This window comes from Pseudomonas sp. MPB03, from assembly GCF_046605385.1.
GTDB classification, from domain to species: Bacteria; Pseudomonadota; Gammaproteobacteria; order Pseudomonadales; family Pseudomonadaceae; genus Aquipseudomonas; species Aquipseudomonas zanjanensis.
In genome coordinates this window covers 5940676-6056018 of record NZ_CP176770.1, presented here as the reverse complement: position 1 = coordinate 6056018, position 115343 = coordinate 5940676, and the positions used below count along the sequence as shown (strand labels likewise).

Below are 115343 nucleotides of genomic sequence, written 5' to 3'. Positions count from 1 at the left end.
GAGTAAGTCGGCAACATACAAAAAACCGGGCCTTGTGCCCGGTTTTTTGTTGCCTTGAGAAAAGCCGGTAGGCCGTTTCGTCTCGCTTGGCTATCGGCAAGTGGTCAGTCTTAGATAATGACTATCGATGTCCATGATTTAATGAATTTGGATACTGTCACTAACATGATCGATACTCCTTTCCAGCCGATTAGCCGGCAGTTCGAAGACCGACCTAGGAAGATTGAGCATGAGCCAGATCAAAACGCTTACGACCGCCAGCGGCGCTCCAGTCGCCGATAACCAGAACTCTCGCTCCGCCGGTCCGCGCGGCCCGCTGCTGCTCGACGACTTTCACTTGATCGAGAAGCTTGCTCACTTCAACCGCGAGAACATCCCCGAGCGTCGTGTGCATGCCAAAGGGTCGGGCGCCTACGGCACCTTTACCGTCACCCAGGACATCACCCAGTACACCAGCGCCAAATTGTTCGAGTCGATCGGCAAGCAGACGCCCACCTTCCTGCGGTTTTCCACCGTGGGTGGCGAGCGTGGTTCGGCCGACACTGAACGCGATCCGCGCGGTTTCGCCTTGAAGTTCTATACCGAGGAAGGCAACTGGGACATCGTCGGCAACAACACGCCGGTATTCTTCATCCGTGATCCATTGAAGTTTCCAGATTTCATCCACACCCAGAAGCGTCTGCCGCAAAGCAACCTGAAAAGTGCCCAGGCGATGTGGGATTTCTGGTCGCATTCGCCTGAAGCGCTGCACCAGGTCACCATCCTGTTTTCTGACCGCGGTATTCCAGATGGCTACCGCCACATGCACGGCTTCGGCAGCCATACCTACAGCCTGATCAATGCACAGGGTGAGCGGCACTGGGTGAAGTGGCACTACAAGACCTTGCAAGGCATCAAGAACCTCGCGCCAGCAGAGGCGGCACGCCTGGCGGGCACCGACCCGGATTACGCCCAGCGTGACCTGTTCGAGGCCATCGAGCGCGGTGACTTCCCGAAATGGCGCGTCTGCATCCAGATCATGAGCGAGGACCAGGCCGCGGCGCATTACGAGAACCCGTTCGACGTGACCAAGACCTGGTCGCAGAAAGAATTCCCGTTGATCGAAGTGGGCGAACTCGAACTCAACCGTAACCCGCTGAACTACTTCGCTGAAGTCGAGCAGGCGGCATTTGGTCCGAGCAACATGGTGCCAGGGGTTGGCCTCTCGCCGGATCGAATGCTGCAGGGCCGTGTCTTCGCCTACGCCGATGCCCACCGCTACCGTGTGGGCACCAATCACCAGCAATTGCCGGTGAATGCGCCACGTAGTCCGGTCAACACCTACCAGCGCGACGGCGCCATGGCGGTTGGCAGCAATGGCGGGGCGGCACCGAACTACGAGCCCAACAGCTATGTAGAGACGCCGAAGCAGGCCCCGCGTTACGCGGAGCCGGCGCTGGCCCTCAGTGGCGCGGCGGATCGTTATGACCATCGCGAAGACACCGACTACTACAGCCATGCCGGTGCGCTGTTCCGCTTGATGAACGATGAGCAGAAAGCCCTGCTGATCAATAATATCGCTGGCGCGATGGGCGGTGTCTCGGCGGACGTAGTGGACCGTCAACTGCAGCATTTCTACAAAGCAGATACTGCTTATGGAGAAGGTATCGCGAAGGCGTTGGGCGTAGCGCTTAACTAAGTCTAAACGAGAAGCAGAACCGCCCTCATTAGGGCGGTTTTTGCGTTATTTAGCTTGGTTTTCTCAGATTTTCTTCGCTTTTATTGCGTTGAGGCAGTGACCTTGCGGTCAGCTTGGTTCAAACTACAACCTTTAAAAGCTTGTGGAGATGTAGGGCGATGCAAGGTCACCCAGACGTAATCGATTACCTCAACACGTTGCTGACCGGCGAGCTGGCAGCCCGTGATCAATATTTCATCCATTCGCGGATGTACGAGGATTGGGGTTTTACCGAGCTCTACGAACGTATCAACCACGAGATGGAAGAAGAGACCCAGCACGCCGATGCACTGATGCGCCGGATCCTGATGCTCGAAGGTACACCGCGCATGCGTGCCGATGACCTGGATGTCGGGACCACCGTACCGGACATGCTCGCCGCCGACCTGCGCCTGGAATACAAAGTCCGCGCTGCGCTGTGCAAAGGCATCGAACTCTGCGAGCAGCACAACGACTATGTGACCCGCGAGATCTTGCGTATCCAGCTCAACGACACCGAAGAAGATCACACTTACTGGCTGGAAAAGCAGTTGGGGTTGATCAAGCTGATCGGGTTGGAGAACTACCTGCAATCGCAGTTCTGATGTATCCATTGTGGGAGCGAGCTTGCTCGCGATAGCGGTGGATCAGCCAGCAAAAACGTGACTGATATACCGCTATCGTCGGATCGCCGCCCGGAGCAAGCTCGCTCCCACAGGGAAACAACAAAAAGCCCCTGCCATCGATGAGATGGCAGGGGCTTTTTCGTGCCCGGGGTGAAATCAGTCCCGATCACGCTCCAGTAGCGGCTTGAGGTAGTAACCCGTGTGGGACTGCTTCATCTCGGCCACTTGTTCCGGCGTCCCCACGGCGATGATCTGGCCACCTTTGGAACCGCCTTCCGGCCCCAGGTCCACCAGCCAGTCGGCGGTCTTGATCACGTCCAGGTTGTGTTCGATCACCACCACGGTGTTGCCGTGGTCGCGGAGGCGGTGCAGCACGTCGAGCAATTGCTGGATATCGGCGAAGTGCAGGCCGGTGGTCGGCTCGTCGAGGATGTACAAGGTCTTGCCGGTATCGCGCTTGGACAGCTCGCGGGACAACTTGACCCGCTGGGCTTCACCGCCAGACAAGGTCGTCGCCGACTGCCCCAGCTTGATGTACGAAAGCCCTACATCCATCAACGTCTGGAGCTTGCGGGCCAGGGCCGGTACCGCGTCGAAGAACGCCCGGGCCTCTTCGATGGTCATCTCCAAGGTTTCGTGGATGTTCTTGCCCTTGTATTTGATCTCCAGGGTTTCGCGGTTGTAGCGCTTGCTCTTGCACACGTCGCACGGCACGTAGATGTCGGGCAGGAAGTGCATTTCCACCTTGATCAGGCCATCGCCCTGGCAGGCCTCGCAGCGCCCGCCCTTGACGTTGAACGAGAAACGCCCCGGGCCGTAGCCCCGTGAACGGGACTCCGGCACGCCGGCGAACAGTTCGCGGATCGGGGTGAACAGCCCGGTATAGGTCGCCGGGTTGGAGCGCGGTGTGCGGCCAATCGGGCTTTGGTCGATGTCGACCACCTTGTCCAGGTGCTCCAGGCCCTTGATGCTGTCGTGGGCGGCCGCTTCCAGGGTGGTGGCGCCGTTCAGGGCCGTGGCGCTGAGGGGGAACAAGGTGTTGTTGATCAGCGTCGACTTGCCGGAGCCAGACACGCCAGTGACACAGGTCAGCAGGCCGATGGGGATTTCCAGGTCGACGTTGCGCAGGTTGTTGCCGCGAGCCCCCTTGAGGGTCAGCGACAGCTTCTTGTTGCGCGGCGTGCGCTTGGCCGGGACCTTGATCTTGACCCGGCCCGACAGGTATTTGCCCGTCAACGAGTCAGGGTGCGCCATGACTTCGGCGGCGGTGCCCTGGGCGACGATGTGCCCGCCATGCACGCCTGCCCCCGGGCCGATGTCCACTACGTAGTCGGCCAAACGGATGGCGTCCTCGTCGTGCTCGACCACGATCACCGTGTTGCCGATGTCCCGCAGGTGCTTCAGGGTTCCGAGCAACCGGTCGTTATCTCGTTGGTGCAAGCCGATGGACGGCTCGTCGAGGATGTACATCACCCCCACCAGGCCGGCGCCGATCTGGCTGGCGAGGCGGATACGCTGGGCTTCGCCACCGGACAGGGTGTCGGCACTGCGGTCCAGGGTCAGGTAGTCCAGGCCGACGTTCACCAGGAACTGCAGGCGCTCGCGGATTTCCTTGAGGATCTTGTCGGCGATTTCGCCGCGACGGCCAGTAAGTTTCAGTCCACCGAAATAATCGGTGGCGTCGCCAATGGGCAAGTTGGTCACCGCCGGCAGCGTCTTCTCGCCGACCCACACATGCCGCGCTTCGCGACGTAGGCGCGTACCACGGCAATCGGGGCAGGGCTGGGTGCTGAGGAACTTGGCCAGTTCTTCGCGCACGCTGGCCGATTCGGTCTCGCGGTAGCGGCGCTCCAGGTTCGGCACGATGCCTTCGAACGGGTGGGAGCGCTTGACGATATCGCCGCGGTCATTGAGGTATTTGAAGTCGACGTTCTGCGAGCCGCTGCCGTGCAGGATGAATTTCTGCTGGTCGGCGGGCAATTCGTTGAACGGCTTGTCCAGGCTGAACTTGTAATGGGCCGCCAGCGAACCGAGCATCTGGAAGTAATAGACGTTGCGCCTGTCCCAGCCGCGAATCGCCCCTTCGGCCAGGGTCAGTTCGCCATTGACCAGTCGCTTGGTGTCGAAGAACTGCTTGACCCCCAGGCCGTCGCAGGTCGGGCAGGCGCCGGCCGGGTTGTTGAAGGAGAACAGCTTGGGTTCCAGCTCGCTGATGGCATGGCCGCAGATCGGGCAGGCGAAGCGTGCGGAGAAAATGATCTCTTCGCCGGGTTCGTCGTCCATCGGTGCGACCAGGGCGATGCCGTCGGCCAGTTTCAGCGCGGTCTCGAAGGACTCGGCCAGGCGCTGTTGCAAGTCGGCGCGGACCTTGAAGCGGTCAACCACCACATCGATCGAGTGCTTCTTCTGTTTATCCAGCTTCGGCAACTCGTCCAGTTCGCACAGCTTGCCGTTGACCCGGGCCCGCACGAAGCCCTGGGCGCGCAGCTCTTCGAAAACCATCAGGTGTTCGCCCTTGCGCTCGCGAATCACCGGCGCCAGCAACATCAGCTTGCTGCCTTCCGGCTGGGCCAGCACCAGGTCGACCATCTGGCTGACGGTCTGGGCTTCCAGGGGAATGTCGTGATCGGGGCAACGAGGAATACCGACCCGCGCATACAGCAAGCGCAGGTAATCGTAGATCTCGGTGATGGTGCCGACCGTCGACCGTGGGTTATGGGAGGTCGACTTCTGTTCGATGGAAATGGCCGGCGACAGGCCTTCGATGGTGTCGACGTCGGGTTTTTCCATCATCGACAGGAACTGCCGGGCGTAGGCCGACAGCGATTCGACATAGCGGCGCTGGCCTTCAGCGTACAGCGTGTCGAAGGCCAGGGATGACTTGCCGGATCCGGACAGGCCGGTGATGACGATCAGCTTGTCCCGTGGCAGGGTCAGGTCGATGTTCTTCAGGTTGTGGGTACGGGCCCCACGAATCAGGATCTTGTCCAAAGTGGCCTCGCTCGGCGGGCGTCGAAAACGTAGGAGTATACGGGCAAATACTGGATGGATGCACACTATTGAGGACGCGATTGCGGCCATACATGAAGACTGCGCGGCAAACGGTCGCCATATACCCTCTCAATCGATGGGACTGGTAGAATCGCCGCCGGTTCACATGAGGTTTTTCCATGCAAGATCCCCACAGCGAACGCATGAGTCGTGGCGAGACCCGCGCAGCGAGCGGCCTGGCCCTGGTGTTCGCCTTTCGTATGCTGGGCATGTTCATGGTGTTGCCGGTGCTGGCGACCTATGGCATGGACCTGGCGGGCGCGACGCCGGCCCTCATCGGCTTGGCGATCGGCGCCTATGGCCTGACCCAGGCGATCTTCCAGATCCCGTTCGGGATCATTTCCGACCGCATCGGCCGGCGCCCGGTCATCTACCTTGGGCTGATCGTCTTCGCCCTCGGCAGCGTGCTGGCGGCCAATGCCGACTCGATCTGGGGCGTGATTGCCGGACGCATCCTACAGGGCGCCGGGGCTATTTCCGCGGCCGTCATGGCACTGCTGTCAGATTTGACCCGCGAACAACATCGCACCAAGGCCATGGCCATGATCGGCATGACCATTGGTCTGTCGTTCGCCGTGGCCATGGTGGTCGGCCCCTTGCTGACCCGTGCCTTTGGCTTGTCGGGCCTGTTCCTGGCGACCGGCGCCATGGCCCTGGTGGGAATCCTGATCGTGGCGTTCATGGTGCCGCGCGCCACCGGGCCGCTGCAGCATCGCGAGTCGGGGGTGGCGCGCCAGGCACTGATCCCGACGCTCAAGCACCCGGACCTGTTGCGCCTGGACCTGGGCATCTTCGTGCTCCACGCCATGCTGATGTCCAGCTTCGTCGCCTTGCCGTTGGCATTGGTCGAGAAGGCCGGCCTGCCCAAGGAGCAGCACTGGTGGATCTACCTGACGGCGCTGGTGATTTCGTTCTTCGCCATGATTCCCTTCATCATCTATGGCGAGAAACGACGCAAAATGAAACGAGTTTTGCTCGGCGCCGTCGTGACGCTGATGCTCACTGAGCTATTCTTCTGGCAGTTCGGCGATAGCTTGCGAGCCTTGGTGATCGGCACGGTGGTGTTCTTCACCGCGTTCAATCTGCTGGAAGCATCGCTGCCGTCGCTGATCAGCAAGGTTTCACCAGCGGGCGGCAAGGGCACGGCGATGGGGGTCTACTCCACCAGCCAGTTCCTGGGCTCGGCGTTGGGCGGGATCCTGGGCGGCTGGTTGTTCCAGCATGGCGGTTTGTCGGTTGTGTTCCTGGGATGCGCCGCGCTGGCTGCACTTTGGCTAGCCTTTGCTGTTACCATGCGCGAACCTCCCTATGTGACGAGCCTGCGCTTGCCCTTATCGCCCGAGGCGATTCGTGAGGCTGGCCTGACCGAGCGTCTGAAGGCCGTCGTTGGAGTAACCGATGCAGTGGTGGTCGCCGACGAGGCGGCCGTATACATCAAACTGGACACCGAATTATTGGATCGCGCGACGCTCGAGCGCCTGGTGAACAACCCGGCCCCGACTACGTGCGAAGCCTAGGAGAACGTTATGGCCCGTGGGGTTAACAAAGTCATATTGGTCGGTACTTGCGGCCAGGATCCCGAAGTTCGCTACCTGCCGAACGGCAACGCCGTGACCAACCTGAGTCTGGCGACCAGCGAACAGTGGACCGACAAGCAGACCGGCCAGAAGGTCGAGAAGACCGAATGGCACCGCGTGTCGATGTTCGGCAAGGTGGCCGAGATTGCCGGCGAATACCTGCGCAAGGGTTCGCAGGTGTACATCGAAGGCAAGCTGCAGACCCGCGAGTGGGAAAAAGACGGCATCAAGCGCTACACCACCGAAATCGTGGTCGACATGCAAGGCACCATGCAGTTGCTCGGTGGCCGTCCACAGGGCGACCAACAGCAAGGTGGCAACAACTACCAGCAGTCGGCTCCGGCCCCGCGCCAGCAGGCGCCTCGTCCGCAGTCGGCCCCACAGCCACAACGCGAACGCCCGGCCCCACAACAGGCCGCGCCGCAGCCGGCTCCGGATTTCGACAGCTTTGATGACGATATTCCGTTCTGATTGCGGGTTGAGATTGCTCAGCCAATAGTTTGAAAAAAAGCCCCAAGCGCACTCTGCGCTTGGGGCTTTTTTATTCATTCGGCGCAGGCGGGTTCTGGCCCAGTCTTGCTCACAGATCCAGATCCAAGAGCTCCTGCATCCTTTCGCCTATCGACTGCGTCAACCACGTGGCATGGAATGCCATTTCCTCCACCGTGATGTCCACCCGAAACCGCAGCGCAATCGGCTTGCCTTCGGCCCCGACGTAGCCCACATCAAAGTGATTCACGTTGGCAAAAGTGGTCAAGGTGTAGGGCTTGATGTAATGGATATCGCTGTAGGGGACGCTTTCTTCGGTGGTTTGCCGGGCAGGGCGACGCTGGGTGAAGGTGAGGCGTTGCTGGCGTTCGTCGAAGCAGAACCCAAGGACTTCGGGTCCGGATGCCAGCCATTTGATCACGCAGACGGCCGCGAACGCACTGATGAACATGAGCGCGATAACCAGCGGTTCCATAATGACCTGCTTGTGAATCGGCGACAGGCCTTCGACCTTGAACAGCATCAGGGTAAACACTGCCAGCCAATAGACGGGCAGGGCCAGCAACATCCCCGCAGCGTAAATCATGGTCCCCAGGAATCCCGGCCTGGACACGTCGCTTGAGCAATCCCACATGGGCGGGTGCCGTGGCGCTGAGGTAGCGATCGGGAAGGGCGATTCGACCAGGCGCGGCGGGCGTCTGCGTTTCATGCGGCTGGCTCTTGGGAAAATACCCGGCCATTCTCGTCGTAACAACTCGCACACGCCTAGTCATTTTCGCTTGCTGTTTATGGCTGCGCCTACGCCTGGCTGTCGCTCAGGAATTGCTCGGTACTCACCACACTCGCGTAAGCAAACCCCAGCGCCGACATGAACGCCCCATGCACCTGGGCGGCCGGGACGACGACGCCGTTGAATTCCAGGTCGAGAGTAGCGCAGGCATCGTGGATCACCGTGACGCCGTAACCCAGGTCCGCCGCCGCCCGCACGATGCCATCGACGCACATGTGGCTCATGCTGCCGACCACCACCAGTTGCTCGACGCCATGCTGTTCGAGGAGGGCTTGCAGTTCGGTTTCGCGAAACGAATTGACGAAGTGCTTGAGGACCACCGGTTCGTCGGCGCGGTTGAGCACCTTGGGGTGCAACTGGGCGCCTTCGGAGCCTGGGGTGAAGAAAGGCGCGTCGTCGGAGGTGAATTCGTGGCGGATGTGCACCACGCTGTTTCCGGCCTGGCGAAAGGCTTCGATCAGCCGCGCGGCGTTATCGGCGGCGGCGTCGGCACCGACCAGTGGCCATTTTCCCTGGGGGAAGTAGTCGTTCTGGATATCGACTACGATGAGCGCTTGCTTGGACATGAGGGCTTCCTCGATCAGGTTGGGTAGGGCGCCAGTATTGGCGTTTACCACCGGGTCGAGGATTGGCCGCAACGACAATAAGCGAGGGAAAACTGACAATGACGCAGCAAAGGGCAGTTGCCGAGCTTGGGGTGCTCATCTACCCCGGCGCGCAAATGGCGGCGGTGCATGGCTTGACCGATCTGTTCGCCGTGACCCAGCGGATCGCGGCCGAGCAGGCCAGTGCACAATTGCCACGGCTGCGGGTCAGTCACTGGCAGACCGACAATGGCGAGGCGCCGCGGCGGGTCTTCGACAGCGAAACCGGTCCGGTGGGCCCATTGGTTGCGTTGCTGATCCCGCCATCCATCGCCGGTTTCGATGAAGGCCTGGCGACGCCAGCGCTGATGGATTGGCTGCGTGCACGACATGCGGGCGGCACCGTACTCGGCGGTGTGTGTGTCGGCTCGATCCTGTTGGCCGAGAGCGGCTTGCTCGACGGGCGCAGCGCCACCACTCATTGGACCTCGGCCAAGAATTTCGCTGCCCGTTACCCGAAGATCAAGCTCAACGCCGACAAACCCATCGTCGACGACGGCGATCTGATCACCACCGCCGGGCTGATGGCCTGGTCGGAACTGGGGCTGCGCCTGGTGGACCGCCTGCTCGGGCCCAGCATCGCTACGCGCACGGCGCAGTTCCTGGTGATCGAACACAGCGACAGCGCGAGCCAGTGCGGCAGTAACTTCGCGCCCATCCTCGGCCATGGCGACGGGGCGATTCTCAAGGTCCAGCATTGGTTGCAAGGCAACGGCGCGGTAGAGGTTTCCCTCGGGACGATGGCCGAACGGGCCGGACTGGAAGAGCGCACCTTCCTGCGCCGCTTCCGTGCCGCCACCGGCCTCAAGCCCACCGAATACTGCCAGCACCTGCGGGTTGGCAAGGCCCGTGAAATGCTGGAGTTCACCAACGGCACTATCGACCACATCGCTTGGACCGTCGGTTACCAGGACCCGAGCGCCTTTCGTGCGACGTTCAGGAAAATCACCGGGTTGGCGCCGAGCGATTACCGGGCGAGATTCGGAGTGAGCCCATCGAGCACTCCCAAAGCCTGACGCTGAACCTTTTTTGTGGCGAGGGAGTCCCCGCCGCGTCGCCGACGCTGCGCTGTCGCGCAGCAAACAAGTGCTCGGCTTAAGATGGGGTGCGCGCGGGGAAAGAGGCCGTAGCTATCACTGGTGTGTCCGCACCCGCGAGGGAGAGTGGCCGGCACGGTATCGGCGTGGAGTCGTTGTAGGCACAGCAAGCTGTGACCACGTATGAGAGAGTGAATCCGTTCGCCACCGTGTTCCCCGCGCGCCATTCAATCCTGCGAGGAATTGTCATGGCGCGCAAGAAGCAGCAGAAACGATTTGAAGTGATTCACCCTCATTGTGCCGGTATCGATATCGGCAGCCGCGAGCACTGGGTTGGCGTCAATCCCGATCAAAGCGACAAGCCTGTTCGCTGTTTTCCGGCCTTCACTGAGGATTTGGTGAGGCTGGCCGAATGGCTGGAATCGCTGAAAATCAAGGTCGTGGCGATGGAGGCCACTGGCGTTTACTGGATACCCCTGTTCGAGCTTCTCGATTCAAGGGGCTTTGAGGTGTACCTGGTCAACTCCCGTGCAACTCGTCAGATAAGCGGGCGTAAATCCGATGTTCTGGATTGCCAGTGGATCTGGCAACTCATGACCCATGGCTTACTCAGAGGTGCTTTCCGACCCGCTGATGATATTTGCTCGATGCGATCATTGGTTCGCCAGCGGGCCATGAAGGTTCGTGATCAAGCCAAGACCATCAACCGCATGCAAAAAGCCCTGACGCAGATGAATATTCAGTTAGCCAATGTCATCAGCAATATTGCTGGCGTGACAGGGATGAAAATCATCAAGGCCATCATCGATGGCGAGCGTGACCCTCAAGTCTTGGCCAACTTCCGAGACGGCCGTATCAAGGCCGATCACCAAACCATTGCCCGCAGCCTGCACGGTAACTGGCGAGTCGAGCATCTGCATGCTTTGGCTCAGGAGGTGGCTGCTCATGATTTCCTTGAGAAGCAGATTGCCGAATGTGATCAGGCCATCACTCAGGCACTTGATCGACTCCCAGTGCTGAACCATGAGCCCCCGCAACCCACCAAGCCACTGCGTAGCCCGCATCGCTCGGCAGATGAACAGGCCAGCTTGCACCAGGCACTTGTGAGAATCATGGGCGTGGACCTGACCGCGATTCCCACCATCGGAATCGAATCTGCCTTGGTTCTGGCGAGCGAAGTCGGACCTGATTTGTCGCGTTTTCCGACTGAGCAACATTTCAGTTCTTGGTTGGGGGTAGCGCCCTCAACCCGAATATCGGGGGGAAAACCCTTGCCCGGTCATGTCCCCAAGGTATTTAACCGGGCGGCACAAGCGTTGAAGCAGGCGGCCTCTAGCGCCCGCACCGATAAAAGTTTTATCGGTGCCAGTCACCGCGCCCGATTGGCTCGCATGGATACGGCCTGCGCCATTAAGGCTACGGCTCACCAGCTGGCCCGCCTGATCTACGCCATGCTGACCAAGGGACAGCCTTACGTGGCGCAGGATATGGACGAGTACGAGGCCAAAAGTCGTGATCGTCAGCTTAGAGCCTTACAGCGTAAGGCTACAAAGCTGGGTGTTCGATTGGTCGCGGCTTAAAAAGCTTTGGAGAACAAGGGGATGGATTTTGTTTGATGAGAGCTTGCTCCCGCTGGGGTGCGAAGCGCCCCCAAAGGAACTCAGCGCGGTGTGTCAGTTAATATATTGGGGCTGCTGCGCAGCCCAGCGGGAGCAAGCTCCCTCGCCACAGGTTGGAGGCTGTGACTGCAGGCTGGCATCGTGCAATTTGCGGGATGCCTGTCATGGGTCGTGCAGAATGAAACAGGCCCGGTGCTATCAATTGCTCCCGATGCGCCCGCTTGGCTGACCCTCATCGCCCATCACCTCGTTGGCCTGATCTCTGCACCTTCCCTTTTCTCAAGCCATCGAGCGCAGGAAAAAGGGCACCGCATGACATCAGTCAATCGCAACAAACGGGTCGTGGCCTATTCGGTCAATCCACAAGCACCGCGTCATGAAGTCGAGACCAACCGTGCACTGGCCCAGTGGCTGGCACAGATATTGGGATGGGAATGCGGCGACCGTCAGGATTCCCAGGCCGGTCATGATCTTTATCTGTTGCCCACACAAACCCTGATCGGTACTGAAGCCTTGATGCGCCTGGGGATCAAGGGGCCGGATGATGTGTGGGGAGGGTACGTCGAGCACGATTTTATCTGCACCAAGGCGATTACCCACGGTCTGTTGAATAAGGACGCCGTGGCGCCCAAAGGCTGGTCGCCGCTGTTTGCCAAGCTCACCCGTGGCGCGGTGCTTGACGGTGTGACCGTCTTTTCCCTCAAGGATGCGCGTCCGGCCGCCGAACATCTGCTCTACACCGGGCCGATCCGCCTCAAGCCGATCCACGCCTGTGCCGGGCGTGGCCAACGGCTGATCAAGAGCCTGGCGCAGTTCGATGAAATCGTTGCCGATCCTGACGCCCAGGCGCTGTTTCGCGAAGGGGTGGTGCTGGAACAGCACCTCAACGAGGTCAAGACCCAGAGCGTCGGCCAGAGCTTCATCAACGGCAAGGTCATGAGCTATTGCGGCGTGCAGCACCTGACCCACGACAGCCAAGGGCTGGAGGTTTATGGCGGGTCGGACCTGCTGGTGGTGCAAGGCGGCTATATAGAGTTGCTCAGGCTCGAACTGCCCGACGATGTGCGCGAGGCGGTGCGCCTGGCACAAGTGTTCGATGACGCCGCCAACCAGGCCTACCCGAGCTTTTTTGCGTCGCGGCGCAACTACGACATCGCCCAAGGCCTGGATGCCGGCGGCCAGCCCCGTGGCGGTGTGCTGGAACAATCCTGGCGCATGGGCGGGGCCAGCAGTGCCGAGCTGGCGGCCTTGCAGGTGTTCGTCGAAGCGCCTGAAACCAGCGCGGTGCGGGTGTCCTCGGTGGAAACCTACCGCGACCAACCGCTGCCGACCGGTGCCAAGGAGGTGTATCGCGGCGCGGCGGAAAACGGTGATTTCCTACTCAAATACGTAACGGTTCAATCCTATGACGGCTAGAAGCGAAACGATCCAGATTGCAATTGATGACGAGCATATGAACGGGACCTTCCTCAGCCCCAAGTCGAAGGTCCCTGGCGTGTTGTTTGTACACGGTTGGGGCGGCAGCCAGGAACGGGACCTGGAACGGGCCAAAGGCATCGCCGGCCTCGGTTGCGTGTGCCTGACCTTCGACTTGCGCGGGCACACCGGCGGGGCGGGGATCCCCTTGTCCCGGGTCACTCGCGAGGACAACCTGCGGGATCTGTTGGCGGCATACGACCGCTTGCTCGCCCATCCGGGCTTGGACACTTCGGCGATTGCCGTGGTGGGCACCAGTTATGGCGGTTACCTGGCCTCGATCCTGACGTCGCTGCGTCCGGTGCGCTGGCTGGCCCTGCGGGTGCCAGCGCTGTACCGCGACGAGCAGTGGCACACCCCCAAGCGCGACCTGGACAAGACCGACCTGCTGGATTACCGCAGCACCTTGGTGCACGCCAGCACCAATCGCGCCTTGCAGGCGTGTTCGCAGTTCACCGGTGATGTGTTGCTGGTGGAATCCGAGACCGATACCTACGTGCCCCATGCCACGATCATGAGTTATCGGGCGGCGTGCCAGCAGACCCATTCATTGACGCACCGGATCATCGACGGCGCCGACCATGCCTTGAGCGACCCCGTGTCACAACAGGCTTACACCTCGATCCTGGTGGACTGGATCACGGAAATGGTGGTGGGAGAGCGGTTGAGCATTATTCAGGCGCGGTAGACATCTGGTGTCTGGGCGGGCCTCATCGCGAGCAAGCTCGCTCCCACAATGGATCTGTGCGAACCCAATTTTTCGAACGCTACAAATCCCCTGTGGGAGCGAGCTTGCTCGCGATGGGGCCAGGCCAGGCAACCCATCACTTGGGCTTGAGCCCCGGCTTTACCCGCAACGCCTTGGCCTTCGCTTCGATCACCAAATACATCACCACGGTAATCAGCAACGGCAGGATGAAGTAGATCGCCCGGTAGGCAATCAACCCCGCCAGCAGGCTGCCCCGCGACACCTCGTGTTGCAGCAGGGCGACGAACACCGCCTCCAACACCCCGAGCCCCGCCGGAATATGAGTGATGACCCCGGCAATGCTGCTGATCAGTAACACCCCGAGTACCACCGGGTAATCCAGTTTGCTGGGCAGCAACGTGAAGATCACCGCTGCCATCAGCGACCAGTTCAGCGCGCCCAAGGCCAATTGCAGCACCGCCATGCGTGGCGACGGCAGATTGATTTCCATGCCGCGCACGGTCCAGGCCCGACGCTTGGAAAACCGACAGGCCGCCAGATACCCGGCACTTGCCAGCAATAACAGCACGCCCACGCCTTGCAGTGCAGTGCTGCTGAGTTTCCAGCCCGGCGGCATTGTCACCAGGCCGCTGCTGAACACCACCCCGGCCAGGGTCATGTAGCCGAACCAGTTGGTGGCCAGGCTCAGGCCGAGGATCTTGGCGATGTTCCCGCTACTGACCCCCAGTCGCGAATACAGCCGGTAACGCATGGCGATGCCGCCGACCCAGGCGCTGAGGTTGAGGTTGAAGGCGTAGCTGATCACTCCCACCGGCAGGATCTGCCGCCAACCGAGTTTCTGGCGGATGTAGGTGCGGCCGATCAGGTCGAAGCAGGCATAGGTGATGAAACTGGTGATGGTCAGCGCGGCGGCGATGATCAAGGTGCGTACCTTGAAATCGGCCAGGGTGGCAAACACTTCGGACCAGTCGATGCGCCGGGCCAAGGCCGTGAACAGCACGATCAGCAGCAGGAAGAACGCCAGGGTCAGCGGGCGTTTCCAGCGACTCCAGCGGGATTTGGGCTTGGCCTGTTCCGGCGCATGGGCATCCCTCGGCGCGGTGTGCGCTTCAGAGTGGTTCATGGGGTTCGCTCCGGACCGCCGTTGGCGGCGAAAAAGGTTTCAGACGCGGTTTGTGAGCCGGCAACCAGCCGGCCCAGGCCGGGAAATGACGCAGAAAGTGGAACACCATGAAACCGATGGTCATGCGCCACAGCAGGCCCCGGGGCGCATGGTTTTCGGGCATGGCGGTGCAGTGTTCGCGGCTCAGGTGATCGAGGCGCTCGAACAGCTCGCGGTTGAACGCCCGGTCGCGGATCAGCACGTTGGCTTCCAGGTTCAGCGACAGGCTCAACGGGTCGAGGTTGCTCGAGCCGACGGTGCTCCAATCCTCATCCACCAGGGCGACCTTGCCGTGCAGCGGCCGCTCGCAATATTCATAGATCGTCACGCCGGCCTTGAGCAGATAGTCGTAAAGCATCCGCGCCGCGAGCTTGGCGATCATCATGTCCGGCTGCCCTTGCAGGATCAGCCGCACCTCCACCCCGCGCCGGGCGGCATTGCGGATCTCGCGCAGCAACCGGTAGCCGGGGAAAAAATAGGCATTGGCGATCACCACCCGCCGTTTGGCGCTGCGCAGCACTTGTTGGTAGACCTCTTCGATGTCGGTCTGGTGCTCGTGGTTGTCCCGGTAGACCAGGCGCACCTGGCCGTCATGGTCGCTGAACGCCAGCTCGTTGCGCCGGCTGCGGCGGCGTTGCCACCAATACTTGGCCCGGGCGGGCCGGCCGCTCTGCAGCAGCGCGAAGTGATGGATATCCACCACCGCCGGGCCTTTGACCTCCACGGAATAATCCTGCTTGGCCTCGGGGCCGAAATCCCCCAGGTGGTCGGCGGAAAAATTGATCCCGCCGATGAACGCAATCACTCCGTCCACCACCACGATCTTGCGGTGCAGGCGGCGGAACCAGTTGGTGCGGATCCCCAAGTGCCGGGGCGCCGGGTCGAACATCTGCAAGCGCACCCCGGCGTCGCTCAACGATGCCAGGAACTCGGTGGTCAGCTCACCGCAGCCGAAGCCGTCGAGGTTGACGGTGATCCGCACGCCGCGTCGGGCCGCATCCACCAGCAGGTCCCGCAGTTCACAGCCGACCTTGTCCTCGAAGAGAATGAAGGTCTCAAGGAGGATTTCTTCCTGGGCACGGCGAATCGCCTCGAACACCCGTGGAAAATACTCCTCGCCATTTTCCAGCAGGATGACGCGGTTGTTGCCGTGCCAGCCGTATTCGATGTCGGCCAGCGCCGGGTTGCGTTCGGTCGGCGGCACCTCGATCTTTTCCACCGTCGCCTTGTTCATCGTCGCGCTCATAATTCGATCTCCACCGACAGCGGTGCGTGGTCGGAAAGGTGCGACCAGGGGCGTACATTCAATACCTTGGCGTGATGGGCCTTGAGGTTGCGCACGTAGATGCGGTCCAGGCGCAGGATCGGCAGGCGTGCCGGGAAACTGCGGGCCGGTTTGCCCCACTGTTCGGCGAACACCTCCCGCAGGCCACAGGGTTCGAGCAGGTCGTTGGCCTTGCCGCGCCAGTCGTTGAAGTCCCCGGCGACAATCACCGGGGCGTCGGACGGCAATTCGCTCAGGCGCTGGCAAAGCAGTTTCAATTGCTCGACGCGATGGCCTTCGCGCAACCCCAGGTGCACGCAAATGGCATGCACCTCCTGCCCTTCGCCGCCCGGCAGGCGCAGCACGCTGTGGAGCATGCCGCGGCTTTCGTGGCCGCTGATGGACACGTCGAGATTCTCGTGGCGAATGATCTGGAATTTCGACAGCAGCGCATTGCCGTGATCGCCCGCCGGGTATACCGCATTGCGTCCGTAAGCGAACTGCGGCCAGAGGGTGTCGGCGAGGAATTCGTATTGCGGCATGCTCGGCCAGTTGCTGTAGCGCTGGGGATGGTGCTCGTGGGTGCCGTGGACTTCCTGCAGGAACACCACGTCGGCGGAGACACTGCGCACCGCTTCGCGCAGCTCCGGCAGGATGAAGCGTCGGTTCAGGGCGGTGAAACCCTTGTGGGTATTGACCGTCAGCACGGTGAAACGGCTGACCCGGTCGAGATCGTGGGGCCGTTGTTGAGTCGGCTCGTGGGTCGCTTCGCTGTGTTCTGGACGGTTCATGGCAGCACCCCTTCGGCCGGGCGCTCGCCGGGCGCGGTGGCGAGGTCCTTGTCCAGATGGAAGCGTTCCAGCAAATGACGTGCGTCGTAGGGCGCGCGGACTTTGATGTCGTTGTCGAAATAGCAGAACACTTCCCGGCTCTTGCGCGCCCGGGGTTTCTTGTCCGGGTCGATCAGGTGCGCATCGCTCGGCTGCTTGCCGTGGCTCCAGGCCTCGATCCGGTCACCCCAGCGCTTCAACGCCTCGTCGGTGTAGCCGCTGGCGTACAGCTCCTCGGCGCCGTGCAGGCGCAGGTAGACGAAATCGCTGGTGACGTCTTCGCGATAGGGCCATTTACCGGCGGTGTCGGCGACCACCAGGGCCACGTCGTAGCGCTTGAGCAACGTGACGAAGTGCGGGTCGATGAAGCTTTCGTGGCGGATCTCCACGGCGTGGCGCAGTGGGCGTTTCTTATCCGTCTCGGTGCTGGCGTGGCCGTCCAGGCGCGGCTCGTGCTCTCGGGCCAGGGCGGCGGCGCCTTCGGTGTCGTGGGGCAGTTGCTTGAGAAAGTCCTCGAACAGCTGCGGGTCGAATTTGAAGCTGGGCGGGAACTGCCAGAGGATCGCCCCCAGTTTCTCCTTGAGCTCCAGCACCCCGGAGGCGAAAAAGTTGGCCAAAGGCTTGTGGATGTCTCGAAGGCGTTTGATATGGGTGATGAAACGCGGGGCCTTGACGCTGAACACGAAGCCGGGTGGGGTCTCGGCATACCATTGGGCATACCGTTCGGGGCGTTGCAGGGCGTAGAACGATCCATTGATTTCGATACTGTTGACCGCTCGCGAGGCGAATTGCAATTCCCGTTTCTGGGTCAGCCCCTTGGGGTAGAAATCCCCCCGCCAAGGCGTGTAGCGCCAGCCGGAAATACCAATGTGGATCGCCGTCATGTATCCCTCCCCGTGCCAATGACCTCGTACCGCCTGTGTCTTTTGATGACCGCCGCGCGAGCTGGAAAGTTTCGATGGTCTTACCGACGGAAGAGGGGAGACGCGGATTCTGTGGCGAGGGAGCTTGCTCCCGTTGGGCTGCGCAGCAGCCCCCAAAAAAACAGGGCCGCTACGCGCCCCAGCGGGAGCAAGCTCCCTCGCCACAGGGGTTGTATTGATCTTCCGGGCGAACTTGCCGGCCCAATATTGATCAGTTCCTTACCCATCCCGTGTGAAGGAGCCTCGCGTTTTGTCTCGATTGAGCACTGTATTGCTGCTGTTATTGCTGGCGATGACCGGCACCAGCGCCTACGGGACCGTCGCTGTCCCTGGCACCGCCAAGCCCGACGAACCGCCCGCCGAGCCCGCGCCGCTGGTGCAGGGCGGTCTGTTGGGGGCCATCAGTTCGAGCATCGACGACGTCCAGGACAAACTCGACCTCAACCAGAGCCTGGTGGATGCCTGGCGCCTGCGGGCGGACCGGGCGGCGGACGAGGTGGACCGGCTGGTGGACCAGACGTCCCGCTCGTCCTGGCGCGTGGCGGGGGATTTCCTCTTGCTCTCCGGCGTGTGGCTGGGGACGTTTGCGCTGCTGTGGGCCGGCGCGCGATTGCTGGTACGGCGTCTCGGTCGGCGCCGTTGGTTGCGTACCCGTCAGCGCGTGCACGACCTGCTCGGTTACCTGCTGCCCTATACCTTGCCGGCGGTGGCCTGCCTGCCACTGACCCTCTATATCAGCCACTTTCTGCAAGTCTCGGTCGGCCGTGCCCTGGCGCTGTGCTTCGCCTACGCCACCAGCAGCGGTATTTTCTCCACCTCGGTGTTGCTCTGCGTGATCGTCATGTTCAACGCCGGGCACAAACGTCGCGCGGTGGCGATCATTCGGCGCTTCAGCCCGCGGCCGTTGTTTCTGATTGGCTTTCTCGCCGCCCTCAGCGATGCCCTGACCAGCCCGCAGATCGCCCGGCAACTGGGCGGTAACATCACCAGCAGCGTCGCGGTGTTCACCGGGTTGTCGGCTTCAATGATCTTTGGCTGGCTGGTGATTCACATGCGCCGGCCAGTGGCACACTTGATTCGCAACCGCCCGCTGGCCCAGCGCTTGAAGCAGCCGGCCTTGCAGGAGTCGCTGCGGATTTTCTCCGGGCTCTGGTACTGGCCGATCCTGCTGATGGTGCTGGTGTCGGCGGTGAGCCTGATCGGCGTCGGCGAGGACAACCAGAAAGCCCTGCGTTGTGCCTTGTTCACCACCATCCTGCTGATCGCCACGGTGTTTCTCAGCACCGTGTTCCAACATGTCTTCAAGTCGCCCAAGGCCGAAGCCATCCAGCGCAACAGCGCCTACAAGGGTCGTTTGCTAAGTCTGCTGCACGCCTTGCTACGCATCGTCATGGCGGTGGCATTCATTGAAATCCTCGGACGAATCTGGGGGATATCCCTGTTCGAATTCGCCTCGCGCAATGCCATCGGTCGGGCGATCAGTGATTCGTTGAGCCGCATCGGCCTGATCGTCCTGATGACCTGGCTCACCTGGGTGGTGCTCGACACGGCGATCCAGGAAGCCTTGAAGCCGCCGCTGAACAAGCGCGGCGCACGCCAGCCCAGCACCCGGGTCAAGACCATCCTGCCGCTGTTGCGCAACGCCGCGAAAATCATCCTGGTGGTGATTTGCGCTATCACCACCATGGCCAACCTGGGCATCAACGTCGCACCGTTGCTGGCGGGGGCCGGGGTGGTGGGGCTGGCGATCGGTTTCGGGTCCCAGCAACTGGTACAGGACGTGATCACCGGGTTGTTCATCATCATCGAAGACACGCTGTCCATCGGCGATTGGGTGGTGCTCAGTTCCGGCCACGCCGGCACCGTCGAAGGCCTGACCATCCGCACCCTGCGCCTGCGCGACGGCAAGGGCTTCGTGCATTCGGTGCCGTTCGGCCAGATCAAGGCCGTGACCAACCAGTCCCGGCAATTCGCCTTTGCGTTCTTCTCCGTGCAATTCACCTACGACACCGACGTGGACGAGGCCATCGAGTTGATTCGCGAAGCCGGGCGTTCGATTGCCGAAGACCCGTTCCTCAAGTTCAACCTGCAAGGGCCGCTGGATGTGTTCGGCGTGGACAAGATGGACCTCAACGGCGTGGTACTCACGGCGCAGTTCCGCACCGTGTCGGGTGGGCAGTATGCGGTGAGCCGGGCGTTCAACCAGCGGCTGAAAAAGCTTGTGGATAACCACCCGGCGGTGCATTTTGCGCAGACTTATCCACAGCAGGTGGTGATGCCGAAGCGGTTGGCCGAGGAGCCGAAGGCGGGGGAAGAGGTGCCTGATCAATCTCAATAGTTGAGTTTTGTGGTGGGGCTTATGGCCTCATCGCGAGCAAGCTCGCTCCCACAGTAGGGTTGTGGTGAATGGAAAAACCCTGTGGGAGCGAGCTTGCTCGCGATGAGGCCCGCCCAGACACCCTCAAACTTTCTGAATGAGCTTGTTCCTGACCTCAGCCATCCCTTGAGCATCCAACTCCACCCAAAGCTGCTGCTTGCCGGCAATCAGCGCCGCCACCGGCAACCCATCCCGGTAAACCAGCCGATTACTCGCCAGCGCCGGCACTTTCGCCCCCGGCAGCAACGTGCCGGCCAGGTTCAGCGGATCGACCCCGCACACCGCCACCAGGCTACCGTCGGTGGGGCGGCGGCGGGTTTCGCGCAGCAGTGGGATGGCTTCGGGCAGGGCGAATTGCTCGCCCGCCAGGCCGCTGACAAAACGCCCGCCGCGAATCTCGCCCCGCGCCTCCAGGCGATGAAAGGTGCGCAGCAGCTCGCGCCAGCTCGGCAGCCAGTCGGCCTCGCGCTCCAGCAGGCGCCAGAACACCACGCCGTAACGGCGCAGCAAGGTCATGGCGATGTGCTCCAACGCATCCGGCGCGGTGGGCACGGGGCGGTTGCCCTCCACGGGGGCGGGTGGGCTGCGGCGCAACAAGACCCAGCGTCCGGCGTCGTCCATACCGCCGACAAACGCGCCGCGCCCGCGCCGGCTGCTACGGGCCTGGCGTTTGCTGGCCGGCGTAATCAGGGCGCGCAAGCCGGCAAAGCTGTCGGCATTCACCAACCCGGCGCCCACCAGTTCCTGCAAGGCGATTTCCAGTTCGCTGCGCAGCAGGTGGGCTTCGTGGACCAGCTCATCGAAAAACAGCGCGCCGTGTTCACTGAGGGCCTGATGGACTTTTTGCGTCTTGGGCGACAGTTCATCCAGGGGCGTTTGCCCGGCCAGGCTGCTCCACAACGCCACCTGACTGCGGGGCAGCAACACCACCGGCGTGCTGCGCAGGGCACTGGCAGACGGTTTTTGACGTGCGCTCAGGCGCGTCCATACCCATTTGCCACTGCGGCACAGCTCATCGAGCCAACTGGGCGAATAATCCTTGATCCGGCCGGGCAACAGGTCGCTGTCCCAGGCTGACGCGGCGGCCGGGTAGCCTTCGAACTGGCTCAGGATCGACGGCAGCACGGCATTGCCCCGGCCCTGGGTGGACAAGGACAGGTGCTGCCAATCGAACAGGAACCGCATGAAGTCCTGCAACATCACCGGCTCGATTTCCCGGCGCAGGCGCTTGACCGTGTAGCGGTGGATCCGCGCCAGCAAATGCCGCTCGCACCATTCCTCCTGCCCGGTGCCCGGCGTGAACCGCCCGCGCAGCACGTAGCCTTGCTGCTCAAGCTGCGCCAGGGCTTGGGTGGCCTGCGGGGTCGACAACCCCAACGGGTAGGCGATGGCCTTCAACGGCAACGGGCCAAAGGCGCTGAGGCGGGCGCGAAGCACCTCCACCAGGGCTTCGTCACTGTCCCAGGCTTCATCGAAACCCGCCAATGGTGTGAGTGCCGGTTGCCACCGGGCCTGTGGATAAATGGCTTGCAAGCAGGTCAGGCGTTCCAGCGGCACCCACAAACCACGCTCGGCGCTGATCTGCAGGTGGCTGGCGCGCCCACTGGCCGCCAATGCCTGCAACCAATCCAGCCACGGCACGTGGGCGTCGACTTCGCTGTCGGCGATGCAGGCCAGACTCATCAAGGCTTCGTGCATCTCATCGAGATTGGCCGGCGTCGGCCAGGCCTCATCCCGGACCGATTGAATGGCCTCGGCGTCCAGCGCGCCCAGGTCGTCGGTGGCCTGTGGATCGCTCCAGCGCCGGTTGATCACCGCCTGGGTCCGCCGTTCTTCCAGTGGCGCGTCGTCGAGAAACGTGTAGGGGCGGGCGCTGAGGATTTCCGCCGCCAGCGGCGAGGGCGCCGGCAGGTCGCGGCTGATCAGGCGCACCTCGCCCGCTTCCATGCGCCGTAACAATGCCAGCCAGCCTTCGCTGTCCATGGCTTCGTGCAGGCAATCGTCGAGGGTCTGTTCCACCAGCGGGTGGTCGGGGATTTCCCGCTCGCCGGCGAGGTTTTCCAGGCAGGCGATCTGGTCCGGAAACACGCTGGCGATCAGGTCTTCGCTCTTCATGCGTTGAATTTGCGGGGCGACCTTGCGCCCGCCGGTGTAGCGCGGCAACGCCAGGGCCACGCCCGCGTTCCAGCGCCAGCGCACGCCGAACAGCGGTGCATCCAGCACCGCCTGGACCAGGATCTGCTCGGCGCTGTGGCTGTTGAGGTAGCGCCAGACCTCGTCCAGTTCGAAGCTGTGGCTGGTGGACAGTGAGAGCACGATGGCGTCTTCGCTGGCGGCGGCCTGCAATTCGAAGTTGAAGGTGCGGCAGAAGCGCTTGCGCAAGGCCAGGCCCCAGGCGCGGTTGATGCGACTGCCAAAGGGTGTGTGGATGATCAGTTGCGTGCCGCCGGACTCGTCGAAAAACCGCTCCATCAGCAACGTGTCCTGGGACGGCAGGGCGCCGAAGGCCAGGCGTGCCGGGGCGAGGTAATCGACCAATTGTTCGGCGCTGGCGAGGTTCAGGCGCAAGGTGCTGGTCAGCCAGTCGAGGGCTGGTTGCAGGTGGCCCGGCGTGGCGGCCAGCAGGTGGTCGAGCTGGGCTTGCAGGCGCGCCACGGCGAAAGACAGTTCGGCGCTGCGCCCCGGGGCTTCGCCGAGCCAGAACGGGATGGTCGGCGGTTGGCCCTGGGCGTCCTCGACCCGCACGCGGCCGGTCTCGACGCGAATGATGCGGTAGGAGGTATTGCCCAGTTGGAATACGTCGCCGGCAATGCTCTCCACCGCGAAGTCTTCGTTGACGCTGCCGATGTTCAAGCCCTGGGGTTCGAGCAGCACGCTGTAGTCGGCATTGTCGGGAATGGTGCCGCCGCTGGTCACCGCCGTCAGCTTGCTGCCCCGGCGCCCGCGCAAGGTCCGGGTCACGGCGTCGCGGTGCAGGTAGGCGCTGCGCACGCCTTGGCGGCCATTGAGGCCTTCGGCGAGCATTTGCAGCAGCGCCTGGTAATGCCCGTCGTCCAACTCGGCGTAAGGCGAGGCGCGGCGGAAGGCTTCCAGCAGCGCCTGTTCCGACCATTCCTGGCAACTGACTTCGGCGACGATCTGCTGGGCCAGCACATCCAGCGGTGCCTTGGGGATGTGCAGGATGTCCAGTTCGCCTCGGCGCACGCAGTCGAGCAGGGCGGCGCATTCAATCAAGTCGTCGCGGGTGGTGGCGAACAGACGCCCCTTGGGCGTGCCGCCGACCTGGTGGCCGGAGCGTCCAACCCTTTGCAGGAACGCCGAGATCGAACGGGGCGAGGCGATCTGGCAGACCAGGTCGACGTCGCCGATATCGATGCCCAACTCCAGGGACGCGGTGGCGATCAGCACCTGCAGTTCACCGCGTTTCAGGCGTTGTTCGGCGTCGAGGCGAAACTCCTTGGCCAGGCTGCCGTGGTGAGCGGCCACGGCGTCCTTGCCCAGGCGTTCGCTCAGGTGTCGGCTGAGGCGTTCGGCCAGGCGCCGGGTGTTGACGAACACCAGGGTGGTGCGATGTTCACGGGCCAGTTCGGCGAGGCGGTTGTAGACCAGTTCCCACACGTCATTAGCCATCACCGCCGACAGCGGCACCGGTGGCACCTCGATGTCCAAATCGCGGGGGCGGGCGTGGCCGATGTCGACGATGTCACAGGCACGTCCTTCGCCGACGAGAAACCGCGAGACCGCTTCGATGGGTTTTTGCGTGGCCGACAAACCGATGCGCATCAGCGGTTCGGCGCACAGGGCTTGCAGGCGCTCCAGGCTCAAGGCCAGGTGGCTGCCGCGCTTGCTGGCGGCGATGGCGTGGATTTCGTCGACGATGACCGTGCGGGTGCTGGCGAGCATCTGTCGGCCGGAATCGGAGCCGAGCAGCACGTAGAGGGATTCAGGCGTGGTCACCAGGATGTGCGGTGCGGTCTTGCGCATCGCCGAGCGGTCTTTTTGCGGCGTGTCGCCGGTGCGCACGGCGGTGGTGATCGGCAAGGGCGGCAAGCCCATTTTCTGTAGCTGTTCAGTGATGCCGGCCAGGGGATTCTGCAGGTTGATCTGGATGTCGTTGCTCAGGGCCTTGAGCGGCGAGACATAGACCACCAGGGTCTGGTCCGGCAGGCCGCCTTGTTCCAGGCCACGGTGCACCAGGTCATCGAGCACGGCGAGAAAGGCCGTCAGGGTCTTGCCCGAGCCGGTGGGCGCTGCGACCAGCACCGAGCGACGCTGGCCGATCAACGGCCACGCCTGGGCCTGGGCGGCCGTGACCGCCGGGAAGGTCTGGCTGAACCAGGCACGAACGGCGGGGTGAAAGCCTGCCATGGCGTGGTTGGCTGCAAGGGGCAGATTCATGTGGGCAGTTTAGGCGGGTGGGGTGGGGAAGATGCAAGTACCGTCCGGGATCTCCATTGGCTGTTCCGGCCTCATCGCGAGCAAGCTCGCTCCCACAGGGATCGCATGCACATTGGAGATCCCCTGTGGGAGCGAGCTTGCTCGCGATGAGGGCCCCAAGACCTGTACAAACCCGGTGATCTGCACATTGCGGATGACGGTTGCGCACTAAACCCGCAAAATGCAACGATTCCGACAACGCCTGCGGGCGTTATCGACCAAATTCTTGTGCCAATAGACTGGGCCTGCTGACTTTATGCGAATGCGCCTTATGTTACTGGGCGGCGGAAATGCCCTTGGGCAGGCGCTGATTCGCCTCGGTGCAGAAGAAGACATCGGTTTTCTTGCCCCCCGCCCGCCCGAAGACGGCTGGGATGCCGCGAGCCTGACGCAACTGCTCGACGATACCCGTCCGGACGCCTTGATCAACCTGGCGTACTACTTCGACTGGTTCCAGGCCGAGGCTGTCAGCGAGCAGCGCCTGGCCAGCCAGGAGCGCGCTGTCGAGCGCCTGGCCGAGCTGTGCCAGCACCACAACATCGTCTTGTTGCAACCGTCCAGCTATCGCGTGTTCGATGGCTCCCGCGCCACGGCCTACAGCGAAAAGGACGAGCCGGTGCCCTTGGGCGTGCGTGGCCAGGCGCTCTGGCGGATCGAGCAAAGCGTGCGCGCCACCTGCCCGCAACACGTACTGCTGCGCTTCGGCTGGCTGCTGGATGACAGCGCCGACGGTATCCTCGGCCGTTTCCTGGCCCGGGCCGAACAGCCCGAAGAGCTGTTGCTGGCGGACGACCGTCGCGGCAACCCGACGCCCGTGGACGATGCGGCGCGGGTGATCATTTCGGTGCTCAAGCAGCTCGATTGCGCGGCGCCGCTGTGGGGCACCTATCATTACGCCGGGCACGAGGCGACCACGCCGCTGGCGCTGGGCCAGGCGATCCTCACCGAAGCCCGCGCCCTGCATCCGCTGGCCATCGAGTCGCCCACCCCCCAGGCTCATGCCGCACGGCCGGACGCCGCGGAAGAACCGCAGCACGCGGTGCTGGCCTGCAAGAAAATTCTGCACACTTTCGGGATCAAGCCCCGCGCCTGGCGCGCGGCACTCCCGGGCTTACTGGATAGGTTTTATCGCCATGGCTAAAGGCCCTGTTTTAATCACCGGCGGTGCGGGTTTCATTGGTTCGCACCTGACCGACGCCTTGCTCGCCAAGGGGCATGCGGTGCGGATCCTCGATGATCTGTCCACCGGCAAGCGCAGCAACCTGCCGCTGGACAACCCGGCGGTCGAGCTGATCGAAGGCGACGTCGCCGATGCCGCGCTGGTGGCCCGGGCCATGGCCGGTTGCAGCGCCGTGGCGCACCTGGCGGCGGTGGCTTCGGTGCAAGCCTCGGTGGATGACCCGGTGCGCACCCACCAGAGCAATTTCATCGGCACCCTGAATGTCTGCGAAGCCATGCGCCAGAGCGGGGTGAAACGCGTGCTGTTCGCCTCCAGCGCGGCGGTCTATGGCAACAACGGCGAAGGCGAGCCCATCGACGAAGACACCCCCAAGGCCCCGCTCACACCCTATGCCTCGGACAAACTGGCCAGCGAGTTCTACTTCGATTTCTATCGCCGCCAGCACGACCTGGAACCGGTGGTGTTCCGCTTCTTCAACATCTACGGCCCGCGCCAGGATCCGTCCTCGCCGTATTCGGGCGTCATCAGCATCTTCAGCGAACGGGCGCAGAAAGGCCTGCCGATCACCGTGTTTGGCGACGGCGAGCAGACGCGGGACTTTGTCTATGTGGAAGATCTGGTGGACTTGCTGGTGCAGGCCATCGAGAAGCCCGAGGTGGAAGTGGGTGCGCTGAACGTCGGCTGGAACCAGGCCACGACCCTCAAGCAGATGCTCCAGGCCCTGGCCGCCGTAGTGGGGGACCTGCCGCCGATCAGCTACGGCCCGGCGCGCTCCGGCGACATCCGCCATTCCCGGGCGGACAACCATCGGCTGTTGCAACGCTTCAGCTTCCCTCAGCAGACACCGATGAGCGTGGGCCTGGCGCGGTTGTTGGGGCGCTGAGACTCTCACCGCCCCAAAAAAACTGTGGGAGCGAGCTTGCTCGCGATAGCGGTAGGTCAGTCAACATCTTTGTTGGCTGATCCACCGTCATCGCGAGCAAGCTCGCTCCCACAGGGATGTTTGTACCTTCAAGTCTTGGGTCAGAACTTGTAGCCCAACCCCACCATGTAGACGAACGGATCCACATCGACGTCCACCTTGGCCCGGGTGCCGCCGGCCACGGCGTTGTTGTCCACATAGGCGGTGGTGTCGATGTCGATGTAGCGGATCTGGCCGTTGATCATGATGTTGTCGGTCAACATGTAGTCAGCACCGACTTGCCACGCCATGCCCCAGCTGTTGCTTGCGCGAAAGTTGCTGAAACCGTTGGCGCTGGCGTCGCTGCCGACGTGTTCGTCATAGATCCAGGTGTAGTTGATGCCCGCGCCGACGTAAGGCTGGAACGCCGACTTGGCGTCGAGCGGGTAGTAGACCAGGCTCAGGGTCGGCGGCAAGTGCTTGAGGGTGCCGAGCTTGCCATTGGCCGCGCCCAGGGCGGTGCCTTTGAGCTTTACGTCGTGCTCGAACGGCGAGGCCGCCAGCAGTTCGATGCCCAGATTATTGGTGATCATGTAGGCGAAGTTCAGGCCCAGTTGCGTGTCGCTGCTCATGGTCGCCTTGCCACCCAGGTCGGCGCCGGCCAGGGGGCCACGGTCGACCTTGACGCTGGAGCTGTCGGCGTCCGGGTTGACGGTGATCGCACCGGCGCGAACGATGATGTCGCCGGCGGTATGGGCCTGGGCGAGCGGGGCCGCGAGGGCGAGGGCAACGAGGGACGCGCTGAGCAAGGACTTGTTCATGGGGGCTCCAAAGGGCATCGAAATTTGATGTCCCATGGTACGAAGCCGTCTGGCCCGGTCTTTTGACACAGCTCAATGAGTCAGGGGGTGTTTAATTGACTCAGCTCAATGAAATGATGATGAGTCAATTTCGAGGCCCCCTTCGCGAGCAAGCCCGCTCCCACAATAGACCGAGTTTCTTCAGGAAGAATGCGATCAAAACTGTGGGAGCGGGCTTGCTCGCGAAAGCTATCTAACAGGCAACAACTAATAGCCAGATTCACTCCGGCAGCTCATACACATAAATCTTCTCAGCCTCCATCTGATACCCGGCATCGGCCAGTTCACTGGTGGACGGCTTGACCTGCATCGGCCCCTCGACCCAGTACGGTTGGTACAGCTCATCGAGCTTGACCCCGACTTCGCTTTTCACATGCACGATCTGGTTCGACGGCGGTGGCGGCACGTGGATGCAGGCACCGAAATACGGCACCAGCAGGAAATCCGTGGTGCGGCCTTCTTCGCTGACTTCCAGCGGCACGATGTAGCCCGGCAAGCGAATCTGCTGGCCGTCGAGGGCCTTGACCACCGGGGCGTTGGGCAGGTCCTGCTTGGCCGCGGGTGCGGCTTCGGCGGCCAACGCATCGCTCATCTTCGACAGGTCATGCAGCGGCGTCATGTTCGGCACTTCCGGCGGCGCGTCCGGCGGGATCATTTCCGACCAGGCCAGGTCCCTCGGCTCGGCCGCCCACAACGGCAGGGTGACCATCATCAACAGCGCTAGCAGGGCGCGGGGCATTTTCAAGGTCCTCATAGACGGATCGACAGGCCGTCGGCCAACGATTGGCGATAGGCGCGCCAGGCCGGCACGCTGCCCATCAGCAGGGCGGCGACCAGGATGCCAGCCAGCAGCGTCCATTCATATTCGCTCGGCCAGCCCAGTGGCAAGTACAAACCGTAGGCCGACTGCACGTAACCCTGGGCGGCGGCGATGCCGATGTACAGCAGTGCCAGCCCGGCGGTGACCCCGGCCAATGCCAGGGCAAAGGCTTCGAGCACCAGCAGCGTCGCGATGTGCCACGGCCGCGCGCCCACCGAACGCAGGATCGCCATCTCCCGGCGACGTTCGTTGAGGCTGGTGAGGATTGCCGTGAGCATGCCGATCAACCCGGTCAGCACCACGAACAGCGAAATCACGAACAGGGCTTTCTCCGCCGTGCCCATCAGGCTCCACAGTTCCTGTAGGGCTACGCCGGGCAGGATCGCCAGCAGCGGTTCGCCACGGAACTCGTTGATCTCGCGTTGCAAGGCAAAGGTCGAAATCTTGCTGTTGAGGCCAAGCATGAACGCGGTGATCGCCTGGGGCGTGAGGTCCATGTTGCGGGCCTGGTCGGCGCTGATGCGTCCGTTGCCCTGGGCCGGCACACCGTTCTTCCAATCAACGTGGATCGCTTCCATGCCGCCGAGGCTGATGTGCAGCGTGCGGTCCACCGGGGTGCCGGTGCGCTTGAGAATCCCGACCACAGTGAAGGGCTTGTCGTCATGCTTGACCAGGCTGATCGCCGCCACGCCGTGGGCCAGCACCAGTTTGTCACCAAGCTTGTAATGCAGCGCTTCGGCGACTTCGGCGCCGAGCACCACTTCGAACGGATCGGTGGCGAACGCCCGGCCATCGGCCAGTTCCAGGTGTTGCCGGCGGCCGTACTGGTAATGCTCGAAGTAGGCCTCGGTGGTGCCCATCACCCGATAACCACGATGGGAATCGCCGAGGGACATGGGGATCGCCCACTTCACTTTCGGGTTGTTGGCGAACTGCTCGAAGCTGTCCCAGCGAATGTTGTTGGTGGCGTTGCCGATGCGAAACACCGAGTACAGCAACAGGTTCACGGAGCCGGAGCGGGCGCCGACGATCAGGTCGGTGCCGCTGATGGTGCTGGCGAAACTGGCCCGCGCCTCGGTGCGCACCCGTTCCACCGCCAGCAGCAGGCACACCGACAGGGCGATGGCGAATGCGGTGAGGATCGCGGTGAAGCGGCGGTTCGCCAGGCTGGCCATGGCTAGACGGAACAAATACATCTCAAACCTCGAGTGGCGTGGCGGCACGATTGAGATCGGCCAGCGAGAGGTGGCGGTCGAACAGCGGTGCCAGGCTCTGGTCATGGCTGACGAACAACAGGCTCGAGCCGGCCTCGCGGCATTCAGCGAACAACAGCCGCAGGAAGTTTTCCCGAGCGTCGTAGTCCAAGGCCGAAGTGGGTTCGTCGGCGATCACCAGTTCCGGTTGGCCAATCAGCGCCCGAGCCGCGGCGACCCGTTGTTGCTGGCCGATGGACAGCGAGTCGGCGCGGCGCTCCAACAGCTTCGCATCGGTCAAGCCCAGGTGGGCCAGCAGCGTGGCGGCGGCTTGATCGACACTGCCGTGGCGCTGGATGGCCCGTTGCGCACGCAGCTTGGAGAAATGGCAGGGCAGTTCGACGTTCTCGCGCACCGAGAGAAACGGCAGCAGGTTGAATTGCTGGAAAATGTAGCCGGTGTGGTCCACGCGAAAGCGGTCGCGGCGGCCGGCGCCCAGTTCGCTGAGTTCCTGGCCCAGCAGGCGGATGCTGCCGCGATCCGGCGTCTGCACCCCGCCCAGAAGCCCCAGCAACGTGGTCTTGCCGCTGCCGCTCGGGCCCTTGAGGAACAAGGTTTCGCCGGCTTCCAGGCGAAACGCCGGGATATCCAGCAAGGGCGGATGCCCGGGCCAACTGAAGCCCAGGTCGGACAGTTCGATGAGTGCTTGGGTCATGTTTGTCGCTTCAAAGTGGAACCTGTGGAAGACCTGTGGGAGCCGAGCTTGCTCGCGATGAGGCCATCACATTCAACTGGGTAGCTGACGGTTGGACTGCTATCGCGAGCAAGCTTTGCTCCCACCAGGCTTGCTCCCACATTTGGGTTTTGCGATGAATCAGAATTTCAGGGCTGGCGCCTTGGCCGTCACTTCCACACCTTTCTGGCCGCTCGGGCCGATCAGTTGTACCTGAATTTTCTGCGTGGCCGGGAAGGTTTTGAACAGTGTGGCCAGGTCCAGGTTCTCCAAGGCACCCGGGGTAGCACAGGTGAACTGGTAGTGGGCATGGATCTCGCTGTGCTCGCCGTGGTGCTCGTCGCCATCAGCGTCCTCGTCATGGTCGTGATCGTGGTCCGGTTCATCACCAAACAACGGGCTTTCCAGTTCCTGCTGGGCTACGGTGCACTTGGCGGCGGCCGGCAGATTGAACAGCGCCAGCGGCTTGTCCAACTGCGCCCGTACGGCGGCGACCTTGGCCTTGTCGGCATCGCTGGTGGCGGCGTGCTCGAAGCCCACCAGGTTCATCGCCGGGCTTTCCAGCTCCAGTTCCAGGGTCTGGCCATCCAGGGCGGCGTTCAGTCGAGCAACGCCGTGTTCATGGGCGCCGAGGCTGCCATGTTCGTGATCATGATCGTGGTCATGCTCTACCGCCGCGTGAGCGACAGCCAATGGCAGCAGGGCGAACGGCAAAGCGAGAAGCAGACGACGCATGACGAGTCTCCGAAAAGGTTATGTAATCTTATAACGAAAGTGCGCAGAGTTTGACCGGCTGCTTGGCGTCGCGCAAGGGCCATGGGAGCATGCGTACATGAAATATTCAGGAGCACGGTGATGTTGCGGATACGCGGAACCGTCGGCGAATGGCCGGTGGACTTGACGATTGAGATGGATGAGGGCGACTGGGCGCAGCTCGGCGCGCAGTTGCAAGTGGCCAAGTCCGAGAACGTAGTGGCGCCTGCGGCCAAACCGGCGAATCAAGATGATGCCCAGTGGCAGATCGCCAAGGAGCTGCTGCGCAAGGCCGGCCAACTGAGCGGCCCGGACCTGCTGGAACAGCTCGAAGGCCTGACCGGCAGCGCCTCGGCGGGCAAGCGCTTGTTGGTGCGCTTGCGCCATAGCGCCGAGGTCAAGGTGCTGAGCGGCGCCGATACACCGCTCTACAGTTGGGTCGGTCAGTAAAGCGCGGCGAACAGCTTGCGGCGATAGGTCGTCACCAGCGGATGGTCGTTGCCCAGCAGTTCGAACACTTGCAACAAGGTCTTGTGGGGCAGGCCTTCGTTGTAGCCGCGGTTACGCACGAACAGCTTGAGCAGCGCATCGAGGGCTGCTTCGTACTGCTGGCGCGCCAGTTGCTGGATCGCCAGTTGGTACACCGCTTCATCGTCCTGCGGGTCTTTCGCCAGGCGGGCCTTGAGGTCGGCGGCGTCCGGCAAGTGCTTGGCCAGGCCGAGGAACTGGATCTGCGCCTTGGCACCGGCGAGGGCGGCCTTGTGCTCGTCGCTTTTCACCGCGTCGAGTACCGTCTGCGCTTCGTCCAGTTCGCCGCGCTCGGTCAGGCAGCGGGCGTACAGGATCAGGGCCTTGGCGTTGGTGTTGTCTTCACCCAGCAATACCGTGAGCACGGCTTCGGCATCGGCGAAACGACCGTCGTCGAACAGCGCCTGGGCCTGTTCGAACGGATCGGCCGCGGCCGGCGGCGGCATTTGCACATGGGGTTCGAGCATCGTCCGCACCGCCGATTCCGGCTGGGCACCGGCAAAGCCATCCACGGGCTGGCCGTCCTTGAACAACACCACGGTCGGCAGGCTGCGAATGCCGAAACGGGCGACAATGTCCTGCTCGATGTCGCAGTTGACCTTGGCCAGCAGCAGTTCGCCCTGGTAGCTCTCGGCAATGCTTTGCAGCATCGGCATCAGCGCCTTGCACGGCGCGCACCACTCGGCCCAGAAGTCCACCAGCACCGGTTTGTGGAAAGAGTTGGCGATCACCGACTGATCGAAATCGGCCGTGGTGGCGTCGAAGATGTAGGGCGTTTCCTGAGTCATGGGCAATCTCGTAGAGCGCTTGAATGGGGCAACTATACGGCTTGGTGGGGGGTGGCTGAAAGCGGGGTGGCAGTGAGAGGTGTATTGATTGGCAGGGCCTTATCGCGAGCAAGCTCGCTCCCACAGGAATCTCAAGTGTTCATGCGGGCCCTGTGGGAGCGAGCTTGCTCGCGATGCTTCTATGAGCCAGCGCCGAGCGTGGTACAGGCTCACATGCCGAAACTCCTCCGGCTCGGCCAGGTCCGGCAGGGTCATGGCCTGGAGCATTTCGATGCGCCGGTACAGCGGATGCTGGAAATCCCGCACCCGGGAATCGGCCACCAATGCCTCGCGGCCACGGCTGAGGAATTGATCGAGCAGCGGCAGGTTGGCCCGGTCGTAGAGCACGTCGGCGACCAGAATCAGGTCGAAGCGATCAGCCTCGGCGAAAAAATTCGTCGAATAACCCAGCGCCACGCCGTTGAGCGCGGCATTGGCCTGGCAGGCGGCAATCGCCAATGGGTCCAGGTCGCAGGCCACCACTTCCAGCGCCCCGGCCTTGACCGCCGCGATGCCTGCCACGCCGGAGCCGGCGCCAAAATCCAACACCCGCTTGCCCTCGACCCACCGCGGCTGTTCGGCCAGGTAGCGGGCCATCGCCAGGCCGCTGGCCCAGCAGAAACTCCAATAGGGCGGCTCGTGGAGGATGCGCCGGGTTTCTTCCGGGCTGAAGGCGCGATCCATGTTGTCGCCGTCGATCAGCCACAACTTCAAGTCAGTGCCGGGTAGCGGACAAGCCACCAGGCGCGCGTCGCCCAGCAATTCACTCAACGCCCGTTGCAAGTCTTGCGGTGCATTCATGGGGCTTTGACGAATTGCAGGGTGCCCAACGCCTGGGTGGTCGGTTGACTGATGCGTTGCTCCGGCAAGTGCAGGATCAACTGGCCGGACTGGCTGGCGCGGCCACGCAGTTCCACGCGGGCGCCGACCGGGAAGGCTTGCGGGTTGAAGCGCAGGCGGAAGGGCAGGGCCTGGTTGGTGCCGATCAGGCTGGAACTGGCGAGCAATTGTTGCGGGCGGTCTTTCTCGTCGATCACCAGCAACGCCAATTCGACCTCGGCACCGGCCGGTACGCCTTGCAAGGTGCCGCTCAACTCACGCTGATGCGCCGGCAGCGGCCCCAGCTCGGTAGCCTGCCGGGCCTTTTCCTGGGCCTGTTTCGGCGCGGGGGCCGGAGCAGGAGCGGCGGGCTTTGGGGCATCGCTGCTGCACGCCATCAGCAGGCTGAAAAAACTGAGCAAAACGAGCGATCGTAGCGGCATGTGTGGCTCCAGCAAGGTGAATTCCATGGATCTGACGGTAAGCCCGTCTGTATACCGTAAACCCTATGGCTTGTCTTGCCAGTGGGATGCGCTACCATGGCCCTCCCTTTTTTTGTTGCCTGCCACCATGCACTGTCCCTTCTGCGGTGCCAACGACACCAAGGTCATCGACTCGCGACTGGTCGCCGAGGGCGAACAAGTCCGCCGCCGCCGCGAATGCCTGGCTTGCGGCGAACGTTTCACGACGTTCGAGACCGCTGAACTGGTGTTGCCGCGCCTGATCAAAACCGACGGCAGCCGCCAGCCGTTCGACGAAGAAAAACTGCGCGCCGGCATGCAGCGCGCCCTGGAAAAACGCCCGGTGAGCGTCGAACGCCTGGAAGCGGCGCTGGTGCACATCAAGCACAAGCTGCGGGCCACCGGCGAGCGCGAGGTCAAGTCCCTGGTGGTCGGAGAGCTGGTGATGGCCGAGCTGCAGAAGCTCGACGAAGTCGCCTACATCCGTTTCGCCTCGGTATACCGACGCTTCCAGGACCTGAACGAGTTCCGCGAAGAAATCGACCGCCTGGCCCGCGAACCGGTGAAACAATGACCGCCTCGGCGCAGCAGGCCGTCCTCGACGCCCATTACATGGCCCGTGCCCTGGAGTTGGCACGGCGCGGTCACTACACCACCCACCCCAATCCCCGGGTCGGTTGCGTGATCGTGCGGGACGGGCAGGTTGTCGGCGAAGGCTGGCACATCCGCACCGGCGAGCCCCATGCCGAAGTCCATGCCCTGCGTGCCGCCGGCAATAATGCCAGGGGCGCCACGGTCTACGTGACCCTCGAACCGTGCAGCCATCACGGGCGTACGCCGCCGTGTGCCGATGCGTTGGTCAATGCCGGCGTGGCGCGGGTGGTGGCAGCGATGCAGGACCCCAACCCGGAAGTCGCCGGTCGCGGCCTGCAGCGCCTGGCCCAGGCCGGCATCGCCACGCAAAGCGGCGTGCTGGAAGGCGAAGCGCGCACGCTCAATGAAGGTTTTCTCAAGCGCATGGAACAGGGCCTGCCGTTCGTGCGGGTCAAGCTGGCCATGAGCCTTGATGGCCGCACCGCCATGGAAAGCGGCGAAAGCCAGTGGATCACCGGCCCGGCTGCACGCTCGGCGGTGCAACGCCTGCGCGCCCAGGCCAGCGTGGTGCTGACCGGCGCCGACACGGTGCTGGCGGACAACGCCCGGTTGACCGTGCGCGCCGATGAACTGGGGCTCGATGCCGAGCAGACCGCGTTGGTCATGAGCCGCCCGCCGCTGCGGGTGCTGGTGGACGGGCGCCTGCGGGTGCCGCTGGATGCGGCGTTTTTCAAGGCCGGCCCGGCGCTGGTCGCTACCTGCATGGCGGTGGAAGAACAATACGCCAACGGTCCCGAATGCATGATCGTGGCCGGCGATGACGGCCAGGTCGATCTGCATCGCCTGCTGGTGGAGCTGGCGGGCCGTGGCGTCAATGAGGTGCTGGTGGAGGCCGGTCCGCGCCTGGCGGGGGCTTTCGCCCGGCTGGGGTTGGTGGATGAGTTCCAGATTTTCATCGCTGGCAAATTCCTCGGTTCTTCGGCGCGGCCACTGCTGGACTGGCCGCTGGCGCAGATGAAAGACGCCCCGGCGCTGAAAATCACCGAAATCCGCGCCGTGGGCGATGACTGGCGAGTCATCGCCGTTCCCGTTCCACCGGCCAGCGTATAATTCCCGGCTTTCGCTCAAGCGGCGGCCCGTTCTCGAGGAGGACTCCATGTTTACCGGCATCATCGAATCCATCGGCAGCATCCGTGCACTCACCCCCAAGGGCGGCGATGTGCGGGTCCATGTCGAAACCGGCAAGCTCGACCTGAGCGACGTCAAGCTGGGCGACAGCATCGCGGTAAACGGCGTGTGCCTGACCGCCGTCGAATTGCCGGGCAACGGTTTCCTGGCGGACGTCAGCCGCGAAACCCTCGACTGCACGGCCATGAACGACCTCAAGAGCGGCAGCCCGGTCAACCTGGAAAAAGCCCTGACCCCCACCACTCGCCTGGGCGGGCACCTGGTCAGCGGCCACGTGGACGGCGTCGGCGAAGTGGTCTCGCGCACGGATAACGCCCGGGCCGTGGAATTTCGCATCCGCGCCCCGAAGGAACTGGCCAAGTACATCGCCCATAAAGGCTCGATCACCGTCGACGGCACCAGCCTGACGGTCAACGCGGTGGACGGCGCCGAATTCCTGCTGACGATCATTCCCCACACGTTGAGCGAAACCATCATGGCTTCGTACCGGCCAGGTCGCCGGGTCAACCTGGAAGTCGACTTGCTGGCCCGTTACCTCGAGCGCCTGCTGTTGGGCGACAAGGCCGCAGAGCCTGCAGCCGGTAACATCACTGAAAGTTTTCTGGCCGCCAACGGCTACCTCAAATCCTGACCCAAGGGGGTGCCGCGTGGCGCTCAATAGCATCGAAGAACTGGTTGAAGACATCCGCCAAGGCAAGATGGTCATCCTCATGGATGACGAAGACCGCGAGAACGAAGGCGACCTGATCATGGCCGCCGAATGCTGCAAGGCCGAGCACATCAACTTCATGGCCAAGCATGCCCGCGGGCTGATCTGCATGCCGATGACCCGCGAGCGCTGCGAGCTGTTGAAGCTGCCGCTGATGGCGCCGCGCAACGGCTCGGGCTTCGGAACCAAGTTCACCGTGTCCATCGAGGCCGCCGAGGGCGTGACCACCGGGATCTCCGCCGCTGACCGCGCGCGCACCGTACAGGCCGCTGCCGCCCGGGACGCCAAGGCCGAAGACATCGTCAGCCCCGGCCACATCTTCCCGCTGATGGCCCAGGCCGGCGGCACCCTGGCCCGCGCCGGCCACACCGAAGCGGCGTGCGACCTGGCGCGCATGGCCGGTTTCGAACCCAGCGGCGTGATCTGCGAAGTGATGAACGACGACGGCACCATGTCCCGTCGCGCGGAACTGGAAACCTTCGCCGCCGAACACAACATCAAGATCGGCACCATCGCCGACCTGATCCACTACCGGATGATCCATGAACGTACCGTTCAGCGGATTGCCGAGCAGCCACTGGACAGCGAACTGGGGCAGTTCAACCTGGTGACCTACCGCGACTCGGTGGAAGGTGACGTGCACATGGCGCTGACCTTGGGCACCGTATGCGCCGAAGAGCCGACCCTGGTGCGGGTGCACAACATGGACCCGCTGCGCGACCTGCTGATGGTCAAGCAACCCGGCCGCTGGAGCCTGCGGGCCGCCATGGCCGCCGTGGCCGAGGCCGGCAGCGGCGTAGTGTTGCTGCTCGGGCACCCGCTTGATGGCGACGTGCTGCTGGCGCACATCCGCGAAACCGCCGACCAGGCGGCGCCGAAAAAACCGACCACCTACAGCATTGTCGGTGCCGGTTCGCAGATCCTTCGGGACCTGGGCGTGCGTAAAATGCGCCTGATGAGCGCACCGATGAAATTTAATGCGATATCCGGTTTCGATCTGGAAGTTGTAGAATACGTGCCCTCTGAATAATGACCTCATTCAATTGAGAAAGGGGCCTCCTGTGGGAGCGAGCTTGCTCGCGATAGCAATGTGTCAGATAACAACCGTGTTGCTGATCTGGCGCCATCGCGAGCAAGCTCGCTCCCACAGGGGCCTTCGTCCTCGATTGAAGTTAGTATTCGTGGCTAATATCACTGAAGGAGCGCGTATAGAACGCGCTCTGGCTCTTTAAGAGATCTGACGAATGACCCTGAAGACCATCGAAGGTACCTTCATCGCCCCCAAAGGCCGCTACGCTCTGGTAGTGGGCCGTTTCAACAGTTTCGTGGTCGAGAGCCTGGTTGGCGGTGCGGTCGATGCCCTGGTTCGCCATGGCGTGAGCGAAAGCGACATCACCCTCATCCGCGCCCCTGGCGCCTTCGAAATTCCGCTGGTTGCGCAGAAAGTCGCTCAAAAGGGCGAATATGCGGCGATCATCGCCTTGGGCGCGGTCATTCGTGGCGGTACTCCGCACTTCGAATACGTGGCTGGCGAATGCACCAAGGGCCTGGCCCAGGTGTCCATGGAATTCGGCGTGCCGGTCGCTTTCGGCGTGCTGACCGTTGATTCCATCGAGCAAGCCATCGAACGTTCCGGCACCAAGGCCGGTAACAAAGGTGCCGAAGCTGCCCTGTCCGCCCTGGAAATGGTCAGCCTGCTGGCGCAGTTGGAGGCCAAGTGATTAGCGACGAAAGCGATCGTTTCAACCCGCGCGATCCAAAGCCTGCGGATGCCGGCAAGCCGTCGAAAAGCGTCAAGCGTCGCGAAGCCCGTCAGCTCGCGACGCAAGCGCTGTACCAATGGCACATGGCCAAGCAATCGCTGAACGAGATCGAAGCGCAATTTCGGGTCGATAACGATTTCAGTGATGTCGACGGTGCTTATTTCCGCGAGATCCTGCATGGCGTGCCGGCTCACAAGACCGAGATCGACATCGCCCTGGCACCTTGCCTGGACCTGACGATCGACGAGCTGGACCCGGTTGAGTTGGCGGTGTTGCGCCTGTCCACCTGGGAACTGATGCAGCGTGTCGACGTGCCGTACCGCGTGGTGATCAACGAAGGGATCGAGCTGGCGAAAGTCTTCGGTTCCACCGATGGCCACAAATTCGTCAACGGTGTGCTCGACAAGCTCGCCCCACGCCTGCGTGAAGCCGAAGTGAAGGCGTTCAAGCGCTGATTGGCGTTTGCGGCGACTGACTATGGGCGAATTCGAGCTGATCCGTAACTACTTCGCCGCCGCGCCTTGTGCGCAGGGCGGCGAGGGCGTTGCGCTGGGGATCGGCGACGACTGCGCCCTGCTGGCCGTTCCTCCCGGGGAACAGCTGGCGGTGTCCACCGACACGCTCGTGGCCGGCGTACACTTTCCAGACCCTTGCGATCCGTTCCTGCTCGGCCAGCGCTCGCTGGCCGTGGCGGTCAGCGACCTGGCCGCCATGGGCGCCAAGCCCTTCGCCTTTACCCTTGCCTTGACCCTGCCGACGGTGACCACCGATTGGCTGCAAGCCTATGCCCGCGGTTTGAACCAGATGGCCCAGGCCTGTGGCGTGGCGCTGGTGGGAGGCGACACCACGCGCGGGCCGTTGAGCCTGACCCTGACGGTATTCGGCCATGTGCCTGGCAGCCAGGCCTTGACCCGCGGCGGCGCGCAGCCCGGCGACCTGCTGTGCGTCGGCGGCGAGTTGGGCAATGCCGCCGGCGCATTGCCGTTGGTGCTTGGCCAGCGTCACGCCGAGCCCGCCATTGCCGAGCCTCTGCTGGCTCATTATTGGTCACCGCGACCACAGATCGCCTTGGGCCTGGCGTTGCGGGGCAAGGCCAGCGCGGCGATGGATATTTCCGATGGCTTGCTGGCCGATTGCGGGCATATCGCCCTCGCATCCGGGGTGGCCTTGCAGGTGGAACGGGACCGACTGCCGCTGTCCAACGCTCTGCTAGCGTTTTTTGGCCGGGCGGATGCTGAGCAGGCCGCCCTGAGCGGTGGTGACGATTACGTGCTGTTGTTCGCCGTGCCACCAAGCCGATGGCCGGCGTTGCAGGCCGAAGGCGGGCCGATCCATGTGATCGGCAGCGTACTGGCCGGACAGGGCGTCACGCTGGTCGACGACGTCGGGCACGACATCACCCCGCAAACACGGGGCTATCAACATTTTCGGGAGACACCGTGACAGATCATCCCAACCAGGTCCCGGCAGAGTTCGTTCCGCCTTCGGTCTGGCGCAATCCCTGGCATTTCCTGGCGTTTGGCTTCGGTTCGGGCACTTTACCCAAAGCGCCGGGCACCTGGGGCTCGCTGGTTGCGCTACCCTTCATACCGTTGTGGCAGATGTTGCCGGACTGGGGCTACTGGTTGATGCTGGGCATCACCATGCTGTTTGGCTTCTGGCTATGTGGCAAAGTGGCGGACGACCTGAGGGTGCACGATCATGAAGGTATCGTCTGGGACGAAATGGTCGGCATGTGGATCACCTTGTGGTTGGTACCGGAGGGCTGGTACTGGTTGCTGACGGGATTTCTGGTGTTCCGTTTCTTCGATATCCTCAAGCCGTGGCCGATCCGCTGGATCGACCGGCATGTGCACGGAGGTGTCGGGATCATGCTTGACGATGTACTGGCCGGGGTTTTCGCCTGGCTGGCAATGCAGGGATTGGTGTGGTGTTTCACCTGAAGGAGCCAGGCATGGGCGTAAGCCGCGCACTACTGCTGTTGCTGTGTTTGGGAGCCTGTGTGGCAGCGGGGGCGGCCCAGTCGGCGCCATTGCCCGCCAAGGTCCGCGCGGCCAGCGAGGAGTGGGCCGACTACACCCAGGCCGATGGCCAGGGCATGGGCTGGGATATCTTGCGGGCGGTGTTCGAGCCCGAAGGCGTCAAGCTGGAAATCCGCAGTGTGCCCTACACCCGCTCGATCGGGTTGGTACAGCGTGGCGAAGTTGACGTGCAGGTCGGCGCCTATCGGGATGAGTCCGAAGGCGTGCTCTACCCGAGGTGGCACTACGACGTCGATCATATCTATGCCCTGGGGTTGGCCTCCAAGCCGACGCCCACCCTGGCGACGATTGGCAACTATCGGCTGGTATGGATGCGCGGGTACGAATACAACAATTACCTGCCCAACATCCGGCGTTTCAATGAGATCCACCGGGCGGTGGGTATCTTGCCGATGCTGATTCATGAGCGAGCGGATTTCTACATCGATGCGTCGATGGAAATCGAAGAAGTGCTCGCCAAGGCCGATGATCCCAAGCAATTCAAACTCTCACCGTTGATTAATTTGCCGCTGTACCTGGGCTTCGCCAACACTGAAAACGGTCGTGTGCTGCGTGCGCTGTTTGACCAGCGCATGGAAGTGTTGGTGAAGAGCGGCCAGTTGAAGCCGATTTTCGAACAGTGGAAGCAACCCTATCCTTTTGACGAGCACGGCAAGCCACCGAAGCCTTGATCAAACTTTTCGATACTAGTGGCCTGTGTGGTCAGTTCTGTTAGTCAACTTCGGCGCCAGAAGCCCATATCCTGCGTTGCTGCTCCTCGCCATAGCGGGCTATGACTCGTCACAGCGCCTTGGTTATGGACTTCTGGCATCCGAATTTGAACTAACGAACTAACCACACAGGCCACTGGCCGATAATTCAGCCTAAGCGTCTGTCAGATCGTGCTGTTACAATGCCCGTCTCTGCGAATCTCCAGTACTAGATCAGGAGCACACCGGTGCCTGTCGTTTTTGTTGCCGCTTCCAAGCTGCCAACGCCCTTTGCGCAATTCACCATGCATGGTTTTCTCGATGAGGCCACCGGCCGTGAGCACGTCGTGCTGAGCCTGGGTGATGTCGCCGACGGTTCTGCGGTGCTGGGCCGCTTGCATTCCGAATGCCTGACGGGCGATGCATTGTTCAGCCAGCGCTGCGATTGCGGTTCGCAACTCGAGGCCGCGCTGCAGGCCATCGCCCGGGAAGGCCGTGGCGTGTTGCTGTACCTGCGCCAGGAAGGCCGTGGCATTGGCCTGTTGAACAAGATCCGCGCCTATGAGCTGCAAGACGGCGGCGCCGATACCGTGGAAGCCAACGAACGCCTGGGCTTTGCCGCCGACCTGCGTGACTACAGCATATGCCTGCCGATGCTGGAGCACCTGGGCGTCAAGTCGCTGCGCTTGATGACCAACAACCCGCGCAAGGTCAAGGCGTTGACCGACATGGGTATCGTGGTGGCCGAGCGTGTGCCGCTGCACACCGGTCACAACCCCCACAACAAACTCTACCTGGCGACCAAGGCCAGCAAGCTCGACCACATGATGGGCAACGAGCACCAGGGCGAGGTTGATCGGGCGTGACGCGCGGTCAGGTTCGGCGGCGGCTGTCGGTCAGTTGGTGGCAATACCTGGCCCTGGCCTTGCTGCCCTTGTTTGTGATCAACGCGGTGTTCGGCCAGGGCGAAGCGATTCTGCCGGTGCTGGCGATGCCGCTGTTCATTGCCGGCGTGGCGTCGATGTTTGTCAGCCTGCGCTTCTTCGGGCCGTATAAACAGGCCTTGATCACCACCCAGAAAGCCCTCGACACGCCCGAAGAACCCCAGGCCTGGATTGATTTGGCGGCCCGTCGCCGCGCCGCTTTGCTGGTGGCCGGGTTGCCGGCCTGGGTTGGCGCCCTGGCGGTGTTCGTTGGGCTGGAAGCGGTGCCGTTGATGCTGCTGGCCTTGTCGACCGCCGTGTTGTTCTACCTGTACCGCATCCCGCGTCAACTCGGCTGATGAGCCGCTGGCTGGCGGTCTTGCTGCTGGCCGTCAGCGCCTCGACGATGGCGGCCTCGCGGGTCGTCAGTCTCGCGCCCTCGCTGTCGGAAATCGTCGTTGAGCTGGATTCCGCCGACCTGTTGGTAGGCGTGCTGGATGGCGGTGAGCGTCCGCCGGTGCTCAAGGCAGTGCCCTCGGTGGGTCGTTACGGGCAACTGGAGATGGAGCGCTTGCTCAGCCTCAAGCCCGATCTTCTCCTGCTCTGGCCCGGCAGTGTCGGCCCGGCCCAGCGCGAGCAGCTTAAAACGCTGGGCATTCCCATCTATACCGCCGAGCCTCGCAGCCTCGACCAACTCATCACGCAAATCGAAACCATCGCCTTGCAACTCGGTCGTCCGGAGCGCGGCGTGCAGCGGGCGGCGCAGTTGCGCGTGCGTCTCGAGGGGTTACGCCAGCGCTATCGACGGGACCCGCCGTTGCCGGTGTTCTACCAAGTCTGGGACCGGCCGCTATACACCGTCGGTGGCAGGCAGATCATCAGTGATGCGCTGGCGGTGTGCGGGGCGCGCAACGTCTTCGCCGACCTGAGCGTGCCGGCTCCGCAGGTGAGTGTGGAAGCGGTGCTGCAGCGCAATCCGCAAGTCATCCTCGCTACGGAGCAGGCGCAGCTCAATGCCTGGAAAACCTGGCCGGTGGCGCAGGGGCGATTGCTGCTGGTCAACGACAAGGGGCTGGAACGGCCCAGTGGGCAGATGATCGAGGCGACGGCGCGGTTGTGTGAGTTGATTGCGCCAGATCGGTAGACCGCGGCGCCTGCAATCGCGAGCAAGCTCGCTCCCACAGAGGATGTGTGGCGAGCGCCAATTCCATATTCACAACAGGCCAACTGTGGGAGCGAGCTTGCTCGCGAAGAGGCCGGCCCAGGCACTACAAATCCCAGATCAGAGTGCCGGGGTCCAAGTCACCCCAAACAACCAACTCCGACCTTCCTCCCGATACCCATATTGCCCTCCATCATGGCTATACAGCGCCCGGCTGTACCCTTTGTCCAACAGGTTATCCACCTTCATCTCCAGCTTCACCTCCCGGGTCAACGCCCAACTGCCGCGCAACCCGAGCAGGGCATAGCCGCCCAGGGCGTTGCGGTTGTCTTCCTCGTCGTAACTGCTGCTCACCGCTTGCCAGGTGGCGCCCAGGCCCAGCCGATCGAATTGCCGATCCAGGTCCAGGCTCAACGTCCGCCGGGCGCGGCGGGCGAGGGTGTGGCCGCTGTCGCGGTCCCGTGGGTCGATGATGGCCAGGGCCAGATTGCCCTGCCAGCCGAACAGATCCTGCAGGTAGGCCATCTCGAAACCGTTGATCCGCGCCGAGACGACGTTCTGCGGGCGGGAGTCGCGGCCAAAGATGATCGCGTCCTCCAGGTCGGTGCGGTACAGCGAGGTTTCCAGGCGGGCGCTGTCGCTCAGTTGGCTGCGCCATTGCAGTTCGTAGCTCTTGGCTGTCTCGGGTTTTAAATCCGGGTTGCTGTACTCCGGGTAGTACAGGTCGTTGAAGGTTGGCGCGCGGAAGCTCTCGCTGTAGGTCAGCAGCACGTCGTTGTCCGGGTTGACCGGCAGGGTCAGGGTGCCGCTCCAACTGTTCTGTCCACCAAATTGCTGGTTCTGGTCGCGGCGCAGGCCCAGCTCTGTCGAAAAAGTTTCGGCCTGGAACCGGTGCTGGATAAACGCTGCGCGGTTCCAACGGCTGTCTTCGTCGAACGGCGTGCTGCTGTTGACCCGGTCCTGATACCAGTCACCACCCACGATCAGGCTGTTACGCTCGTCCAGCGTCACGTCGTTCTGCCAGGTCACGGAATCGCGGTAGGTGTTGAAGACTTCGCGGACGTCGCTGAGCTTGTCGAAGGTTTTTTCGCGGTTTTCGCTGTGGCCCAGTTCCAGGCGCGACTTCCAGCTGTCGTTGATTCGGCCGTCCATATAGGTGCTGAAGCTGCTCACCGCAAACTCGCTATAGGGTTGCTGGGGCAGAGATTCGAAGGTGGCCGGGTCGAAGCGGCCGAACGGGTTGTCGTATTCGCTCTTGCCGCGGTTATCCAGCAGGTTCAGGCCAACTTCCAAGTCATCGCTGGCGGCATGGCTCAGGCTCAGGCTGAAGGACTGGTTGCGATTGGCATCGTTGTCGCGGTCGCTGGCGTAGGACTCGTGGGTCCGATTGCTTCCGGCGCTGTCGTCGAGGCTGGCGCCGAGGTTGAAGCGGGTCTGCTCATCGCCGCCGGACAGGCCCACACTGCGCTCCCAGGTCTGGTGGCTGCCGACCCCCACATGCAGGCGCGGTTGCAGGCCTTGCTCGCTGCCGCGTCGGGTGAAAATCTGGATCACCCCACCCACCGCATCGGCGCCGTAGATCACCGAGCGCGAACCGCGCAGCACTTCCACGCGCTCGATCTGGTTGATGTTCAGGCGTTGCAGGTTGCTGTCGCCCGAGGTGGCGTTGCCGATGCGCTGGCCGTCCACCAATACCAGGCTTTGGGCTGATTGGGTGCCGCGAATGTAAATCCCCGGCAGGCTGCCGCGCCCACCCAGCGGCGCCACTTGCACGCCAGGCACACGGCTGAGCAGGTCGGTGACGCTGGCCGGTTGCAGGCGGTCGAGGTCGTCGCGGGTGAAGACCGTGTTGGCGGCGCTGCTGTCATTGCGGGCCTCGACCTGGCGGTTGGCGCTGATGACGATGTCGGGCAGCTTCAGGGCCTGGTCGCGTTCGAAGGTGTCGGCGAGCAGGTTGGGGATGGGGAGCAGGGCGAGGGCTAGGGTGAGGCGGCGTTTCATTGATGTTCCGATCATGCTGATTCACACCAAGCCAGTGTGGGAGCGAGCTTGCTCGCGATAGCGGGAGATCAGTCAATTAATGATTGGCTGACACACCGCTATCGCGAGCAAGCTCGCTCCCACAGGGGGCTTGTGTTGGCTGTACTTACAAGCCCAACAACTGCAACCGTTGACGCACCGCCGCTTCGATCCCAACCTCGTCCAAGCCGCATTCGGCCAGCATTTGCGCCGGCTTGGCGTGTTCGACGTAGGCATCTGGCAGGCCCAGGTGCAGCACCGACTTGAGGATGTTTTCCCGCGCCAGGAACTCACTGACCGCCGCTCCGGCGCCGCCCATGATGGCGTTCTCCTCGACGGTCACCAGCAGTTCATGGCTGCCGGCCATCTCGCGCACCAGGGCTTCGTCCAGGGGTTTGACGAAACGCATGTCCACCACAGTGGCGTCCAGGGTATCGGCGACTTTCAGGGCCTCGGCCAGTTGCACGCCGAACACCAGCAGGGCGGTTTGCTTGCCCTGGCGGCGAATCACGCCCTTGCCGATCTCGATGGGCTCGAGGTCGGCCGAGATCGTCGCGTTCGGGCCGGTGCCACGCGGGTAGCGCACCGCCGCCGGACCATTGAACAGGTGGCCGGTGGTGAGCATCTTGCGCAGCTCGTTTTCATCGCTCGGGGTCATCACCAGCATGCCGGGGATGCAGCGCAGGAACGACAGGTCGAAGCTGCCAGCATGAGTCGGGCCGTCTTCGCCCACCAGGCCGGCGCGGTCGATGGCGAACAACACGTCGAGGTTCTGCACCGCCACGTCATGGATCAATTGGTCGTAGGCCCGCTGCAGGAACGTCGAGTAGATCGCCACCACCGGCTTGGCGCCTTCGCAGGCCATGCCGGCGGCGAGGGTCACGGCGTGCTGCTCGGCAATCGCCACGTCGAAATAGCGCTGCGGGTAGCGTTCGCTGAAGGCCACCAGGTCCGAGCCTTCCTTCATCGCCGGGGTGATGCCCACCAGGCGCGGGTCGGCGGCGGCCATGTCGCACAGCCATTGGCCAAAGACGCCGGAATATTTCGGTCCGCCGGCTTTTTTCGGCGCGGCCGCCGGGGCGTCCAGGGGTTCGAGCTTGGTGATGGCGTGGTAGCCGATCGGGTCGACTTCCGCCGGGGCGAAGCCTTTGCCTTTCTTGGTGACCACGTGCAGGAACTGCGGGCCCTTGAGGTCACGCATGTTGCGCAGGGTGGCGATCAGCGTTGGCAGGTCATGGCCGTCAATGGGGCCGATGTAGTTCCAGCCCAGTTCTTCGAACAGCGTGCCGGGGACCAGCATGCCCTTGGCATATTCTTCGGTACGCCGGGCGATTTCCCAGGCGCCGGGCAGGCGCGACAAGACCTTCTTGCTGCCTTCGCGCATGCTTGCGTAGGTGCGGCTGGAGAGGATCTTCGCCAGGTAGTTGGACAAACCGCCAACGTTGCGCGAGATCGACATGTCGTTGTCGTTGAGGATCACCAGCATGTTGGCGTCGACTTCCGGCGCATGGTTCAGCGCTTCGAAGGCCATGCCCGCGGTCAGTGCGCCGTCGCCGATTACGGCAATCGCCTTGCGCTCGCTGTTTTGCAGGCGGGCGGCAATCGCCATGCCCAGGGCGGCGCTGATGGACGTACTGGAGTGGCCGACGCCAAAGGTGTCGTATTCGCTCTCGGAGCGACGCGGGAAGGCGGCGATGCCATCCTTCTGGCGCAGCGTGCCCATGCGCTCGCGACGATCGGTGAGGATCTTGTGCGGGTAGGCCTGGTGTCCGACGTCCCACACCAACCGGTCGTCCGGGGTGTCGAACACATAATGCAGCGCGATCGTCAGCTCGATGACGCCCAGGCCTGCACCGAAGTGCCCACCGGTCTGGCCGACCGTGTAGAGCAATTCCAGGCGCAACTCATCGGCCAGGGTTTCCAGCTCGGCTTCACCCAGGCGACGCAGGCCGTCCGGCGTGTTGGCGCGGTCCAGCAGGGGCGTGGTCGGGCGCTTGCGGGGGATCTCTTGAAACGTCGTGGGCATCAGGCGAATCGTTATAGGTATAGAAAGAGGCGGCAGTTTACCTTATGCATCGCAAGCTGCCCACGCGTAGGCCGGAACTTGGCCGATACGCAATCTTTAGGGTTGACCTTGTATCAGCTGCGTCGTTCGACGATATAACGCGCCAAGTCGCGCAACGGCTCGGCCGCCGCGTCAAAGGGTCGCAGCGCGGCCAGGGCCTGGTCGCGCAACTCCAGGGCGTAGGCCTTGGCGGCGTCGAGGCCGAGCAGGGCCGGGTAGGTCGGCTTGTCCCGCGCGATGTCGGCGCCTTGGCGTTTGCCCAGGGTCAGGGTATCGCTTTCGACGTCAAGGATGTCGTCCTGTACCTGGAACGCCAGGCCGATGGCCCGGGCATAGGCCTGCAAGGCTTGCAATTGGGCGGGCGTGGCCCGACCGCTGGCCAGGGCGCCGAGCTGGACGCTGGCTTCGATCAAGGCGCCGGTCTTGTGCCGGTGCATGTATTCCAGCGCGCCCTGGTCCAGCTTCAGGCCCACCGAGCCCAGGTCGATGGCCTGGCCGCCGACCATTCCGGCAGGGCCTGCCGCCAACGCCAGGGCGCTGACCATGTCCAGGCGAACCTGCGCCGGGCAATCGCTCAAGGCCGGGTCCAGCAGGGCGCTGAAGGCCAGGCTCTGCAAGCCGTCGCCAGCCAGGATCGCGCAGGCTTCGTCGAATTGTTTGTGAGTGGTCGGCTGGCCGCGGCGCAGGTCGTCATCGTCCATGGCCGGCAGATCGTCGTGCACCAGCGAATAGGCATGGATCAGTTCCACCGCGCAGGCGGCGCCGTTGGCCTGTTCGGCCTGGCCGCCCAAGGCTTCGCACGCGGCATAGGCCAGCAGCGGCCGTACACGTTTGCCGCCGTTCATCACGCTGTAGCGCATGGCTTCGTACAGGCGCGCCAGTTCCGGGCTCGGGGCGCTGAACAAGGTATCCAGTGCAGCATTGACCCGGGCCTGGCTGCTGGCCTGATACGCGCCGATCATTCAGGTTGTTCCGCGTCGAAAGGCTCTTCGGTCAGTTCACCGTCGCGTTCGAGCAGCAATTGCACCTTCTGCTCGGCCTGGGCCAGCGCCGCCTGGCAGTCGCGAGTCAAGCCGATACCCTGCTCGAAGGCGGTCAGCGAGTCTTCCAGCGACAATTCGCCGTTCTCCAGGCGTTCGACCAGCGTTTGCAGGTCGGCCAGAGATTGTTCGAAATCCAGTGCAGCTTTTTTGCGGGCCATGGCGGCTATTCCGGTTGACTGTTAAACCGGCGCGACACTAGCAGACATGGGGTGTTCGGGCAAATCAGGGCGGGGTAACGCGGGCTGTGATCCAGTGCTTTTGTGGCGAGGGAGCTTGCTCCCGCTCGAGCGCAGCGGTCGCAAACTGGATCAACCCGGCGGGTTTGGGGCTGCTGCGCAGCCCAGCGGGAGCAAGCTCCCTCGCCACGGGATTTCGTCAGAAGTGACGTCGGGTTCCGTATTCGGCTCATTTCGTGAGCCGAATAAATCCCCTATTCGGCTCACGCCTCTCCCAGTACGTGATTTCCCACACAGAATCGCGTGTTCCCCGATTGTGAAAAATCCGTCAAATGGCTACTCTTCGCGCCATCTACGGCCCCTTGTAACGGCAATGCCGTTCACTTAAGAAAAATGATGACCCTGTGGCGAGGGAGCTTGCTCCCGCTCGGCTGCGAAGCAGTCGTAAACCGGCGGGTGCGGTGTGTCTGATACGCCACAATTGGCAGGTTTTGGGGCCGCTTCGCGGCCCAGCGGGAGCAAGCTCCCTCGCCACGGGTTTATCGATTGTCTTAAGTGAACAGCATTGCCTTGTAACGGGGCCTTCAGACGAAACCCGAATAATCACAAGCAGCGCCCTGGAAGGGCGCCGGGTTGCGTCGTGCATGGCAGGAGGCATACGTGCGTTTTCTTTCTTTATTGATCGTGTTGCTCGGTGCGCCGTTGGCGTGGGCCGCGCCTTCGGCTGAAATGTCGGAGCCGGTCGGCGGCTGGCGCTACAGCGGCTTGCTCGATCGTACGGAAAACCCGCAAGTCGCGTATCCCACGCCACCCATCGACCGCGGCATCCAGCGCAACCGCACGATGATCGAAGGCCAGATCAAGGCGATGGGCACGGCGCGCCAGCCCCACAGCCTGGCGGTCAACGGCAATCCACTGAATCTCTATACCGACGATGAAGGACGGTTCGCCCGGCCGTATGCGTTCGGCGCCGGCTCCAACAGCGTCGAGGTGCGCAGTTCCGAAGGCCAGTCCCTCAAGCGCGTGCAATTCTATGAAGCCAACAACCTGCGCACCCCGGCGCAGATCCGCGTGGTGCTGGGCTGGGACGACCCCAAGGCCGAGCTCGACCTGCATATCGTCACACCCGACGGCCAACATGCCTTCTTCGGTCGCCCGGCGCTGACCAACGGCGGCGGCCTCGACCCGGATGGCGTCGACGGTCCCGGCCCTGAGATGTTCACCATGACCGCGCCGATGCACGGCACCTACCTGGTCTACGTGAACTATTGGGGCAACTACGGCAGCGGCGGCTACAACTTCGATGAGACCAGCAACCAGAACGAGGTGATCACCTCGCAGATCAACCTGGTGCTCAACGAAAACACCGTCGATGAAAAACGCGAGACCTTTGTCGTGCCCCTGCGCGCCATTGGCGATCTGTTGCTGGTCAAGACTTTCAACTACTAAATCCGCTCCACGGATGAACAGGCCCTTGTGAATATGAGCGACAACACTGCTTCCCCGACCACGCCGACACCTGTCGCCAAACCTGTGCGCCGCTGGCCGGCGATACTGATCGGGCTGTGCCTGGTCGCCGGTGTGGCCGCCGGGCTGGGCTGGTTCATCAACAAGCCCAAGGCGCCGCCCATGGCGTTGGCATTGGAAAAACTCGGCCTGAGTCGTCCCGACGGCTTGCTCGAGACCCATTCCCTGAGCCAGTTGCCCAAGGACCTGTTGGCGGTGCCGTTCCTCAAGGCCACGCTCACCGAGGACTTCGTCTTCTATTACGAAGCCCACGCCGATCGCCTCGGGCTGATCGGCAGCCTGCGCCGGATCATCTACGAGCATGACCTCAAGCTGCAGGACAGCCTGATCGAAGCGCTTTTCGACCAGCCGGCCGACGTCGCGTTGTGGCGCGGTGCGGACGGTCGCCTCAAGGATTTCCTGTTGGTGATGGATCGCGGCGGCCTGGCCAAGGTGCTGGAGCCGTTGGCGAAGGTCGCCTTGGATGACACCCAACTGAGCAAGCTCAGCGACCTCAAGGTCGGCGGCGACGACGTCGCGCTTTACCAGCTCAGCTACAACGCCAGCAAATCCCTGGCCTTCGCCTCCCACGGCGACAAACTGGTCGTGCTGTCCAACCCGACCAAGCTGTACGACCCGGCCAGCGGGTCGGCGGTGGAGCCGGGCAGCGTTTCGACGACCGCCCTGGCGGCCTTGCTCAACGGCGACAAACTGTTCCCTGAAGCCTTCGGCCTGCCGGCCAAGGCGCCGGAGGTCAAGCAACGCATCTCGGTCAACGCCAGCGTGCTCGCCATGGGCTACCAGCGGTTCATCCCAAACTTCGCCGGCTTGCGCTTCGATATGGACGACAAGGGCTGGCACAGCTTCCTGGCCATGGACGAACTGGAAAACCAGCCGGACTTCGACTTCAAGCCAATCTGGCAAGCCATGCCCATGGGCGCCAGCGCCTGCGTGGCCTTGCCCCTGGCGGCCGAGCAGCAGAAACCATTGCTGGTGAAACTGGGCGCCGAGGAAAAAGCCGCCCAGGCCATGGTCGATCATGTGACCGGTGCCGCCGGCCTGTGCTGGTACGCCGATTCGCGGCTGTACACGCCGCTGTTGGTGGCAAGCCTGAATGACGACGACGGCAAGCTCGACGCCGACCTGGGCAACCTGTTCGGTTCGATGGTCGGCGCCTATGAAAACAACGTCGCCGAACACGCGTTCCCGGTAGTGGAAAAGCAAGCAGGTTCGACGCACCAATGGCAGCGCCAGGTCAGCTCCAACTTCGGGCCGTATTCGGCCAAGGAAGCCGAGCAACCCGAAGCGATTACCGGCAAGGCGTTCCTGCGGGTCAGCCTGGCGCGCCACGGTTCGACCTTGCTGTTCTCCCTTGATGACAAATTGGTGGACAAGGCCCTCGGCACCCTCGACAAGCGCTTCCCGCCCATGGCCGAGGTGGTGCCCCAAGACCTGCTGATGCCGGTCTACTTCGGCCCGGATTCCATGGCGCAACTGATGCAGCGCGAAACCCTCGACAGCCTGCCCCAGGACATGGAGCCGGTGTTTTATAACGCCGCGCAAACCTATCTGATCCCGAAACTGCGCACCCTCGGCGGCTACGGCAAATACGCCCTGACCTTGCCCGCGGGCAGCGAGCCGGACGGCCATTGGCAGTGGCTGCCGCTGGAATGGAAAGCGCTGTGACCGCACTGATCCGCAACCCTGCGTTGACGCTGCTGCTGGCACTGCTGCTCGGCGGGCCGGCGCGTGCCGTCGAGGCGCCGGCGTTGGACGTGCAGCAGTCCCAGGTTTTTCGCGCCTGGTTCGTGCGCATTGCCCAGGAACAGCTGACCAAAGGCCCGAGCCCGCGCTGGTACCAGCAGGATTGCGCCGGGCTGGTGCGTTTCGCCGCCAACGAAGCACTCAAGGTCCACGATGAAAAATGGCTGCGCAGCAATGGCCTGTCCAATCGCTACCTGCCCCCGGAACTGCCCCTCAGCGATGCGCAACGGCGCCTCGCCCAGCAGTGGCAGCAGGGCGGCGGCAAGGTCGGGCCCTACGTCAACGCCATCAAGCTGATCCAGTTCAACAGTCGCCTGGTGGGCCGCGATGTCGCCCAGGCCCGCCCCGGCGACCTGATGTTCTTCGATCAGGGCGATGACCAGCACTTGATGATCTGGATGGGCCGCTACATCGCCTATCACACCGGCACCACAACCCCTACCGACAACGGCATGCGCTCCGCAAGCCTGCAACAACTCATGAACTGGAAGGACACCCGATGGATACCCGACGCAGCCAACCCCAACTTCATCGGCGTCTATCGACTCAACTTTCTCTCCCAATGACCGGTGCCCGCATGCTGCGCTTGTGTTCAAAACTGCCCCTGCTGTTCGCCCTGTTGCTGGCACCCATGGTTAATGCCGAAGACACGGTGGAGCCCAGCGGCTACACGCCGGTGTCCGGCGAAAGCTTTTTCCTGCTGGCCGACAGCAGTTTTGCCAGCGACGAACAGGCCATGGTTCGCCTCGAAGCGCCGGGCCGCGACTACCGTCGGTACCGCATGGAGCCCTACGGCGGCGCCGATATCCGCGTCTATCGCATCGAGAAACCGCTGGAGTTCCTCAAGCGCCAGAAAAACCTGCACCGCGTGGTCAGCGACGGCCAGTTCAAGGGCGAAGGCCTGTCGAACACCCTCGCGTACCTGTGGGACAACTGGTACCGCAAGTCCCGTCGAGTGATGCAACGGGCGTTCTCCTACGAATCGCGCCAGCACGTCACCGAAGAAGTGCCGGAACTTAGGATCGGCGACGCCCTGGTCGCGCCGACCCCGTACGAGGCACCGGCGCAATTCGCCTTGATCCCGGGCTTGCCGGTGGTCAGCCAGTTCCGTTATCCGCTGTGGCAGGCCAAGCCAATCCAGCCGCCAGCCGGGGTCAACCTGGCGGGTTCGTCCAGTGAGTTCGTCAGCGTCGCCCCGGGCAACGTCTATGTGCCGCTGGGCCAGTTGAAGCCAGGCCTGTACCTGGTGGAAGCGCTGATCGGCAAATACCGCGCGACCACCATGGTCTTCGTCTCCAATACCGTGGCCGTGAGCAAGATTGCCGGCGATGAATTGCTGGTCTGGGCCGCACGCAAGCATGAAGGGCGTTCGGTGCCCAAGGTCAACGTGCTGTGGACCGACGGCCTGGGCGTGATGAGCAGCGGTGCCACCGATGAAGACGGCCTGCTGCGCCTCAAGCACGTCAGCCCGGAGCGTTCGTTCGTCATCGGTGAAGACGAGGAGGGCGGCGTATTCGTTTCGGAAAACTTCTACTACGACAGCGAAATCTACGACACCAAGCTGTATGCGTTCACCGACCGGCCGCTGTACCGGCCGGGGGATTGGGTGTCGCTGAAAATCGTCGGTCGCGAGTTCAAGAACGCCCGTGACTCGGTGCAACCGACCGCCGCCGACGTCAATGTCAGCGTCCTCGATGCCACCGGCACCGCGCTGCAAACCCTGGCCCTGAAGCTCGACTCCAAGGCCGGTACCCAAGGCCGTTTCCAACTGCCGGAAAACGCCGTGGCCGGTGGTTATGAGCTGCGCTTCAGTTACAAGGACCAGCTCTACAGCAGCGCCTTTCGCGTGGCCGAATACATCAAGCCGCACTTTGAGATCGCCCTGAACCTGGCCAAGCAGGATTACCGCACTGGCGAGCCGGTCAAGGGCAACCTCGTGCTGCTGTACCCGGACGGCAAGCCGGTGGTGAATGCCACGGTGAGCCTGAGCCTGCGGGCCCAGCAATTGTCGATGGTCGACAACGAGCTGCAATACCTGGGGCAATTCCCGGTGGAACTGACCAGCAGCGAAGTGACCACCGATGCCAAGGGCAACGCGACCCTCGACCTGCCGGCTGCCGACAAGCCGAGCCGCTACACGCTCACCGTATTCGCCAGCGATGGCGCGGCGTATCGGGTCAAGACCACCAAGGAAATCCTCATCGACCGTGGCGCGGCGAATTTCCGCCTGAGCGCTCCCCAGCGGTTCAGCGCCGCTGGCCAGAAGGTGTCGTTCAGCTACGCCAACGAAGGCGGCAACGAACAGGCCAAGGCCGTGACACCCGGCAGCTATGCCTGGGTGCGCCTGGAAGACCAGAGCACCGGCGAAGGCAAGCTGGCGGCCAAGGACAAGGGCTTCAGCCTGACCTTCGAGCGCCCCGGCACCTACAACCTGACGCTCAAGGACGACCACGGTCGGGTCATTGGCGCCGCCGCCCATGCGGTGACCGGTGAAGGCATCAAGGCTGTGCCGGGCACCGTCGAAATTGTCTTCGACAAGCCTGAATACAAGACCGGTGACGAAGCGCTGGCGCTGATCACCTTCCCGGAGCCGGTCAGCGATGCGCTGCTGTCGCTTGAGCGGGACAAGGTCGAGGCCACGGCGCTGCTCTCCAAGGGCGGCGACTGGCTGAAGATGGAAAAGCTCAGCGACACCCAATACCGCGCGCGCATTGCCGTGAAAGATAGCTTCGCACCCAACCTGACCTTCTCGGTGCTGTACACCAAGGGCGGCCAGTACAGCTTCCAGAACGCCGGCATCAAGGTGATCACGCCGCAGATCGATGTGGCTGTCGTCACCGACAAGGCCACTTATCGCCCGGGCGACACGGTGACCGTGGACCTGAGCACCCAGTTCGCCGGCAAGGCGATCCCGGCGCACCTGACGGTCAGCGTGGTCGATGAGATGGTCTACGCCCTGCAACCGGAAGTGGCGCCGACCATCGACCAGTTCTTCTATCACCCGCGTCGCAACAATGTGCGCACCAGTGCCAGCCTGTCGTTCATCAGCTACGACGTGGCGCTGCCAGGCAGCCCCGGCGCGCCGGGCAAGGCCAACCGTAGCGAGCGTGGGGTCAAGGTGCTGGAGCGGCCACGGCGTGAAGACGTCGACACCGCCGCGTGGCAGCCGGAGCTGGTCACCGACGCCAACGGCAAGGCCCGCTTCACCTTCAAGATGCCGGACTCGCTGACCCGCTGGCGCATCACGGCCAAGGCGATCGCTGACGACGGCCAAGTCGGCCAGAAGAAGCAGTTCATTGCGTCGGAAAAACCGCTGTACCTGAAGTGGAGCGGCCCGACCCGCTTCCGCACGGGCGACAAGCCGCAACTGGGCCTGTTCGCCTTCAGCCAATCGGAAAAACCCCTGAAGGCCGAGCTGCTGATCCGTTACGCCGGTGCTGAACAGCGCGTGGTGGCGGAGCTGAAAAACGGCATCAACTACGTGGCCCTGCCGGCCCTGGAATTGAGCAGCGGCGACTTGACCGTGCAGTTGCAACTGAACGGCGAAACCCAGGACGCCCTGGCCATGCACCTGAACGCCAGCGGCAACGGCTGGCAAGTGACCCAGAGCCAGCGCCTTGATGTGGCCAGTGGCGACACACCGCTGACCCTGCCGACCGACGCCACAGATATTCGCCTGCGCCTGGATGACAGCCCGCAAGCGTTGTTCCGTTCGGCCCTGGATGACCTGCTGAGCTACCCCTACGGTGGCGTCGAGCAGACCGCCAGCCGCCTGTTGCCGTTGAGCATCGCCTATCCGACCCTGGCGTCGAATCCGCAGATCCGCGACCGCTTGCGCTTGATCATGCAAAACAGCCGCTTGCGCCTGGTGCAGATGGCCGGGCCGTCGGCGAGCTTCACCTGGTGGGGCCAGGACGGTGAGCCAGATGCCTTCCTCACTGCCTATGCCTATTACGCCGACTGGCACGCCAGCCAGGCCCTGGACCTGAGCCTGCCGCCGGAACACTGGCAGCGGGTGCTGGAGGTCTACGCCAAGGAGGCCGCTGATACACCGCTGCTGCAACGTGCGTTGATCCTGTCGTTCGCCAAGCAGATGCAACTGCCGGTGAATACTTTGCTCAGTGGCCTGATGGACGACCTGGCGAAGGCCAGCGAAGACAGCACCGAGAGCGTGCTGGACAGCGGCGAAGACAGCCTGGTCATGTACGCACCGGACTCCGCCCTTGGCCTGGCCAGCGCCCGAGTGCTGACCGCGTCCCTCGCCAAGCAGGCGAAGGTGCCGTTGCCCGCCGCCTTCAGCCGTCAGGCCGACGCCGCGCAACAGCAACTGGAGCTGAGCTCGCAGCCTTTCGTCGAGGCTTTGCTGCTGTCGCTGCAGAGCTTCGATCAAGCCCGCGCCACGGCACTGCTCGAACGCGTGCTGCCGCAGCAGTCCACCCTGGAACGGGCGCTGGCCCTGACCTGGTTGCAGCGCAGCATCGAACAGGCCGCGCCGGCCGTGGCCCTGGCGCCGGGCGAAGGCTGGGTTGCCAAGCAAGGCGCGACCGGTGAAACCTACTGGCAGTGGCAGGGCGCGCAGCTTCCAACGATGCTGACCCTGACCGGTGCCGAGGAGCGTCCACTGCAAGCGGCATTGAGCTTCCAGAGCCAGCAAGCGCCGGTGGCGCCGATGGCCGTGTCGATCACCCGGCGCCTGTCGCGCCTGGTGCCGGGCGACGAGGCCTTCACCTTCAAGCTCGAAGCCGTGGGCAACAAACCGTTGTCCAGCGACAGCCTCTACCTGGATGAAGTGATCATCAACAGCAAGGCACCGACGCCACTGCGCTACGGCATGCTCGAAGTGCCGTTGCCGCCGGGCGCCGATGTGGAACGCACCACCTGGGGCATCCAGTTGATGGGCAAGGCCGACAGCGAGCCGACGTCCCTGGAAAAGGCGCGCTTCGAGCCGGGCCAGATGGCCTATGCGATACCGCTGGACGCCCTCAGTGGCGAGCTGCGCCTGCGGCACTTGGTGCGCTTCTCCCAGAAAGGCCAGTTCACCTTGCCGCCGGTGCGCTTCACCCAAGTCTATGCACCACAGAATCAGGCGCGCGAACAGAAACCGGCGCTCGGTCAGGTGACGGTCAACTGACATGCGCAGGCCTTGGGGTTGGTGGTGGTTGTGCTTGATTCCTGCGCTGGCGACAGCGCAGGACGAGCCGTTGCGCCTGGCCTTCGACGGTCAATTGCTGCGGGTGAATCAAACCCAGGTGCTGGATCGCCAGCCATTGCCCGACACGTTGCAGGCACCGTTGGGCAGCCTGTGGAAGCTGTTTGTCTACGCCTGGCTGGTGGACACCAACGCTCGCGAACCGGTGTATGAGTGCCGCGGCGAGTCGAAGGAAGAAGTCTATTGCTGCAATCCCGGGCAGAGCATCGGTCGTGACCAGGCGCTGGTGAAATCCTGTGGTTTGTATTTCGAGCCGCAGCGGCTCGGGCTGTCGGCCTCGAACTGGCGCGATTACTGGCAGACTCGCCAAGCGCCGCCCTGGTTGTTGGACCTGCCAACGCTGCAACCCCAGACGCAAGTACCCGTCGCGCAATTGCTCAAGGCCCTGGCCATGCTGCCGGCCCAGGACCAGGCCCGTCGGGTGCTGTTGGACGTGGCACTCAGCGCGGCCGACGGGCGGCTGGTCGGTGAGTTGGGCAGTCGCCTGCGGGTCAAGACCTGGAGCTGGTTGGGTGACCAGGGGCCTTCCTCGCGACAGGGCGGTTTTGCCGGTTGGCTGGCCGATGGCACCCCGGTGTGGGCCGGGGGTCGTGGCACCAGCCAGCAGGTCCTCAAGGTCTACGGCGAAGGTCTGGCGGCGGCATTGCCATCGCGCTGGCCGGCGGACACCGGGCGCTGCGTGGAAGTCGATCTGTTTGCCCGTTATCCGTTGCAACGGGTGATGGCCGGCGAGCGGCCGGCCACACCGGGTCAGCTGCGCGGTGACTACCGCGTCGAATTCACCAACGGCAACCAATTGGACATCCACAGCGATGGCGAGCTGTTCCTGATGCCCGGCAAGCTGGTGGCGCGCCTGGACCGCGAGGAGTACGTCGCCCGGGTCTTGCAGCGCGAAGCCAAGGCAGAACCCGCCGAAGCCGCCAAGGCCCTGGCGGTGGCGATCCGTACGTATCTGCTGCAAAACGCCCAACGCAACGGTGATTGCCTGAGCATCGACGACAGCAGCCATCGCCAGCGTGTCGCACCACGTCCGGCGGCGCCTGGAACCCGGGCCATTGCCGCCTGGACCAGCGACCTGGTCCTGGCCGGCACCGACGTCACCTACCACTCCGACCAGCCGGGCCCGGACAAACTGTCCTGGGCGCAAGCCGTGGAGCAGGCCAACGCTGGCCAACGCTACGACGCCATCCTGCTGCACGCCTATCCGCGCGCCAGCCTCAGCCGCTGGGACAACCCGGTGGCGTCCTGCGAAGCGCTGCCCGCCGCCCAGGACTGGCTGCTGAAGCAGCGCCGGGGCTGGCGTGAGCGGCTGGAAAGTGAAGTCGGCTACAACGAAATCAGCGCTTTCGCCGTCTGCCGCGTCGCCTTCGGCCGGCCGTATGTCGACCGCGAACGCCAGCGCATCTACGTGCGTGGCGTGCTGTCGCTGCAAGACCGTCTCGACCTGACACATGAATATTTGCACCTGGCCTTCGAAGCTCACCCCAACGGCCAGGACGAAACCTATATCGAAGGGCTCGCCCGTCACCTCTTGCTGGAATAGACCATGACACTCCGTTATCCACAGGTCTTGCTGTTGCTCTGCGCCCTGACCGCGTTATCACCGGCCATGGCTGCCGACTCCATCAAGCTCGACACCCCCATTGGCGGCTGGCGCAGCGGTGCACCGGGCGGTGAAGGCGAAAGCTTCAGCCAAACCGTCAATTACCCGGCCTCGTCGGTCAACACGCCCCCGGGCCAGGCCGACACCGCGCGCATTTCCGGGCAGATCAAAGGTGCGCCCAAGGACAGCAACGCGCCGGGCCAGTTGATTGTCAACGGCGTCAGCCTGCCGCTGAAACTGGATGAAGAAGGTCGCTTCGACCGGCCGTTCTCGTTCCCCAACGGCAGCAACAGCGTTGAAGTGCGCAGCGCCGATGGCCAGCAGCGTCACCGCACGCAGTTTCTCAACACCAGCGGCGGCGCCACCCCGGCCAAGCTGCGGGTGCTGCTGACGTGGGACAGCGACGGCACCGACCTGGACCTGCACCTGGTCACCCCCGATGGCGCGCACATCTGGTACGGCGACCGCGCCGTCGCCAACGGCGCGGCCCTCGACGTCGACGTCACCACCGGCTACGGCCCGGAAATCTTCGCCATGCCCGCGCCGATCAAGGGCCAGTACCTGGTGTATGTGAATTACTACGGCGGCGGTTATCGCAGTGAGGAGGACGGTGAAGAGGGCGAGTCCGTGGCGCAGGCGCAACAGGCCTTGACCACCGCCCAGGTCACCGTGATCACCGAAGAGGGCACGCCGAACGAGAAAATGGAAACCTTCGTCGTGCCGATGCGGGCGGTGGGGGAGCTGACGTTGGTCAAAAGCTTCAGCTATCCCTAAGACTGCATGTGATGACCCCCGTGGCGAGGGAGCTTGCTCCCGCTGGGCTGCGCAGCAGCCCCAAAAACAAACACCGCGGAGTGTCAGGCTGATCGTATTGGCTGCTTGGGGGCTGCTGCGCAGCCCAGCGGGAGCAAGCTCCCTCGCCACAAAAGCGGTCAGCCCACAGGGATCGTCGGTGTTTGTGATTCAGAAAAATCTCACGCGTGAGCTATTGTGGGGTTTGGAAAGTGCCTGTAGTGTTTCTCACGCGTGAGTTTTTCACAGTGGGGTCAGTACCATGCCAACCAGCTCTCCATCAGATCCGCCTGACGGGCCTGTGACCGATTCATCGAGCCGCACGGGAGAGCGCGCCAAACCCTCGGCGAAAAAACCGTCGAGCTTCTACATGAAGCAGATGCGCGCGGGCCTGAGTGCCGCCGGGTATGTGAAACACGAGACTTGGGTGCTTCCCGAAAACAGAAGCCTGCTCAAGCAAATGGAGAAACAGCTACGCCAACCGATTCTGGCTGGCTCATTCATGTCGGAGGATTACATGAGCGCAGGTAATAACTGGAACATCGATCGCCTCTACAGCGCCCTTCAGGCCCTGGACGAAGTGGTCGCGAACGACATCACCCTCTCCCTCGTCCAAGGCTCCGAATCCAGCATCAAGCTGGAAATGAATGACTTCGGTGGCTTGCCGATCTACATCGCCGTGGTCGGCGACCAGATCATCGTCGATACCGTGCTGGTGGACGTCGAGTCGATCAGCGATGTGGCGGCCTTCAACGACGCGGTGTTGCGCAGTCGGGAAATGTTCCCGCTGTCGTCCATCGGCATCGAGACCATGCCCAACGGACAGGTGGTCTACAACATGTTCGGTGCGTTGAGCGCCGACTCCAGCCTGACCAACGTCGTCACCGAGGTCAAAACCCTCGTCGACAATGTCCAGCGCGCCAGCGAAGCCTTCGAACGCTTCTTCATCTAATTCGCCGAATAGGAATCATCCAATGACTCAGTCCATCTGGAGCAAGTTGTTCACCGCACTGCGTGGCGGTGCCAACGAAGTCGGCGAATCGATCGTCGACCAACAGGCCCTGCGCATCCTCGACCAGGAAATCCGCGATGCCGACAGCGCGCTGGCCAATGCCAAGCGTGAGCTGGTCACCATCATGGCCAAGCACAAGCTGGCGACCGATCGCGTCGGCGAATACAACGCCAAGATCAAGGACCTGGAAGCCAAGGCCCTGGCCGCGATCCAGGCCAACCGCGAAGACCTGGCGCTGGAAGTGGCCGAAGCCATTTCGACCCTGACCAACGAACTGGACGCCGAGCAAAAGCACGCGACCGAATTCGGCGGTTACGCGGACAACATGCGCAAGGACATCACCAAGGCCGAAGCCCGCATCAAGAGCCTGCGCCAGCAAGTGGACATGGCCAAGGCCCGTGAAAGCGTGCAGAAGGCCCAGGTCAGCGCCTCGATCGCCAGCGGCGGCGCCAATGGCAAGCTGGAAACCGCCGTCGGTACGCTCAACCGCCTGCAAGCCAAGCAACAGCAACGTGCCGCTGAACTGCAAGCCCAGGACGAACTGGCCGAGGCTTCCACCGGCTCCGACCTGGAGCGCAAGCTGCGCGATGCCGGCATCACGCCAAACGAAGGCAGCGCCAATGCGATCCTGGAACGCCTGAAGAAAAAATCGGCTGAGTAATCGTTACACGCTGTCCTGGGTGAACCCGTGGCGAGGGAGCTTGCTCCCGCTGAGGCGCGAAGCGGCTCCAAAAACGGGGCCTGCTTCGCAGTCCAGCGGGAGCAAGCTCCCTCGCCACAAGGGTGTGCGGCAGACCACGGATTTAATTGTGCTGCAGGTACTTCTATCCAAGCCCCGCAACAGGTTTAATGCTGTCCGGCCACTACGCTCGCGCCCCCAGGCGCCGGAGCGATGATCCCGCCAGGAACCAAGCCCCACGGAGTCAGGGACGCAATGTCGATTTTCCTTTTGTTGCGCACGTACGCATCGTCCTTCTTCCATCGCTTCGGTTGGGCGGGGCTGGCCATTGCGCTGGGCGTGCACCTGTCCACGGCCTGGATCGGCCTGGTGCTGTTGGGCGAGCAACACCTTATCGCCGCCGCCACGTTTATCTACTTCTATCTCACCACCACGCTCACCGTCGGTTATGGCGATCTGTTGCCACAGACCTCCGCCGGACGGATTTTCGTGGCGACCTGGATCATGCTCGGGGGCATTGCCCTGTTGACGACGGTCATCGGCAAAACCACCAGCAGCGTCATCGATGTATGGAGAAAAGGCATGAAGGGCAAAGGCGATTTCACCGGCAAGGTCGGCCACACGGTGCTCATCGGTTGGGAGGGCGCCACCAGCGAGCGGGTCATCGAACTGCTGCTGCAGGACGAAACGTCCAATGACAACCTGATCGTCATCTGCGATTGCGATCTCGAAGAAAACCCCATGCCCGGCAAGGCCACCTACATCAGAGGCGACAGCCTGTCCTCCGTCGCGCTGTTGCAGCGTGCCGGCGTGCCAGGTGCCGAACGCGTGCTGGTGCGCACCCATTCCGACGACCTGACCCTGGCCACCGTGCTGGCGGTCAATCGACTGGGGCCTGTCGGGCATGTGGTCGCCCATTTCAATGACAGCGAAGTGGCCGCCCTCGCCAGCGCCTATGCGCCGAGCCTGGAATGCACCTCCAGCATGGCCATCGAAATGCTGGTGCGTGCCTCCCAGGACCCGGGCTCGTCGGTGGTCATCAATGAATTGCTCTGCGTAGGCGAAGGCGCCACGCAATACCTGATGAAGCTGCCCGAAGCGTTTGAAGCGACGTTTGGCGACCTTTATATCCGGATGAAAGAGCAGCACAACGCTACGCTGATCGGTTACCGCGCCCAAGGTGCCCGCCAGCCGTCGATCAACCCGCCCGGCGCCACCCGTGTGGTGGGCGGCGAACTCTTCTATATCGCCTCGGCGCGTCTCAAGGAAATTTCCCATGGGGTGGTTTAAACAGTTGATGGGGCTCGAGGCCCCGAATTCGAACACAGCAGCCAGCAATAGCGCGCCTGTCGTTGGGCCGCTGGGCCTGGCCTCCGGCAAGCAGGTCATGTTCGATGCCACGCTCAAATTGCTGCTCGACGGCAACACCGCCGTAGTCATCCCAGGCAACCAACAGATCTGGAGCCTGGGCATCGTCGACCTCGGGCAGTCGAACTGGTTGTCGCGCTGCTACATGAACGACGAGGACTACTGGTTGCAAGTGCACACCAGCGGCGACGTCGCCGGGCAGGTCGAGTCGGTGATCCTGTTCAACTACCTCAGCTACGTCACGATCAACAGCGAAGCGGAATTGCGTCGCCTGGCCGGCCCGGAAAGCCTGATCGGCCTGCCGACCTACACCCACGACGGCGTCGAGTACACCCGCGAATGGGGCACCGAGGCGGGCCAGACCGAACTGGTGGGATTGAGCGAACGCGTAAGCAATCCCGAAGAGTCCTACAGCGTCGAGCACCGTTCGATGCTGTATGCCCGCGACACCGGCCTGACGGATCGCCGGGAGTTCCTGTTGTTTTCCGTCGAAGAGGACGCCGAAGGCACTGTCAGCCTGAGCACTTCGCTGGGTATTTCGCTGTACACCACTGACCTGAACACTCTTTGAATAAGGAAGAAATCCATGCTTGAAGCGCTCTCCATTTCCCTGAACAAAGCCGCCGTGCTTGGCTTTGTCATGTACATCCTCGGCGCCGCCGTGCTGTTCGCGCTGTTCCAGTTCATCTACACCCGCGTCACGCCGCACAAGGAATTCGAACTGATCCGTTCGGGCAACGTGGCCGCGGCCATTGCCTTGGGCGGCGCCGTGATCGGTTTCGCCATTCCGGCCAGCAACGTGATCGCCTACTCGATCAGCATGCTGGACTTCGTCGTCTGGGCAGTGATCGCCGCGGTCGTCCAGTTGCTGGCGTTTCTGGTCACCAGCCTGGTGCTCAAGGGCGCTTCCGCGCGCATCAAGAACGGTGAAATCGCCGCGGGTATCTACATCGCCGCCGTGGCCATCAGCGTCGGCATGTTGAACGCCGCGTGCATGACGCCTTCCACGAACTGATTGCGCCACGGAGATCCCGATGAAACGAAGCAAGTACGTCCAGCTCTCGCTGGCCGCGTCGGTCGCCCTGGCGATATCCGGTTGCGGGCCCGCGGAAAAAACCTACAAGTTGCAGAAGAAGTACAACTTCCAGTCCGTCCAGGAATGTGTCGATGAAAAGCTGCCGGTGGACATTTGCTCCACCGCCTACATGACCGCCATGGGTGAGCATCGTCGCATCGCGCCGGTCTACGATAGCAAGGCCGATTGCGATGCCGACTTCGTGCCCGATTGGTGCCAGCAGGACTCGGCCGGCAAGTTCCTGCCCAAGCTGGGTGGTTTCGAGCTGAACGCCGATGGCGAAGTCACGCAGTCCGAGGTCGATGCCGCCCGGGCCCAGTTGCCGGCTTCGGAAGCGAACGTCGGTGGTTCAGGCTTTGGCAACCTGTTGACCGGCCTGCTGATCGGCAACATGTTGAGCGGCAACCGCAGCAGTTATTACTCCGAGCCGGTCTACCGCTACCGCGATGACCGCGGCAACTTCGGGTCCTCGACGCTCAGCCAGCGGGTTTCCAGCGGCTCGACCTTTACCAAGTCCAACCAGGCGCGGTATGGCAGCTACACCGACTCCGTCAAGACCAGCAAGGCGATGGCCGTCGCGTCGTCCACCTCGCGCGGTGGCTTCGGCAGCAAGTCCAGTGCCCGCAGCGGTTGGGGCGGTTCGAGCAGCTCCGGCGGCTAAGGAACGAGGGCCATGAAGAAGATCCATTGCGCAGAACGTCCCGACTGGAAACAGACCGCCGAGCAACTCGGCTTTCTGTTCCACACCATCGACGACGAACCCTATTGGGACGAAAGCGCGTACTACCAGTTCACCCTCAAGCAGATCGAGGACGACCTGGAAGACCCGACCACCGAGCTCCATGACATGTGCATGGACCTGGTGGCCCGGGTGGTCCAGAGCGAAGAATTGCTGGAACGCCTGAGCATCCCGGCGCCGTTCTTCGACCTGGTGCGCACGTCATGGCTGGAAGGCCATCCGCACCTGTACGGGCGCATGGATTTCTCCTACAACGGCAAGGGCCCGGCCAAGTTGTTGGAACTCAACTACGACACGCCGACCAGCCTCTACGAGGCGGCGGCGTTCCAGTGGGGGTGGCTGGAGCAATGCATCGAGCGCGGCATGTTGCCGGCCCATGCCGACCAGTTCAACAGCATCGACACCAAGCTGCACCAGGCCTTCGCCCAGTTGCAGCTCAAGGAGCCGTTCTATTTCGCCTCGATGAAAGGCTCGGTGGAAGACAAGGGCACCACGGATTACTTGCGCCTGATCGCGGAAAAAGTCGGCATTGAATCGCGGCACATCGATATCGAAGACATCGGCCTCAACAGCGACGGACGTTTCGTCGACCTGGAAGAGCGCTGGATTCCTCACCTGTTCAAGTTGCACGCGTGGGAATTCATCTTCCACGAGCCCTTTGGTGAAGCGATCGCTCAATGCGATACGCAGTTTTTCGAGCCGGCCTGGAAGTCGATCATCTCCAACAAAGGCATCCTGCCGCTGCTGTGGGAATTCCACAAAGGTCACCCGAACCTGCTTGCCGCCCACCTGGACACCGACATCCGCAAAGCGGTGCCGAAAGGCTGGGTGCGCAAGCCGTTCTTTTCCCGGGAAGGCGCCAACATCGAGCTGCAGACCGCTGACGGCTTGATCGTCAAGGAAGACGGCCCCTACACCGACGCGCCGTTCATCCTCCAGGAATTCGCGCCACTGCCGAAATTCGACGACAGCTACACCCTGATCGGCTCGTGGGTCATCGGCGACCAGGCCGCCGGCATTGGCGTGCGGGAAGACAACAGCCTGATCACCAAGGATTCCAGCCGGTTTTTGCCGCACTTGATTCTGGATTGATTGCCCCCTGTATAGAAAGAGTCCCCTGTGGGAGCGAGCTTGCTCGCGATAGCGGTGGACCAGTCGATATCAATGTTGACTGATCTGCCGCTATCGCGAGCAAGCTCGCTCCCACAGGGGTGTATGCCAGGCCATGTATAGCCACCGCCTGTCGCCTTTGCGGAATTGCGCCTGCCCCGTCCCTGTCGATTTTAAAGAGCCCAAGAAAAACCCGAGAGCGGCACGCCATTCCTGACAGGAGGCCCCCATGCGTATCCATCACCTGAACTGCGGTTGCATGTGCCCCGTGGGCGGGAAGTTGTTCGATGGCTACAGTCGGGGGCTGACGGCGTGCCTGGTGTGTCATTGCCTGCTGATCGAAACCGACAACAATGGCCTGGTCCTGGTGGACACCGGTTTTGGCCAGCGGGATGTCCAGACGCCCGAACGGCTTAGCCGATTCTTCCGGGCGTTCAACAACATCAAGTTCGAGCATCGCCTCACCGCGTTGGAGCAAGTGCGCCGATTGGGCTTCGACACCGGCGATGTGCGGCATATCCTGCTGACGCACCTCGATTTTGATCACGCCGGTGGGCTCCAGGACTTTCCCCAGGCTCGGGTTCACGTGATGCGCGACGAGATGGCGATGGCGCGCAGCGCCGACACCTGGATCAGTCGACGGCGATTCCAGGCGCGCCAGTGGCAGGGCGTCGACAACTGGGAGTTCTATGCCCCGGACGGTGACACGTGGTTCGGTTTTGATTCAGTGCGCGCGTTGATCGGGGCGGAAGAAGAGGACATTTTCCTGGTCCCGCTCCAAGGCCACACCGCCGGCCACGCCGGGATCGCCCTGAGGACACCGGACGGCTGGATGCTCCATGCCGGCGATGCGTATTTCTTCCACGATGAAGTCCATCAACCCGAGCGGCGTTGCCCGCCGGGGCTGAAGTTCTATCAGTACATGATGGACACCTATCGTCCGGCACGGCTGCGCAATCAGGATCGCCTGCGGGAACTGGCGGCGGGCCAGAACGGGCACCTGGAGATTTTTTGCAGTCACGATGCCAAGGAATGGGAACGCTCTACGAACCAGGCGCGTACCGTTCGTGTTGATCCCACGGCCATGCCGTCGCCCCACCGCTAAACCACCCGCCCGGGCACACACACCTGTGGGAGCGAGCTTGCTCGCGATAGCGGTACATCAGGCGACATCGATGTTGACTGATCCACCGCCATCGCGAGCAAGCTCGCTCCCACAGGTTAGGTATTCACCACAGATTCCCACAGGTTAGATATTCACCACAGACGCCCACAGGTCCAGGGGCTCGCCGCAGGCTTTTTCAGGTCCACCAGTACCGCACCAAGTGGAAGAAGATCGGCGCGGCGAAGCACACCGAGTCCAGCCGGTCGAGCATGCCGCCGTGGCCTTCGATCATGTGGCCCCAGTCCTTGACGCCGCGGTCGCGCTTGATCGCTGACATGACAATGCCGCCGGCAAAGCCCAACAGGTTGATCAGCAAGGCGATGAGGAACGACTGCCAGGGATTGAACGGCGTGATCCACCACAGCGCACCACCGATCAGCGAGGCCAGGAAGATGCCGCCGACAAAACCTTCCACGGTTTTCGAGGGCGACAGGTTCGGCGCGATCTTATGTTTGCCGAACAGCTTGCCGCAGACGTACTGCAACACATCCGAGAGCTGCACGACGATCACCAGGTAGGCGATCAGCAACAGGTTGCGCCCCTCGAAACCGGCGATGTCCAGGGTCAGCAGGGCGGGCACGAAGGAAATGCAGAACACCGCGATCATCAAGCCCCACTGCACCTTCGACGCGCGCTCGAGGAAGTGCGTGCTGTCGCCGCCCAGGGACGCCAGGATCGGCAGCAGCAGGAACACATACACCGGGATAAAGATCGAAAACAGCCCGTACCAGTCGTAGTAGATCAGCAGGTATTGCAGCGGCAGGGCCAGGTAGAACGCCGCCACCAGGGCCGGGTAGTCACTGCGCCGGGTCGGTGTCAGGGTCAGGAATTCCCGCAGGGCGTAGAACGACACCGCGTAGAACAACAGGATGACCGCCGCGTTACCGAGCCAGAACGCCACGCCGATCACCAACACCATGATCCACCAGGCGTTGATCCGGGCGTTGAGGTTGTCGATGACCGAGTTCGGCGCGCCTTTGGTCCGCAGCCTGAGAATGAAACCAATCAGCGACGCCAGCACCAGAATCGCGCCGATCCCGCCAAACAACATCAGGGTATATCGATCCATGTCAGACGTGCTCCGGGGCCAGTGCCAGCAGCGCGGCGCGGCTGCGTTCAAGGAATTGCTCTTTGCTTTCACCCTCTTCGATGCACAGCGGCGCACCGAAACTGGTGGTGCACAACAACGGCAGCGGCAGGACACGGCCCTTGGGCATGACGCGGTTGAGGTTGGCGATCCACACCGGGATCACCTCGACCTCGGGGTGGTTTTTCATCAAGTGATAGATCCCGCTCTTGAAGGGCAACAGGCCTTCCTCCGGATTGCGCGTGCCCTCCGGGAAAATGATCAACGAGTCGCCGTTTTCCAGGGCATCGAGCATTGGCTGCAATGGGTTGTACGCAGGGTCCTTGCGCTCGCGGTCCACCAGCACGCCGTTGAACACCCGGTTGATGATGTAGCGGCGCACCGGGCTGGTTTGCCAATAGTCAGAGCCCGCCACCGGGCGGGTGAGCTTGCGCAGCGCCGGCGGCAGCGAGGCCCAGAGCAACACGAAGTCACCGTGGCTGCTGTGGTTGGCGAAGTAGATCCGCTGCACCGGCGTCGGCGCGCAACCGAGCCACAGGCTGCGAGCGCCCGTGACCATGCGAGCGGCGGAGGTGATGAGATTGGCGACCACGGGTTCGAGCATGAGGATTCCTTGTCCTGAGAAACATAAGCATCACTGTGGCGAGGGAGCTTGCTCCCGCTGGGCTGCGCAGCAGCCCCCAAGAGGCTGAATACAACCAATCTGACACACCGCAGCGCTTGGTTTTGGGACTGCTTCGCAGTCCAGCGGGAGCAAGCTCCCTCGCCACAAAAACTTTTTAGATACCTGAAGCTAACCAGGGACTGGCCACGATGAAGCCCAGCACCAGGACAACTTGTACCGCCAGCAACCGCGACTGCCGACGCAGCAGCAACAACGCGCCGTGCCGTCGTTCGGTCCACAGGCGCCCGGCCCGTTCGGCGGGTTGCAGGCCCAACGCGGTGAGGGCTTGATCCAATTCATAGGTGCGTTCGGCCAGGGAGTGGGTGCTGTCGGCCATGCGCTGGAACAGATCGGCGTCGAACGCCACGCGCAGTGCCCAGTATTTTTCCACCACTCCGATAACCAGCAGCACAGCACTCAACAGCAGCAACCACGGATCGATCACGCCCACCAGCCATTGCCCCAACCCCAGCAGCGCCGCCAGCAGCGTCAGTCCCGTGGAAAGCTGGTCCAGCGAATGACCCCGGCGCAACAGGCTCGCCACGGTGTGGAGTTCCATATCACTGATCATGAGCATGCCCCCGTGTTGTGGATAACTGTTCCAGTGCCCGACGGTGCGCCGCGTGCAAGACAATGCGCGGTCGAGCGCGCTGGATCTGCACGATCGCTGCGTCAACGTTCGCTGCCCGGCCGGTGTGCAACAACCAGGCAACCACCGCCGTGGCGCTGCGCGAATAACCCAAGGCGCAGCAGACCAGCACCGGCCCATGTTGGCTTAGGCTTTCGATGGCCTGCGCCGCTTTCAGGCATTGCTCGGCGGTCGGCGCCGTCAGGTCGAGCACCGGTAACGAACGATAGGAGATATTCGAGCTGTCCATGGACAGTTCCGCGCAGAGGTCGAGCACGCCGGTAAACGTGCTGTCCTTCAATTCCATCGGCGTAGGCACTCGCCCCAGCCAGACGTTATCCACGATCAGGTCTGGCTGCGGGTGCTTGCGCGTCCAACAGCGGGAATTGATCCACGCCGCCGCCAGGTACGGCGCCAGCAACCAACGCACCGCCGGACTCAAGCGACCATCGGCGCGCTTCTGGAAACCATCAGCACCGAACACCAAGTAATTCAGCGCCACCATGAGCACCGCGACCGCCGGCCAGATCAGCCAGAGCCACGCGCCGCCCAAGGCAAACGCCGGGATGAACAGCGCCGCCGCGCCCAGGCCATAACGCAAGGCCAGGCGTCGGCGGGCCGGATCGGCGGTCAGGCGCGCACTCGACAGCGGACTCGGTCGATCCAGCGGCCACAACCAGACGCACAGCCAACCGGCCAGCGCACCCGTGGGCAGGTCGATGAAGTGATGTTGATACGTCGTCAGCACCGACACGCCGATCAACGCAAACCAACCGTGCATCACCCAACGCCAGAAGCCCTGCAAGTGCCGCTGGTAACAGACCCAGAGCACCACCAGCAGCGCGATGTGCAGCGACGGCGCCTGGTTGAACGGCTTGTCGAAGCCGGCCAGCACGTCGAACATCCAGCCGAACAGCCCATCCATTTGCGGCCGGGGAAAGGTAAACGTCAGCGGCCAGAGCAAAAAGCAACTGACCGCAATCACCTGGGCCGTGAGCAGGCGCAAGGCGTGGCGCTTGAGTTCGTCGCGGCTGTTGGGCAACAGCAGGGACAGGCCGTACAGCAGATCGATCGACCAGTACGGCACGATGGTCCAGGCCATGAACGGCATGTGGCTTTCCCAGGCGAACACCAGCGTGCCGACGTCGTCACGCTGGGCGGTGACCCAGGTGGCGAAGCCGTAGGTGGTGAAGAACAGCGGCGCCAGCAACAGCAGCCACAGCACCGCCGGTTTGAGCAGCGCGGGTTCCCGGGCCGGAGCGATGACGGCGCTCATTACTGCACTCGCTGCGCCAGCGAAACGCTGAAAATGCCCCATTCATCGACACGCAGGGTGATCTTGCGGAAGCCCGCCGCCTCGACCAATTGATCCATTTCCGCCTGGGTGCGTCGACGCATCACCCAGGCCTGACCGGCGCGGTGGCTGGTGAGGGCGCGGGCGATCAGCTCCAGTTGCGGGTGCCACGGCTGGCCGGTGTAGACCAGGAAGCCACCAGGCTCCACGGCTTCGGCGAGGCCGGCGAGGGAACCGCCGACCATCTGGTTATCGGAGAACAGTTCGTACAGGCCCGACACCACGGCGAGGGTTGGTTTTGGCTCCAGGGCTGCCAGATCCTGGCGGTCGAAGGCATCACCTTTGACGAACTGAGCGATGTCGCCCAAGCCTTTCTCCACGATCAGCGCGCTGCCGTCGCGCACGTTGATGTCGCTGTAGTCGCGCAGCAGGATCGACTCGGGCAACGGGCTGACGCCTTGCAGCGCTTCGAGGATGTAGCGGCCATGGCCGGCGGCGATGTCGACGATGCGCACTTCGCGGTCCTGGGCGCGCAACTCGGCCATCGCCAGGCGCAGCAGTTCTTCGACGTGCACCTTGCGCTGGCGAATGCCGCGCCAGCCGATGGAGTTGAGGTAGTTCTGGTCGATCATCTTGCCCAGCGCCGAGGTGCCGGTAGGGCGGTTGCGGTAGACGTAGTCCAGGGTGCTGCCGGAGTCGAAGCCGGTGTCGAAGCCCAGCTTCACCCCGGCGGACAATTTACTGCCAAAGCGCATGCTGGCGCGGGTCATGCGCCAGTAAAGATCACGCAACGAGTTGTGGGGCAGCGGGGTGGCCAGGGTTTCCGCTTCGGCGCAGGTCGCGCCCAGGCGATCGGCGTCGAGCAGGGAAGGGCGCTCCAGCGGTCGGGCGAAGTTCTGCAGGATGAAACGGCGGGCACTGGCCACGGCCGGCGCCCGGTTCTTCTCGCCGAGGGTGTCGTGGAAGAAGCCTGGCAGGATGTGTTTTTCCTTGTGCAGGCTGCCCAGGCGTTCGAAGAACTGCTCCTGGGGTTTGCGGTGCACCACAAAGTCCGAACCGGAGATCAACAACTGCGTCGGCACCTGGATCGCCTGGGCATCGGCCACCACGCGGTCGGCGGCTTCGTACAGGCCCAGCAGCACGTTCACCGAAATAGCCTTGGTGATCAACGGATCGCTGTCGTAGGACGCCACGCGCTCTGGGTCATGGCTGAGGAATTTCGCCTTGACGTAGCTGTTGACGAAGAAATTGCCGCGGAACTTGCGCATCAGCGCCAGGCCCGGCCGGGCGAACGGCACGTAGAGCTTGACCTTGAACGCCGGCGAGGCCAGCACCAACGAGCGAATGCGCGGTGCGTAGTCGTGGACCCAAGTGGACACGATCACCGCGCCGACGCTTTGTGCGACCACGGCGATGTTCGCTTCGTCGACCTGATGCGTCGCGCCGATGTGATCGCAGAAGGTCTGCACGTCCCGCGCACTGGTGGCAAAACTCGGGCTGTCGCCCCGTTCGCCCGGCGACTGGCCGTGGCCGCGCGCGTCCCAGGCAAAGAAGTCGAACCCGGGCAAATCCAGCTCATCCACCAGGTGCGCAATGCGCCCGGAGTGTTCATGACCACGATGGAACAACAACACAGCCTGGCGGGGTTCACCCGCTGCCACATCGACAGCCGGCCAGTGTTGGTAGAACAGTTCCACGCCATCGTGGGTGGTGAATGTCCGGTGTTGGGCTTCGCGCATTGCAACTTCCTTATGCTGAGGGAGCGTTTTCCGTCACCTGGCCCAGGCCATGACGGACCCGATTGACCAAGGTATAAACCAGCAGGGCGGCAACCACCGCCATCACACCATTTACCCAGAGTGCCCCGAGCCAACCCAGGGCAAGGCCGGTCGCCAACACGCCAAACACAAAGGCGCGATCGCTCTTGCCCATCGGCCCGTCATACCGCCGCGAAGCCCCCACCATTGCCCCAAGCACGCCGGCGTATTCGCTGAACAACGCCAACAGCGTGACCAACAACACGAGCAGGAGACTGGTATCGGCAAACAAGGCAAAAGGCAGGATCAAGGCAACGTCGGCGATGATATCGCATAGCTCGTTGAGGTAGGCGCCCAGATGCGATTGTTGACCAAACTCCCGCGCCAGCATGCCGTCCACGGCATTCAACGCCATGCGCAGGAACATCCAGATCGGCACCAGGACGAAAATCCACGGATGGTCGGCGAACCAGGCAATGACCGCCCCCACCAACACCGAGACGATGCCCGCGAGCAGGGTGACCTGGTTGGCGGTGACACCGTTGTCGTAGAGGCGTTGGACCATGGGGCGCAGCAGGTTTTGAAAGGCGGGCTTGAGTTGGTAGATGGAGGGCATCGGGGTGAGATCTCGGCCGGTGGCGGGGCTGGGCTTATACAGGTGCGAGATTACGATAGGTTGAGGGGTTGCAGGCGGGTATTTCTTGAGAATGCGTGCGGGTAGGCATCTATTCGCGCGTTTATCTGCGCAAGACACCCCGGGAGATATGAAAAAAACGCTAAACCTGTGGCGAGGAACCTTGCTCCCGCTGGGCCCTGTAGGAGCTGTCGAGCGAAGCGAGGCTGCGATATTTCCACAGCCCATTGAGTCGACAAGATCAAAAGATCGTCCGAACGCGGCCCGACCCTTCGCCAGCTCCTACACCGCCGAGCGGGAGCAAGCTCCCTCGCCACAATGAATCATGCCGCCTTAAATTAAGGGGAGCCTGTGAGAGCAACTGTTCACACATTCCCAACCTCACCGCAGTTCCCCTGTGGGAGCGAGCTTGCTCGCGATGGCGGAGTGTCAGTCACCCTCAATGGCAGCTGACGCAGCGCCATCGCGAGCAAGCTCGCTCCCACAGGTTTTGTGTCTGAAACGAATATGCGCTGTGCATTCGATTCTGTTCCGAGGCTGCATTGGCCGATGTTCCAGCTCTGATTTATACTGAGCAAATCAATGAGCACTGTTTGTATTAAAATTTCATTATTAAACAATGTGTTACAGGTATTTGAAGGCTAAGTGATATCCGGAGGGTAAGTCATGATTATCGAAGAGCGGCTTAAAAGATCAATCGCCTTGCGAAAGGACGATGTGTTTCTACGCGCCGAATTTTCCGACTTCGGCAGCCCCGCGCAGGTATCCCGAGCGCTGCGTCATCTGGTGGCTAGCGGTGTATTGGTCAAGCTCGGTGTGGGTGTCTTCGCAAAAGCCAAGGCAAGTGTGCTTACCGGCAAGCCGATACCCATTCGTCCCCTTGAAGTCTTGGCGCCTTTGGTTCTGCAAAAGCTTGGCGTGAAGATCACGGCTGGACGCGCAGCGCGTGAATACAACGCCAGCGATAGCTTGCAGCTACCTGCCGGCATCGTTTTTGACACGGGGTCACGGCGTATTAATCGAAAACTCGGCTTCGGTGGTCGTTACGTCGTTTATGAAAATCATCACGCCTGAACAGGTCGAGTTAATCGATGCGGTGTTGGCAGAGGTCGATGTCGGACTGCTGACGGCTAGCATCCTGGAAAAAGACGTCCATGTGACGGATGCTTTGCAAGCTCTGATGGGCATGCAGTTTCCCGGTGTTCGCCTGGTGTTTTGCGGTGGTACAAGCCTGTCGAAGGCTTACCAACTGATCGAGCGTATGTCTGAGGACGTCGACTTAAAAATCGTTCTGAATGATCTTGATGTGTTGAGTGCCTCGGCTCAGAAGCGGCACCTCAGCAATCTGAAGGCTCAGGTTTGTCATGTCCTCGCCGAGCTCGGTTTTGAGGAGATCGTGGAAGAGCGTGTTGCCCGGAATGAAAACCGCTACTTCGCCAGTCGTTGGCAATATGCCCCGCAATACCCTCATGACAGCAGTTTGCGTCCTTATCTAAGTCTTGAGCTGACTGCGCGAATCCCGCAGTTTGAAGTGACTCAGCAGCCACTGGAATACTTGGTCAATCGACTCGCCGCAAGGTCTGGGCGATTAGGCAATATTGCCTGCGTAGCGGTTGAGGAGACGCTTGCGGAGAAAGTCATTTCGTTTCTTCGCCGCTATGCCCAACACCAAGCCGGAGCCATGCTCCAGCCGTGGGACGAGACGTTGGTGCGGCATATCTATGATGTTTACTGCATAAGCCGCGGCGATCCCGCTGTCGGCGAACGAGCCGCTATCGGATTCAAAAGCCTGGTGGAGTTTGATGCGCTGGAATTTGGTCGGCAGTTTCCTCCATTTGCTAACGATCCGGGAAATGTCATGCAGAGCGCCCTCCATCAGGCGAGTTCGGATGCGCAGATTCGTCGCCAGTATGGAGCGAAGCTCATGCCGCTGATTTTTGGCGATGTCCGTCCGAGCTTTGATGAAGCTTATGTCGTGTTTCGTCAGCACGCCGAAGCGTTGATGCGGACGCTGTAAAACGCTCGGTTAAAGGCCAAGCGTTAAATTTAGCGAATCGCCCTACATCCTTCGTCCCCTTCCACTGACTTAATTCCCCTGTCATCCCCGGCAGAGTCTCGCGTCCGTCCCTGCACCGCGAGATTCCTGCATGTTTGCCCCCGACAAGCTCCTGGCCCTGAACAACACCATTGGCTTGTTGGTGGTGGCTGCCATGGACCCCGAGCGGCCAGATGTCGAAGCGGTTTTCCAGGATTTTCGAAACTGCCTGAACGACTACGACGCCTGGGCTGAAAGCTTCTGGGCCGGCTGGGCGCTGGATCTTGAGCAAGTGTTCAAGGTCGGTCACGAGGTGTCCCTCGCGGCACCGAAAAACCAGGACACACCCGTCAGCGCCACGGTGGTGGCCTGTCCGGCGTCTGGGCCGCTGACGCTGGTGCACATGTTCCAGGCGGCGCGCTTCGTGCCGATTGGCGACACACCGGTGATGCTGGAACCGGTCATCGGTGGTGCGCCGGGGCAGGAAATTTTCGGCGAGCCGATCCATCACGTGATCGGCCCAAGCGGCATCCTGGAAGTGCCTGAGTGTTGGCGAGGCCAGCGTTATCGCGTCACCTTTTTCCCCCATGTCACGGCTGATCACGTCAAGGCGTTGTACGCGTCTTACCAAGGCTTGATCGACGAACTCGAGGGCTGGCTGAAAGCGGAGTGGGAGCAGTTTCAACCGCTGTGGACGGAGTTTTCCGAGGCCGGGTTTCTCGAACGCTACGACGTGTTGCAGCAAGCCGATTGGCGCGGTTTCAAGAATGCCCTGCATCAACTGTGGGACGACGTTAAGCAGGTTTTCGGGCTGCTAGCGGATCTGCAGGCCAACAGCGAAAAACTGCTGGAGTACCTGACTCAAGCCGAGCTTGAACAGCTATTGAAGGCATCCTCCGAGGCGATTGCCAAAGGGCTGATGGTGCTGAGTGACGAGCCGTTGCTCTTCGTCCACGTGGCCGCGTTCAACAGTTGGGTGCGGATGTTGCCGCCTCAGTACGCGGCCGAAGTTGTCGGAGAGCTGCGCGCCTCGGTACTGATCAATTTCCTGCTGATGCGTTTGACCGGGGGGCTGGGCCTGGGGCTGCGCATGAGCGGTAATGTATTGGGCCGGGTCCGCTCGGAGCGGGCCCGGGAATGGTTGCTGGCGTCGAGCCTGAGACTGGGCCAACTCGCCCCCGACCGGCTCAATCAGCATGCCGATGTGCTCAAGCCGTTGGTGGTCAGCCAGCGCGGGCCTTTAAAACCGACGCCTGTCGGACCTTTGCACATCACCCCTGAATACTCTGCCCCCTTGTCCGTCAGCAATCCGGCCGCCGTGGCGCGGGAAAAATCCCGGCCATCTACCCGCCTGAGCCAACACGAACCCCACGACGTCCCCGCCCAATCGAAAAACCCCAACGGCGACAGCGCCGACACCGCCGCCCAGACCCAGACCAGCGGCTGCCCGGTGTCGATGGTCACCGGCGAAGAACTGCTGACCCTCGACGATGGCACCCTCGACGGCCGTTTGCCGTTCGTTTTCACCCGTCTGTACCGCACCAGCGCCGCCGACCTGGACGTCGGCCTCGGATGTGGTTGGAGCCATGCCCTGGCCCATCGCCTGGAACTCCATGGCGAACAGGTCACCTGGGTCGACCAGGAAAACCGTCGCACGCTCTTTCCATTGCCCACCACCCAGCGCCCGGCGATCCACAACAGCCTGGCCCGCGCAGCAATCTACCTGGGGGCCGAGCCGGACGAACTGATCGTCGCCCAACCGGGGGAAAACGCGCCGTTCCTGCATTTTCGCGACGGCCACCTGATCGCCCTCAGCGACCGCTACGACAACCGCCTGTCCCTCCAGCGCAACATCCACGGCGACGTCTGCCGTTTGGACAACGGCGCCGGGCGTTCCCTGCGCCTGCGCTACGAACAGCGCCACCTGATCGCCGTCGACTACCAGAGCTTCCACCCGGCCATCACCCTCGACGAAGCCTGGCGGACCGAGCAGACGCTGGTGTCCTACCGCTACGACGGACGTTTCCGACTGATCGAAGCGACCAATGCCGCCGGAGAAAGCGAACGCTACGACTACGACGACCAGCACGTCATCCTCCAGCGGCAATTGGCCGGCGGGGCGAGTTTTTATTGGGAGTGGCAAGGCGTCGGGCCGGCGTCCCGTTGCGTACGGCATTGGGCCTCGTTTGCGCAGATGGACAGCCGCTACACCTGGGGCGAGGACGGCAGTGTCACGGTCCGGCACCTGGATGGCAGCCAGGAGGTGTATGTCCACGACGACCGGGCGCGGCTGGTGCGCAAGGTCGAGCCCGACGGCGGCGAACACCTCAAGGCCTATGACGAGCAGGGCCGGCTGATCGCCGAACAGGACCCGCTGGGGGCGGTCCGCGAATACCGCTACGACGACGTCGGACGGCTGCTGGCGTTGATTCCACCGGACGAGGCACCAACCTCCTACGAATACCGCAACGGTTTCCTGCACACCCGTTCCCGTGGCAAGGCAGTGTGGACTTACCGGCGCAATGACCACGGTGATGTGATCGCCAGCATCGACCCGGACGGCCAGCGTACGGAATATGCCTACGACGCCCATGGGCAACTGCTGGCAAGGTACGACCCGGACGGCGGCGAACATCGCTTCACCTGGAGTCGCCTGGGCCAACTGACTGAAGAAGTCCTGCCCGACGGCAATCGCCGGTGTTTTTCCTACGATGCCCTGGGACGTTTGCTCAGCCGCCGGGACGAACACGGCGCCCTCACGCACTACCAATGGGACGCCGTCGGCCGACTGCTGCAAGTGACCCTGCCCACCGGCGCCATCCGGGCCTGGAGCTACAACGCCTACGGCAAGGTCATTGCCGAACGCGACGAGCAGGGCCGCACCACCCGCTACGAATACGCCGATGACCTGCATCTGGTCAGCCGTCGCCTGAACCCCGACGGCAGCGAGCTGAAGTATCGCTACGACTCGGCGCGGCTGTTGCTGACCGAGATCGAAAACGAATCTGGCGAAAAATATCAGCTGGACTACACGCCCAGCGGCTTGATCCGACAGCAAGTCGGCTTCGACGGGCAACGCACCGCCTACGCCTACGACCTCAACGGTCACCTGCTGGAGAAAACCGAGCACGGCGAGGACGGTTCGCAATGGGTCACCCGCTACCAGCGCGACGCGGCCGGGCGGCTGCAACTCAAGACCTTGCCCGACGGCCAGTCTATCGAATACCGCTACGACGAACTGGGCCGGCTGGTCTACGTCGATGACGGCAGCGACCATCCGCTGGCCTTCGAATACGACGCCCAGGATCGGCTGATCACTGAGCACCAGGGCTGGGGCACCCTGCGTTATCGCTACGATGCCTGCGGGCGCCTCAATCACCTGCGCCTGCCGGACGACAGCCAACTCGACTACCACCACGCCCCGGGCGGTGCGCTGACCGCCATCGATCTCAACGGCGCACGCCTGACCGAACACCGCTTTGACGGCAGCCGCGAACGACAGCGCCAGCAAGGTCAGTTGCTCAGCGACTACAGGTACGACGAACAGGGCCGCCTCAAGGCCCAGACCGTGTGGCAGAACCCACAGCAGCAACTGCTCTGGCGCGACTATATCTACAGCCCCAAGGGCAACCTGCAAACCCTTTCCGACCACCGAAACCGCCGCAGCTACCAGTACGATTCTCTAGATCGCCTGACCCGCATCGACTTTTCCCACAGCGAGCCGCCGGAACACTTCAGCCACGACCCGGCCGGCAACCTGCTGATGCAGGACCGCCCCGGCCCGACCACCCTCAAGGGCAACCGCCTGCTGAAGGAGGGCGACCGCCACTACGACTACGACACCTTCGGCAACCTGATACGCGAACGCCGCGGCGAGTCCCTGGTCAGCGCCTACCGCTACGACAGCCAACACCGCCTGGTCGGCATCACCACGGCCGACGGCTGCGAAACCTCCTACCGCTACGACGCTTTCGGCCGACGCATCAGCAAGACCGTGGACGGCCTGACCACGGAATTTTTCTGGCAGGGCGACCAGCTCGTCGCTGAAAACAGCCCGCGCCACCACCGCAGCTACGTCTATGAACCGGGCACCTTCCGCCCGCTGGCGATGCTCGACGGTGAAGGCCACGACGCGCGCCCGTTCTACTACCACCTCGACCGCCTGGGTACGCCCCAGGAACTGACCAACCCCGCCGGCCAGATCGTCTGGTCGGCGCGCTACAACGGCTACGGCAAAGTCACCGAACTCAGGCACGGCGACGGCGAACAGCTTGAGCAACCGCTGCGCTTCCAGGGCCAATACTTCGACCCCGAAAGCGGCCTGCACTACAACCGGCACCGCTACTACAATCCTGAAACTGGTCGCTATTTGACGCCCGACCCGAGCAAGTTGGCGGGTGGGCTCAATGGGTACCGGTACACCCTGAACCCGACGGGATGGGTGGATCCGTTGGGGTTGGTGGATTGTCCGGGGAAGGGTGGGTGTAGGCCGGCGGTTGGGGATCAGGATCCGGCGGGTAAGGTTGGGGTGGATGAGGGTGAGTCGAAGCTCCCTCAAACTAAGCCAAAAGATATCTATACCTATCGAGGGGATTCACGAGAGCCTTGGGAAATATTTGAGGCAGGATTCGAGCCGTTAGGATTTAGTACCGATCTATTTTTGCATGCTAAAGATAACCGAAATCCGCCTAGTATTTATGTAAGTACAACCACTTCAAAGGCTGAGGCAATAAAATTTGCGACTGGTTTTGGATATGAGTCAGGATACGTGTACGTGTTAAAAAATGTGCCGGGTATCGATGTGAATAAGAAACTGGGTTTGATGTCGCCGCATCGAAAAGAAGTGGAAATAGCTGTGCCTGGAGGCGTTGATAGGAAAGACATAGTAGGGGCAACGCCAGTGAATGAAGATGGATCCTATGTAGGCTACTCAATACCAAATTTTGGCAGGTGAGGATATGACTTCTAGAGAAGTGAAAGTTGAAATTGATGGCGTCGTTAAGAGTGCGATTTTTGAATGTGATCGAAAAGTTATGGCCATGACTGTGACGATGCCAGATGGATTAGTGAAAAATTACACAGCAGCGGATTTGTATTTGTGCTTGGGAATGGTTAGAAAAGATTTTCCGGATGTAAAGTTTTTATGCAAAGGAGCCAAAATAAATGTGTACCCCTCGCGGATGTCCTCACAAATGGCTGGTGGCGTAGTTGCTTACGAAGTTCGTTGGGGAGAGTCTGCAGGTAAAGATGACGTAGTCAATATTTTTGATTATGAAGATAAGGGCTTAACCAACGATATTACAAAGCAGGCTGACTATCATCAGCACTGGTTGCAGTCTTTGGGCGCTGGTTCGTGATTTGCTCCCACAGGTTAATCAGTGACTGGGTGTTGATCGAAAGCCCTTGGACGTCTGAAAAAACGCTGAACCTGTGGCGAGGGAGCTTGCTCCCGCTGGGCCGTGGTAGGAGCTGCCGAAGGCTGCGATCTTTTGATTTGATCTTTCGCTTGATACTCAACTGGCTTTGGAAAGATCGCAGCCTCGCTTCGCTCGGCAGCTCCTACGGCGCAGCCGAGCGGGAGCAAGCTCCCTCGCCACGATGATTCGTGCAGCCTTTAAGTCAGCGGTCGCCTGTAGGACTGGCGTTCACGCATTCCCGATGCCATCACAATTTCCAGTGTGGGAGCGAGCCTGCTCGCGATAGCGCTGTGTCAGTCGCCATCAATGTGGCTGACCTGACCCCATCGCGAGCAGGCTCGCTCCCACAGGTATCATCAGTGACCTTACGTGTCGCGACTTCGCCTCCAGCCATTAAAAAAACCACCCCTTTGGCACCGATAACATCGTTTCTCGCCCGCCCGGCTTTTCCCTATATTGGCCCTCAGATCCGGTGGATGGCTCAACGTCCACCCCCTCAGTGTGAGTAGCCTCGATGAACAATAAACCTGACAGCACAGGGCTTGATAATGCCGGCGCCGGCACCCGGGCGGTTTGGGGTGGGGAGCAAGTCAGGCATCCCTACAACGCCACGCAAACCCCCATCGTGGCCAGTGCCGCGTACGGTTACGACGACATCGACGTCTGGTACGACGTCGCCCTGGGCAAGGCCCCCGGTTTTATCTACAGCCGCATGAGCAACCCGACCGTCGAGACCCTCGAAGCCAAGATCCGCGAGCTGGAAATGGCCGAGTCTGCCGTGGCCTTCAGCAGTGGCATGGCGGCGATCAGCAGCGTGCTCTACACCTTCCTGGCCCATGGCGATCGGGTGGTGTCGACCAAGGACAGTTACGGCGGCACCAACAAAATCTTCGAAGAGTTCCTGCCGCGCACCGGCGTGGCAGTGACCCTGTGCGAGACCTTCGACCACGATGACCTCGAGCGTGAAATCGCCAAGGGCTGCCAGGTGTTGTACCTGGAAACCCCCACCAACCCGACCCTGAAAATTCTCGACATCCCGCGCCTGGTGGCGGCGGCCAAGCGTGTCGGCGCCTTGGTCGTGGCCGATAACACCTTCGCCACGCCGCTGAACCAGAGCCCGCTGGCCTTGGGCGTGGACGTGGTGATTCACAGCGCGACCAAGTTCCTCAGCGGCCATGGCGACGTGCTTGGTGGCCTGGTGTGTGGCAGCGAAGCCTTGATGGCCCAAGTGCGGCACTACCGGGAAATCAACGGCGCGAGCCTCGACCCGTTCTCGGCCTACCTGATCATCCGTGGCATGAAGACCCTGGCGCTGCGCATGCGCCAGCAACAACACAGCGCCCGGGCCCTGTCCGAATTCCTCTGCACCGAACCATTGGTGGAAGCCGTGAATTATCCCGGCTTGCCCAGCCACCCGAACCACGCCATCGCCTGTGCACAGATGTCCGGCTTCGGCGCCATCGTCAGTTTTGTCCTGGTCGGCGGCATGGACACGGTCAAGTTGCTGCTGCCACGCCTGCGCTTCGCCCACTGCGCCGGCAACCTGGGCGCGGTGGAAACCATCTACGGCCCGGCCCGCACCACCAGCCATGTCGAGAACACCCTGGAAGAACGCCTGGCCCTGGGTATCTCCGAAGGCTTGGTGCGGGTTTCGGTGGGCATCGAAGACACCGACGATCTGCTGGACGATCTGAAACAGGCCTTCGCCTTCGTCAAAAAGACCCTCGATCCGCAACTCAATGAAGTCCACACCGAGACGGCAAGCTGAAGTTTGAAAGTTGATACCCCGCGACAAGGCTGTCAGCGGGGCGTTCATGAATAGGAATAATAATAAAAGCTCAGCGGCGCTTGTCTGACTCGCGTAGACGTCGATGCGCGCCCTGACATTTCATGAGAACAACCATGTCCATAACAGAACAACAAACGAATACGCGGACCGGCTTCAAGCAGGAAATGCAGACGCGCCATATCGTCATGCTGGCCTTGGGCGGCGTGATCGGCACCGGGCTGTTCCTGACCTCCGGCTACACCGTCAACCAGGCCGGCCCGATGGGGGCGGTGATCGCCTACATCATCGGTGCGCTCATGGTCTACATGGTGATGATGTGCCTCGGCGAACTGGCAGTGCAGATGCCGGTAACCGGTTCCTTCAGCACCTACGCCACGCGCTTCCTCGGCCCCGGCACTGGCTACACCGTGGCCTGGCTGTATTGGCTGACGTGGACGGTGGCCATCGGTTCGGAGTTCACCGCCGCCGGCATCCTCATGACCCGATGGTTTCCCGACACCCCGGTGTGGATCTGGAGCGCGCTGTTTGCCGGCGTGGTGTTCCTCACCAACGTGGTGTCGGTGCGTTTGTTCGCCGAGACCGAGTTCTGGCTGTCGTTGATCAAAGTCCTGACCGTGGTGGTGTTCCTGCTGATCGGTGGTGGTGCGATTCTCGGCCTGTTGAACATCGACCAGGCCCACAGCATCGGGTTAAGTAACTTCACTCGCGAAGGACTTTTTCCTACGGGCTTCATGCCGATTGCGATGACGCTGCTGGCGGTGTCCTTCGCCTTCTCTGGCACGGAACTGATCGGCATCGCCGCTGGCGAAACCAAGGACCCACAACGCAACGTGCCGCGCGCTATCCGCACCACGGTGCTGCGCCTGGCGGTGTTTTTCGTCGGAACCATTTTTGTCCTGGCGACGTTGTTGCCTCGCGAACAGGCCGGTCTGGTGGAGAGTCCGTTCGTCACCGTATTCACCTACATCGGCATTCCGTATTCCGCCGACATCATGAACTTCGTGATCATCACTGCGCTGTTGTCGGCGGCCAACTCCGGCTTGTACGCCGCCTCGCGCATGCTCTGGACCCTCAGCGACCAAGGCCACCTGCCCAAGCAGTTCTCGGCCCTGACCCGCATGGGCACGCCGCTCAACGCGATCATCGTCAGCATGGCCGGCGGCGCCGCGTCGCTGCTCAGCAGTGTGTTTGCCGCCGACACCATCTACCTGGCGCTGGTGTCGATTTCCGGCCTGGCCGTGGTGGTGGTGTGGATGAGCATCGCCGCGAGCCAGATCGGCTTTCGCCGTCACTACGTCGCCAACGGCGGCGACATTCGCGACCTCAAGTTCCGCGTCCGCGGTTATCCGTGGGTGCCGCTGGGTGCGCTGGTGTGCTGCAGCCTGGCGTGCATCGGCATCGCCTTCGACCCTGAACAGCGAGTGGCGCTGTACTTCGGCTTGCCATTCATCGCCTGGTGTTACTTCGTGTATTACATTACCCGCAAAAGCCGCGAGCGACGCTTGTCGGTTGCCCTCGTGGCACAACCGTCCGACGCGTTTTAAACCGCATCGACGGGCGGGCAAACGTGCCCGGTGCGTGGGGGTCAGCGAGGTAAGAGCATGAAGCAAAAAACGTTACCCCCGTTGAACTGGCTGCGGGCGTTCGAAGTGTCCGCCCGTTGCCTGAACTTCACCCACGCCGCCGACGAATTATTCTTGACCCAGGGCGCGGTCAGCCAGCAGATCCGCCAGTTGGAAAGTCACCTCGGTGTGGCGCTGTTCAAGCGCTTGCCCCGTGGCCTCGGTCTGACGGAAGAGGGCCAGGCCTACCTGCCAGTGGTGCAGGACGCGATCACGCGTCTGGCGGTGGGCACCAACGAAATCTTCGGCCAGCACAAGCGCCGGCCGATCAAGGTGCGCGGCAGTCTGGCGTTTTTCGTGCACTGGCTGGCGCCGAAACTGGTGGATTTTCGCCAGGCCCATCCCCACGTCGACATCCGCTACATCAGCAACATCTGGGTCAAGGAACTGGACGGCGAAGACGACATGGAGATTCGCTGGGGCCATGGCCAATGGCCCGGCCTCGTATCGCAACGGCTGACCTGGGACACCTTGTTTCCAGTGTGCTCGCCGGCCTTGATGGCGACGCTGAAGGTGCCGGCGGACGTGGCCAAGCATCCGCTGCTGCACGTGCTGGGTTATGAAGAAGGCTGGGGTTACTGGCTGAAAATGGTCGGTGCCGACTCGGTGGATTCCTCGACCGGCATGCAATTCGACACGCTGGTCTGCACCTTGCGCATGGCCGAGCTTGGGCAGGGCATTGCCCTGGCGCGGTCGTCGATGGTCAGTGAATTGCTGGAAGACGGACGCCTGGTCGAACCCTTCGCCCAACGCATCGAAGCCAGCGAATCGTTCTACCTGGTGCGCAGTTCCGGGGCCGAGCAACACCCGGACGCGGCACGGTTTTCCACCTGGCTGGTGGAGCAGGCGCATCGTTTCAAATGAGCTGTTTTATCTGAGTTTGCGGAGTTGACCATGCGCTACGTGAGTACCCGAAATTCCACCGTGCAGGTCGATTTCGAAAAAGTCGTGCTGTCGGCCATTGCCGAAGATGGCGGGCTGTTTGTCCCCGTGGAACTGCCGCTGTTCGAACCCCAGGACATCGCTAATTGGTCGACGTTGTCCTACGACGAACTGGCCTACCGAGTGATGCGCCCGTTCGTAGGCGAGGCGATCCCCGAGGCCGACCTCAAGCGCTTGCTCAAGGAGGCCGGCAGCCAGTTCAGCCATCGCTCCCTGGCGCCGCTGCATCAGGTGGATCGCAACGAATGGGTCCTGGAGTTGTTCCATGGCCCGACCCGTTCCTCGAAGGACTTTGCCGCGCAGCTGCAAGCGCGGCTGGTGCAGTACTTCCTGCGCAAACGCGGGCGCCGCGCGGTGGTGATGGGCGTCACCAACGGCGACACCGGCCTGGCCGCCATCGAGGCGTTCAAGCATTGCGACGAAACCGACGTGGTGGTGATCTATCCCGAGGCCGGCGTACCGCAAGACCAACTTCAAGACCTGCAAGCGACGGCGCACCCGCGGGTGCATCAAGTCGCCGTGGTGGGCAGTTTCGATGAATGCCAGACCCTCGTCACCCAACTGTTCCGCCAGCATGCGGCGATCAGTTTCAACTCCAGCAATTGGGTCAGCGTCATGGCGCAGTTGGTGTTTTATTTTCACGCCGTGCTGCAGTTGGGCGGCGGTCAGCGGCCCATCGGTTTCAGCGTGCCGGCGGCGAGTTTTGCCGAAGTCTATGCCGGCTACATCGCCCAGAAGATGGGCTTGCCGATCACGCAAATGATCGTCGCCACCAACCAGAACGACGCGCTGCATCAGTTCTTTTTGAAGAACCACTACTCGCGATTGCGCGCCAGCAAGACCCTGTCGCCGGCCATGGACTTGTCGATTTTTTCCAACCTGGAACGGTTTCTCTGGGAGCTCTATGGGCACGACGATCAGGCCGTGAGCGCGCTGATGCACACCTTCGAAACCGACGGCGAAATGAGCATTGGCAACGAGTTCTGGCTGCAGGCGCGGATGATCATCGACTCCTACGCTGTGAGTGATGAGCAGACGCTGAACGAGATCACTTCGTTGTACCGCGACACCGGTTATGTCATCGACCCACACACCGCCACCGGCGTGCTCGCGGCGCGCTTGTACCGCCGCAGCCTGGTGGCGCCGATGGTGACCCTGGGCGAGATCTCACCGATTAAATCGGCGGTGTTGCTCGGTGAGTTGGGGATCCCCGTAGTGGCGCAACAACGTCCGATGGCCGAGCAGGGCCCGGCGCAGATCCATCGCATCCAGCCGGACGACCTCGCTGCCCTCCATCAACTGCTCGGCTCGCTATAACCGGAGGCCCCATGAAGCGAATCCTCGACCCCCTCGACGAACGCATCATCGCCGAACTGCACCTCAACGCCCGCGCCGCCCACGCCGAACTGGCGGCCAAGGTCAACCTCTCGCGCAACGCCGTGCGCCAACGCATCGAACGCCTCGAACGCGACGGCGTGATCCAAGGGTATACGGTGCGCACGGGGGAGGGCGCGCAAGCGTCGTCGAACATCAACGCCGTGATCTTCGTCTACCGCTACGACCGCATGCGCGGCGCCGAGGTGTTGCAAGCGTTGCAGGCCATGCCGGAAGTGCTGCAGTGCGATGTGATGAGCGGCGAGTTTGATTTGATGCTGAGGGTCGGCGCGGCGAACCCGGAGCGGGTGCACAAGGTGTGGAAAGAGATCTCGGCGCTGCCGGGAGTGGAGAACACCGTGACGTCGTTTGTGTTGTCGTCGGTGGTCTAGGCACGCTAGCCGTCACAGCAGTGAACCCCGTGGCGAGGGAGCTTGCTCCCTCGCCACAAGAACCGGCGCAGGCGCATGCCCTGATCCCAATGGAGCAAACACTGAAAAAATACCTGTGGGAAATACCTGTGGGAGCGAGCTTGCTCGCGATAGCGGTAGACCAGCCGACATCAACGTTGCCTGACCTGGCCCTATCGCGAGCAAGCTCGCTCCCACAGGGGAAGGTGCTCGACCAGGCCCCGCCTGCTCGCCGCCGCTGATGGTGTTCACAGATAACCCAGCCACCACAAACCCCGTGGCGAGGGAGCTTGCTCCCGCTGGGTTGCGAAGCAGCCCCAACCAGGTTATCCCCAATCAACCTGACCCACCGCGCTGCATGATTTTTGGGGCCGCTGCGCAGCCCAGCGGGAGCAAGCTCCCTCGCCACAAGAGCCGGCGCAGGTGCATGCCCTGACCCCAATAAACCAAACACTGAAAAATACCTGTGGGAGCGAGCTTGCTCGCGATGGCGGTAGACCAGTCGACATCAATGTTGCCTGACCTGGCCCCTTCGCGAGCAAGCTCGCTCCCACAGTGGTCAGTGTTCGGCCAGTCGATTCTGTCGGCTTTCCGCCCACCCACCGCTTTGCCCAACCCCTGGTCAAAACGCCCAAGAAATAGAGCAAATTGGCCTATTTAACTGACCACCCCACACCCCTAACCTAGATCCCAACAACCTCATCACCCGGATCAAGGGACACAACAAAAATGACTGAATACAAACTGGCCCTAGTCGGCTTCGGCGGTGTAAACCGGGCATTGGCCCAACTGATTGCCGAGCGCAACCAGCAGTGGAAAACCGAACTCGGCTTCACCCTGAAAATCGTCGGCGTGACCGACCTGTTCCTCGGTTCGGTGATGAACCGCCACGGCCTCGACGCCGCCTCACTCGCCCGGCTGCCCGCCAGCAAAGGCGCCATGGCCCAACTCCCCGGCGGCACCGTCGATGCCCTCAACGAAGCCGTGATCAAAGACTGCGGCGCCGACATCATCGCCGAAGCCACCTTCACCAACCCGGTGGACGGCGAGCCCGCCACCTCGTTCTGCCGCTGGGCCCTGGAGCGCGGCAAACACGTGGTCACCACCAACAAAGGCCCCATCGCCCTGCACGGTGCCGAACTCAAGGCCCTGGCCCAACGCAACAACGTCGCCTTCGAATACGAAGGCTCGGTCATGAGCGGCACCCCCGTCATTCGCCTCGCCAAACAAGCCCTGGCCGGCAGCGCCATCACAGGTTTCGAAGGCATCCTCAACGGCACCTCCAACTTCGTCCTCACCTGCATGGAAGGCGGCCTAGGGTTCGCCGAAGCCGTCAGCCAGGCCCAAGCCCTGGGCTACGCCGAAGCCGACCCAACCGCCGACGTCGCAGGCCATGACGTGCGCCTGAAAGTGGTCATCCTGGCCAACGAACTGCTCGACGCCAAACTCACCATCAACGACGTCACCTGCAACGGCATCGCCTCCCTCAGCCTCGACGACATCGAAAAAGCCCGCCGCGACAACGCACGCTGGAAACTCATCGGCGCCGCCACCCGCAACACCGACGGCTCCATCAGCGCCAGCGTCGAACCGCGCCTGCTCAGCAACAACCACCCGCTGGCGAGCATCAGCGGCGCCACCAACGCCGTGTCGTTCACCAGCGAACTGCTCGGCGCCGTCACCGTCTCTGGCCCGGGCGCCGGCCGCACCGAAACCGCCTTTGCACTGCTGTCCGACATCATCAGCATCCACCAATCGGCAACCCGCAAACAGGAGCACACCCTGTGAACGTATCGCGCCTGGCCCTGGCGGTTGTCGAACCGCACATCGAAGTTCTCAACCCGTTTGACGGCAGCATCGTCGGCACCGTCGCCGACCTCAAAGCCTCGGAAGTCCCGCACCTGCTCGAAACCGCACGCAGCGGCGCAAAAACCTGCGCCGCACTCCCGCGTCATCGCCGCGCCAGCATCCTCGAACAAGCAGCACTGAACATCGAACGCGACGCCAAAGCCTTCGCCCGACTCATCGTCGACGAAGCCGGCAAGACCCTCAAACAGGCCGAAAAGGAAGTCAAACGCTGCGTCAACACCCTCAAACTCTCCGCCGAAGAAGCCAAGCGCAACGCCGGCGAAATCGTCCCGTTCGACGCCTACGAAGGCGCCGAATCGCGCCAAGGCTGGTTCACCCGCGAACCCCTCGGCCTGATCGTCGCCATCACCCCCTACAACGACCCGCTCAACCTCGTCGCCCACAAACTCGGCCCGGCCATCGCCGGCGGCAACGCAGTGATCCTCAAACCGTCCGAACTGGCGCCGTTGTCCGCCCTCAAGCTGGTCTCGTACCTGGTCACCGCCGGCCTCCCCGAAACCGTGGTCACCGTCGCCACCGGCGGCGCCGAACTGGGCAAAGCCCTGGTCGCCGCCCGCGACGTGCGCATGATTTCCTTCACCGGCGGCTTCGTCACCGGCGAACAAATCGCCCGCACCGCCGGCCTGAAAAAACTCGCCATGGACCTCGGCGGCAACGCCCCCGTCATCGTCATGGGCGACTGCAACCTCGACGCCGCCGTCGACAGCTGCCTCTCCGGCGCCTTCTGGGCCGCCGGGCAAAACTGCATCGGCACCCAACGCCTGCTCATCCACGCACCGATCTATGAAGCCTTCCGCGAACGCTTCGTCAACCAGGCCCAAGCCCTCGTCGTCGGCAACCCGCTGCTCGCCAACACCGACATCGGCCCGATGATCACCCAACAAGCCGCGCAGAACGCCGAACAAGTGGTCAACGAAGCCCTGCAACAAGGCGCCACCTTGCTCTGCGGCCATCACCGTCAGGGCAACTGCTACGCCGCCACCGTCCTGGAAAACGTCGACCACACCAGCCGACTCTGGCGCAACGAAGCCTTTGCGCCGGTGGTGGTGTTACAGCCGTTCGAGACGTTCGATGAAGCCATCACGTTGGCGAACGAACCTGAGTACGCGCTTCACGCTGGGATCTTCACAAATGATTTATCCACGGCCATGAGCGCTGCACGACGGATCGAAGCAGGGGGCGTGATGATCAATGATTCGTCGGATTTCCGGTTTGATGCGATGCCGTTTGGCGGCTCCAAGTACGGCAGTTTGGGCAGGGAAGGGGTGCGGTTTGCGTATGAGGAAATGACCCAGCCGAAGGTGGTTTGTTTGAATACGTTGGGGTGAGGGTGGCGAATCAGTCCTCGGACTATGGTTCAAGGCGCAGGAACCGCTTACCTGTCATGTCGCTAAAACACCCTTTCGACAACACGTTTCGTCCTCATGTCGTCACCAGCGACATGAGGTCGAAGCGTGTCGCTGTTCAGGGCGATCTGCGCAACACCAGCCACACCAAAACAACTGACCCACCGCCCTGACAGGCATTCCACACCCCAACTGTGGGAGCGAGCTTGCTCGCGATAGCGCAACACCAGTCACACCAAAACAACTGACCCACCGCCATAACAGGCATTCCACACCCCAACTGTGGGAGCGAGCCTGCTCGCGATAGCGCTAAGCGCTCAGAGCACCAAGCGTGCAGGCAACATCGGCGATCTCCCAAAAACCAACTTCTTCAAACGCTCCAAGCTGAAACGTATCAGCTATAAGAAAAAACCAAAATATGCACAAATGCATTTTTATGCTTGACCTGCATAGGCAAGCCTCTATAAGGTGATTTCACTGTATGCACATACAGTATTTCTAAATCGCTACTTATTTAAATCCATTCATGGACGAGGCAATAACCTATGAAAACCACCACTGAAAAATTCGGTGCAACCCCCCATCAACCCAGCCTCTGGACCCGCGCCGACGCGCTGAAAGTCCGGGCCGATGACCCCACCACCACCCAGCCGCTGGTCAGCGCGGATTTCCCGGTCCTGAGCAACGACGTGTTCATCTGGGACACCATGCCCCTGCGCGACCTGGACGGTAACGTGACGTCCGTCGATGGCTGGTCGGTGATCTTCACCCTGACCGCCGATCGTCATCCAAACGACCCGCAGTACCTCGACGAGGACGGCAACTACGACATCCTCCGCGATTGGAACGACCGCCACGGTCGGGCAAAGATGTACTACTGGTTTTCTCGTACCGGCAAGAACTGGGAATTCGGTGGCCGCGTGATGGCCGAAGGCGTTTCGCCCACCGCCCGCGAATGGGCCGGCACGCCGATCCTGCTGAACGACCGAGGTGAAGTGGACCTGTATTACACCGCCGTCACCCCAGGCGCGACCATCGTCAAGGTGCGCGGCCGGGTAGTGACCACTGAACACGGTGTCAGCATGGTCGGCTTCGAGAAGGTCAAGCCGCTGTTCGAGGCCGACGGCAACCTGTACCAGACCGAAGCCCAAAACGCCTTCTGGGGTTTCCGCGACCCATGGCCATTCCGCGACCCGAACGATGGCAAGCTCTACATGCTGTTCGAGGGCAACGTCGCCGGTGAGCGCGGCTCCCACAAAGTAGGCGAGGCAGAAATCGGCGACGTGCCACCGGGTTATGAAGACGTCGGCAACTCGCGCTTCCAGACCGCCTGCGTCGGCATCGCCGTGGCCCGTGACGCCGACGGTGACGACTGGGAAATGCTGCCGCCACTGCTGACCGCCGTCGGAGTAAACGACCAGACCGAGCGCCCGCACTTCGTGTTCCAGGATGGCAAGTACTACCTGTTCACCATCAGCCATACCTTCACCTACGCCGACGGTGTCACCGGCCCGGACGGGGTGTACGGTTTCGTCGCGGACTCGCTGTTCGGCCCTTACGTGCCGTTGAACGGTTCCGGCCTGGTGCTGGGCAACCCGTCCTCCCAGCCATTCCAGACCTACTCGCACTATGTCATGCCAAACGGCCTGGTAACCTCCTTCATCGACAGCGTACCGACCGACGAAACCGGCACGCAGATTCGTGTCGGTGGCACCGAGGCGCCAACGGTGGGCATGAAAATAAAAGGGCTGCAGACGTTCGTGGTGGCCGAGTACGACTACGGTTACATCCCGCCGATGCTCGACGTCACACTCAAGTAACAGCAACACCGGGGTTTCAGGCAGCGGGTTTGCGGTCGATGACAAAACCGTTGTGGATATGATCGAGATATCCCGCCTGATTCATTGCGACGTTGCTCGCAAGCCCCATTGAACAACGCGTCGTAACCCCCTTTGCGACTGGCTGCAAGGATGCAGCCAGTCGCGAATGCATTTCCGCACTGCGCACTTGGAACGATGAGTTCTCTTAAGCAGTGCAGCAGACCGCCGTACACTTCCCCAACCGCAGCGTCGCTCCTTGCTAAATGACGCTGACGCACCGCATTCACGAGCAAATCCGCTCCGCCATTCCTATGTTTGAAATGCCTGACGCAAGCGCCTCTGTGGGAGCGAGCCTGCTCGCGATGGCGGTGTATAAACAACATTCCGGCCCGCTGTTTATCGTGGCTCCACGAGAGCAGCCACGACCGACATTGCCTTGCGCCATTGCCTACAACTACGCCAGAATCCGCCGGCTTGTGCGTTTTGGGGCCCGTCGGTAGTTTGAGTCTGTCACTGAGCATCAGTGATCGGGTTTCGCAGCCCGGACTCTATAGGCGCACAACGTCACCTTCGAAAGCAGATTACCCATGTCTGTGATTTCGTCAGAGGTGGCTGTGCGTGGGAGACCTTCGGGTCTGCCGGTCCCTAGAGTCCCGGTCTGCGAACCCGCGTACAGCTGCCACCCAATACTTCGTTTCGCAGCGAATGGTGGTAGCTCCAATAAACTCTAGGAGCTTTACCATGGCTAAAATTACACCGAATCCGCCAGCTACAGATGAGCATATGTCTCGCGCTCAGTCTGCTCGTAACAAGAAGCTCGATGAAGCTGCTGAACGGGCTTTGGATTTTTATCTGAAGCCTACGCCGAAGAAAGAAACGTCTGACAACCCCAGCAGTATCTTCCGCATCGCACCGGATGTTGATTCGGAGTGTCTGCTTGCCAGTCTCAGTGAAAACCTGGCTGCGGCCAATGCCATGATCAATGATCTGGCGTTTGACCTTGAGGGTTCGCGGCGGCGTGTTGCGATGGGGATTTTGCAGGTGATTGAGGTGAGTGAACTGCTGGCGAATCGGGCTTTGGATATTGTTGAGGTGAGATAACAAGGGGCCGCGCTTACCCCGGGTATAAAAAAAAGGTCTTGCATGGCAAGACCTTTTTTGTGGGCGATAGCTCGAAGTGATGAGCTATCAGGTTTGAGTCAGTCCCGATATTTGGCATGGCAAGCACAATCAGGACCGGGGCAAGGCGATCAACCGCTTGGCTCAGGATTTACGCGTGGCCTTTTCCTATCTGAAAGGGGAGGCGGGTGAAAAAATTGTGCAAGAGGTTTCTGCACAATTGCCTTGGATGGACACATCGCGCACCCTCAAAGGCTAGACTCCCCGACAAGCCTCAAAGCGTTACTCGAAACGTGCACTTTTCTGTGGGTGAGGTTTCATTTAATCGCTATTGTCGGTGCCGCTTGCGTCACCCAGAGACCTAAGGTGAGTTGGAGGGGCGAAGTCTGAGCGAGTAAGGTCGCCTCGGTGCGTGAGTTGGGCGCCGATCTCCTGGTCAAAATTGTACATGGGTTGACCGTCAGCTTACGGGGCAATGCTAGTGTCGGTTGGAGCGGTCGTGAAAGCGTAAAGGTTAAGCTGCGTATTTTGGTTCGACGAATTCTAATCCGTGATATTCGTCGCAAGCTCCATGATAATCCCCTCAGCTCGCATAAAGGGAATCCTTCATATGGAACTGATCGACAACATCAATACCCTGCTTGGTGAAAGCCTCAAAGGCACGATTAAGCCGGGTTCGAAGCTGAAGATCGCTGCTTCGTGCTTTTCGATCTACGCCTACGTGGCGCTGAAGAAGGAGCTGGAGAGCATAGACTCCCTAGAGTTCATCTTCACCTCGCCGACCTTCGTCCCCAATGAGGTCAGCGACAAGATCAAGAAGGAGCAACGCGAGTTCTATATCCCCAAGGCAGAGCGCGAGCGCAGCCTCACCGGTAGTGAGTTTGAGATCCAGTTGAAGAATCAACTTACTCAAAAGGCTATCGCCAAGGAGTGTGCTGACTGGATACGCCGCAAGGCTACCTTCCGTTCCAACCGTGCTCAGGCTCCGATGCAGCCCTTTATCGGTTCACAGGCTGAGTCGGGTGACGCTGTATTTATGCCCGTTCAGGGATTTACAGCTGTCGATCTCGGCTACCAGAAAGGCGGCGCGCTCTCGAACATCGTTTCCCGTTTCGATGAGCCGGCCCACACTGGCATGTTCCTCAACTTGTTCGAGCAGATTTGGAGCGACCCGGAAAAGCTTGAAGATGTGACTGGTCGACTCTGCGATCACATCGCCTCGGTCTATCAGGAGAACGCCCCAGAGCGAATCTATTTTCTAATGCTCTACAACATCTTTCGCGAGTTCCTGGAAGACATAAATGAGGATGTTCTACCCAATGACCGCACCGGCTACCAGGACAGTCTGATCTGGCAAAAGCTGTTCAACTTCCAGCGTGACGCGGCCACCGGACTGATCAATAAACTGGAAACCTACAGCGGCTGCATCCTGGCCGACAGCGTAGGCCTGGGTAAAACCTTTACCGCATTGGCTGTGATCAAATATTACGAACTGCGTAACAAGTCCGTTTTGGTGCTTTGTCCGAAGAAACTCTCCGATAACTGGCGCAACTACAACCAGAACCTCAAGACCAACATTTTTGCCAAGGATCGCTTTAACTACGACGTGCTTTGCCACACCGACCTGACCCGCACCCGTGGTGAGTCGTTGGGCATTCCGTTGGATCGCGTCAACTGGGGTAACTACGACCTGGTGGTGATCGATGAGTCGCACAACTTCCGTAACAACGATATCTATAAAGACAAAGAGACCCGTTACCAGCGGCTGATGAATCAGGTCATTCGTCAAGGGGTGAAGACCAAAGTGCTGATGCTCTCGGCCACCCCGGTCAACAACCGTTTTAGTGACTTGCGAAACCAGTTGGCCTTGGCCTACGAGGGCGAGAGCGACAACCTCAGTAAGAAGCTGCGCACTGAAAAGGACATCGACGGTATTTTCCGTCGCGCTCAGGCAGCATTCAATGTGTGGACCGGTCTGCCACCGGAAAAACGCACTGCAGCAGCGATTCTCAATACCCTTGATTTCGACTTCTTCGAGCTGCTCGACAGCGTCACAATTGCCCGCTCTCGCCGGCATATTGAGACCTTCTACAACACCGCCGACATCGGCAGCTTCCCTGAGCGCCGCAAGCCATTGTCGTTTCATTGCCCGTTGACTCCGCGTGGTGACGTCATCGGTTTCAACGAGATCTTCAACCAGCTGTCGCTGCTCAAGCTCGCCGTGTACGCGCCAGTTAGCTACATCCTGCCCAGTCGGTTGAAAAAGTACGAAGAGATGTACGACACCGAAGTGGAGGGGGGTAAAGGTAAGTTCAAACAGGTCGACCGTGAGAGAAGCCTGCAAGCGCTGATGACCACCAACCTTCTAAAGCGCTTAGAGAGCTCGGTCGAGTCTTTTCGCCTAACCCTGAAAAATCTGCGAAACACGCATCGGAACGCGTTAGATAAAATCGCCAGTTTCAAGAAGACCGGCCTTGCCAGTGACTTCGCCGACGTTACTGCAGCCTTTGAAGATGCTGATTTCGACGACGACAACTTACCGTTGCCCGGTGACATTACCATCGGCAAGAAGATTCAAATCAGCTTGGAAGACATGGACGTGCCGTCCTGGGAGCAAGACCTACAAGGCGATCTGATATTGATTGAAGAGTTGCTGGCTGAAATGGCCAAGGTCACACCTGCCGACGACACCAAACTGCAGCACCTGAAAACCCAGATCACCAGCAAGCTGGCATCACCGATCAATTCTGGCAACCGCAAAGTGCTGATTTTCACCGCCTTCGCCGATACCGCCAATTACCTCTACGACAACTTGGCTGAGTACCTGTTGAGCACTCACAAGGTACATTCCGGCAAGGTCACCGGCAGCGATGCACCCAAATCCACCCTCGGCACCATGCCAGGCGGTCGCCAGACTTACGACTTCCAAGGTTTGCTGACGTTGTTCTCGCCGCGCTCGAAAGAAAAAGCGCTGATTTACCCGGATGAGCCGCGTGAAATTGACATCCTAATCGGTACCGACTGCATCTCCGAAGGCCAGAATCTTCAGGACTGCGACTACCTGATCAACTACGACATTCACTGGAACCCGGTGCGTATCATCCAGCGCTTCGGCCGGGTGGACCGTATTGGCTCTCAGAACGCCAGCATCCAGTTGGTCAACTACTGGCCAGACATTAGCCTCGACGAGTACATCAACCTCAAAGAGCGGGTCGAAAACCGCATGATGATCGCTGATGTTACAGCCACCGGTGACGACAACGTGCTCAGCGCCCAGGCCAACGACGTGGCCTACCGTAAGGAGCAGCTACGACGTTTGCAGGATGAAGTGATTGAGATGGAAGACATCAAGACCGGCGTCTCCATCACCGACCTCGGCCTCAATGATTTTCGCATGGATTTGCTCAGCTACATCAAGGCCAATGGTGACCTCGGCAGCATCCCCAATGGCGTGCACGCCGTGGTGCCGGCACGGCAGGAACTTGGATTGGTGCCCGGCGTAATCTTCACCTTGCGCAATCGCAAGCACGGCGCCGGCCTCAATCAACAGAACCGCCTGCATCCCTTCTACCTGATTTATATCAGTCTGGAAGGGCAGATCATCAGTGATCAGACAGAAGCCAAGCGTCTGTTGGACCTGGCTCGCAGCGCTTGTAAGGGCCGCAGCGAGCCGATCAGTGATGCCTACCAGCGATTCAATCAGTCCACCCAGGACGGGCGTAACATGCGCGCCTACTCCCACCTACTCGACCAAGCGATTCGCTCAATGATTGATGTGAAGGAAGAGAAAGATATCGACAGTCTGTTTAGCGGCGGTAGGACCACCGCGCTGGTCGACACAATCTCTGGGCTGGATGATTTCGAGTTGATTACTTTCATCGTCATTCAGGACGTGGCATGAGCCAGGCCGCAGTCACTCCGGCAGTTACACCAGCGCTATTTAGTTTTCCGCCGCAGGCCAAGGTTGGCCGGGTGGTGGCTAAGAACAAAATTTACGAGCGGGGAGCTGTGAGCTCGACGCTGCGCGATAAATTTGTTGCCCAAGTCGAGCAAATTACATGGGCTTACAAGCTGGCTCCGGAAACCATTAACCTGCCGGCGCGGGGCAGCGTCGTGGAAATTCAGATTTTCGACATTGTACTGAAAACAGCTGAACTGGATGAGGATGTACTGCGCGCCATCGACCGCGTTATCCCACTGCCGATCATCTTTCAGTTGCACCATGAGCAGCGCACCCGCATGGTGGCGACCTTTAAACGCCCGAGCGAAGCCGATGCCAATAAGTGGGTCATCGATGGCTATTTCGCCGGGGTGTGGCTAACGGCTGATACCGAGCGTCAGCCCTTGCCGGTGGCGCTGGACCTTCAAGGTCTTTACGAACAACTGCTGCGCAGCTTGTTATCTCAGCCGGCGAGGCTCGGTGAAGGCCTGCCAGAACAGCTGCAGCGATTGACGCAGTTACGGAGCCTGCATGGTGAGCAGCGCAAGCTAGAGGCTCGTTTGCACAAAGAAATACAGTTCAACCGCAAAGTAGAGCTCAACGCGCAATTGCGGGAGCTGAACGCCCAAATTGATCAGCTGAGCGCGTAAGCACCAGTTCGTACCCAAGAATTCAAGAATTACAGGACGTCTCATGGACAAGCTGAAGATGCACTCTAAAAACCTGACCGAAGCCAATATCGACAAGCTGGCCATACTGTTTCCGAATTGCATCACTGAAGCGTTGGATGCCAAGGGCGAGCTGCAAAAGACCATCGACTTCGACCTACTGCGTCAGGAGCTTTCTGCCTCAGTGGTAGAAGGGCCACAAGAACGTTATCAGCTAAATTGGCCGGGCAAGCGTGAGGCGCTGCTAGCAGCGAATGCACCGATTGCGAAGACGCTTCGCCCGTGCAGAGACGGTAGTGTTGACTTCAATAAGACAAAAAATTTGTTTATTGAGGGTGATAATCTAGAAGTGCTTAAGTTGTTGCAGGAAGCTTACCTCAATCAGGTTAAGTTGATTTATATCGATCCGCCGTACAACACCGGGGCTGATCTTATTTATGAAGACGATTTTTCTGAATCAATAGACGTTTATTTAGAAAAATCAAATCAGGTGGATGTGCACGGGAATCGAATGGTTGCCAATCCGGAAGCGAACGGTAAGTACCATTCTAAATGGCTAAGCATGATGTATCCTCGGTTGCGCCTAGCTAAGAATCTGCTTGATTATGATGGGGTAATTTGTGTGTCCATTAGCGATATTGAGCTAAAAAACACCATATCCGTCTTGAATGAAGTGTTCGGTGAGCTGAACTATGTAAATACCATAAGCGTTATGGCGAAAGTTTCGGCAGGTGCGTCGGGTGGCGGTGAAGATAAAAGGCTTAAGAAGAATGTGGAATATATAGTTATTTATGCTAAGTCGCTTGAAGATTTCAATACCCTTGCGCATCTTTATACAGAACGCCCATTAATTGATGTCATAAATGAAATGCGGGCAGAAGGGGAAAGTTGGAAATACACTAGCATTCTTCTTGGAGCGAATGAGCGGACATTTTTTGGCACCATAAAAGATGGTGATGGAAATCCGATAGATATATATAAGCGGGCTGGTGTTAGAAGGACGACCATCAGCAAGGCTTGCAAACAGGAGGGTATCAGCGAAGCTGATGCGTATAAAAAATATTTTAAACAAATATTCTCAGATACAAATGCGCAAACAAGTATTCGAACCCGTGTGATGGATGCCGTGGGTCGCTTGGAAGACAGTGAAATTTTAGAGGTTGAGTATGTCCCTAGATCTGGTAGAGATAGGGGAGTTAAGGTTGTCCATACCTATATTAGCAATACGGTCCGTCGCGTTATCTGGCTGCACGATGTAGCTGATGCGAGTGGAGATCAAATAATAAAAAAAGAAAAGTTAGGTACTCTCTGGGATAATTTTGACTACAACAATGTTGGGAAAGAAGGTGATATTCCTTTTCCTGATGGAAAAAAGCCTATTGATCTTATTCGCACCTGTATTGATCTTTATAATGGGCGTGAAGGTATCTTTATGGATTTCTTTGCAGGCTCTTGCTCCTTGCCTCATGCTGTCATGAAGGCGAATTCGTTAGACTCCGGGAGCAGGAGATTCATTGCTATTCAGATAGATGATGCTATTGATAAAAGCAATAAGAAATATGAGTCGGCAATTAAATTTTATGAAGAAAATAATATTCCGCTTAAGATAACAGAGATTGGGAAGGAGAGAATGCGCCGTGCTGGAAGCAGGCTTAAAGTCGATATCGTTGGCACGGAAGACGCTAGTCAACTAGATACTGGTTTTCGCGTCCTAAAAATTGATACCTCCAATATGCAAGAGGTTTACTACACACCGGATGCAGTGAGTCAGGATTTGCTCTCCGGCCAGGTCGACAATATTCGCGAAGACCGCACCGCTGAAGATTTGCTGTTTCAGGTGCTGCTTGACTGGGGCGTGGATCTGGCGCTGCCGATCAACCAGCAAGTTATCGCCGGCAAGACAGTGTTCTTCGTTGATGGAAGCGCACTAGTCGCATGCTTTGATACCAGCATTGGAGAAGACTTCGTCAAACAGCTCGCCGAATATAAGCCGCTACGTGTGGTGTTCCGCGACGCCAGCTTCGCAAGCGACAGCGTGAAAATCAACGTTGAGCAGATGTTTAAATTGCTTTCTCCAGCTACCGAAATTAAGACGCTTTAAGGGGCTGGTACATATGAAACTGAAGTTTAAAGTTCAGCCCTACCAGACTCATGCGGTAGACGCCTTTGCCGACTGCTTTGCTGGCCAGCCAAAATCTTCTGGCGTGAGTTATCGCGTCGACCCTGGAGCTAGGCCTGCCACATCCCTAGCACCGCAACAGATCGATTTACTTAGAGCGAAGGTGATTGAGCCTACTGAGGCTGGCTTCAAGAATGCCGAGCTAGCGTTGAGCGCGGAGCAGCTGCTGGGAAATATTCAAGGGGTACAACGACGGCAGAACCTGCCGTTATCGGCGGCGCTGGCCAGCGACAAACATACAGGTTGCTCCATCAACCTCGATGTTGAGATGGAGACCGGTACTGGCAAGACCTATTGCTACATCAAGAGCATGTTCGAGTTGAACAAACGCTTTGGCTGGAGCAAGTTCATCGTCGTGGTGCCTAGCATTGCCATCCGAGAGGGTGTGTACAAGTCGCTGCAGGTCACCGCTGAGCACTTCCTGGAAAGCTACGGAAAGAAGGCCCGCTTCTTCATCTACAACTCCAAGCAGCTGCACAACCTGGAGAGTTTTTCTTCTGATGCCGGCATTAACGTCATGGTCATCAACGTGCAGGCGTTCGCCGCTCGTGGTGCTGATCAGCGGCGGATATATGAAGAGCTGGATGACTTTCAGTCGCGCCGCCCTATCGACGTAATCAAGGCCAACCGACCGATTTTGTTTCTCGATGAGCCGCAGAAGATGGAAGGGGCCAAGACGCTGGCGTCCTTTAGCGAGTTCAATCCGCTGATGATTGTGCGCTACTCAGCTACGCACAAAACCGAGTACAACAAAATCCACCGCCTCGACGCGCTGGATGCTTATAACCAGAAGCTAGTGAAGAAGATTAGCGTGCGGGGCATTACGGTTAAAGGCCTGACCGGCACCAATGCCTACCTGTTTCTACAGGACATCGAAGTCTCGACCAAATCGCCTGTGGCGCGGGTCGAGATGGAGATTAAGCAGAGTACTGGTATCAAGCGGGTGATGCGCAAGCTTCGTCGCAACGATAATCTCTACGACCTGTCCGGTGGGCTGGATCAGTACAAAGACTACGTGGTTGCCGACATCGACGCCCGTATCGACACGCTGAGCTTTACCAATGGTGTCGAGCTGGTTGCCGGGGAGGCCGTGGGCAACGTGGATGAGGCCGCCATGCGCCGCATCCAAATCCGAGAGGCGGTAAAGGCGCACTTTCAAAAAGAGATGATGCTGTTCAGCAAGGGGATCAAGGTACTGTCGCTGTTCTTCATAGACGAGGTGGCCAAGTATCGCCAGTACGACGCAGCCGGCGAACTGCCCGGCGAATACGCGCAGATCTTCGAGGAGGAGTACAACGCTTACCTCACCGACGTGATGACGCTGGAGGACACGCCCTACAATCACTACCTTAAGGGCATTCAGGCTCGCCAGACTCACAATGGCTACTTCTCTATCGATAAGAGGAGCAAACGACTAGTCGATCCCGCCGTGGGCAAAAAAGCCACTGAGACCGACGACGTGGATGCTTACGACCTTATTCTCAAGGATAAGGAACGCCTACTGTCGTTCGACGAACCGGTGCGATTTATTTTCTCGCACTCGGCTTTGCGCGAAGGCTGGGATAACCCCAACGTCTTCGTTATTTGCACCTTAAAGCACAGCGATAACAGCATCTCCCGGCGCCAAGAGGTGGGGCGTGGCATGCGCCTGGCCGTCAACCAACTGGGTGACCGTATGGATGACCCGGCCACTGTGCACCAAATCAACGAGCTGACGGTGGTAGCCAGCGAAAGCTACAAAGATTTTGTTGGAGCACTGCAGAGGGACATCAGCGACTCGTTGTCGGCCCGGCCGCGTGAGGCCAACGAGAGTTACTTCAAAGGTAAGATTTTACAAACCCCAACTGGCGACGTTGAGGTCTCTGCGCAACTGGCCAAGCAGATTTACAAATACCTGCTGAAAAACGACTACACCGACGACAACGATCAGATCACTTTGACCTACCACGAGGCCAAAAAACAAGAACAACTGGCAGAGCTGCCGGCTGAGCTACAGCCCTATGCCGCCCAGGTGTTCCAGTTGATCGATAGCGTATTCAGTGCGGCGCAAATGCCGGAGATTGGCGATGACCGCAAGGCCAAGATCAACCCCCTGAACTCGAACTTCGAGAAGAAGGAGTTTCAGGCGCTGTGGAACAAGATCAACCGCAAGGCTGCTTACACCGTTCACTTTGAAACCGATGAGCTGGTGGGCAAGTGCGTGGCGGCCCTGGATACTGAGCTGCGGGTTAAACCGATGCAGTACATTATTGAGCGCGGCAGCCAGCTGGAGAACGCCAGCTTCGACGATATGAAGAGCGGCACGGCCTTTAAGATCGCCGAAAGCGCGACCGAAAAGTACAACCACTCCGTTCATTCGGCGGTGAAATACGATCTGATCGGCAATCTAGCCGAGGATACCCAGCTAACACGCAGCACCATTGCCAGCATCCTCAAAGACATCAATGTTGCGGTGTTCAGCCAGTACAAAACCAACCCGGAAGACTTCATCGCCAAGGCCGCTACGCTGATCAATGAGCAGAAGGCTACGGCCATTGTCGAGCACATCGCCTACGATCCAGTAGATGAAACCCATAGCTCGGACATTTTTACTGCAGAGAAACCCAAGGACGATTTCAGCAAGGCTTTCGAAGCCAAGCACCACGTCTACGACTACGTGTTCACCGACTCCAGCGTCGAACGTAAATTCGTCGAAGAGCTGGACGCCAGCACCGAAGTGGTTGTGTACGCCAAGTTGCCGAAGAGTTTCTTCATCCCCACGCCAGTCGGCAACTACAACCCAGATTGGGCTATCGCCTTCCAAGAGGGCAAGGTGAAGCACGTTTACTTTGTCGCCGAAACCAAGGGTTCAATGTCCAGCATGGATCTCCGTGCCATCGAGGCCTCCAAAATCGCTTGCGCCCGTAAGTTCTTCGCCAAGATCACTTCAGCGCAGGTGAGGTACGACGTGGTGGATGGGTTTGGGAAATTGATGGAACTGGTGAAATAATGAAAGCTACTGAAGCCAACTTACTCAAGTTTCTGCGTAAATCGCCGCAGTTTGTTATTCCGATTTATCAGCGCAATTACTCCTGGACTGAAGCGCAGTGCCGTCAGCTATGGGCGGATCTACTGCGGGCCGGATGACCCCAAGGGCTTATGCCGCGATGTGACTAACCTAGGGCGATGGGGAAATGGGGACGTGGAGATTGGTCTCGCTAGCAAGGACGGGCTGCCTTATGTCATCGATCTGATCCGCCAATCATTCGACCATCAGATGGGTGACGACTTCAGTGCCTGATGCCGTCGTCAAAATGACGATGAAGGAAAAAATTATGAGCATGATGCTGATGGTTTTTTCCTTGGTGAATCAATATCGATATGAATTGCTGAGTGGCAGCTCATACCGATGACTGCCCGTTATGGGACTGACGCCAGCAGGTTCATCGATCCCCACGGGACCGCATGCATCCTGGGAGTCGCAATCAAGAACCGGAGTCCAATTCTAGTTGCCACGACAGCGCCTAGATGAAGCTGCCAGTACGGCTTACTATTGCCTTCTCGGCCGGCTGTTCTGGCCCGCCTCGTCGCTGTTACTAATCCCGCGCTCGAGGACGTTGCTGCGTTTTTTCTGTGCTCTTGATCAACCTGCGGCCTCGACGTCCACGGCGGCTTACGCGATAGTTACTTGATATAGCACTATTCAAGTGTTCAGAGGCAATCCAATAGGGTGGCCTTACTACGTCTGCAAGGAGCGCGAGATGTACCTGTCTGCCCTGTCTATCAAAAACTTTCGCCAATTTGGTGATACTCCCCCTGCATTCAACATCAAGTTCCAGGAAGGAGTGACAGCGCTTGTGGGGGAGAACGATGCCGGCAAGACGGCCGTAATCGACGCCATCCGCCATGTACTGCAAACGCGCGACGCGGACTTCATGCGCTTGCAACCTGAAGACTTTCACATCGCCCCCAATCAGACACAGAAAAGCGAGATCACGCTTATGTGTCAGTTCTCCAAGCTTTCGCAAGCGGAGCAGGGTGCCTTCGCTGAATATCTGACCTATGAGGGCGCCGAGACTTCCCTCTATGTGTACTGGACAGCAAGGCGTCTCAGCGAGTCAGCCGCTGCGCGTCGATGGGTGGATATCTCCGTACGGACTGGCAAAGATGGAAGCGGTCCGAGCTTGGATTCCAATGTTCGTCAGTTACTTGCCGCCGCATATCTACGTCCACTTAGGGATGCGGAGCGCGAGATGTCTCCTGGACGAGGGTCTCGGCTGTCGCAGATTCTCAGCAATTTCCCAGACATCACACAGGGCAATCCTTTAGATGCCACCAATCTGCCAGCCACTTTTGCAGACGCAGCGGCACTGAATCTCGCCGGAATGTCAGACTACCTTCGACACTTGGTCGATGGCCATCCAGGCGTTAGCAGCGCGCAGACCGCCATCAATGATGATTATCTCAAGCTGCTTTCGCTGTCAGGCGAGCAGTTGCATGGGCGTATCAACTTCGCAGAGGGAGCTACTGAGGCAGCGAAGCTACGTCAGATTCTAGAACGCCTAGAGCTAGGACTGCTGGAGAACACGGGGGCAACACGAGGGACTTACGGCTTGGGGTCAAATAACCTGCTGTTCATGGCCTGCGAGTTGCTACTACTGGGCAAGGAACGAGAAGGCCTCCCATTGCTACTGATTGAGGAGCCCGAGGCTCACTTGCATCCACAGCGTCAACTCAGGTTGATGCAGTTTCTAGAGTCGGCAGCTAAGCCACCTCCAGGATCCGATCAGCGTCCCGTCCAAGTGATTCTGTCGACCCACAGCCCAAACTTGAGCTCCAAAATTCCACTGAAAAACATGGTGCTCATGCATCGCCAGCGTGCTTATTCTCTGATTGACGGCCAGACGGAACTCAGTACGGGTGATTACCGCTTTCTAGATCGGTTTCTCGACGTCACGAAGGCAAACCTATTTTTCTCTCGTGGTCTTCTCATCGTCGAGGGAGATGGGGAGTCGATTTTACTGCCGACCATTGCTTCGTTGGTTGGCCGAGATCTAACTGAACACGGCGTTTCGGTTGTGAACGTCGGCGGGACGGGATTGCGCCGTTACGCACGAATTCTCCAGCGACGAAATCCAGATGAAGGACAGCTGAAAATTCCAACCGCGTGCCTTGCTGATATGGACGTCATGCCTGACTGTGCGCCTCAGATCTTAGGCTTGGTAGCGGGCGATGATGACGCTAAATGGACAAGCCCCAAACGTCGTTGGAAGGCAGTAAGAGATTTTGGTGCAACTCCAGAAGAGCAGGCCGCAGCGCTGGTTGCTAGACGCAATAAGCTTGGGGAGGGGGACGGTCAAAATGTGGCCACATTCATTGCAGATCACTGGACACTTGAGTACGACCTTGCGGCGTGCGGGCTGGCAAAAGAGGTTTACCTGGCTGCGACGCTCGCTATGAATGACGACCCGCTGAATGAGGATCGTAAGACCCGTAGTGTCGTGCTTCGTGAGGCACATGCCTCCTATTTGGCCCTCGAAGCTCTATCGCGTACTACGGCAGAGCTTTGTTCTAGGGTTTACAAGATGTTCGGTAAGGGTAAAGCCTCGAAGGCGATCACCGCGCAGTATCTTGCTGAGCTTCTGGAGGATGCAGTTGAGGAGGGCACGATGACGGCTGATCAGCTCAGAGCTTCGCTGCCAACTTACATCGTGAGCGCAATTGAATTTGCAACGACGCCAATGCACGATCAGATTGCCGCAATAGAGGCCCAGCCATGAGGCCTTTCCATGAAATGGTCGACCCGATCCTCGACGAAGATATCGAGTGGGTCTGCAGTCTCATGAAGCTCAGAGACCTTGATGAGCCTCGCCGACGGTTTCTTAAGTCACTGGACACGCTGGACATCTCAGCGTGTCCAGGCAGCGGAAAAACCACATTGGTTGTCGCAAAGCTTGCGATCCTCGCTAACAAGTGGAAAAGCAAGACTCAGGGCCTTTGCATCTTGTCCCATACCAACGTAGCGCGCGAAGAGATAGAGCACAGGCTAGGCGGCACAGATGTTGGGCAACGTCTCCTGCGGTACCCTCACTTCATCGATACCATTCATGGCTTCGTCAGTAAATTTCTAGCGAAACCATGGCTGTTATCAGCGGGACACCCGCTCACAGCTATCGATAACGAGCTCACTTTCAATGCGAGGCGAAGAATACTTGGCGGGCAACGTTACTCCTTCCTTGTGAGTTACCTTGAACGTAACCATATTTCCTTCGAGTCATTGCGAATCACCAGCACCAATTTTGATACTCCGCTTGCCGGCGCACGTTTCCCCAGTGGTGAACATACTCCAACGCATCAAATCGCATCACTCGCACTGAGGGAGGCCGCAAGGCTTGGCTATTTCTGCTACGACGAAATCTTTCTGCTTGGTAAGGCGCTTCTCGACGAACATCCTGGTGTCGCGTTGACGCTGCAACACCGCTTTCCCTGTGTTCTTATCGATGAAATGCAGGATACGTCGGAAATGCAAAATGCCATGTTGAGGGATCTCTTCCCCCGGGATAATCCTCTTATCTGTGTGATGCGTGTTGGAGATCCAAACCAGGCGATTTTTGAGCAAGACGATGTCCTCGCTGTGGATAATTTCCCAGATCTGGCAAGGTGTGCAGCGATCGCCGACAGCTTTCGATTCGACTCGTCGATTGCGGCGCTCGCCAGTCGATTTGCGTTTACGCCAATCATTCCAGATGGTCTCCTTGGGGCCCGACAAGTCGAGCCTGGTGCCGCAGAGATTCCTCATACGATTTTTGTTTTTCCTGATGATGACACCTCAGGCGTGCTGGATGCTTATGGGCAGTTAGTACTCCAACACTTACCACCGGCGCTGATAGCACAAGCTCCCATCACAGCCTTGGGTGCGGTTCACAAAATAATCGACCGGGCCGGTATGAACGTTGCGCATTACCCTAAAACGGTTTCCCACTTCTGGCAGGATTACATGCCAAGTGCCAGCCGTACCAATCACCGTCCTGCGACGTTATTGGAGCATCTCTATGCGGCCAGGCAACTGGCAGCGATTGGAAGTACCGCGCACCTAGGACTAGAGCAGATTGCGGCAGGCATTGTGCGTTTAGCAAACTTACTGGCACCGCCAGCGCCGTTCAGAGGGCGCGGGAGGCTGCATCAACATTTGGAAGAAATCCTCGCAGCTCATCCTGAACTCAGAGTTGACTATCGCTTGCTGATCACAAGAATCCTTTTCACTACTGAAGTTATTGACGAGGCCACATGGGCAGGTTCTATACAGCGATTTAGGCAAATCGGCGCATTGATAAGTGGAGGGAACGAGTACGAACCTGAGGCCAACACATTCCTTGCTTGGAACGCTCAGGTTGGCGTACCTGCAGTGGGTGCTCCTCAACTGGCTCCCGGCTCACTTCAGCGAGTCGAAGAGAGCTTGGAGGCTCCCAAAGTTAACCACTACCGATGCATCCATAATGGTTCGCATGTGGACATCAAGCTCGGCTCGATCCACATTGCCAAGGGGGAAACCCATGCGGCGACTCTGGTATTGGAGACTTTTAACCGTTCACATTTCCTGCATTCGCTGATGCCTTGGCTTTCAGGCCAAAATCAAAATGGCACTCGGTGTGACAATGACGCCAAACGTAAGCGGCTGATGGAGATGTATGTTGCGATGACCCGGCCGACTCACCTATTGTGCCTGGCAATGCGTAATGGATCTCTGGGCACCGGTCAGCGATACGAACGCAATCAGGAACTGCTGAGAGAACAGGGATGGCAGATCCAGCATCTGAACTGAGGCTGATAAATCGCTAAACGTCAGTAGGCGTAATCTACTTGAAGGCTCTGGCTGGTGTCGTGCTTACGATTGAGCATTCACGATTTGGTTGCCAGGGTAAGGAAGAAGTCATAGAAGCCATGGTTGGGCATTCGCTAGCTATGGTGTTAAGGGTTTACACCCGGTCGGTTTACGACCAACCGTAGCCCATCCCCATAACTGCTGGGCTCGGTCATGTTTTTGACTTGTTTCGGATTCAGCTTACCCATTAGATGTCCCTGTTATGCCCTCCCACTTCATCGTCGAATGAAGTCAAATGGTGTTGAACAACTTCGGACAGGGGAATGCTTGAAACCCCTAAGCTATTAGGTGGACTATCGGATGAAATAGGACTATTTCAGACATTAAAAAGCCGGCTTATGGCCGGCTTCTCGTTGACTAACTCAGTTCGTTTTTGACAAACCTCACCAGCCTTCAAAACGTACATCCGGCTCTTGCGGCCGGCTGTGGGACTTGGTCAGAAAGTGATCTGCCTTGTCGGTGCGAGGCGTGGGCTCGCAAATGTGGGGCGGAGGATACGCGGGTTTTGTTCGGAAGCCCAGTGGTAAGTGGTGTGGAATCATTGGGTTAGGGGGGATTTAGATGAAAAGCAGGGGGCTGCTGCGCAGCCCAGCGGGGATAAATCCCCTCGCCACAAAAAGCTCCTGCCACAGCTCCTACTGCAGTTCCTGCCACGGTTTCTGGTCTTGGGTGGGTTAGTCGAACACCGGCGGTCGCTGTTTGTTGAGGGTTGACCACCAGAACACCCAGCCGATCACGTGGATGTGTTGCGCGTCGATCTGTTCTGCGCTGAAGACTTCATCCGGATAAGCAGCACTGTTATGACTACGCAGCCGTAGCCGATTCCCCGGGATTCGGTGCAGATATTTGATACGCAGCATCCCATCATGCTCAAGCGCATAAATCTGACCATCAACAATTTGCGTCAGGCCGCGGTCGATGGCGAGGGTGGAGCCGTCTTCGATGCGTTCGGCCATGCTGTCGCCGACCATGGTGATGCAGATGGCGTCGCTGGGGTCGATTTCCAGGGATTCGAGGTGGCTGCGGGGCAGGCGGATGGATTGGTCGGGGATTTCGACGATGTGGGTTTTGGTTTCGCCGGGGGCGATGGGGACTTCCTTGTAGAAAGGCAGTTCGATGTCCGTGGGTTCCGCCACGCTGTAGACGCCATCGTTTTCGGCGGCTTCATAGGTGATGCCGGGGCCGAGGCCCAGTGGGGTCTGTGGGCCTTCGCCGTGGGCGAGCCACTCCGGGCTGACGGTCAGCAGGCTGGCGATGCTGTGGATGCGCCCGGGCGGGATGCCACGGTTGAACCAGTTGTTCACGTGTTGGGATTTCACGCCGTATAACTTCGCGAAGTCGGCGGATCGGATGTTCGCTTCTTTTAGAAGGGCTCGGAAGCGGTCGCCACTGGAAAGTATTTTCATAAACGGAAAGTTTAGGGGCGACTGTGTTTTCGGCAATAAACAGGTTGTTCAAATATATAAGATGATCTTTCCGTTTTTAGGATTTGAAAGGCGCGGGCTAAACGGGTTTAAACGATGTTAATACGAACTTGTATTAAGCTCCATTAAGGCATAAAAAAACCCCGGTGAAAACCGGGGTTCTTTATTCAAATACAGCTTCAGCCTTTGTAGGCGGCAACCGACTTGGTGATCGCTTCGCGGGCGGCGTCTGCACCGGCCCAGCCTTCGATCTTGACCCACTTGCCTTTTTCGAGATCTTTGTAGTTCGCGAAGAAGTGCTCGATCTGCTGGATCAGCAGCGGTGGCAGGTCGGTGTATTCCTTCACGTCGACGTACAGTTGCGACAGTTTGTCGTGTGGCACTGCGATGACTTTGGCGTCGCCGCCGCCGTCGTCGGTCATGTTCAGGATGCCGACTGGACGGGCGCGGATGACCGAGCCTGGGGCCACTGGGTAAGGGGTCACGACCAGCACGTCGAGGGGGTCGCCGTCGTCGGCCAGGGTGTTGGGGATGTAGCCGTAGTTGGCCGGGTAGAACATGGGGGTGGCCATGAAACGGTCAACGAACAGGCAGTCGCTGTCTTTGTCGATTTCGTATTTGATCGGGGCGTGGTTGGCCGGGATTTCGATCGCGACGTAGATGTCGTTCGGCAGGTCTTTGCCAGCCGGAATCTTGCTGTAGCTCATTGGGCGGTGCCCCCGTTAGTTGACCAAATGACTGGTCGGATTGACCAAAAAGTGGCGGCGATTATAGGCATATTCGGCCGCTGTTGCCACGCTACCAGGGTCTTAGGCTTTGTACGAAAAGTGCCTGCGCGACGATCATGCTGCGTTGAAAACAGGCTCGGAATGCTCATTGACAACCAGTCAACTCCGCTTCCTCGCCTGTTTTCGCCTTGCCTGATCGCCGCTCGGCGACTTTTCGTACAAACCCTAGACCTTAGTATGACGCCTGGTAGACCGGATCTTCGGCCTGAAGTTGCCGCAGCCGGGCCAATGGATCCTGGCGGTAGAACGCCTTGAGCTGTTCATACACCCGTGGATAGGCCTGGTGCAGCAGGTCCGGGGCGCTGAAGAAGTATTCGCTGGTGACGGCGAAGAACTCGGCGGGGTTTTCGGCGGCGTAGGGATCGATGGCGGTTTGTGCGTCGGGGTTGTGGTCGAGTTGGCGGTCGAGGTCGTCGAAGGCTTGCTGCATGGCCTCGGCCCAGTCGCTGACGCGCATGTCGGCGTGCAGCGGTGGCAGGCCGTTGGCGTCGCCGTTGAGCATGTCGAGTTTGTGCGCCAGTTCGTGGATCACCAGGTTGTAGCCGTCCCAGCCGCCGCTGGCCATGACGCCGTCCCAGGCCAGGATGATCGGCCCTTGGGGCCAGGCTTCGCCGCTGTGTTCGCCGTCCCACTCGTGTTCGATGCCGCTGGCGTCGCGGTAGCGTTGGGGGCTGAGGAAGTCGTCGGGGTAGAGGACGATTTCGTGGAAGCCCTGGTACCAATTCAGGTCGCCGAGGTGCATCAGTGGCAATTGGGCTTGGGCGGCGAGCAGCAGGCGTTGTTCCTGGTGCAGCTCGACGCCGGGCAGGGCGGTGAGGTGTTTGTCGTGGAGGAACAGCACGCAGGCTTCCCGCAGCCATTGGTCCTCGGCGGCGCTGATGCCGTCGAGGAAGCTCAATTGTTGGCGCACCCGCTGCCAGATGTCCTCGGCCACGGGGTGTTTGGCGAGGGTGCGTCGGCGGCGCCAGTTGCTCAGGGACCACATGGCGATCAGCGCGGTTGGGCTTTCGAGGCGCGCTGGCTCAGTTTGCTGCGCACCAGGCTGATGATCATCGGCAGCAGCGACAGCAGGATGATGCCGACCACCAGCAGCGACAGGTTCTGCTTGATGAAGGGCACGTTGCCGAAGAAGTAGCCGAGGGTCACCAGGCCGCCGACCCAGAGGACGGTGCCGAGTACGCTGAAGCCGAAGAAACGCAGGTAGTTCATTTTGCCGACGCCGGCGACGAAGGGGGCGAAGGTGCGGATGATCGGCAGGAAACGCGCCAGGGTCACGGTTTTGCCGCCGTGTTTGGCGTAGAAGTCATGGGTTTGCTGCAGGTAGTCGCGGCGGAAGATTTTCGAGTTGGGGTTGCTGAAGAGTTTTTCGCCAGCGGTGCGGCCGATGAGGTAGTTGGTGCTGTCGCCGAGGATGGCCGCGAGCATCAGCAGGCCGCCCAGCAGGACGGGGTCCATGGCGCCACCGGCGGCGACGGCGCCAGCGATGAACAGCAGGGAATCGCCCGGCAGGAACGGCATGACCACCAGGCCGGTTTCACAGAAGATCACCAGGAACAGGATGGCGTAGACCCACGTCCCGTAGTTGGTCACCAGCATGTCGAGGTAGACGTCGAGATGCAGGATGAGGTCGAGGGGGTTGAAATCCATGTATGGCACCTGTGGTGGCGGCCCGACTCGGCAGGCGGTGGGTCTGGCTTTGAGTATGGCTACAGGGTGTGTAGCTTTTTCTTACAAGCTGGGAAGAGCGGCATTATACGGTGGGGCGGGGGGAGTGCGGGGGGAGTTTGTAGCTGGGGATTTCTGAGGGATTGCCTGGATGAGGCGTGGCTCGGACCGCTTTTGTGGCGAGGGAGCTTGCTCCCGCTGGAGCGCGAAGCGGTCCTAACAGCTGCCACCGCGGTCATCCTGATGTGCCGCGTGCTCAGGGATTGGGGCTGCTGCGCAGCCCAGCGGGAGCAAGCTCCCTCGCCACAAGGGGGTTACTCGGCCACGAAGTTTCATTCCGTCACAAGGACGGTGGTGCTAAGGGAGGGCTTTGGTTGTTGGGTCTGTAATGGGTGCTGGCGCAGGCTGTCTTGTGTGGCGAGGGAGCTTGCTCCCGCTGGAGCGCGAAGCGGTCCCAACAGCAGCCATCGCGGTCATCCTGATGTACCACATGGTCAGGGATTGGGGCTGCTGCGCAGCCCAGCGGGAGCAAGCTCCCTCGCCACAAGGGTTTCACTCGGCCACAGAGGTTTGATCGCTCCCACGCGGAGCGTGGGGACGATCAGTCCGCGGTCATCAGGTCAAATCTTCGCTGATCGGCAACACGTAGTTCTTGAACTCGGTATCTTCCTTGAACCCAATCGATTCGTAGGTCTTCTGCGCGACTTCGTTGTTGCTGCTGGTGGAGACGCGCATGCGGACGGCGTTGGTTTCCTTGGCCATTTTTTTTGCGGTGCGGATCAGGTTGTCGGCCACCAGCTGGCGGCGGGCGTCTTCGGCGACGTAGATGTCGTTGAGGATCCACACGCGCTTGAGGGACAGGGAGGAGTAGCTCGGGTAGAGCTGGCAGAAGCCCAGCAGCCGGTTGTCATCGTCATCGGGCAGGGCCAGGTAGATCACCGACTCTTTGCGGCGCAGGCGCTTTTCGAGGAAGGCCCGGGACGAATCCGGATAGGGCAGTGAGCCGTAGAACTCCCGGTATTTGACGAACAATGGGGTCAGCAGGTCCAGGTGTTCCAGGGTTGCTTGGATAATCCGCATGGTAGGTCTCGTCTGCAAGGGTCGACAGATATTCAGACAACACTGTCGCGCTGCCGTGCTTTTGATGCTGCCTGAAAGCGGATCAAAAACGCAATCGGATAAACGGATCAGTCGCGGGGCGGCGCCAGTAGGAAATTACCTTTCATATCGGCAGCGTTTTCCGACTCTAGCGTGTTTACCTGGGCTTCGTCCTTCAGATTGACCCCCGAGAGCTGCCGGCGGCAGGCCTCGCGCATCAGGTAGATCAGGCGATGGGCCGCCATGCCGTAGCTCAGGCCTTCGAGGCGAACGTTGGAGATGCAGTTGCGATAGGCATCGTTCAGGCCGACCTTGGGGGCGTAGGTGAAATACAGCCCCAGGCTGTCGGGGGAGCTGAGGCCGGGGCGTTCGCCGATCAGGATCACCGACATCTTGGCACCGAGCCGTTCGGCCACTTCATCGGCCACGGCGACGCGGCCTTGCTCCACCAAAACGATGGGCGACACCGACCAGCCTTCAGCCGCGATCTGTTCTTCCAGCCGCGCCAGGAATGGCAAGGTATGGCGATGTACCGCCAACGCCGACAGGCCGTCAGCCACGACAATGGCCAGGTCCACGCCGCCCGGATGGGCCGCCGCGTACGCGTCCAGGGTTTGCGCGGATGCCTCATCGAGCCGTCGGCCCAGGTCCGGGCGCTGTAGATAACTGTCGCGGTCGCTGGCCGCGCTATGGAGCAACAGGCTCTCACGGCCGCGTTCATCCAGTTGGTCGCGAATGCCTTGGTGGTCGAACGCCAGGTGCACGGCATCACGGGCCTGGGCGTGGGCGAATTGGAAATCCAGTTGCGCGGAGGTCGGCAGGCTGGTGCCGGTGCGGCCCAGGGCGATGCGCGCCGGGGTGAGGTTGCGCAGGTTCAGCCAGGGGTTTTGTGGATCGACAGGTGATTTATCCATGGCAGGTCTCTTATCCCAAGTGCGCTAAGGCATGACGAAACGCTGGTGGCAGGTTGTCGCCGAACCGCACCCGGCCATCGGCCTGGGTGAAGATGCCCATGTTCGCCAGCCAGGTTTCGAATTCCGGCGCCGGCTTGAGGCCCAGGGTCTGGCGGGCGTAGAGGGCGTCGTGGAACGAGGTGGTCTGGTAGTTGAGCATGATGTCGTCGGAGCCGGGGATGCCCATGATGAAGTTGATCCCGGCCACGCCCAGCAGGGTCAGCAGGGTGTCCATGTCGTCCTGGTCGGCTTCGGCGTGGTTGGTGTAGCAGATGTCGCAGCCCATCGGCACGCCGAGCAACTTGCCGCAGAAGTGGTCTTCGAGGCCGGCGCGGATGATTTGTTTACCGTTGTAGAGGTATTCCGGGCCGATGAAGCCTACAACCGTGTTCACCAAAAACGGGTTGAAATGTCGCGCCACGGCGTAGGCCCGCGTCTCGCAGGTCTGTTGATCGACGCCGTGGTGGGCGTTGGCCGACAGCGCGCTGCCCTGGCCGGTTTCGAAATACATCAGGTTGTTGCCGAGGGTGCCGCGATTCAGGCTGAGGCCGGCGTCGTGGCCTTCCTTCAAGATGTTCAGGCTGATGCCGAAACTGGCGTTGGCCGCTTCGGTGCCGGCGATGGACTGGAACACCAGGTCCAGGGGCACGCCGCGGTTGGCCGCTTCGATGGACGTGGTGACGTGGGTCAGCACGCAGCCCTGGGTGGGGATGTCGTAGCGCTGGATGATGGCATCGAGCATTTCCAGCATGGCGCAGATCGAGGCCGTGCTGTCGGTGGCCGGGTTGATGCCGATCATGGCGTCGCCGTTGCCGTAGAGCAGGCCGTCGAGGATGCTCGCGGCGATCCCGGCCGGTTCGTCGGTGGGGTGGTTGGGTTGCAGGCGGGTGGACAGGCGCCCGCGCAGGCCGAGGGTGCCGCGGAACTTGGTGACGACGCGGATTTTCTGCGCCACCAGCACCAGATCCTGCACGCGCATGATCTTCGACACGGCGGCGACCATTTCCGGGGTCAGGCCGGGAGCGAGTGCCCGCAGGCTCTGTTCATCGGCGGCGTCGCTGAGCAGCCAGTCGCGAAAACCGCCGACGGTGAGGTGGCTGACGGCGGCAAAGGCTTGTTTGTCGTGGGTGTCGACGATCAACCGGGTGACTTCGTCGACCTCGTAAGGAATCAGCATTTCTTGCAGGAAATGGCTGAGGGGCAGGTCGGCCAACGCCATTTGCGCGGCCACGCGCTCGCCATCGTTGAGAGCGGCGATCTCGGCCAGGAAGTCCCCGGAACGGGCCGGGCTGGCCTTGGCCATCAGGTCTTTGAGGCTGTCGAAGCGGTAGGTCTGGGCGCCGACCGTGTGTGCAAAGCTGGCCATACAGGTTCTCCGTGACGGCGCCGCTGGGCGGCGCCGTGGTTTTCGGCACGTTACGGCTTAGTGCAGGGCTTCTTCGGCTTTTTGAATGGCCGCGAATTCCTCTTCGGGCGTGCCTGCGACCAAGTGATGCCGACTGTAGAAAGCAAAGTAAGCAATTAGCACTCCATAGATGATCGCGGCGCCGATCACCACCCGTGGATCGACCAGGAAGCCCGCCACCACGGCGATGCACGCCAACACCAGGGCGACGCCCGAGGTGAAGATGCCGCCCGGCGTGCGGTATGGCCGGTCCATTTTGGGGCGACGGATGCGCAGGGTGATGTGCGCGGCCATCATCAGCACGTAGGAAATGGTCGCGCCGAACACCGCCACCAGAATCAGCAAGTCGCCCTGGCCGGTCAAGGACAGGCCGAAACCGATGATGCCGGGAATCACCAGTGCCAGGACCGGTGCCTTGCTTTTATTGGTTTCCGAGAGTTTGCGTGGCAGGTAGCCGGCGCGGGACAAGGCGAAGATCTGCCGCGAATAGGCGTAGATGATCGAGAAGAAACTCGCGATCAAACCGGCCAGGCCGACGAGGTTGACGAAGCTGCCCATCCAGGTCGAACCGCCGTAGGCCTTGGCCAGGGCTTCCACCAGCGGATTGCCCGAGGTCATCAGCGCGTTGGAGCCGGCGCCGCCCGGGCCGATCACCAGGATCAGCAGGGCGAAGGCCACCAGCACCAGCATGGCGCCGATCAGGCCGCGTGGCAGGTCGCGCTTGGGGTTCTTGGTTTCTTCAGCGGCCAGGGGCACGCCTTCCACGGCGAGGAAAAACCAGATGGCATAAGGGATCGCCGCCCAGACGCCGACGTAGCCGAAGGGCAGGAACGGACTGGCGCCCACCGCTTCCTTGACCGGGATGTCCAACAGGTTGGCAACGTTGAAGTGCGGCACCATTGCCACCAGGAAAACCCCCAGCGCCAGGGCGGCGACGGCGGTGATGATGAACATCAGCTTGAGCGCTTCGCCGACGCCAAATATGTGGATGGCGATGAAGATGATGTAGAACGCCAGGTAGATCATCCAGCCGCCAATGCCGAACAACGACTGGCAATAGGCGCCGATGAACACGGCAATCGCCGCCGGGGCGATGGCGTACTCGATCAAAATCGCCGTGCCCGTGAGAAACCCGCCCCAGGGCCCGAAGGCGCTGCGGGCAAACCCGTAGCCGCCGCCGGCGGTGGGGATCATCGAGGACAGCTCGGCGAGGGAAAAGCACATGCACAGGTACATCGCGGCCATCAGCAGCGTGGCGAGGAACATCCCGCCCCAGCCGCCCTGGGCCAGGCCGAAGTTCCAGCCGGCGTAGTCACCGGAAATGACATAGGCCACGCCCAGGCCCACCAGCAGGACCCAGCCCGCCGCGCCTTTTTTC

At 61.0% G+C, this 115343-nt stretch carries 93 protein-coding genes and 1 pseudogene (2 of these 94 only partly in view); 60 read left to right on the top strand and 34 right to left on the bottom strand.

From position 1 onward, the window contains the following. The 3 genes from rplQ to bfr form a co-directional block, all read left to right on the top strand. Window positions 1–6 carry the 3' end of a 50S ribosomal protein L17 gene (gene rplQ / locus ACLH0I_RS26370; protein ID WP_003186009.1) on the top strand. Its footprint begins 381 nt before the window's first position, so the window shows 6 of its 387 coding nt (coding positions 382–387); its start codon lies beyond the left edge, outside the window; it ends in the stop codon at window positions 4–6. Between the two features lie 223 nt (window positions 7–229). After that, the gene (locus ACLH0I_RS26365; RefSeq protein WP_411385777.1) at window positions 230–1678 is read left to right on the top strand and encodes a catalase; all 1449 of its coding nucleotides are present in this window, start codon (window positions 230–232) and stop codon (window positions 1676–1678) included. 158 nt (window positions 1679–1836) lie between these two features. Further along, on the top strand, window positions 1837–2301 hold the full coding sequence (gene bfr, locus ACLH0I_RS26360; protein WP_014340470.1) for a bacterioferritin: 465 nt from the start codon (window positions 1837–1839) through the stop codon (window positions 2299–2301). 177 nt (window positions 2302–2478) lie between these two features. Here the strand turns inward: bfr and uvrA are convergent, their stop codons facing one another. Next, the gene (gene uvrA, locus ACLH0I_RS26355) at window positions 2479–5313 is read right to left on the bottom strand and encodes an excinuclease ABC subunit UvrA (protein ID WP_186729629.1); all 2835 of its coding nucleotides are present in this window, start codon (window positions 5311–5313) and stop codon (window positions 2479–2481) included. 179 nt (window positions 5314–5492) lie between these two features. On the opposite strand from uvrA, the gene ACLH0I_RS26350 reads away from it, so the two are divergent. Both ACLH0I_RS26350 and ACLH0I_RS26345 read left to right on the top strand, forming a co-directional pair. Next, on the top strand, window positions 5493–6890 hold the full coding sequence (locus ACLH0I_RS26350; protein WP_250962635.1) for an MFS transporter: 1398 nt from the start codon (window positions 5493–5495) through the stop codon (window positions 6888–6890). 9 nt (window positions 6891–6899) lie between these two features. Next, window positions 6900–7421 carry a single-stranded DNA-binding protein gene (locus ACLH0I_RS26345; RefSeq protein WP_003206078.1) on the top strand — a complete coding sequence of 174 codons (522 nt, stop codon included), beginning with the start codon at window positions 6900–6902 and terminating at the stop codon, window positions 7419–7421. Between the two features lie 109 nt (window positions 7422–7530). On the opposite strand, the gene ACLH0I_RS26340 is transcribed toward ACLH0I_RS26345, so the two are convergent. Both ACLH0I_RS26340 and ACLH0I_RS26335 read right to left on the bottom strand, forming a co-directional pair. After that, on the bottom strand, window positions 7531–8148 hold the full coding sequence (locus tag ACLH0I_RS26340; RefSeq protein ID WP_411385776.1) for a hypothetical protein: 618 nt from the start codon (window positions 8146–8148) through the stop codon (window positions 7531–7533). An 89-nt stretch (window positions 8149–8237) separates the two neighbouring features. Then, window positions 8238–8795, bottom strand: a complete 558-nt coding sequence (locus tag ACLH0I_RS26335) for a cysteine hydrolase family protein (RefSeq protein ID WP_411385775.1) — start codon at window positions 8793–8795, stop codon at window positions 8238–8240. Between the two features lie 98 nt (window positions 8796–8893). Here ACLH0I_RS26335 and ACLH0I_RS26330 point away from each other — a divergent pair, with 98 nt between their 5' ends. The 4 genes from ACLH0I_RS26330 to ACLH0I_RS26315 all read left to right on the top strand — a co-directional run bounded on the left by ACLH0I_RS26330 (window position 8894) and on the right by ACLH0I_RS26315 (window position 13693). Continuing rightward, complete coding sequence (locus ACLH0I_RS26330) at window positions 8894–9889, top strand: GlxA family transcriptional regulator (protein WP_411385774.1); 996 nt, start codon at window positions 8894–8896, stop codon at window positions 9887–9889. Between the two features lie 269 nt (window positions 9890–10158). Continuing rightward, on the top strand, window positions 10159–11490 hold the full coding sequence (locus ACLH0I_RS26325) for an IS110 family transposase (RefSeq protein ID WP_411384783.1): 1332 nt from the start codon (window positions 10159–10161) through the stop codon (window positions 11488–11490). Between the two features lie 351 nt (window positions 11491–11841). Beyond that, a complete protein-coding gene (locus ACLH0I_RS26320; RefSeq protein ID WP_411385773.1) occupies window positions 11842–12945 on the top strand; it encodes a DUF3182 family protein in 1104 nt (367 codons plus the stop codon). After that, the gene (locus ACLH0I_RS26315) at window positions 12935–13693 is read left to right on the top strand and encodes an alpha/beta hydrolase family protein (protein WP_186707711.1); all 759 of its coding nucleotides are present in this window, start codon (window positions 12935–12937) and stop codon (window positions 13691–13693) included. Before ACLH0I_RS26320 ends, ACLH0I_RS26315 begins: the two co-directional genes overlap by 11 nt. A gap of 136 nt (window positions 13694–13829) precedes the next feature. On the opposite strand, the gene ACLH0I_RS26310 is transcribed toward ACLH0I_RS26315, so the two are convergent. The 4 genes from ACLH0I_RS26310 to ACLH0I_RS26295 are packed head-to-tail and all read right to left on the bottom strand — an operon-like array spanning window position 13830 to window position 17854. Then, on the bottom strand, window positions 13830–14837 hold the full coding sequence (locus ACLH0I_RS26310) for a lysylphosphatidylglycerol synthase domain-containing protein (protein WP_207966116.1): 1008 nt from the start codon (window positions 14835–14837) through the stop codon (window positions 13830–13832). Next, entirely contained in the window at window positions 14824–16122 is a 1299-nt protein-coding gene (clsB, locus tag ACLH0I_RS26305) for a cardiolipin synthase ClsB (RefSeq protein WP_186707707.1), read from the bottom strand. Before clsB ends, ACLH0I_RS26310 begins: the two co-directional genes overlap by 14 nt. Further along, window positions 16119–16931 carry an endonuclease/exonuclease/phosphatase family protein gene (locus ACLH0I_RS26300; protein WP_250962627.1) on the bottom strand — a complete coding sequence of 271 codons (813 nt, stop codon included), beginning with the start codon at window positions 16929–16931 and terminating at the stop codon, window positions 16119–16121. The genes clsB and ACLH0I_RS26300 overlap by 4 nt, the downstream gene beginning before the upstream one ends. Beyond that, window positions 16928–17854, bottom strand: coding sequence for a DUF72 domain-containing protein (locus tag ACLH0I_RS26295; protein WP_411385772.1), 927 nt, complete (start codon window positions 17852–17854; stop codon window positions 16928–16930). The genes ACLH0I_RS26300 and ACLH0I_RS26295 overlap by 4 nt, the downstream gene beginning before the upstream one ends. Before the next feature lie 289 nt (window positions 17855–18143). Here ACLH0I_RS26295 and ACLH0I_RS26290 point away from each other — a divergent pair, with 289 nt between their 5' ends. After that, window positions 18144–20231, top strand: coding sequence for a mechanosensitive ion channel family protein (locus tag ACLH0I_RS26290; RefSeq protein WP_411385771.1), 2088 nt, complete (start codon window positions 18144–18146; stop codon window positions 20229–20231). Window positions 20232–20354: 123 nt separating this feature from the next. On the opposite strand, the gene ACLH0I_RS26285 is transcribed toward ACLH0I_RS26290, so the two are convergent. Further along, on the bottom strand, window positions 20355–24668 hold the full coding sequence (locus ACLH0I_RS26285; protein WP_411385770.1) for a DEAD/DEAH box helicase: 4314 nt from the start codon (window positions 24666–24668) through the stop codon (window positions 20355–20357). A 295-nt stretch (window positions 24669–24963) separates the two neighbouring features. On the opposite strand from ACLH0I_RS26285, the gene ACLH0I_RS26280 reads away from it, so the two are divergent. Both ACLH0I_RS26280 and ACLH0I_RS26275 read left to right on the top strand, forming a co-directional pair. Then, on the top strand, window positions 24964–25848 hold the full coding sequence (locus tag ACLH0I_RS26280) for a sugar nucleotide-binding protein (RefSeq protein ID WP_053188636.1): 885 nt from the start codon (window positions 24964–24966) through the stop codon (window positions 25846–25848). Next, a complete protein-coding gene (locus ACLH0I_RS26275; protein WP_411385769.1) occupies window positions 25841–26770 on the top strand; it encodes an NAD-dependent epimerase/dehydratase family protein in 930 nt (309 codons plus the stop codon). Before ACLH0I_RS26280 ends, ACLH0I_RS26275 begins: the two co-directional genes overlap by 8 nt. A 140-nt stretch (window positions 26771–26910) precedes the next feature. Here the strand turns inward: ACLH0I_RS26275 and ACLH0I_RS26270 are convergent, their stop codons facing one another. The 5 genes from ACLH0I_RS26270 to ACLH0I_RS26250 all read right to left on the bottom strand — a co-directional run bounded on the left by ACLH0I_RS26270 (window position 26911) and on the right by ACLH0I_RS26250 (window position 31129). Beyond that, entirely contained in the window at window positions 26911–27609 is a 699-nt protein-coding gene (locus tag ACLH0I_RS26270; RefSeq protein ID WP_186707695.1) for an OmpW/AlkL family protein, read from the bottom strand. Window positions 27610–27868: 259 nt separating this feature from the next. Continuing rightward, window positions 27869–28387, bottom strand: coding sequence for a DUF3299 domain-containing protein (locus ACLH0I_RS26265; protein ID WP_186707693.1), 519 nt, complete (start codon window positions 28385–28387; stop codon window positions 27869–27871). Window positions 28388–28398: 11 nt separating this feature from the next. Then, window positions 28399–29664 carry an ABC transporter permease gene (locus ACLH0I_RS26260; protein ID WP_411385768.1) on the bottom strand — a complete coding sequence of 422 codons (1266 nt, stop codon included), beginning with the start codon at window positions 29662–29664 and terminating at the stop codon, window positions 28399–28401. A gap of 1 nt (window position 29665) precedes the next feature. Next, a complete protein-coding gene (locus ACLH0I_RS26255) occupies window positions 29666–30376 on the bottom strand; it encodes an ABC transporter ATP-binding protein (RefSeq protein ID WP_186707691.1) in 711 nt (236 codons plus the stop codon). 159 nt (window positions 30377–30535) lie between these two features. Further along, window positions 30536–31129: a DUF2796 domain-containing protein gene (locus tag ACLH0I_RS26250; RefSeq protein WP_411385767.1), complete on the bottom strand. Its 594-nt coding sequence runs from the start codon at window positions 31127–31129 to the stop codon at window positions 30536–30538. Window positions 31130–31249: 120 nt separating this feature from the next. Here ACLH0I_RS26250 and ACLH0I_RS26245 point away from each other — a divergent pair, with 120 nt between their 5' ends. Further along, a complete protein-coding gene (locus tag ACLH0I_RS26245) occupies window positions 31250–31597 on the top strand; it encodes a hypothetical protein (RefSeq protein WP_411385766.1) in 348 nt (115 codons plus the stop codon). Here ACLH0I_RS26245 and trxA read toward each other — a convergent pair. From trxA to ACLH0I_RS26230, 3 genes and pseudogenes are all read right to left on the bottom strand, one after another. Beyond that, entirely contained in the window at window positions 31591–32463 is an 873-nt protein-coding gene (trxA, locus tag ACLH0I_RS26240; RefSeq protein WP_411385765.1) for a thioredoxin, read from the bottom strand. The two genes, ACLH0I_RS26245 and trxA, sit on opposite strands and share 7 nt — an antisense overlap. 189 nt (window positions 32464–32652) lie before the next feature. Further along, window positions 32653–33303: pseudogene (locus tag ACLH0I_RS26235) on the bottom strand (class I SAM-dependent methyltransferase); the annotation flags it as partial. Continuing rightward, window positions 33300–33764, bottom strand: a complete 465-nt coding sequence (locus ACLH0I_RS26230) for a YbaY family lipoprotein (RefSeq protein WP_186707686.1) — start codon at window positions 33762–33764, stop codon at window positions 33300–33302. The pseudogene ACLH0I_RS26235 and the gene ACLH0I_RS26230, both read right to left, overlap by 4 nt. Before the next feature lie 127 nt (window positions 33765–33891). On the opposite strand from ACLH0I_RS26230, the gene nrdR reads away from it, so the two are divergent. The 12 genes from nrdR (at window position 33892) to ACLH0I_RS26170 (ending at window position 42834) form a co-directional block, all read left to right on the top strand. Continuing rightward, the gene (gene nrdR / locus ACLH0I_RS26225; RefSeq protein ID WP_163006734.1) at window positions 33892–34356 is read left to right on the top strand and encodes a transcriptional regulator NrdR; all 465 of its coding nucleotides are present in this window, start codon (window positions 33892–33894) and stop codon (window positions 34354–34356) included. Beyond that, the gene (gene ribD / locus ACLH0I_RS26220; RefSeq protein ID WP_186707685.1) at window positions 34353–35486 is read left to right on the top strand and encodes a bifunctional diaminohydroxyphosphoribosylaminopyrimidine deaminase/5-amino-6-(5-phosphoribosylamino)uracil reductase RibD; all 1134 of its coding nucleotides are present in this window, start codon (window positions 34353–34355) and stop codon (window positions 35484–35486) included. The genes nrdR and ribD overlap by 4 nt, the downstream gene beginning before the upstream one ends. 46 nt (window positions 35487–35532) lie before the next feature. Then, window positions 35533–36195 (top strand): riboflavin synthase, encoded by a 663-nt coding sequence (locus ACLH0I_RS26215; RefSeq protein ID WP_092204487.1) that lies wholly within the window; start codon window positions 35533–35535, stop codon window positions 36193–36195. A gap of 16 nt (window positions 36196–36211) precedes the next feature. Beyond that, window positions 36212–37303: a bifunctional 3,4-dihydroxy-2-butanone-4-phosphate synthase/GTP cyclohydrolase II gene (gene ribBA / locus ACLH0I_RS26210; protein ID WP_053125811.1), complete on the top strand. Its 1092-nt coding sequence runs from the start codon at window positions 36212–36214 to the stop codon at window positions 37301–37303. A gap of 214 nt (window positions 37304–37517) precedes the next feature. Then, on the top strand, window positions 37518–37994 hold the full coding sequence (gene ribE, locus ACLH0I_RS26205) for a 6,7-dimethyl-8-ribityllumazine synthase (RefSeq protein ID WP_411385764.1): 477 nt from the start codon (window positions 37518–37520) through the stop codon (window positions 37992–37994). Then, window positions 37991–38491: a transcription antitermination factor NusB gene (nusB, locus tag ACLH0I_RS26200; RefSeq protein ID WP_186707683.1), complete on the top strand. Its 501-nt coding sequence runs from the start codon at window positions 37991–37993 to the stop codon at window positions 38489–38491. The genes ribE and nusB overlap by 4 nt, the downstream gene beginning before the upstream one ends. A 22-nt stretch (window positions 38492–38513) precedes the next feature. Continuing rightward, window positions 38514–39479 carry a thiamine-phosphate kinase gene (thiL, locus tag ACLH0I_RS26195; protein WP_411385763.1) on the top strand — a complete coding sequence of 322 codons (966 nt, stop codon included), beginning with the start codon at window positions 38514–38516 and terminating at the stop codon, window positions 39477–39479. Beyond that, complete coding sequence (locus ACLH0I_RS26190; protein WP_053125805.1) at window positions 39476–39979, top strand: phosphatidylglycerophosphatase A; 504 nt, start codon at window positions 39476–39478, stop codon at window positions 39977–39979. Before thiL ends, ACLH0I_RS26190 begins: the two co-directional genes overlap by 4 nt. Before the next feature lie 11 nt (window positions 39980–39990). Beyond that, window positions 39991–40749, top strand: a complete 759-nt coding sequence (locus ACLH0I_RS26185) for a substrate-binding periplasmic protein (protein ID WP_411385762.1) — start codon at window positions 39991–39993, stop codon at window positions 40747–40749. Window positions 40750–41015: 266 nt separating this feature from the next. Then, entirely contained in the window at window positions 41016–41633 is a 618-nt protein-coding gene (ribA, locus tag ACLH0I_RS26180) for a GTP cyclohydrolase II (RefSeq protein WP_250962612.1), read from the top strand. Further along, a complete protein-coding gene (locus tag ACLH0I_RS26175; protein ID WP_411385761.1) occupies window positions 41630–42049 on the top strand; it encodes an MFS transporter in 420 nt (139 codons plus the stop codon). Before ribA ends, ACLH0I_RS26175 begins: the two co-directional genes overlap by 4 nt. Continuing rightward, window positions 42049–42834, top strand: coding sequence for a cobalamin-binding protein (locus ACLH0I_RS26170; RefSeq protein ID WP_411385760.1), 786 nt, complete (start codon window positions 42049–42051; stop codon window positions 42832–42834). The genes ACLH0I_RS26175 and ACLH0I_RS26170 overlap by 1 nt, the downstream gene beginning before the upstream one ends. Window positions 42835–42972: 138 nt before the next feature. On the opposite strand, the gene ACLH0I_RS26165 is transcribed toward ACLH0I_RS26170, so the two are convergent. The 4 genes from ACLH0I_RS26165 to ACLH0I_RS26150 all read right to left on the bottom strand — a co-directional run bounded on the left by ACLH0I_RS26165 (window position 42973) and on the right by ACLH0I_RS26150 (window position 48137). Next, on the bottom strand, window positions 42973–44853 hold the full coding sequence (locus tag ACLH0I_RS26165) for a TonB-dependent receptor domain-containing protein (protein WP_411385759.1): 1881 nt from the start codon (window positions 44851–44853) through the stop codon (window positions 42973–42975). Between the two features lie 145 nt (window positions 44854–44998). Next, window positions 44999–46897, bottom strand: a complete 1899-nt coding sequence (dxs, locus tag ACLH0I_RS26160) for a 1-deoxy-D-xylulose-5-phosphate synthase (protein ID WP_411385758.1) — start codon at window positions 46895–46897, stop codon at window positions 44999–45001. A 113-nt stretch (window positions 46898–47010) separates the two neighbouring features. After that, window positions 47011–47898: a polyprenyl synthetase family protein gene (locus ACLH0I_RS26155; protein WP_411385757.1), complete on the bottom strand. Its 888-nt coding sequence runs from the start codon at window positions 47896–47898 to the stop codon at window positions 47011–47013. Continuing rightward, complete coding sequence (locus ACLH0I_RS26150; protein ID WP_003185917.1) at window positions 47895–48137, bottom strand: exodeoxyribonuclease VII small subunit; 243 nt, start codon at window positions 48135–48137, stop codon at window positions 47895–47897. Before ACLH0I_RS26150 ends, ACLH0I_RS26155 begins: the two co-directional genes overlap by 4 nt. Before the next feature lie 678 nt (window positions 48138–48815). Between ACLH0I_RS26150 and ACLH0I_RS26145 the strand changes: the two genes are divergently transcribed. The 14 genes from ACLH0I_RS26145 to ACLH0I_RS26080 all read left to right on the top strand — a co-directional run bounded on the left by ACLH0I_RS26145 (window position 48816) and on the right by ACLH0I_RS26080 (window position 66117). Continuing rightward, window positions 48816–49604: a DUF2135 domain-containing protein gene (locus ACLH0I_RS26145; RefSeq protein ID WP_186710545.1), complete on the top strand. Its 789-nt coding sequence runs from the start codon at window positions 48816–48818 to the stop codon at window positions 49602–49604. Window positions 49605–49637: 33 nt separating this feature from the next. Next, on the top strand, window positions 49638–51347 hold the full coding sequence (locus tag ACLH0I_RS26140) for a DUF2138 domain-containing protein (protein WP_411385756.1): 1710 nt from the start codon (window positions 49638–49640) through the stop codon (window positions 51345–51347). Further along, the gene (locus tag ACLH0I_RS26135) at window positions 51332–51991 is read left to right on the top strand and encodes a DUF1175 domain-containing protein (protein WP_186710539.1); all 660 of its coding nucleotides are present in this window, start codon (window positions 51332–51334) and stop codon (window positions 51989–51991) included. Before ACLH0I_RS26140 ends, ACLH0I_RS26135 begins: the two co-directional genes overlap by 16 nt. Beyond that, window positions 51988–56556, top strand: a complete 4569-nt coding sequence (locus ACLH0I_RS26130; protein ID WP_411387560.1) for an alpha-2-macroglobulin family protein — start codon at window positions 51988–51990, stop codon at window positions 56554–56556. Before ACLH0I_RS26135 ends, ACLH0I_RS26130 begins: the two co-directional genes overlap by 4 nt. A 1-nt stretch (window position 56557) precedes the next feature. Beyond that, window positions 56558–58177 carry a DUF2300 domain-containing protein gene (locus ACLH0I_RS26125; RefSeq protein ID WP_411385755.1) on the top strand — a complete coding sequence of 540 codons (1620 nt, stop codon included), beginning with the start codon at window positions 56558–56560 and terminating at the stop codon, window positions 58175–58177. A 3-nt stretch (window positions 58178–58180) separates the two neighbouring features. Next, entirely contained in the window at window positions 58181–59011 is an 831-nt protein-coding gene (locus ACLH0I_RS26120) for a YfaP family protein (protein ID WP_411385754.1), read from the top strand. Window positions 59012–59399: 388 nt separating this feature from the next. Continuing rightward, window positions 59400–59981 (top strand): YjfI family protein, encoded by a 582-nt coding sequence (locus ACLH0I_RS26115; protein WP_250962602.1) that lies wholly within the window; start codon window positions 59400–59402, stop codon window positions 59979–59981. 22 nt (window positions 59982–60003) lie between these two features. Next, window positions 60004–60702 (top strand): PspA/IM30 family protein, encoded by a 699-nt coding sequence (locus ACLH0I_RS26110; RefSeq protein WP_186710531.1) that lies wholly within the window; start codon window positions 60004–60006, stop codon window positions 60700–60702. Between the two features lie 273 nt (window positions 60703–60975). Then, complete coding sequence (locus tag ACLH0I_RS26105; RefSeq protein ID WP_411385753.1) at window positions 60976–62010, top strand: ion channel; 1035 nt, start codon at window positions 60976–60978, stop codon at window positions 62008–62010. Then, complete coding sequence (locus ACLH0I_RS26100) at window positions 61997–62659, top strand: DUF2491 family protein (RefSeq protein WP_250962599.1); 663 nt, start codon at window positions 61997–61999, stop codon at window positions 62657–62659. The genes ACLH0I_RS26105 and ACLH0I_RS26100 overlap by 14 nt, the downstream gene beginning before the upstream one ends. 15 nt (window positions 62660–62674) lie before the next feature. Further along, entirely contained in the window at window positions 62675–63103 is a 429-nt protein-coding gene (locus tag ACLH0I_RS26095) for a DUF350 domain-containing protein (RefSeq protein ID WP_014340424.1), read from the top strand. Between the two features lie 19 nt (window positions 63104–63122). Beyond that, window positions 63123–63824, top strand: a complete 702-nt coding sequence (locus ACLH0I_RS26090) for a DUF1190 domain-containing protein (protein ID WP_186729654.1) — start codon at window positions 63123–63125, stop codon at window positions 63822–63824. A gap of 12 nt (window positions 63825–63836) precedes the next feature. Then, window positions 63837–64994 carry a glutathionylspermidine synthase family protein gene (locus tag ACLH0I_RS26085; RefSeq protein ID WP_411385752.1) on the top strand — a complete coding sequence of 386 codons (1158 nt, stop codon included), beginning with the start codon at window positions 63837–63839 and terminating at the stop codon, window positions 64992–64994. A gap of 247 nt (window positions 64995–65241) precedes the next feature. Then, window positions 65242–66117: an MBL fold metallo-hydrolase gene (locus ACLH0I_RS26080; protein WP_411385751.1), complete on the top strand. Its 876-nt coding sequence runs from the start codon at window positions 65242–65244 to the stop codon at window positions 66115–66117. Window positions 66118–66313: 196 nt separating this feature from the next. On the opposite strand, the gene ACLH0I_RS26075 is transcribed toward ACLH0I_RS26080, so the two are convergent. The 6 genes from ACLH0I_RS26075 to ACLH0I_RS26050 all read right to left on the bottom strand — a co-directional run bounded on the left by ACLH0I_RS26075 (window position 66314) and on the right by ACLH0I_RS26050 (window position 72223). Further along, window positions 66314–67246, bottom strand: coding sequence for a phosphatidate cytidylyltransferase (locus tag ACLH0I_RS26075; RefSeq protein WP_053125762.1), 933 nt, complete (start codon window positions 67244–67246; stop codon window positions 66314–66316). Window position 67247: 1 nt separating this feature from the next. Next, complete coding sequence (locus ACLH0I_RS26070; protein ID WP_411385750.1) at window positions 67248–67868, bottom strand: lysophospholipid acyltransferase family protein; 621 nt, start codon at window positions 67866–67868, stop codon at window positions 67248–67250. Between the two features lie 175 nt (window positions 67869–68043). After that, on the bottom strand, window positions 68044–68499 hold the full coding sequence (locus ACLH0I_RS26065) for a hypothetical protein (protein ID WP_250965935.1): 456 nt from the start codon (window positions 68497–68499) through the stop codon (window positions 68044–68046). Beyond that, window positions 68489–69832, bottom strand: coding sequence for a phosphatase PAP2/dual specificity phosphatase family protein (locus ACLH0I_RS26060; RefSeq protein WP_411385749.1), 1344 nt, complete (start codon window positions 69830–69832; stop codon window positions 68489–68491). The genes ACLH0I_RS26065 and ACLH0I_RS26060 overlap by 11 nt, the downstream gene beginning before the upstream one ends. Beyond that, window positions 69832–71589, bottom strand: a complete 1758-nt coding sequence (locus tag ACLH0I_RS26055; RefSeq protein ID WP_411385748.1) for a bifunctional alpha/beta hydrolase/class I SAM-dependent methyltransferase — start codon at window positions 71587–71589, stop codon at window positions 69832–69834. The genes ACLH0I_RS26060 and ACLH0I_RS26055 overlap by 1 nt, the downstream gene beginning before the upstream one ends. Before the next feature lie 10 nt (window positions 71590–71599). After that, window positions 71600–72223 carry a CDP-alcohol phosphatidyltransferase family protein gene (locus ACLH0I_RS26050; protein ID WP_411385747.1) on the bottom strand — a complete coding sequence of 208 codons (624 nt, stop codon included), beginning with the start codon at window positions 72221–72223 and terminating at the stop codon, window positions 71600–71602. A 684-nt stretch (window positions 72224–72907) separates the two neighbouring features. On the opposite strand from ACLH0I_RS26050, the gene ACLH0I_RS26045 reads away from it, so the two are divergent. The 21 genes from ACLH0I_RS26045 (at window position 72908) to ACLH0I_RS25945 (ending at window position 106572) form a co-directional block, all read left to right on the top strand. Continuing rightward, window positions 72908–73315, top strand: coding sequence for a DUF6088 family protein (locus ACLH0I_RS26045; RefSeq protein ID WP_411385746.1), 408 nt, complete (start codon window positions 72908–72910; stop codon window positions 73313–73315). Further along, window positions 73296–74258, top strand: a complete 963-nt coding sequence (locus tag ACLH0I_RS26040) for a nucleotidyl transferase AbiEii/AbiGii toxin family protein (RefSeq protein ID WP_411385745.1) — start codon at window positions 73296–73298, stop codon at window positions 74256–74258. Before ACLH0I_RS26045 ends, ACLH0I_RS26040 begins: the two co-directional genes overlap by 20 nt. Before the next feature lie 130 nt (window positions 74259–74388). Beyond that, a complete protein-coding gene (locus tag ACLH0I_RS26035) occupies window positions 74389–79230 on the top strand; it encodes an RHS repeat-associated core domain-containing protein (protein WP_411385744.1) in 4842 nt (1613 codons plus the stop codon). Window positions 79231–79234: 4 nt separating this feature from the next. Next, entirely contained in the window at window positions 79235–79633 is a 399-nt protein-coding gene (locus ACLH0I_RS26030) for a hypothetical protein (RefSeq protein ID WP_250964865.1), read from the top strand. Window positions 79634–80207: 574 nt separating this feature from the next. Continuing rightward, complete coding sequence (locus ACLH0I_RS26025) at window positions 80208–81461, top strand: cystathionine gamma-synthase family protein (RefSeq protein ID WP_411385743.1); 1254 nt, start codon at window positions 80208–80210, stop codon at window positions 81459–81461. 134 nt (window positions 81462–81595) lie between these two features. Further along, window positions 81596–83026, top strand: coding sequence for an amino acid permease (locus tag ACLH0I_RS26020; protein WP_186730268.1), 1431 nt, complete (start codon window positions 81596–81598; stop codon window positions 83024–83026). A 57-nt stretch (window positions 83027–83083) separates the two neighbouring features. Beyond that, a complete protein-coding gene (locus ACLH0I_RS26015; protein WP_411385742.1) occupies window positions 83084–83968 on the top strand; it encodes a LysR substrate-binding domain-containing protein in 885 nt (294 codons plus the stop codon). A gap of 30 nt (window positions 83969–83998) precedes the next feature. Continuing rightward, the gene (thrC, locus tag ACLH0I_RS26010; RefSeq protein WP_411385741.1) at window positions 83999–85363 is read left to right on the top strand and encodes a threonine synthase; all 1365 of its coding nucleotides are present in this window, start codon (window positions 83999–84001) and stop codon (window positions 85361–85363) included. A gap of 11 nt (window positions 85364–85374) precedes the next feature. Then, complete coding sequence (locus ACLH0I_RS26005) at window positions 85375–85812, top strand: Lrp/AsnC family transcriptional regulator (protein WP_411385740.1); 438 nt, start codon at window positions 85375–85377, stop codon at window positions 85810–85812. A 747-nt stretch (window positions 85813–86559) separates the two neighbouring features. Then, complete coding sequence (locus tag ACLH0I_RS26000) at window positions 86560–87618, top strand: homoserine dehydrogenase (protein WP_411385739.1); 1059 nt, start codon at window positions 86560–86562, stop codon at window positions 87616–87618. Next, window positions 87615–89027, top strand: a complete 1413-nt coding sequence (locus tag ACLH0I_RS25995; protein WP_411385738.1) for an aldehyde dehydrogenase family protein — start codon at window positions 87615–87617, stop codon at window positions 89025–89027. The genes ACLH0I_RS26000 and ACLH0I_RS25995 overlap by 4 nt, the downstream gene beginning before the upstream one ends. Window positions 89028–89590: 563 nt before the next feature. Beyond that, complete coding sequence (locus tag ACLH0I_RS25990; RefSeq protein WP_411385737.1) at window positions 89591–90865, top strand: glycoside hydrolase family 68 protein; 1275 nt, start codon at window positions 89591–89593, stop codon at window positions 90863–90865. A gap of 741 nt (window positions 90866–91606) precedes the next feature. Continuing rightward, window positions 91607–91966, top strand: a complete 360-nt coding sequence (locus tag ACLH0I_RS25985; protein ID WP_411385736.1) for a DUF6124 family protein — start codon at window positions 91607–91609, stop codon at window positions 91964–91966. Window positions 91967–92392: 426 nt separating this feature from the next. Then, window positions 92393–92632, top strand: coding sequence for a type I restriction enzyme endonuclease domain-containing protein (locus ACLH0I_RS25980; protein ID WP_411385735.1), 240 nt, complete (start codon window positions 92393–92395; stop codon window positions 92630–92632). Continuing rightward, the gene (locus ACLH0I_RS25975) at window positions 92595–95885 is read left to right on the top strand and encodes a helicase-related protein (RefSeq protein WP_411385734.1); all 3291 of its coding nucleotides are present in this window, start codon (window positions 92595–92597) and stop codon (window positions 95883–95885) included. Before ACLH0I_RS25980 ends, ACLH0I_RS25975 begins: the two co-directional genes overlap by 38 nt. Then, the gene (locus ACLH0I_RS25970) at window positions 95882–96574 is read left to right on the top strand and encodes a DUF4391 domain-containing protein (protein WP_411385733.1); all 693 of its coding nucleotides are present in this window, start codon (window positions 95882–95884) and stop codon (window positions 96572–96574) included. Before ACLH0I_RS25975 ends, ACLH0I_RS25970 begins: the two co-directional genes overlap by 4 nt. Window positions 96575–96617: 43 nt before the next feature. Further along, window positions 96618–98693 carry a site-specific DNA-methyltransferase gene (locus tag ACLH0I_RS25965; protein ID WP_411385732.1) on the top strand — a complete coding sequence of 692 codons (2076 nt, stop codon included), beginning with the start codon at window positions 96618–96620 and terminating at the stop codon, window positions 98691–98693. A gap of 13 nt (window positions 98694–98706) precedes the next feature. Then, window positions 98707–101760: a type III restriction-modification system endonuclease gene (locus ACLH0I_RS25960; protein WP_411385731.1), complete on the top strand. Its 3054-nt coding sequence runs from the start codon at window positions 98707–98709 to the stop codon at window positions 101758–101760. Then, on the top strand, window positions 101760–101897 hold the full coding sequence (locus tag ACLH0I_RS25955; protein ID WP_411385730.1) for a DUF262 domain-containing protein: 138 nt from the start codon (window positions 101760–101762) through the stop codon (window positions 101895–101897). The genes ACLH0I_RS25960 and ACLH0I_RS25955 overlap by 1 nt, the downstream gene beginning before the upstream one ends. Window positions 101898–102511: 614 nt before the next feature. Further along, a complete protein-coding gene (locus ACLH0I_RS25950) occupies window positions 102512–104530 on the top strand; it encodes an ATP-dependent nuclease (RefSeq protein ID WP_411385729.1) in 2019 nt (672 codons plus the stop codon). Then, window positions 104527–106572: a UvrD-helicase domain-containing protein gene (locus ACLH0I_RS25945; protein WP_411385728.1), complete on the top strand. Its 2046-nt coding sequence runs from the start codon at window positions 104527–104529 to the stop codon at window positions 106570–106572. The genes ACLH0I_RS25950 and ACLH0I_RS25945 overlap by 4 nt, the downstream gene beginning before the upstream one ends. Window positions 106573–107306: 734 nt before the next feature. Here ACLH0I_RS25945 and ACLH0I_RS25940 read toward each other — a convergent pair. The 8 genes from ACLH0I_RS25940 to eat form a co-directional block, all read right to left on the bottom strand. Further along, window positions 107307–108038, bottom strand: coding sequence for a helix-turn-helix transcriptional regulator (locus tag ACLH0I_RS25940; RefSeq protein ID WP_250964884.1), 732 nt, complete (start codon window positions 108036–108038; stop codon window positions 107307–107309). A 197-nt stretch (window positions 108039–108235) separates the two neighbouring features. After that, window positions 108236–108763 carry an inorganic diphosphatase gene (gene ppa / locus ACLH0I_RS25935; protein WP_003205933.1) on the bottom strand — a complete coding sequence of 176 codons (528 nt, stop codon included), beginning with the start codon at window positions 108761–108763 and terminating at the stop codon, window positions 108236–108238. Between the two features lie 253 nt (window positions 108764–109016). After that, window positions 109017–109829, bottom strand: coding sequence for a zinc-dependent peptidase (locus tag ACLH0I_RS25930; protein WP_411385727.1), 813 nt, complete (start codon window positions 109827–109829; stop codon window positions 109017–109019). A 5-nt stretch (window positions 109830–109834) separates the two neighbouring features. Further along, complete coding sequence (locus tag ACLH0I_RS25925; RefSeq protein ID WP_186730282.1) at window positions 109835–110491, bottom strand: DedA family protein; 657 nt, start codon at window positions 110489–110491, stop codon at window positions 109835–109837. Between the two features lie 633 nt (window positions 110492–111124). Beyond that, a complete protein-coding gene (locus tag ACLH0I_RS25920; protein ID WP_186706590.1) occupies window positions 111125–111589 on the bottom strand; it encodes a GNAT family N-acetyltransferase in 465 nt (154 codons plus the stop codon). A gap of 107 nt (window positions 111590–111696) precedes the next feature. After that, window positions 111697–112521 (bottom strand): ethanolamine ammonia-lyase subunit EutC, encoded by an 825-nt coding sequence (gene eutC / locus ACLH0I_RS25915; protein WP_411385726.1) that lies wholly within the window; start codon window positions 112519–112521, stop codon window positions 111697–111699. 10 nt (window positions 112522–112531) lie between these two features. Next, window positions 112532–113926, bottom strand: a complete 1395-nt coding sequence (locus ACLH0I_RS25910; RefSeq protein ID WP_411385725.1) for an ethanolamine ammonia-lyase subunit EutB — start codon at window positions 113924–113926, stop codon at window positions 112532–112534. Window positions 113927–113983: 57 nt separating this feature from the next. Further along, on the bottom strand, window positions 113984–115343 hold the 3' portion of the coding sequence (eat, locus tag ACLH0I_RS25905) for an ethanolamine permease (RefSeq protein ID WP_411385724.1). 89 nt of this gene lie beyond the right edge of the window; the window shows 1360 of its 1449 coding nt (coding positions 90–1449); its start codon lies beyond the right edge, outside the window; it ends in the stop codon at window positions 113984–113986.

What these genes read in the sequence shown, in the direction of transcription:
- ACLH0I_RS26265 (WP_186707693.1), bottom strand. Translation starts at nt 28,387, where the DNA reads ATGCCCCGCGCCCTGCTAGCGCTGTTGATGATGGTCACCCTGCCGTTG.
- ACLH0I_RS26070 (WP_411385750.1), bottom strand. Translation starts at nt 67,868, where the DNA reads ATGCTCGAACCCGTGGTCGCCAATCTCATCACCTCCGCCGCTCGCATG.
- bfr (WP_014340470.1), top strand. Translation starts at nt 1,837, where the DNA reads ATGCAAGGTCACCCAGACGTAATCGATTACCTCAACACGTTGCTGACC.
- ACLH0I_RS26105 (WP_411385753.1), top strand. Translation starts at nt 60,976, where the DNA reads ATGTCGATTTTCCTTTTGTTGCGCACGTACGCATCGTCCTTCTTCCAT.
- ACLH0I_RS26025 (WP_411385743.1), top strand. Translation starts at nt 80,208, where the DNA reads ATGAACAATAAACCTGACAGCACAGGGCTTGATAATGCCGGCGCCGGC.
- ACLH0I_RS26315 (WP_186707711.1), top strand. Translation starts at nt 12,935, where the DNA reads ATGACGGCTAGAAGCGAAACGATCCAGATTGCAATTGATGACGAGCAT.
- ACLH0I_RS26325 (WP_411384783.1), top strand. Translation starts at nt 10,159, where the DNA reads ATGGCGCGCAAGAAGCAGCAGAAACGATTTGAAGTGATTCACCCTCAT.
- ACLH0I_RS25960 (WP_411385731.1), top strand. Translation starts at nt 98,707, where the DNA reads ATGAAACTGAAGTTTAAAGTTCAGCCCTACCAGACTCATGCGGTAGAC.
- ACLH0I_RS25925 (WP_186730282.1), bottom strand. Translation starts at nt 110,491, where the DNA reads ATGGATTTCAACCCCCTCGACCTCATCCTGCATCTCGACGTCTACCTC.
- ACLH0I_RS25910 (WP_411385725.1), bottom strand. Translation starts at nt 113,926, where the DNA reads ATGGCCAGCTTTGCACACACGGTCGGCGCCCAGACCTACCGCTTCGAC.
- ACLH0I_RS26020 (WP_186730268.1), top strand. Translation starts at nt 81,596, where the DNA reads ATGTCCATAACAGAACAACAAACGAATACGCGGACCGGCTTCAAGCAG.
- ACLH0I_RS26040 (WP_411385745.1), top strand. Translation starts at nt 73,296, where the DNA reads ATGAAAATCATCACGCCTGAACAGGTCGAGTTAATCGATGCGGTGTTG.
- ACLH0I_RS26340 (WP_411385776.1), bottom strand. Translation starts at nt 8,148, where the DNA reads ATGAAACGCAGACGCCCGCCGCGCCTGGTCGAATCGCCCTTCCCGATC.
- ribE (WP_411385764.1), top strand. Translation starts at nt 37,518, where the DNA reads ATGACCCTGAAGACCATCGAAGGTACCTTCATCGCCCCCAAAGGCCGC.
- ACLH0I_RS26280 (WP_053188636.1), top strand. Translation starts at nt 24,964, where the DNA reads ATGCGAATGCGCCTTATGTTACTGGGCGGCGGAAATGCCCTTGGGCAG.
- ACLH0I_RS25955 (WP_411385730.1), top strand. Translation starts at nt 101,760, where the DNA reads ATGAAAGCTACTGAAGCCAACTTACTCAAGTTTCTGCGTAAATCGCCG.
- ACLH0I_RS25950 (WP_411385729.1), top strand. Translation starts at nt 102,512, where the DNA reads ATGTACCTGTCTGCCCTGTCTATCAAAAACTTTCGCCAATTTGGTGAT.
- ACLH0I_RS26115 (WP_250962602.1), top strand. Translation starts at nt 59,400, where the DNA reads ATGAAGCAGATGCGCGCGGGCCTGAGTGCCGCCGGGTATGTGAAACAC.
- ACLH0I_RS26085 (WP_411385752.1), top strand. Translation starts at nt 63,837, where the DNA reads ATGAAGAAGATCCATTGCGCAGAACGTCCCGACTGGAAACAGACCGCC.
- ACLH0I_RS26050 (WP_411385747.1), bottom strand. Translation starts at nt 72,223, where the DNA reads ATGCCCTCCATCTACCAACTCAAGCCCGCCTTTCAAAACCTGCTGCGC.
- ACLH0I_RS26100 (WP_250962599.1), top strand. Translation starts at nt 61,997, where the DNA reads ATGGGGTGGTTTAAACAGTTGATGGGGCTCGAGGCCCCGAATTCGAAC.
- ACLH0I_RS26125 (WP_411385755.1), top strand. Translation starts at nt 56,558, where the DNA reads ATGCGCAGGCCTTGGGGTTGGTGGTGGTTGTGCTTGATTCCTGCGCTG.
- ribD (WP_186707685.1), top strand. Translation starts at nt 34,353, where the DNA reads ATGACCGCCTCGGCGCAGCAGGCCGTCCTCGACGCCCATTACATGGCC.
- ACLH0I_RS26005 (WP_411385740.1), top strand. Translation starts at nt 85,375, where the DNA reads ATGAAGCGAATCCTCGACCCCCTCGACGAACGCATCATCGCCGAACTG.
- ACLH0I_RS25940 (WP_250964884.1), bottom strand. Translation starts at nt 108,038, where the DNA reads ATGAAAATACTTTCCAGTGGCGACCGCTTCCGAGCCCTTCTAAAAGAA.
- ACLH0I_RS26285 (WP_411385770.1), bottom strand. Translation starts at nt 24,668, where the DNA reads ATGAATCTGCCCCTTGCAGCCAACCACGCCATGGCAGGCTTTCACCCC.
- ACLH0I_RS26245 (WP_411385766.1), top strand. Translation starts at nt 31,250, where the DNA reads ATGTTGCGGATACGCGGAACCGTCGGCGAATGGCCGGTGGACTTGACG.
- thrC (WP_411385741.1), top strand. Translation starts at nt 83,999, where the DNA reads ATGCGCTACGTGAGTACCCGAAATTCCACCGTGCAGGTCGATTTCGAA.
- clsB (WP_186707707.1), bottom strand. Translation starts at nt 16,122, where the DNA reads ATGAGCGCGACGATGAACAAGGCGACGGTGGAAAAGATCGAGGTGCCG.
- ACLH0I_RS25985 (WP_411385736.1), top strand. Translation starts at nt 91,607, where the DNA reads ATGGCTAAAATTACACCGAATCCGCCAGCTACAGATGAGCATATGTCT.
- ACLH0I_RS25920 (WP_186706590.1), bottom strand. Translation starts at nt 111,589, where the DNA reads ATGCGGATTATCCAAGCAACCCTGGAACACCTGGACCTGCTGACCCCA.
- ACLH0I_RS26320 (WP_411385773.1), top strand. Translation starts at nt 11,842, where the DNA reads ATGACATCAGTCAATCGCAACAAACGGGTCGTGGCCTATTCGGTCAAT.
- eutC (WP_411385726.1), bottom strand. Translation starts at nt 112,521, where the DNA reads ATGGATAAATCACCTGTCGATCCACAAAACCCCTGGCTGAACCTGCGC.
- ACLH0I_RS26270 (WP_186707695.1), bottom strand. Translation starts at nt 27,609, where the DNA reads ATGAACAAGTCCTTGCTCAGCGCGTCCCTCGTTGCCCTCGCCCTCGCG.
- ACLH0I_RS26350 (WP_250962635.1), top strand. Translation starts at nt 5,493, where the DNA reads ATGCAAGATCCCCACAGCGAACGCATGAGTCGTGGCGAGACCCGCGCA.
- ACLH0I_RS26000 (WP_411385739.1), top strand. Translation starts at nt 86,560, where the DNA reads ATGACTGAATACAAACTGGCCCTAGTCGGCTTCGGCGGTGTAAACCGG.
- ACLH0I_RS26295 (WP_411385772.1), bottom strand. Translation starts at nt 17,854, where the DNA reads ATGACGGCGATCCACATTGGTATTTCCGGCTGGCGCTACACGCCTTGG.
- ACLH0I_RS26365 (WP_411385777.1), top strand. Translation starts at nt 230, where the DNA reads ATGAGCCAGATCAAAACGCTTACGACCGCCAGCGGCGCTCCAGTCGCC.
- ACLH0I_RS26150 (WP_003185917.1), bottom strand. Translation starts at nt 48,137, where the DNA reads ATGGCCCGCAAAAAAGCTGCACTGGATTTCGAACAATCTCTGGCCGAC.
- ACLH0I_RS26185 (WP_411385762.1), top strand. Translation starts at nt 39,991, where the DNA reads ATGGGCGTAAGCCGCGCACTACTGCTGTTGCTGTGTTTGGGAGCCTGT.
- ACLH0I_RS26135 (WP_186710539.1), top strand. Translation starts at nt 51,332, where the DNA reads ATGGAAAGCGCTGTGACCGCACTGATCCGCAACCCTGCGTTGACGCTG.
- thiL (WP_411385763.1), top strand. Translation starts at nt 38,514, where the DNA reads ATGGGCGAATTCGAGCTGATCCGTAACTACTTCGCCGCCGCGCCTTGT.
- ACLH0I_RS26090 (WP_186729654.1), top strand. Translation starts at nt 63,123, where the DNA reads ATGAAACGAAGCAAGTACGTCCAGCTCTCGCTGGCCGCGTCGGTCGCC.
- ACLH0I_RS26015 (WP_411385742.1), top strand. Translation starts at nt 83,084, where the DNA reads ATGAAGCAAAAAACGTTACCCCCGTTGAACTGGCTGCGGGCGTTCGAA.
- ACLH0I_RS26075 (WP_053125762.1), bottom strand. Translation starts at nt 67,246, where the DNA reads ATGGATCGATATACCCTGATGTTGTTTGGCGGGATCGGCGCGATTCTG.
- ACLH0I_RS25975 (WP_411385734.1), top strand. Translation starts at nt 92,595, where the DNA reads ATGGAACTGATCGACAACATCAATACCCTGCTTGGTGAAAGCCTCAAA.
- ACLH0I_RS25990 (WP_411385737.1), top strand. Translation starts at nt 89,591, where the DNA reads ATGAAAACCACCACTGAAAAATTCGGTGCAACCCCCCATCAACCCAGC.
- ACLH0I_RS26120 (WP_411385754.1), top strand. Translation starts at nt 58,181, where the DNA reads ATGACACTCCGTTATCCACAGGTCTTGCTGTTGCTCTGCGCCCTGACC.
- nrdR (WP_163006734.1), top strand. Translation starts at nt 33,892, where the DNA reads ATGCACTGTCCCTTCTGCGGTGCCAACGACACCAAGGTCATCGACTCG.
- ACLH0I_RS26095 (WP_014340424.1), top strand. Translation starts at nt 62,675, where the DNA reads ATGCTTGAAGCGCTCTCCATTTCCCTGAACAAAGCCGCCGTGCTTGGC.
- ACLH0I_RS26230 (WP_186707686.1), bottom strand. Translation starts at nt 33,764, where the DNA reads ATGCCGCTACGATCGCTCGTTTTGCTCAGTTTTTTCAGCCTGCTGATG.
- ACLH0I_RS26060 (WP_411385749.1), bottom strand. Translation starts at nt 69,832, where the DNA reads ATGAGCGCCGTCATCGCTCCGGCCCGGGAACCCGCGCTGCTCAAACCG.
- ACLH0I_RS25970 (WP_411385733.1), top strand. Translation starts at nt 95,882, where the DNA reads ATGAGCCAGGCCGCAGTCACTCCGGCAGTTACACCAGCGCTATTTAGT.
- ACLH0I_RS26335 (WP_411385775.1), bottom strand. Translation starts at nt 8,795, where the DNA reads ATGTCCAAGCAAGCGCTCATCGTAGTCGATATCCAGAACGACTACTTC.
- ACLH0I_RS26170 (WP_411385760.1), top strand. Translation starts at nt 42,049, where the DNA reads ATGAGCCGCTGGCTGGCGGTCTTGCTGCTGGCCGTCAGCGCCTCGACG.
- ACLH0I_RS25965 (WP_411385732.1), top strand. Translation starts at nt 96,618, where the DNA reads ATGGACAAGCTGAAGATGCACTCTAAAAACCTGACCGAAGCCAATATC.
- ACLH0I_RS26065 (WP_250965935.1), bottom strand. Translation starts at nt 68,499, where the DNA reads ATGATCAGTGATATGGAACTCCACACCGTGGCGAGCCTGTTGCGCCGG.
- ACLH0I_RS26130 (WP_411387560.1), top strand. Translation starts at nt 51,988, where the DNA reads ATGACCGGTGCCCGCATGCTGCGCTTGTGTTCAAAACTGCCCCTGCTG.
- ACLH0I_RS26030 (WP_250964865.1), top strand. Translation starts at nt 79,235, where the DNA reads ATGACTTCTAGAGAAGTGAAAGTTGAAATTGATGGCGTCGTTAAGAGT.
- ACLH0I_RS26250 (WP_411385767.1), bottom strand. Translation starts at nt 31,129, where the DNA reads ATGCGTCGTCTGCTTCTCGCTTTGCCGTTCGCCCTGCTGCCATTGGCT.
- ppa (WP_003205933.1), bottom strand. Translation starts at nt 108,763, where the DNA reads ATGAGCTACAGCAAGATTCCGGCTGGCAAAGACCTGCCGAACGACATC.
- ACLH0I_RS26215 (WP_092204487.1), top strand. Translation starts at nt 35,533, where the DNA reads ATGTTTACCGGCATCATCGAATCCATCGGCAGCATCCGTGCACTCACC.
- ACLH0I_RS26260 (WP_411385768.1), bottom strand. Translation starts at nt 29,664, where the DNA reads ATGTATTTGTTCCGTCTAGCCATGGCCAGCCTGGCGAACCGCCGCTTC.
- ACLH0I_RS26300 (WP_250962627.1), bottom strand. Translation starts at nt 16,931, where the DNA reads ATGAACCGTCCAGAACACAGCGAAGCGACCCACGAGCCGACTCAACAA.
- ACLH0I_RS26140 (WP_411385756.1), top strand. Translation starts at nt 49,638, where the DNA reads ATGAGCGACAACACTGCTTCCCCGACCACGCCGACACCTGTCGCCAAA.
- ACLH0I_RS26255 (WP_186707691.1), bottom strand. Translation starts at nt 30,376, where the DNA reads ATGACCCAAGCACTCATCGAACTGTCCGACCTGGGCTTCAGTTGGCCC.
- ACLH0I_RS26110 (WP_186710531.1), top strand. Translation starts at nt 60,004, where the DNA reads ATGACTCAGTCCATCTGGAGCAAGTTGTTCACCGCACTGCGTGGCGGT.
- ACLH0I_RS26345 (WP_003206078.1), top strand. Translation starts at nt 6,900, where the DNA reads ATGGCCCGTGGGGTTAACAAAGTCATATTGGTCGGTACTTGCGGCCAG.
- ACLH0I_RS26045 (WP_411385746.1), top strand. Translation starts at nt 72,908, where the DNA reads ATGATTATCGAAGAGCGGCTTAAAAGATCAATCGCCTTGCGAAAGGAC.
- ACLH0I_RS25945 (WP_411385728.1), top strand. Translation starts at nt 104,527, where the DNA reads ATGAGGCCTTTCCATGAAATGGTCGACCCGATCCTCGACGAAGATATC.
- ACLH0I_RS26055 (WP_411385748.1), bottom strand. Translation starts at nt 71,589, where the DNA reads ATGCGCGAAGCCCAACACCGGACATTCACCACCCACGATGGCGTGGAA.
- ACLH0I_RS26165 (WP_411385759.1), bottom strand. Translation starts at nt 44,853, where the DNA reads ATGAAACGCCGCCTCACCCTAGCCCTCGCCCTGCTCCCCATCCCCAAC.
- ACLH0I_RS26330 (WP_411385774.1), top strand. Translation starts at nt 8,894, where the DNA reads ATGACGCAGCAAAGGGCAGTTGCCGAGCTTGGGGTGCTCATCTACCCC.
- ACLH0I_RS25930 (WP_411385727.1), bottom strand. Translation starts at nt 109,829, where the DNA reads ATGTGGTCCCTGAGCAACTGGCGCCGCCGACGCACCCTCGCCAAACAC.
- trxA (WP_411385765.1), bottom strand. Translation starts at nt 32,463, where the DNA reads ATGACTCAGGAAACGCCCTACATCTTCGACGCCACCACGGCCGATTTC.
- ACLH0I_RS26275 (WP_411385769.1), top strand. Translation starts at nt 25,841, where the DNA reads ATGGCTAAAGGCCCTGTTTTAATCACCGGCGGTGCGGGTTTCATTGGT.
- ACLH0I_RS26310 (WP_207966116.1), bottom strand. Translation starts at nt 14,837, where the DNA reads ATGAACCACTCTGAAGCGCACACCGCGCCGAGGGATGCCCATGCGCCG.
- ACLH0I_RS26155 (WP_411385757.1), bottom strand. Translation starts at nt 47,898, where the DNA reads ATGATCGGCGCGTATCAGGCCAGCAGCCAGGCCCGGGTCAATGCTGCA.
- ACLH0I_RS26080 (WP_411385751.1), top strand. Translation starts at nt 65,242, where the DNA reads ATGCGTATCCATCACCTGAACTGCGGTTGCATGTGCCCCGTGGGCGGG.
- ACLH0I_RS26035 (WP_411385744.1), top strand. Translation starts at nt 74,389, where the DNA reads ATGTTTGCCCCCGACAAGCTCCTGGCCCTGAACAACACCATTGGCTTG.
- dxs (WP_411385758.1), bottom strand. Translation starts at nt 46,897, where the DNA reads ATGCCCACGACGTTTCAAGAGATCCCCCGCAAGCGCCCGACCACGCCC.